Raw genomic sequence first — 115,343 nt, forward strand, 5'->3', positions numbered from 1 at the left:
AGCTTTATCTGGCAATAAATGATATCGACCACACGAAGACCAAAGCGATGTCGCCGCAGACGAACGGCATCTGCGAACGGTTCCACAGGACGATATTGCAGGAGTTTTATCAGGTAGCATTCCGCAAAAAACTGTATGGCGAACTCGATACATTACAGTCGGATCTTGATGAATGGCTGGTTCACTATAATAATGAACGAACCCATCAGGGGAAAATGTGCTGTGGCCGGACGCCAATGGAAACGTTACTTGATGGAAAACACATCTGGGCTGAGAAAAACTTAAGCCAGATGTAATCTGACAGACACCTGTATAAATAACCGGTAACTGTCAGATCAGGTCTGAGCTAATACAACTGAGTGATGAATCGATTTCCAGTTCTTTACAGCGTAATTCGTCTCTCACAAATTCGAGTACGGTTTCATCCAGGGATTTCATATCCTGTCCTCACGTCGAACCATGAGATTATAATGCCAGATAGTTCTGTGGGAGATGATGGTAATATCGTATAACGTGATAGCAACACCCACCCACGGTAACCCTCTTCCAATCAGCCCACCCAGATTTGCCGTTATCCGTATATCATCACTGCTGCATTCAATCCCACAGGCCACTAAGTCAGCCCTGAAAGTCACGGTAAAAACCGCTTCCCGGACACAACCGTATGATTTAGCTATACTAAGGGTGGACTGATTCAATAAATGAGGAATTTATGAAGAATACCATTATTGCTTTGTCGGCTCTTTTACTGGCTTCTCCGGTTTTCGCGGATACGGTCACTCAGGCAACTGACGCAACGGTGCAGGAAGCACATAAAGGTGCTGATACGGCGAAAGAGAAACTGCACCAGACGGAAGATCAGGGTGCCGAGCTGAAACTGAAAGCCAAACATGCGGCGGAAGGGAAAAGTAATTCAACCAGCAGTAAAGTTTCAGAAGGAAGCCAGAAAGCCTGGCATAAAACGAAAGAAGGGACAGAAAAGACCTGGGATAAAACCAAACAGGGTGCAGAAAGTCTTAAAAACAAAGTGACTGAGTAATAGCCGCCTGTTGTTAAAAAGGCCGGATTACCCGGCCTTTTTTTAATTACAGCGCCATGTCGTGCTGGCCTTTCGCAGCCGCTTTTTGTTGTTCAGGTTGAACGTTCGCCGGAGCGCTGCCGTTCATCTGAATAACCGGTGGTTTGGTCAACTGCAACGTTGCTGCGGTGTTATCCCAAACCTGCTGCGTCAACGCCACGTTACCGTTTAACTCCTGACCAAAGCTTGGAATAACAGCCTTAATCTTGCTCTGCCACTCTGGCGAGTTAAACTGCTCCGGGAACAGCTTCTTAATAACATTGAGCGTAATCGGAGCCGCAGTTGAAGCACCCGGAGAAGCACCCAGCAGTGCCGCAACGGTTCTCTGCTGGTCAGTCACCACTTCGGTACCCAGCTTCAGCAGGCCGCCTTTCTCAGCATCTTTTTTGATGATCTGTACACGCTGACCCGCCTGGATCAGCTTCCAGTCTTCTTTACGCGCAGCCGGATAGTACTCTTTCAGCGCGGCGAAACGATCGTCATCGTTCAGCATAACCTGACCGATCAGGTATTTAACCAGGTCAAAGTTATCCAGACCCACATGCGTCATCGGCATAAAGTTGCTGGTGGTGGTGGTTTTCAGCAGGTCCATGTAAGAACCATTTTTCAGGAACTTAGTCGAGAAGGTTGCAAATAGTCCAAACAGCACCACACGTTTGCCGTCAAGAAAACGCGCATCCAGATGCGGAACGGACATCGGTGGCGCACCTACAGAAGCCTGACCGTAAACTTTCTCTAAATGCTGGCTGGTAATTTCCGGGTTTTCAGTCACCAGGAACGAACCACCTACCGGGAAGCCGGCATAGTTATCGGCTTCAGGAATACCGGTTTTTTGCAGCAGTTTCAGCGCGCCGCCGCCAGCACCGATAAAGACATATTTTGCATCCACCGCATGTTCTTTACCGTCTTTCACGTCGGTCACGGTAACATGCCATGAATTGTCCGCATTACGCTTGAAGCTGGTGACTTCTGAAGAAGTTTCCAGCTTAAAGTTGTCATGTTTCTTAAGGCTGCCAATCAGCTGACGGGTGATTTCACCGTAGTTCACATCGGTGCCCACCGGCGTCCAGGTCGCCGCCACTTTTTGCTGCGGATCGCGGCCATCCATGATCAGCGGTGCCCATTGTGCAATCTGCTTATGATCAGTGGAGAACTGCATTCCCTGGAACAGGGTAGTCTGCTGCAATGCCTTGTAACGCTTGCCCAGATAGTCGACGTTTTTGTCGCCCCAGACAAAGCTCATGTGCGGTGTGGAGTTGATAAACGAATGCGGGTTCTGCAACACACCGCGCTGAACCTGAGCGGTCCAGAACTGGCGCGAGATCATAAATGATTCGTTGATTTCCAGCGCTTTGCTGACATCAATAGAGCCGTCCGCACGCTCTGGCGTGTAGTTCAGCTCCATATTGGCAGAGTGACCAGTACCGGCATTGTTCCAGCCGTTTGAGGATTCCAGCGCCACGCCGTCCAGTTTCTCTACCATCAACTGTTTCCAGCCTGGCTGTAGCTCCTGAAGCCAGGTGCCCAGAGAAGCGCTCATAATGCCGCCGCCGATCAGCAGGACATCGGTTTTTTCCGCTGTATCTTCAGCATAAGTGGAGGTGCAAACCAGCAGTGCTGCGAGGGAAAGAACTGGGGAAATTTTACTTAATTTATTCATGTTAAGTGATGTGTATAAACAGTTTTTTAAAATTTAAGGAAATATCTTAACAATCATGTCCAGCTATTTCAAACTTACTATAGTTACAAAACCACCGTAAATAAGGCGAATCGAATGAAATATCCCTGTGTTTAATATGTCTATAAAGCTGACAAATTGTCATTGCAGAGAGAATATCAGGCTGCAACCTGAGTGTTGCTGTGACAGGCAAAACTGCCCGCATCCAACCACACTGATTACTCTTTAGCAGGGGTTGTTATTTGCTGATAATTCGCCGGAGTTAAAATGAAAATATTCAATCATGAAGTGACCGCAGGTTTACTCAGAGGTTGGTGGAATGAAGATGTGCAGGGCTTACACTACTGGAATTTAAGAGAAAATGGCGTGGATGCCTGTTATGAGAAAGGTAAGAAGGCAAAATTTGCGGGTCACGATTATCTCTATGTCGGCAACCAGAATAATTTACCTGTCGATCTGGCTTTTGAAGATGGGATAGCAAAACACGAGCAACGCCTGGTTACGCTGGCAAATGCATTGTGGCAGGGAAAAGGAGACCAACAGCTTTTAGCGAAATATGCACAAACCGCATTACCTGCTATTACCGCTTCAGCGGTTCGCAGTAAATGGGGTCTGGATGGGGTGGGGAAAGTTCTTCAACTCGATGAAAGAAAAAGAGTGGCCTGGCTTAAGAATAATTTTGAAACCACTTATAAAAGTTATCTGAACTGGGACTTTACCTTCTGGCAGTCAACCGATGCGCCGCTACTTATTTGTGATTCACCCCTGTTTGATTTTCGCTGGCGTATGGATTCAGCTGATGACAATATGCGTTTTTGTTTTATGCCGCTCGGGCCACATGCCGCTGTCACCGGTGCACCTTCATTCAGAAGAAATATGTACAGCCCTGCCACTGTGCTGGGAAAAGTAAAAAATCCCCCTCCTGCTAATAATAGTTTTAGTCTCGCAAAGATTTCACTGCCGCTGAATATAGTCAGTCACTTTAATACCCTGACACTTCATCGGGCCAGAGGATGGGTTGTGGCAAAAAACAGGGAAGAACTTTTAAAACATGCGGATTTTTTACAGCCCCATAATCTGGCTGAAAGAATAAAGTCAGACACGGTTATTGAACTTCGTAACGGCATCGTCAGCAAAAGATCCCCCCTCTGATGGCGATTTAATTACCGTGCGCATCTTAGTCACGCTTTATCTACCGATGATTGACCTGCATACAATCAAATGATAACTATTATCATCTTTTAGTTACTCTGGTGAGATGAAATGAAAGAAAGTCATGTGGCTTCGTCGGCGTCCTGCTGCATTGTTGGCGGCGGCCCGGCCGGATTAATGCTGGGATACCTGCTGGCACGTGATGGGGTTCCGGTAACGGTGCTGGAAAAACACGGTGATTTTCTGCGCGACTTTCGCGGTAATACCATTCATCCTTCCACGCTCGAAATTGCCTGGCAGCTGGATTTTCTCGACGAGCTGCTGGCAATCCCTCATCAGAAAGCAGAAAAATTATACAGTGAAATCAACGGTAAACAAGCCACGCTGGCTGACTTCAGCCACCTGCCAACCCGCTGTAAATACATTGCCTTTATGCCCCAGTGGGACTTTCTGAATTTGCTCAGCAGTAAGGCCTCACAGCTCCCCGGCTTTACTCTGATTCAGAATGCGGAAGTTCGTGAATTAATTACAGAGAATGGCATCGTCAGCGGCGTGCGCGCCTTGGTTAAGGGAGATATGCAGGCGTTTCACAGTCAGCTGGTGATTGGCTGTGACGGACGCGATTCGATTGTTCGTCGGCTTGCCGATCTGAAGGTGCGCAGCTTTGGCGCACCACGCGATGTGTTATGGCTAAAAATCAGCCGACAACCCGGCGATCCTGAGTGGACGATGGGGCATCGCGGGGCGCAAAAGAATTTTATTATGGTTGATCGCGGCAGCTACTGGCAGTGTGGTTACTCCATTGTTAAAGGCAGTCTGCCAGCGCTTCAGGCTACCGGGCTTCCTGCTTTTTTGCAGCAGGTCGCTGACGCATCCCCTTTCGCGCTGTCACGTTTGCAGCAGGAGATTGCAGACTGGCAGCAGGTCAGTTTGTTAAAAATCCGCATTGACCGGCTGGAGCAGTGGGCCCGCCCCGGCCTGCTGTGCATTGGTGACGCAGCCCACGCCATGTCACCGATTGGTGGCGTCGGGGTAAATCTGGCTATCCAGGACGCGGTGGCGACAGCAAACCTTTTGTCAGCGCCATTAAAAAACGGCACGCTGACACTGAAAGATTTGCAGAAAGTTCAGCGCCGCCGCATTTTCCCCACCTGGGCAACCCAGTCACTACAAATCATGATCGGTAAAGCCGGGCAAAAGACGCGCCGCAAACCCCCCGGCAAAATGGAACAGTGGCTACGCCAGCGAAAATTCCTTGCCCGCCTTTCCGGCAGGCTGATTGGCATTGGTTTTTTTCCCGAACGACCGGGCCGCCGCTAACCGCGATGACTGACTCTGGTTGTGAAAACGTGATGCCGATCGAGGCGGGATGCCCTGACATATAGTGAAGAAGAAAGGTGAGCAGGCGGGACAGGTATTGCCCCGTCCGATCGGGCAGACCAGCCGGACGGGGCAGATTGTTTTAACAATTTTCGAGCAGATCCTCAGGCGTCAGGGTGCGTTTTCCCTTCTTCGATGAAATCTTCATCAATCTCATCGCTGTTGGCTTCATTATCGCGGCCGGATAGCAAATTCCAGCAGGCAATAAACAGCGCAGCAATCAGCGGCCCAATCACAAAGCCGTTGATACCATATATTTCCATGCCGCCCAGCGTGGAGATCAGAATCAGGTAGTCCGGCATTTTGGTATCTTTTCCCACCAGTAACGGACGCAGAATGTTATCGACCAGACCAATAACCACCACGAAGAACACCACCAGAAAAATTCCCTGCCAGATCATGCCAGAAAAGAAGAAGTAGACCGCGGCGGGAACCCAGACTATCGCCGAACCGATTGCAGGGATCAGAGAAAGGAAAGCTATCAACGCGCCCCATAACAGGCTTCCCTCAATCCCGGTGAAGTAAAATGCCAGACCGCCAAGCACCCCCTGCACCACTGCCACCACCACCGTCCCTTTCACCGTTGCACGGGAAACCGCAGCAAATTTTACCAACAGGTGATGTTTGACATACTCCGTTAGTGGTATTGAACGCAGGATCACATTGATCAAATACGAGCCATCTTTCAGCAGGAAAAACAGCAGGTAAAGCATGATACCGAAACCGACTGCAAAGCCCAGGCTGCTTTTACCAATCAGAAAAACGCTGCCCGCCAGGTACTGTCCGCCCTGAAGTGCAACCTGCGATAATTTCTGTTGGATGTGGGGTGCCGTATCCAGTTGATGCTGGGCCAGTGAATGCCTTGCCCATTGCGGAAGATGCTGCATCACCTCAGCGAGAACCCCCGGCAGCTGGGTGTTATTATTCTGCAACCTTTCATAGACAGCGTTGAACTCCATCGCCATCGAGGAAACGACAATCGCCAGTGGTGTAATAACAATCAGGCAAATCACCATAACGGTGGCAAACGCAGCCAGACCATTTCTGTCAGCAAAAAGTTGTTTCAGGCGGCGCTTCATTGGATGAAAAATAATCGCCAGGATGGCAGCCCATAACACGGAAGAATAATACGGCCCTAAAATATCTAAAAATGCCACGGTGACGATAAACAGGATCAGGATAAAAAATCCCTTCGACAGGCCTTTAAATCTCATGGTAATTCCCCGAAAACCTAATAAGTTCGCTAACGTAGCATAGAACGCTGCGGCACATTTGCAATGCAGGACGGAATGCTTCAGCGCATGCCGGAATTATCATTCCTGCCTCGTCTGCGCAGGCATAAATCCGGGATCTTCTGCCACAGGCTGTGGCGCATCGCCGCGTCTGATTTCGACACCGCCTTTAACCAGTCCGGCCAGTGTAGTGTTAACTCAGCAGAACAGAGCGAAATGGAAATGCTGGCGGGCCGGTAACAGGTTCAGCTGTACTCAATAACCTCAAACCCCTCATCCGCGCCCGGCTCCGAAAAATAAGCGGTAATATGTGCAAACTGTTTGTCCGTCACTGAAAAATCGTGTGTGCCTTCAGCATTCCTGGCATGTAAACGGGCTTTGCAAATGTCGTCGGATACATTGAGATAGTGCAGACGATGACTGGCACCAGACTCGACAATGATTTCCATCATCCACTGACGATGGGGTCGGGTATTTGCCGGAAAGTCCAGTACCACGGAGATACCAGCCTTGAGCAGTGAAATCAGATGGGGTTTCATCACATCTCTGAGCTGTGCAGAGTAGTGCACATAATCCGCTACGGATTGCATTTGACTTGCGTAAAGCGCAGTAAGCCAGCGATCCTCACTGATTACTATTGTGCCAGGCGATGCACTGAGTGTTTCTGATAATGTCGATTTACCCGAGGCGATTTTCCCGCATAGCAAATGGAGCGTGGCTTTTTCCGCTCTGGCAGACGTATTAACTGGCATATTTTACCTCACGGATTTGTTAACAATAATCTGTAAAATCCTACGGTTATTTCAACACGTTGCCGGACTGGCGGCTCAAAAGGCGTGTCGGGCCTGAGATTTAACAGGACAGGTAAACCTTCACTTCTGGCTGATGTTACCAGGAAACAAATGGACTCAGGCAGGATTTCACGTGACATTCATCTAAAAAAATATCCTCCGGCATAGCCGGAGGTTTTTCATATGCGCCTGTAAGGCTCTGTTACCAGCAGCGCCCTGACAGGCGCATACGAGCTGACATTTGCATCCAACTTCCCTACTTACGGCCCGTAAACGGGCTACCTGGATACGGGATTGATAACTGCTCCCCCAATTTATCCTGTTCCAACTGGTGCTTTATGTACTCCCGGATTTTCGATGTATTTTTACCCACCGTATCCACATAATACCCACGGCAACAGAACTCACGGTTTCTATATTTGAATTTCAAATCGCCAAACTGCTCATAAAGCATCAGGCTACTTTTACCTTTCAGATACCCCATGAAACCCGACACGCTCATCTTCGGCGGGATCTCCAGAAGCATATGGATGTGATCAGCACAACATTCGGCTTCCAGGATATTCACGTTTTTCCACTCACTTGCGCCCTGTGCCATGCTTGAATACCGCGTCTCCGGCGATCTAAGCGTGGCGGGGCGTTATCGCTATAACCACATGACGCACAAAGACGTAAACATCAATGGAAAGATGGAATATAAGGACTCCCACCTTCTTGACGTCTTCGTGAACTATCAGGCCACGGATAAATTATGGCTCCTGTTGGACCCCGAATTTTCCATTAATACCGGTGACTTCAGGTCGCCTAACGGGAAAAGAATGCACTGGGAGCCCAATATTGCTGCGCACTACCAATTGAATAAATACTGGAGAGCTTTTGCAGAACTGGGCTGGCTGGACCGTGATGAAAACCATGATAACCAGGTCTGCGTACGCATCGGGATCCGTTATTTCCTGCCGTAATAGCGTCGCGCTCTGGTCGCCATCTTTACTCGTCACGTTTTGCATATCGCAATTTATAACTGACCTGATTTCATCGCACACTGTCCCGCAGGCCTCTCACCTCTGCTGACACACCTCCCTATACTGGCTGTCACTGAAGTCTTAGGCACTGCGGTGCCAGCCATTACCGAACAGGATTATTATGAAACTGACACAAGTACGAAACGCCACCCTTTTTATTGGGTATGCCGGCACCACTTTCCTCATCGATCCGATGCTTGCTGAAAAGGATGCCTGGGACGGCTTTGCCGGGACGGCGCGTTCGCATATTCGTAACCCGATGACCGCATTACCGATCGCGACAGAAGCGCTGGTAAATGCTGATATCGTCATCGTGACCCATACTCATATGGACCACTGGGATGAGGCCGCGCAGAAACATATTCCTTCAAACAAGCTGATCTTCGCCCAGCACGAGGCTGACGCCGAACTGATCCGCTCCCAAGGATTCACTAACGTTCGCGTGCTGCAGGACGACAACGTGTTCACCCACGGTCTGACCATCCATAAGGTCGAAGGCCAGCACGGCAGCAACGAAGCCTACGCGGTTCCGCACCTGGCTGAAGGTCTGGGCGATGCCTGTGGCCTGGTGTTTACCCATCATGATGAGAAAACGCTGTATATCGCCGGTGACACCGTCTGGGTGAAGCCGTACCTGAAAACCCTTCAGCGCTTTAAGCCTGACGTAGTGGTTCTCAATACCGGCGACGCGCACATTGACGACTATGGCCCGATTATCATGGGCGCCCGTGACACGCTGCGCACGCTTCAGGCTCTGCCTGAGACAACGGTTGTGGCCTCGCATATGGAAGCCATTAACCACTGTCTGCTGACCCGCCAGGAACTGCGTGAGTACACGCAGCAAAACGGCATTGAAGAGAAGGTTCTTATCCCTGAAGATGGTGATACCTTGACCTTCTGATAATACTGAACCTGCCGGGGCCGCCCTCTGTCCCGGCAGACTGACGCTGAGGACCACCATGTCATCATTATCCGTCGCCGTGATTGCCACACCCGGTGTTAGCCCTTTCCACTTCTCCATTCCCTTCATGATTTTCGCTCAGGCCGTTGAGCCCGGGCTGTTCAGCGTCAGCGTTTGTGCCGACGCGCCCGGTCAGGTCCGTTCCGACATAGGCTTTACCATTGATGTCCCGCATGGCCTTGAGCCGCTGCGCACCGCCGACATCATCGTCATCCCGTACTGGAGCCATCCTGAAGAAAAGCCCGGTGAGCACCTCCTCGCCGAACTGAGAGATGCGTGGGCGCGCGGTGCCGAAGTCGTGGGATTATGTCTGGGGGCCTACGTACTGGCCTATGCCGGGCTGCTTGATAACCGTCGGGCGGCGACCCACTGGGAGTTTGAGCAGGATTTCCGAAAGCGTTTCCCCCTTGTGCATCTGGACAGTAATGCCCTGTACACCAAGGACGAACGCCTCATCACTTCAGCCGGTACCGCTGCAGGTATCGACTGCTGTCTGAATATCGTGCGGGAACACTACGGCAGCAGCGTCGCTAACCACGCTGCGCGCAGAATGGTGGTCCCGCCCTACCGTGAGGGCGGCCAGGCGCAGTTTATCGAGCATCCGGTACCGACCAACACCCGCGATGAGAAGCTCAACGAGCTGCTCGACTATATCCGGCGCAATCTTGAGAAACCGCACGACCTGGACGCGCTGGCGGGATTCGTGAACATGAGCCGCAGAACGTTTACCCGCCATTTCCTGAAAGCGACTGGGGTGACTGTCGGTGAGTGGATCAATGCCCAGCGCCTGCAGCGCAGCCAGGAGCTGCTTGAGACAACCAGCGCCAGCATCGAGAGCGTTTCCGAGCTGGCCGGCTTCCATTCACCGGTATCGTTCCGCCAGAGTTTCAAGGCCCGCTTTAATGTCAGCCCCAGCGAATGGCGGCGGGCGTTCCGCGGGCCTGAGCCCCTTGCCTGATATCACGCGCTTGAATAAATATCCTTCGGCATAGCCGGAGGTTTTTCATATGCGCCTGTAAGGCTCTTTTACCAGCAGCGCCCTGACAGGCGCATACGAGCTGACATTCGCAGTTGCCAGACCGCAAGGTGTTTTAACAAATCAAAAGGGGTTTTTTATAACTGGCCCAAAGCTGAAAACTTTATTGAACCCCCAGCCTGGCTGGGGGTTTTCAATGCACAGAAAAAACCCCACCTTAATCCGGCGGGGTTTTCTCTGTACGGGCTTGCTGCATTTGCCTTTCAGCAGCAGCCATCAGCCCCTCTTCTCCTGGCGGAGCCATCGCCAGAAGACTCCCTGTAAAAGGGCAGCCAGCCAGCGACGGGGGCTTTACTGCTAAGCCAGTTTAACCGGCCACTGATTCAGCACAATTCCTCTCTTCTGCGCTCCTTCACCGAAATCCTGGAGCACCGCTTTAACATCAGGATCGATATATTCCGCGTTATCGTAATCCACAATCACCACACTGTTTTCCGGGATCTCCGCCAGCAGGGTTTTCAGCCGCGGATTGTGCAGGAAAGTGAGATTTTGCTGGAAACGCAACACATAGTGATCGTCGTAACGTGTCAGCAGCAGCGCATTGCGGTGGCTTTTATAAACACTGAACAGAATCTGGGTTGCCAGTCCGATACCAATACCGGCCAGCATACCAAAGATCAGAATACCGCCGATGGTGGCGAGGAAAGGCACATACTGCCGGGCACCTTTGCGGATATGTTCCACAAACAGGCCGGGCGTGGCCAGTTTATAGCCGGTATGTAACAGCACGGCGGCCAGACTTGCCAGTGGAATAGCATTCAACATTTCACTGAACCACAGCCCACAAACCAGCAGCAACACGCCGTGCACCAGAATCGAAATCTTACTTTGTGCCCCGACGCTGACGTTGACCGAACTACGCACAATGACGGCGGTGATAGGCAAACCACCGAGAAAGCCACTGAGCAAATTACCAATCCCCTGCGCACGCATCTCTTTATCAGGCGACGGCGGCGGGTTCTGCGCACGCAATTTTTTCAGTGCTTCCTGACTCAGCAGTGTTTCCAGGCTGGCAACCACCGCCAGCGTCACAGCAATGACGTATACCGCCGGATTTTGCCACGCCATCCAGTCTGGACGTTGCAGTTCACCCGTGAGCGCCTGGAGACTGTCAAAAGATGGCAGGGAAATACGTGGCAAATCGGCCATAATTTCCGGATACATTCTGCCGCCGAATACGGTCACCATGCAGCCGAACAGTACCGCCATCAGCGGACCTGGGATCCAGCTTAACACCTTGATTTTCTTTACCGCAGGTGTGGACCAGAACCACAAAATAAACAGGCCGGTTACCGACACCACAATGGCCGGAATCGATACGCTGAAAGCTCCACCAGTGACCATTTCGCTGAGCTCACTTTCTCCCGCCGCGCCAAGTGCCACCGGGATCTGCTGAATAATCAGTAAAATACCAATGGCAGCCAGCATCCCTTTAATCACCGTTCCGGGAACCAGACTGATAAAGCGGCCTGCGCGCACCACGCCGAGTAAAAATTGCAACACGCCAGCAATGATCAGCGCCAGTAACAAAGCGGAGAAGGAGCCCAGCGTTTCAATTGCGCCGGTCACGATGGTGACCAGTCCGGCAGCCGGGCCGCTGACGGCAAACTTTGACGGACTGAAGGTTGTCACCACCAGCCCACCAATCACCCCGGTCAGCAACCCGACAAAGGGCGGCAGACCACTGGCTTGTGCGATCCCCAGGCAAAGTGGCAGTGCGACCAGAAACACCACCAGACCTGCGGGAATATCCTGACGAAGTGTGGATAAATTCATGGCAGAGGCTCCTGTGAATTCTGCTGAATCAGCTCTTTCAGATGACCGGTTTGCAGGTCGTAAACACAGCCGAAAACATCCAGCTGTACACCATTACGCCACGCTGTGATAACGGGTTCAGTACGAATCAGATGCGCAAACTGCGCCAGCACGTTGGCCTCAACCAGCTGATTCAGACGCTGCGTTTCATCTTCGATACCGCTGGCTTCTGCCAGACCAGGAGCCAGCGCCTCGCGCAACTGAGTAATACGCCGCGCCAGCGGGGAGTTCTCATCAGACAAAGGAATATCCGGCAATGAAATCGCGGCCTGCACGCCACCACAGCCATAATGCCCACAAAGTACGATACGGGAGACTTTCAGATACTCCAGCGCGTACTGCAACACGCTCATAAAGTTGTCGTCACCGCTGACCACCATATTGGCAATATTTCGATGGACAAACAGCTCGCCAGGATGCGCCCCGGTCAGGACTTCAGCGGGCACACGGCTGTCAGAACAGCCTATCCACAATGAATGCGGCTGTTGGGAGTGTACATTCTGCCTGAAATACTGAGGATTACGTTGGCGGCGCTGTAAGGCCCAACTACGGTTCTTAGCTAACAAGGGTTTAAGTGTCGTCAAAATACAGTCTCTCTCTCAGGACAACAGGAATAAGAGCCGGTCCCACCAGGCATGTATCGTTGTGGCCAATCCGGACATCCACTTCAGGTAACAACCGAGTAAAGGTGGTACCTATCGGTTGTGAGCAGTACACGGGTCCGAAATGGCAAATAAAATAGCCTGATGGGCAGGCTTTAAGCCGGGCATCAGATTAATTCAATAAGTAATCGCATTAACGCCCTGAACATTAAGTATGTACATAAGCGCTGAAATAAGTTCTGACATTTTAGAAGCATCAGGAAACATTAAGAATATTCTTAGAAAACACCTGACCTTGAATTGTAATTTTTATTAAATTAACTTTATCACCAGCAGATTTTTTGGCATGAATTTTTAAGATTTACATCTCAAAAATAAATAAAAGAAAACGGAAAGAAAAAATATTATCTTTAAATATGCTTATAAAACAATGAGTTAAACACAAGTCACCATAAAAACCGTTTTTATAAAAGTGCATTAATTCTTTTTTATAATTTTCCGTTCAGTTTACTGAAGGAAGGATCAAATTCAGAATGGAAAAGCTGTTTATTCATTCTTAAAATTTAATTTTACCTATCACAAATAAGTTGGTTATTAATAACCTTATTTATCAATTAATGTCAGAAACACGGTGAAATATTTAAACATCTTTACATTAATAGTTTCAGCTACGGAAACTCCCGGCTGGATTATTAATCCGGTTTATCTGAAGAAAATTGCCCTGCAAAGCTGACTGTTGTACATGTCAGACATTCTCCAGCATATTATTCGGCTGATGAATTTTGAGAGGTCATTAATTTTCCATCTGCGATCCAGATAACACCTGACCGGCCTGACGTTTGCCAGCCCCAGAAACAGGTCACAGACCGATCTGAGCTTTGCTCGCTTTCACCGACGTCACTTCGGAAACGCTGGCAGACAGTAGCTGAATGACGGAAGTACAGAACGCTTCATAAGCCTGTCAAAAGTCATAGTTTCGGAAAATCTTAAGTAACCCGCAGCAAAACTAGGATAATTCTTATGTATTCCAGGTGATTTTTATCTGTTTCCCTTCTTTATCATTTCCACAGGTAAGTAAAGTTCAGCCTATCAATTCGATAGGGTGTGGTTACTCACCCATAAGCGCAATTCCATGTAAGATGTGCGTGATTTCAGGCAGATAGCCTGTGTCATTCAAAGCAGAAAAAGCCAGAGCGGCGCCCACTCGCAGATTAAGGTGGGGAACGACAAGCCCCGATAAGCAGACGGTCGTTAAGACCCTTCACAGCAAAAATAATAAGTGTCCTGAAAGTGTTCGGTGACTCCACCTCGTGCGCTACGCAACGATGCCTTTTATGTTTTACAAATGGTATCGGTCGTTGGGGAGTGATCGGCTGACAGGCGGCTTTCCTTGATTTCTGCCTTTGCGCCGTAAAACAGGCTGCTGACAAAAGCGACTCTGCGAAATGATTTACCCCAATAACCGATGAGGAAGGCATTATGAGCAATGATCACATCACCGGCAGCGGCGTCAGCCGGAAAAAACTTCTGATTGTTTTAATGTCGCTGGCCATCAGCCCGATTGTCCAGGCTGATACCTTAACCCGTGATAATGGCGCACCGGTAGGCGATAACCAGAACTCACAAACTGCCGGTGCAAACGGCCCGGTGCTGTTGCAGGATGTGCAATTACTGCAAAAGCTACAGCGTTTCGACCGCGAGCGTATTCCGGAGCGTGTTGTTCATGCTCGCGGCACCGGAGCGCACGGTGAGTTCACCGCGACCGCAGACATTTCCGACCTGACCATCGCGAAGGTGTTTACTACAGGTAGTAAAACCCCGGTGTTTGTCCGTTTCTCCAGCGTGGTACACGGTAACCACTCGCCGGAAACATTGCGTGACCCACGTGGATTCGCCACCAAGTTTTATACCACTGACGGCAACTGGGATCTGGTCGGCAATAACTTCCCTACTTTCTTTATTCGCGATGCCATCAAGTTCCCGGATATGGTGCACGCGTTTAAGCCCGATCCCCGCACCAACCTCGATAACGATTCACGCCGCTTCGATTTCTTTTCTCACGTACCAGAATCAACGCGTACTCTGACTTTGCTTTACTCCAACGAAGGGACACCCGCCTCCTACCGCAACATGGACGGCAATGGCGTTCATGCTTACAAACTGGTGAACAGCAAGGGCGAAGTGCATTACGTCAAATTCCACTGGAAGACGCTACAGGGAGTAAAAAATCTCGACCCGCAGCAGGTTGAGCAGGTGCAGGGTAAAGACTACAGCCACATGACGCACGATCTGGTGGCGGCGATCAACCGTGGCGACTACCCGAAATGGGATCTCTACATCCAGGTGCTGAAACCGGAAGATCTGAAGAAGTTTGATTTTGATCCGCTGGATGCCACCAAAATCTGGCCCGGCGTGCCGGAGCGCAAAATCGGCCAGATGGTGCTGAATAAAAACCCGGATAACGTATTCCAGGAAACCGAACAGGTGGCTATGGCACCTTCCAATCTGGTGCCGGGAATTGAACCTTCCGAAGATAAACTGCTTCAGGGACGTCTGTTTGCCTATGCCGACACCCAGCTTTATCGTATCGGGGCCAACGGCCTGAGCCTGCCGATCAACAAGCCGCGCAACGAAGTCAATAATGGCAACCAGGACGGCAGTCTTAACAGTGGCCACACCCAGGACAAGGGCGTGAATTACCAGCCAAGCCGCCTGTATCCGCGTGAAGAGCTGGCGTCGGCCCGCTACAGCCATACGCCGCTGGAAGGCACCACGCTGCAAAGCAAAATCCAGCGCGAACAGAACTTTAAGCAGACCGGCGAGCTGTACCGCTCTTACAGCAAGAAAGAGCAGGACGATCTGATTAACAGCCTGGGCACATCGCTGGCCGACACCGATACGGAAAGCAAGAACATCATGCTCTCTTACTTCTACAAGGCGGATAAAGATTACGGTACGCGCCTGACCGGCGTGGCAAAAGGAGATTTAGCCACGGTGCAAAAACTGGCGGATAAGCTTTCCGACTGATATGAGGGTACGCGCCCGCACTTCGGTGCGGGCTGCCTGGCACAGTGATGAGGAAAACATGATGAAAGCACTTTATCTGATGCTTTGCCTGTTAGCCGCGCCGGTACTTGCCGCTCAGGCGCCAAATAATGCTAATGAGCAGCAGATCAAACAACAGCTGAACAATTACCTGTGGGATGCGGCGCGAACGGGCGAAAACAGCGTGATCAAAAACTTTATCGCCGCAAAATACAATCTTAACGAGCAGGATGAACACGGCTACACCGCCGTGATCCTTGCCGCCTACCACGGCCATTTGACGACGGTGGAAACCCTGCTCAATGCCGGGGCCGATCCCTGCCTGCGTGATAATCACGGTAACAGCGCGCTGATGGGCGCAATTTTTAAAGGCGAGATTAAAATTGCCCGTCGGTTGATTGCCGCCAAATGCAGTCCGGATATGCGCAACAATGCCGGACAAACGGCCGCGATGTATGCCGCGTTGTTCCAGCGACATGCGCTGTTAGAACAACTCAAGGCTAAAGGAGCCGATATGCACGCCACCGACGTTAACGGCAACAACGTCGCTGCGCTGGAGCGCGGGGAAATTAACGGCAAGTGACCCGGCAGGTATTACCGGAAACGTTTCGGGCAGTGATGTCAGTAAGTCTGCCCGACTGAACGCATCGCCACAGCCGGTTAACCGTGCTTTAGCCCACTGAATTTGCAGCCGTCAGGCTGCTCTTTTGATCACAGGACACGAGCAGAAAGGCTGTTATCGCATGGGCCGACTGCGGATATATTTCGGGTCAGGCAAAAGCCTGTTTCCTGGTGCTGAAACAGGCTTCCGTTTTATCACTTAAGAACGCGCTTTACCTAAAACGGCGCTGTTACGTTTGGCACCGATTTTGCCAGTACCGGGCTGCTCATTGTCGAGCCAGTCGCGGAGGTAGTGTTCAATCTGTTCCAGACTGCGATTACGCGTCTCCGGCACACACTTAATGACAAACACCGCACCCAGGATACCGACAGCGGCAAAAATAAAGAAGGTGCCAGAAAGACCAATCCAGGCAAGCAGCACAGGGAAGAAGAGGGAAATCAGGAAATTAGCGATCCACATGGCGAACACGGCTCCCCCCATAAAGATACCGCGCAGTCGCGTTGGAAATATCTCTGACAACAGTAACCAGGTGACCGGCGATAACGCTCCCTGTTGAAAACTGAGAAACATTAACATCCCCGCCAGCACCAGGTAAGCCCGCAGCAGGTCGGGTTGACCATTGACCGTTTCAGGAAGAAGAAAGCTGACTGCGCCGATAAAGACCAGGCAGGCGGTACAGCCAAACTGACCAATCATCACCATAGTACGTCGGCCGATTTTACCCAGCATCCAGATGCCGACAAAGGTCATCAGTACCGATACCACCCCATTGGCAATGGTGGCGAACAACGCGGCGTTATCAGACATGCCTGTCGATGTCAGCACCGTCGGTGCGTAATACATGATGGTGTTTACGCCGGTTAACTGCTGAATAACGGCTATCCCAATCCCAATCAGAAAAAGTTTGAACAGCCAGGGCTTCATGACTTCACGCAGCCGGGGTTTGCCTAACGCGCTTTGTTCATCCAGCGTTTCAGTAATTTCCATCAGTTCCCATTCCACGTCCTCTTTACGGCGGGTGCGTTCGAGCACGCTTCGGGCTTCAGCGAGGCGACCTTTCATTGCGTACCAGCGCGGCGTGTCGGGCATAAACATCATCCCCACCCACAGCAGCACGGCCGGTATGGTTGCCACCACCAGCATCCAGCGCCAGGTGCTTTCGCCTCCCCAGATTTCATGGAATGCTGCGTTGGAAATATAAGCCAGCAACTGGCCTGATACGATCATCAGTTCCTGTAGCGTTACCAGCTGACCACGTTTGTGTGCGGGAGCCAGCTCAGCAATATAGACAGGCACGGTCGCCGCTGCCCCCCCTACTGCCACACCGAGAACCAGGCGGAAGAAAACCATCCAGTGTACGTCGGGAGCCAGTGAGGTCCCAACCGCCCCGACAGCAAAGATCACCGCCAGCCAGAGAATGATTTTCTTTCTGCCCGCCGCGGCAGCCAGATGACCGGACAACAGCGCACCCATTGCTGCGCCAAACAGCAGTGAACTGGTAATCAGACCGGTGGTAAAAGGGGTGAGATGAAGCTCCTTGCCCATAAAAAGCAATGCGCCAGAAATAACCCCGGTATCATAACCAAAAAGCAAACCGCCTAATGTTGCGATCAGCGCAACAACCTTAACGTAGGGCGATGTCGGGGCGTTACTGTTAGGACCCGATGCCCTGTTAAGCGTGAGATATTGTTCTTTCGTCATACAAGACTCCAGTCACCTGCTGTAATAGGAATAAATTCAGATGTTGTCTGAGTGCAAAGGTATTTGCCTCACTACCTGTAAACTCACAAAGTTAATTTAAACCAAATATTTCATATGTGTTAACTATGAAATTTTAGTTTTGAGTTGTGGATCATGTTTTGTTGTGATTTTGTTTAACAGTGCGATATGACGCTATTGCTGGATTTCAGAATGGGGAATCAAACGGACAAGAAAATAAACCTAATAATATGATAAATATGAATTTATTTTAAATAAGTTGCATTTGACGCGAATATCCATGTTCCGGACGGATAAAAAAATCACCAAAGATTAAAAATTATTTTTTCCATATAAATAAAAAATGAAAAATAATTTTAAAAAGGCCACGCGGCGCGCGGCCCTGTATTGAGCATCTTTCAGATACCCGCAGTTTCGCGAATATATTTCCGTGCTTTGACCGCATATTCAAACGGGTTGGCTATTGCCGGGTCCTGCTCCGCCTCCACCACAATCCAGCCTTTATAGCCCTGCTCATCCAGCAGACTGAAAACCGGTCTGAAATCAATAATGCCGTCGCCTGGCACGGTGAAGGTGCCTCTTCTTACCCCATCCAGAAATGAAAGACCTTCACGGCGTACCTGCTCGATGACTGCCGGACGAACATCTTTCAAATGAACATGATTAATGCGGGAAAAATGTTTTTTCAGGATATCCAGCATGGCTTTTTCGTTACCTTCCGAATACCAGGCGTGGCCGGTGTCATAGAGCAGCCAGACATTTTCATCCACCAGCGAGAGAAATTTGTCGATTTCCGCGCTGGTCTGGATCCCCGTTCCCATATGGTGGTGCAGGCAAACCTGCATCCCCTTTTCAGCAGCCAGACGTCCCAGCGTGTTGTAGCCCTCCGCGACTCTCTGCCACTCCTCTTCGCTAAAGTACGGTTTCACACTGCCCAGCACCGGCAGGCCGGTGCCCTGGATGCTGCCGCTTTGCTCTGAGCAACCAATCACTTTCGCGCCCATCTCATGCAGGAAATTCATATGATTAACGAATTCATCGATGGTTTTTTCCCGCTGCCCGTCAGCAAAAAAGGTGCTGAACCAGGCGTTACAGATGCGGATACCGCGTATCTCCAGCATCGGCTTGAGAACCTGCGGATCGCGGGGATATTTGCTGCCGACCTCGCTGCCGGTGAACCCTGCCAGAGCCATTTCACTGACAATTTGTTGGAAGGTATTTTCACCGCCCAGCTCCGGCATATCATCATTCGTCCAGCCGATGGGCGCGATAGCCAGTTTGACATGTTGATGGTTCATTATCGTGCCCCCGTCTGTGCATTCAGTTGTTGCAGTTCCCGTTCTATCAGCTCACGGGTTTCAACTGCCTGATGCGCCATTTTTTCCGGATAGCCAAACAGCGAAGCGGCCACAATCGGTTCACCGCCAACCCTGAAGTTCTTTTCAGCGAAATTCATTTCACGCAGCGTGCGAAACAGGGCGTCGAAGTCCACTTCGCCTTCGCCCGGCGCAACGTGCTGATGGATGGTGGCGTCCACCCCCGGTGGATTGACGATATAGCGACAGTGCCGGGTGTGATTCATGGTATCGGCAATCAGCACGTGGGAAAGATCGTCACCGGCATAGCGCAACATTCTTGCCACGTCGCCAACACCTTTGTCATAGAAAAAGGTGTGCGGAACACTGTAGATGTACTTGACGTTGTCGCTGCGAAACGACTTAACCGCATCGACAGTGGCGTCACTCTCTTCACAGAAATCCCACGGGTGTGCCTGAATTTCCACGCGAATACCTTCCCGCTCGAATACTGGCAGCAGCTCTTCCATTGAGCGATAGAACATCTCATCACAGATTTCCGGCTGATTTGGATCGCCGGAGAATTCGGTGTTAATCACCTGAACGCCCATCTCTACCGCGATTTCCACCATCCGCTTCCAGTTTTTGACCGCCGCCTGACGCCGTAATTCGTCCGGTCCTGACCAGCGATAGACGCAGATAAATGAGGAGATCTCCAGCCCCGTTTCCCGCAGGGCCTGCTTGTATTCCTTCATTATCTCGCGGCTGGCGCGCGGATGCTTATAGAAGGGATTAATTTGCGGATGTGGCGACTGCTCAATATATTTGTAACCCCACTCCGCAACCTGCTGAACCATGCGCGTGACACCCAGCTCTTTGATCACATCAACATCGAATGCAATTTTCATCATCTGTACCTGTCAGTAAAAATGGCCGCTTTCAACAGGCTCAGCGCTGATAGAAAGTCGGGCGTTCCGCCGTGGTGATAGTGACTGTTTCGCCCGTTTCCTGCGCTTTCAGGCAGGCATCGGCAGCAACGGATGCAGCAAAGCCATCCCAGGCTGAAGGGCCATGCAGCTGACCGGCTTTGACATCATTAATAAAGTGCTGTAGCTCCGTGTCATAGGCTTTGATAAAGCGATCTTTCCAGTCGGTAAGTATTGAGGTGGAGAGTTTTGCCGCAGAGCGCAGCTGTACCGATGACGGCTCAGGCAGGCTGGCAATACCGCTTTCTCCCACCACCTGGCACTGGATGTCGTAGCCGTAACCACAGTTAACAAAGATCTCCACATCGATAAGCGTGCCTTTCTCCGTTTCCAGCATCACAATCTGCGGGTCTTTCAGTCGGGCATGGGTGGCAGAAGTCGAGCGTGGGAAACGGACCTGTACCGAACGGTAATCGTCATTGAGCAGCCAGCGCAGCACATCCAGTTCATGGATTAACGTATTGGTGATGGCCATATCCGTGGTGTAATTTTCGCCGACTTCAGGATTACGGTGCGCGCAGTGCAGCATCAGAGGCGCACCGATTTCACCGCTGTCGATCACTTTCTTCAACGCCTGATAGCCTTCATCGTAAGGGCGCATAAAACCGACCTGTACCAGGCGGCGTCCCGCTTTCATTTCTGCATCCACGATGCGCCGACACCCTTCCGCAGTCACTGCCAGCGGCTTCTCACAAAAGACCGGTTTGCCTGCCGCAATAGCAGCCAGCACGTACTCTTCATGCGTCGGGTCCCAGGAGGTCACCAGCACCGCATCCACATCACCGGACTGAATCAGCTCATAAGCGTCAGAATAAGATTCTGCGTTAATACCGGCCAGGGCAATCGCCGCACGGACGCTGTCAACGTTGATATCGGACACCGCCACCACCCTCGCCCCCTGCAACACCTGCGTACAGCGACGAATATGTTCTTTACCGATAGCACCAGCGCCAATGACACCAAGTTTTAAGGTCATTTTCTTTCTCCTGCGATTTTGTAGGGTTCAGGGTAGTTATTGGATTAGTAATCTCGCGCCTGAGCGCGTTTTTCATTGATCTGCTGAGCAACCTGACGAATGCGTTCCGAGAGGGCCGTTTGAGCGACACCAACATTCCACCAGCTGCCGTATTTGTGCACCATGGTCTTCGGCAACACCTTAATATCAATCAGCGTGCTGCCTGTTTCGCCTCGGGCGGCTTCCAGCGCCTGATGCAGTTGTTCCATACTGGTGACCCGCCAGGTTTTACAGCCATAACCGGCGGCGATGGCCGCAAAATCCACCGGCACCAGCCCGCCCTGTAACTGCCCACTCTGGGGAGAGCGATAGCGAAACTCAGTGCCAAAGCTGTTCATACCGTGTTCCATTTGCAGATTGTTAATACAGCCATTGGTCATGTTGTCGAACAGCACAATATTGATTTTTGCCCCTTCCTGAAGGGAGGTGACCAGTTCGGAATGCAGCATCATGAACGAGCCGTCACCCACCAGCGCATAGACTTCGTTTTGCGGCTGTGCCAGCTTCACGCCCAGCGCGGCGCTGACTTCATACCCCATACAGGAATAGCCGTATTCAACGTGATAGCTGTTGGCCGAGCGATTACGCCAGACGCGTTGCAGATCGCCCGGCAGGCTTCCGGCCGCCGCGACGATCACCGCATCCTCTGGCAGACGTTCATTTAACACCCCCAGCACGCTGCTCTGCGTCAGCGTCGAGTCGGTGATTTGACGGAATTCGCGGTAAACAGCATCACGATCGATATGATCGTCAATTTCGGGCACGAAACTGCTTTCCTGCCAGACAGCCTGATAGACCCGCTGCGTCTCCTTTAACTGACTGCTTCGCGCAATATCAACGCGGTCGCCCCAGTGTGCATGCCAGGACTCTTTCGCCAGTGCGCTGTCCAGCGCGTTCAGCGCCTCACGCGCATCGGCCAGCAGAGGAATGCCATCCAGCTTCCAGGCGTCAAAGTTACTGACGTTGATATTCAGAAAGCGCACCGAGGGATGCTGGAAGATCCATTTTGATGAGGTGGTGAAATCACTGAACCGGGTGCCGATGCCAATCACCAGATCCGCCTCTTTAGCCAGCAGATTGGCGGCCAGACACCCTGTCTCACCGACGCCGCCTGCATTCAGCGGATGAGAGGAGATAACCGTCCCCTTACCTGCCTGCGTTTCCGCAAAGGGAATACCGTAACGGCTGGCAAAATGCGTCAGCGCCTCACCGGCACCGGAGTACTTCACGCCGCCGCCACAGACGATAAGCGGTCTTTGACTGGATTTAATGACGGCGAGCGCCCCGGCCAGTTGCTCGGCACTGGCAGGACGACGATCCAGCAGATGGACACGGCGGGCGAAAAAGGATTCCGGATAGTCCCATGCTTCTCCCTGCACGTCCTGAGGCAGACAGAGCGTCACCGCACCGGTTTCGGCCGGATCGGTCAGCACCCGCATGGCATTGAGGCAGGCGCTCATTAACTGTTCCGGGCGGCTGATACGGTCCCAGTATTTACTGACCGGGCGGAAAGCGTCATTGGTACTGATACTGAGATCCTGGCTCTGCTCAATTTGTTGCAGCACCGGGTCAGGCTGACGGGTGGCAAAGACATCCCCCGGCAGTAACAGCAGCGGGATGCGATTGGCGGTAGCGGTGGCGGCAGCGGTGATCATATTGGCAGCGCCGGGACCAATCGAGGAGGTGCAGGCGATAATCTGACGTCGCAGCGACTGCTTAGCAAAGCCGGTTGCCGCATGTGCCATCCCCTGCTCGTTACGCCCCTGGAATACCCGAAGTTCGCCACAGTCCTGTTCCAGCGCCTGCCCCAGCCCCAGCACATTGCCATGCCCGAAAATGGCAAAAATGCCTTTTACAAACTTCAGCTCTTCACCATCAGACTTAACATACTGATTATCCAGAAATTTAATCAGCGCCTGCGCCATTGTCAGTCTCAGCTTGCTCATAGATTTCCCTTTTTACGGTCGGTAACCGGCTGCAAATTAGCCTGATTGATTGAGGGCTGCGCTTCTGTTTGACGCAGAGAAGGGTTAACGCCCCCTGTAATGTTTTTGGATTATAGGCAAACAATTTTTTCATTAAACAAAAATACAGAAGAAACATTTCATTTTGCGAGGAGGATCAAACTCTGATGCCATTTTGCCGTCCAGGACGACACGGATTGTGCGAGCAATACCGGATAAGCAGAAGAAGAGAAAAAAATAACCTATTAAAATTCAGGTATAAAGAGTTCAGGTCATGGCTTGCTGCCCTCCGGGTACAGACAGTAACCTTCATTTTCTCCCTCACCGGCCTGCGGCGTCAGGAGTGATAACGCCTTCACATTTTTGAATGTTTAATTTCAACTTTATTTGCAAATGAAATATTTATTTCTCAAACTAAAGTGGTTCGTTTACCCTAAGGCTGTTTCCGGCGGCGATCCGTTCCGGCAGGCAGCCATGCAAAAGGAAACCCCAGCGATGAATGCAGAAGTAAAGCGGCTTGACGTCATTTGTATTGGCCGGGTGGCCGTCGACCTCTATGCACAACAGATTGGCGCAAGACTGGAGAACGTCAGCAGTTTTTCAAAATATCTGGGTGGCTCGTCAGGTAATGTCGCCTGGGGCACCGCGAAACAGGGGCTGAAATCCGCCATGCTGGCGCGGGTCGGTGATGAGCACAATGGCCGTTTTTTGCGTGAAACGCTCAGTCAGGCAGGTGTGGATACGGAATTTTTGTTAACGGATGAAACGCGGCTGACCGCACTGGTGATGCTAGGTATTAAAGACCAGGAAACCTTTCCGCTGATTTTTTACCGCGATAATTGTGCCGATATGGCGCTGACGCCCGACGATATTAATGAAGACTATATTGCCTCCTCACGCGCGCTGGCGATTACCGGCACCCATCTGTCCCATGCCAGTACGCGGGCGGCGGTGTTGAAAGCGCTGAAGTATGCACGACGCCACGGTTTACGTACGGCACTGGATATCGATTACCGTCCGGTATTGTGGGGCCTGACCACTCCGGGCGATGGTGAAACCCGTTTTGTTGAATCCGACGCGGTGACCCGCCAGTTGCAGGAGGTGTTACACCTGTTTGACCTGGTGGTCGGCACCGAAGAGGAATTTCATATTGCCGGCGGCAGCACCGATACCCTGACCGCACTGAAAAACGTCCGCCGCGCCACCCGCGCCACGCTGGTGTGTAAATGTGGTCCGACAGGTTGCGTGGTACTGGAAGGGGAAATTCCCACCAGCTGGGACAACATCCCGCTGCATCAGGGCGTGCGGGTAGAGGTGTTAAACGTACTGGGGGCGGGTGATGCCTTTATGTCAGGACTGCTGCGCGGCTGGCTGAATGATGAAGGCTGGGAGCAGGCTTGCCGCTATGCCAATGCCTGTGGCGCACTGGTCGTCTCTCGCCACGGCTGCGCGCCAGCCATGCCGACGCGCAGAGAGCTCGACGACTATCTTAAGCGAGCGGACTCCGTGCCGCGCCCCGATTTGGATCAACGGCTTAATCACCTCCATCGCGTCACCAGTCGCACACAGCAGTGGCCTGAACTGTGCATCTTTGCTTTTGACCATCGCAAACAGCTGTCCGATATCGCGCGGGAAGCCGGTTGCGACGAAGCGCGCATTCCTGAGCTTAAACTGTTGCTGCTGAAGGCTGCCCAGGCAGCAGCACAGGAGGCCGGGCTGGAGAAGCGCAGCGGTATTCTGGCCGATGATACCTTTGGCCAGCGCGCCCTCAATGCCATTACCGGCCAGGGCTGGTGGATTGGCCGTCCCATTGAGCTACCCGGTTCGCGCCCGCTCAGGCTGGAGCATGGCAATATTGGTTCCCAACTCATTCGCTGGCCGCTTGATCACGTCGTCAAATGTCTGGTTTTTTATCATCCTCAGGACCCGGCATCGCTGCGCGCTGAACAGGATGAACTGCTGCTGGAAGTGTGGAAAGCCTGCAACCAGTCGGGCCATGAACTGCTGCTGGAAATCATTCAGCCAGATGACGGTCCGCTTAAGGCAGAACACCACTATTACGAGATGATCGAGCACTTTTATCATCTCGGTATTAAAGCGGACTGGTGGAAACTGCCGCCGCTTTCCAGTGCAGGCTGGCAGCAGGTGAGCACGCTGATTGAACGTGAAGACCCGGATTGTCGTGGCATTCTGATCCTTGGGCTGGATGCACCGGCAGATGAACTGCGGGCGGGTTTTGCCGCTGCCGCCGGACATCCGTTAATCAAAGGGTTCGCCGTGGGCCGGACAATATTTGGTCAGCCTTCACGCCGCTGGATGCAGAGCGAGCTGAGTGATGAGCAGCTGATTGCAGAAGTGAAACACAACTACCTGAATCTTATTAGCTACTGGCGCGAAGCGCGTGGGTGATGCCGATGATGCCCGCTATTCTCCACAGGGAGGATGCGGGCTGTTTATGTGATCTTTATTGAAATAACCCGCTTATTTCGCAGCAAAAAATGAAAAATTCGCTTCATTTGGTACACTGGGCACTTCACTCTTTTAATTTTCAGAGCGCACACATGGCTAATAATCCCACCCAACTGACCATTCTTCAGGACCAAATCAGGCAGCGCTATGACACCCTGAGCAAGCGACTGAAGCAGGTGGCGCGCTATATTCTCGATAACAGTAACAGCGTCGCCTTCGACACGCTTGCCTCCATTGCTCAGCAGGCAGATGTTCCTCCGTCCACACTGATCCGTTTTGCCAATGCCTTTGGCTTTGGCGGGTTCAACGAAATGAAACAGATGTTTAAACAGCATCTGATGGAAGAGACGGCTAACTATACCGAACGGGCGCGCCTGTTTCGCCAGACGTCCACTGAAGAGTCGTCAGCGCCGGAAACCCCCACTGAAATCCTCAATATGTTTACGATGGTAAACACCCAGGCTTTGCAGCAACTGGCTGTGCAGACCGCCGCAGGCGATCTGGAACAGGCCGTTTCGCTGCTGGAGGGCGCGGACAATATTTACGTTATTGGTCTGCGACGCTCCTTCAGCGTGGCGTCTTATCTGACCTACGCGCTGCGCCATCTCGACAGGAAAGCATTTCTGATTGACGGTCTGGGCGGCATGTTCACCGAGCAGCTCAGCATGGTGGGGCCAAAGGATGTGGTGGTGGCGATCAGTTTTTCTCCCTACTCACGCGAGGTGGTGGAGTTAGTCGAACTGGGCGCCCAGCGCAAGGCACGGCTGATTGCCATCAGCGACAGCCAGGTCAGCCCGCTGGCGGCGTTCAGCGATGTCTGCTTCGTGGTGCGTGAAGCCCAGGTGGATGGCTTCCGTTCTCAGGTTGCGTCGCTGTGCCTGACCCAGACGCTGGCCGTCTCTCTGGCGCTGAACCGCTCGGAATAAGCACAAAGCCATCAGGCGTGAAGGGTTCACTTCGGCAGTTTATCTGCCACATAAAGCAGAATCCCGACGCACAAAGCGTTCGGGATTCCGTGGAGTTTACCGGCGGTAGTTGGGGTAGATCACCGCACTTTGCAGCCATCCGGCCAGTCAGTCACGCCGTGGGTAGTCATCGCTGTTTATCCACGCATGGTCATCTTCCCAGCTGAACAGCCATTTCCGCTCCGGCCCGGCCATGACATTCAGGTAATAACTGTCATAACCCGCCAGCGTCGCCACCGGATGATAGCCTCGCGGCACCATCACCACATCCTGGTCAGAAGGTGCCATACAGGCATCCAGGCTGCGGTCATCCGTATACACCCTTTGCATAGCAAAGCCCTGTGGCGGATCAAAACGGTGATAGTAGGTCTCCTCCAGCTGCGTTTCTTTGCCGGGCTGGGGAGTATCATGCTTATGAGAAGGCCATGAACTGGTCGCCCCTTCATCGGTGTAGACTTCCACCACCAGCAGGCAGTCTGCCTGCGCGCTGTCTGGCAGAATGTTATGCACCAGACGCTGATTACGTCCTTTCCCCCGGTGTTCAACACCCACATCCTGTGGGCGAATCACTCTGGCGGGCAGCGTTCCCTGCCCCGGCGCGCTACAGACCGCCAGTTCAAGAGAGGAATCCGCTGTGACTTCAACGCGGTCATGGGCAGGAACATAGACCGACCAGGGCGGCGTTCGCTCAAACGGTGACATACGCTGTCCCAGCCCGGGGAAGTCATCTTTGGCAGTTTTAACCGATGCCAGCCCGGCCACCAGCACCAGGCACAGCTCCCTGTCGCCGCACGCCAGCGATATTTTCTCTCCTTTAGCCAGCTTCCAGACATCAAAGCCGATATAGCGCCAGCCTGCACTTTGCGGCGTAATGGACTGGATATGCCCTTCTTTCTTACTTCTGGACAGCAGTGACACGGCAGCCTCCTTTATGCTTAGCCCAACGTCGGCATACTGAATTCAGAAACGGTATGCTGTCCCTGCGGCCAGCGGACGGTAGCGGTCTTCATTCGGGTATAAAAGCGGACGCCATCCGGGCCATGTACGTTCAGCGCGCCAAACACCGAGCGTTTCCAGCCGCCGAAACTGTGGAATGCCATAGGCACAGGAACCGGGACATTAACGCCGACCATCCCCGCCTGCACATCATGAACAAATTCGCGGGCGGTATGGCCGTTGCTGGTAAACACCGCACTCCCGTTGCCAAACTCGTGGCTGTTAACCAGCTTCAGCGCGCTGGCATAATCCGCAGTGCGCATAATGCCCAGTACCGGGCCAAAAATCTCCTCACGCCAGATGGTCATCTCAGGGGTGACGTGGTCAAACAGCGTACCGCCAACGTAGTAACCTGCTTCATAGCCAGGCAGGCGCAACTGACGGCCATCCACCACCAGCTTAGCGCCTTCCTCCACGCCTTTATCGATGTAGCCAATCACCTTCTTCTGATGCGTTCCGGAAACCACCGGCCCCATTTCATTCTCTTCACTGCCGCGCAGACAGCCCGGCCCCACTTTCAACGCCTCAACTAACGGCTTGAGGCGGGCAATCAGCTTGTCAGCTGTCTCATCACCGACCGCCACCACCACCGGCAGCGCCATGCAGCGCTCCCCGGCTGAACCAAAGGCACCGCCCATGATGGCGTTGACCGTGGCGTCGAGGTCCGCATCAGGCATCACAATCGCATGGTTTTTTGCTGCGCCGAACGCCTGTACCCGCTTGCCGTGGGCGCTGGCGGTTTTATAAATATGCTCGGCCACGCCGGAAGAACCGACAAAACTCACCGCCGCAATGCGGGGATCGGTATAAAGTTGCTCAGCGTCTTCGTTACTGCAATGGATCACGTTAAACACCCCATCAGGTAAGCCTGCCTCTTTCAGCAGTTCCGCCAGCCGTACCGATGCGGTGGGGGCAAACGCTGGCGGTTTCAGCACAAAACTGTTCCCGCAGGCCAGCGCCACCGGGAACATCCACATCGGCACCATCGCCGGGAAGTTAAATGGCGTAATCCCTGCCACCACGCCCAGCGGCTGCATCAGCGAATAGCTGTCAACGCCGGTGCCGACGTCTGAAGAGTATTCACCTTTAATCAGGTGGGGAATGCCGCAGGCGAACTCCACCACTTCCATTCCGCGCGTCAGTTCACCAATCGCATCCGTCCAGACTTTGCCGTGTTCAGTGACAATAATCTCTGCCAGTTCATCGACGTGCTGTTCCAGTAACATCTTAAAATTAAACAGGATACGCGCGCGGCGTAAGGGTGTGGTCCGTGACCACGCATCAAAGGCCGTATGAGCAACCTCAATTGCGTCCGAGACTTCCTGCGCTGTTGACTGAGTCAGTTCACGAATAGCTTTGCCAGTGGCCGGATCGTATACCGGCACCGTTTCCTGACTGCTACTGATATGGTTTTTTCCGCCAATAAAATTACCCGTGGTATTCATACTTGCGCCTCATTTAAGCAGAGAGTGGATTAGCACCCGGCTGTATCTGTGTTTGCGAGATGTCATAACGGTAGTTAAATGAAAAATTTATTTCAATAAATAATAAAATGGAAATTTGAATTGGTGAGGCGGCTCGCATTTTTATGCCATTCATTACCGGATGATCTGGCAATTAAAGTGTTATCCAGACTACTTCCTTATCCTGAAAGCTGAAATAATCGTTGCCACCAGGCAAGATTTTGCGAACATCATCAAAGAAATTTATTTTCATTTGAGTATAAAATGAAATAAATTTCCCAACAATCCGACAGGGCAACCTGTCATTTCAGGTTCAGGAGAGTCGCATGACCATCGCCGCAGAACGTTTCTGTATCAACCGGAAGATTGCTCCCTCGCTCAGCATTGAAGCGTTCTTCAAACTGGTAAACCGCGCAGGATTGCACAAAGTCGAGCTGCGCAATGACATGCCCGGTGGCAGCGTTACGGACTCCCTGACTCACCAACAGGTGCGTGAGCTGGCCTCTCAGTACCAGATTGACATTGTTACCATTAATGCGGTCTATCCCTTTAATCAGCGCAGTCATGAGGTGCGCCAGCTGACCGAACATCTGTTGAACGAAGCCAGAGAAACAGGAGCAAAAGCCCTCGTGCTCTGCCCACTGAATGACGGCACGCCGGTTTCAGCCACCGAGACGCTGAACGCCCTGCGCGACCTCGCCCCGCTGTTCGCCTCATATGGCATCGCGGGGTTGGTTGAGCCGCTGGGCTTCCCGCAAAGCTCCCTGCGCTCCGCCTTAGAGGCCCGTCATCTTATCCACGATGCGGGAGTCCCTTTTAAACTGCTAATCGACACCTTTCATCACCATCTCTGGCCTCAGGCCGACAGCGAATTCGCCCGGCTTGATGTAGCCGACATCGGGCTGGTACACCTTTCCGGCGTGGAAGACCCACAGCCACGCGAAAAACTGACGGATGACCACCGTGTGATGATCACCCCGGCCGATCGCCTTCACTCCTGCCAGCAGGTGAGAAATCTGGAAGCCAGAGGCTACCGGGGTATCTATGCGTTTGAGCCGTTCGCGCCAGAGCTTGCCGAATGGGATGAGTCAAAAATTCTGCAAGAAATTCAGCAGAGTATAGAACTGATTCAGCAAAGCTGCTGAGCCGGAGCAGACCGTTGTTGATGCAGCCGAACGCCTGAACAACGGATAAATCCGCCGATCGTAACTGACAGGCTCGCTCATTGTGCCTTGTTCACTCCCCTGGCCTTACCGCCTCCTGAGCCGACTCAGGGGGTTTTTCCGGGTAATAATCAGCGCTCAATCACACAACCACACAGGTGGCTTTCCGAAAAGCGCTTTCCTCGCTACAGTAAACTCATCCGACCACTTACCCGCAGGTTACTATGGCTGCTTCTCTGTTCTCCCCGCTGGATCTGGGCTTTACCTGGTTGAAAAACCGCGTACTGATGGGGTCAATGCATACCGGGCTTGAAGAGCATCCCGACGGGCCACAGCGCCTGGCGGCATTTTATGCCGAGCGGGCCACAGCGGGCGTGGCGCTGATTGTGACCGGGGGGATTGCCCCCTCTCCGGAAGGGGTGGTGATGGCGGGCGCGTCGGTGCTTAACCACCCGGACCAGTTGCCACATCATCGGGTGATAGTCGATGCCGTTCACCAGGCCGGGGGGAAAATTGCGCTGCAAATTTTACATGCGGGCCGCTACAGCTACCAGCCAACCCTGGTGGCCCCGTCGCCACTTCAGGCACCGATCAATCCCTTTCAGCCCCGGGAGCTGGGCCACGACGAGATTCTGGCACTGATTGCGGATTTCGCCCGCTGCGCCCGTCTGGCACAGGCAGCAGGTTATGACGGGGTGGAAATCATGGCTTCTGAGGGCTATCTGATTAACCAGTTTCTGGCGGCCAGAACGAATCAGCGCAGCGATGGCTGGGGCGGCGACGAAAGGTGCAGAATGCGTTTCGCGGTGGAGATTGTGCAGGCCGTTCGGGCGGCGGTGGGGGCCGAATTTATTATTATCTTTCGCCTGTCGATGCTGGATCTGGTCGAACAGGGCAACACCCTGCCGCAGACGCTGCGACTGGCTCAGGCTGTTGAACTGGCCGGGGCCACGCTGATTAATACCGGCATTGGCTGGCACGAAGCGCGGATCCCCACTATTGCCACCTCAGTACCGCGCGGCGCTTTCGGCTGGGTGACCCGGCATCTCCGCCAGCATCTGAGCCTGCCGCTGATCGCCACCAATCGCATTAACCATCCGCAGGTAGCTCAGGCCCTGCTGGATGAAGGTTGTGCTGATATGGTTTCGATGGCCCGACCTTTTCTGGCCGACGCACAGTTTGTTGAAAAAGCCCGCGCGGGACGCAGCGATGAGATCAACACCTGTATTGGCTGTAATCAGGCCTGTCTGGACCAGATTTTTGCCGGCAGGATCACCTCCTGCCTGGTTAATCCTCGCGCCTGCCATGAAACCGAATTGCCACAACAGCACACCCCGCAACCAAAACGGCTGGCGGTGGTGGGGGCTGGCCCGGCCGGACTGGCATTTGCCGTCAACGCCGCAGGACGAGGGCATCAGGTGAGCCTGTTTGAGCAGGCCGCAGAGATCGGCGGCCAGTTCAATGTCGCCCGCCAGATCCCCGGCAAAGAAGAGTTCCGCGAAACGCTGCGCTACTATCGCAGGCAGCTGGAGATTAACGGCGTGGCGCTGCATCTGAACCACCGGGTGGTGGCGTCTGAGCTGGTGGACTTTGATGAAATCATCCTCGCCAGCGGCGTGACGGCGCGGATACCGCAGATCGCCGGGATTGACCATCCCAGCGTGCTCAGCTACCTGGAGGTGTTACGCGATAAAAAACCGGTGGGCCAACGCGTGGCGATTATCGGCGCAGGAGGTATTGGTTTTGATACCGCGGAGTATCTCAGCCAGCATGGCGAGTCCGCCAGTCTGAATATTGCCGCCTTCTGTCGCGAATGGGGAATTGATCAAACTCTGCAACAGCCGGGTGGACTGTGCACCCCGGTTAGTCCCGTGCCAGCGCGGCAGATCTGGCTGCTGCAACGCAAACCGGGTAAACCCGGTGCTGCTCTGGGCAAAACCACCGGCTGGATCCACCGCAGCAGTCTGCACATGCGTCAGGTCAGGCTCTGGGGCGGCGTGGAATATCTCCAGATTGATGACCAGGGATTACATATTCGCTATGAGGGTAAAACCCAGCTGCTGGCGGTAGATAACGTGGTGATTTGTGCCGGACAGGAACCAAACCGACAGCTGGCAGACACCTTAATGCCGCTGGGCAAAATCGTGCACATTATCGGCGGCGCGGACGTAGCGGAAGAACTGGATGCCCGCCGGGCGATAGTCCAGGCCACGCGGCTGGCTTTAAATATCTGACTGTTTTACTCAATGGAGATATCAATCCAGAACCAACTTAAGCAAATGATAAGCACGCCTGCTTTTAATATTTTTTATCTGTGTCAAAATATCATTTCATTTCAGCACTCATTAAAGCGAACCCTCATGCCTTTATGTATTAATTCCTGCTGGTCGGGCTCGACCACCAGCATCGACTCCCGGGTCGAAATATCATCAGAAAAAAACGATTCAGCTAAGAATTTTCTGTCTGCTGATGGCTATGAGATATCCAGCACTAAAATTAAAAATCAGGAAATAAAACCGTTTGCTTCTGCATTAAGCCCCAGAAAAAAAATGTCCGACAGTGACTACCGCCTGTATAAAACAGTAATGGATAATGTAAGATTTTCTGAAAAAAAGGTCCGATTTGCCGAACCTCTGTCCAGCGAGAATAAATATCCTGACAAGGGCACCACTGATTATTTAAAATCAAAACCTGCCTGCGCCGGGGCAATGTTCGAGGATGATGCAGACTATGTGAGTCACGATGAGTTAAAACACTTTCTTCAGCAGCGCTCAGAACAGCTAAAAATATCAGATAATTCAATACACCCAAACATCCCTGCCTCTGCTTTACTCAACACATCAGCGCAGAGCCTGCGGCCGTTTGACAGCACAATATCCAATCATTACGACAGCCCGAATAACAAACCTATATCAATTACCTACGATATTGTTGTAAAAAAACCAATACCAATTACCTATGATATTCTTGTAAAAAAACCAGTAGCTGTAGAGGATAATTTCGCAATAAAAAATAACATTGAAACTTGATTTAGTCCGAAAATAAAATTTCAAATACTATCACCGACACGTTAACAATAAGGTTAAAAATAATAAACTGACTGATACATTCCGTTAATTTATTTTCTTTAGCCCCGGCTAAACGGAGTATTCCACGCACGCTATGATAGCGATAAAATATCTGATAAAAACAGCTTAAAGCCAGTCAGATATTCAGTATCCTCATTTAAGAATCTGAATTTCACTGTTACCTGTTTGCAGGCCTGACGCTCTGTTTACGTTATAGTTTGCGTTCAGCCGGGATAACCTTATCCATTTGGTTATCCCGGCAAGATTTTATTTGCCGTTCCAGGCCTTCAGGTTTGCATCACGGGTTTTCAGCTTTTGCTCTGGCGTCAGCTTGTTATACCCTTCTCCCAGGCCGCTTTCCCAGTCACCGTACAGCGGGTTAGGAAGAATGATAAAGCGGGTGCCAAACAGCTGATGGTTCTGGTTGACGAAGGCACGGCGCTGCGCGTTGCCCTGATGATAAGTGGCCGCGCCATAATCGTTCAGGTTATCGCCGATATACAGCACCACATTGTAGCCTTCTGCCTTGATGGCATCGAAACGTGCCTGCTTATTGGAGCTGTCAGTTTTCAGGCGTAACGTTTTTTGATTAACACCGGTAAAACCCAGCTGCTTAAGGTTGTCTGCCGTCGCGGCAGCATCTTTATTGTCACGGTTGGAGACATAAAAGACCGTGCCGCCATGACTGTTAACGTATCGGGCAAAATCCACCGCGCCCGGCACCGCTGCGGCCTGGCGGGCCTGGGTCCAGGCTGACCAGCTTTTATCAGCAAACGGCTGCCCTGCCTTCACCTGCCATGCGCTGTAAGCACTGTTATCGATCATCGTTTCATCAAGATCGACAATGACCGCCTTCGGTTTGCCGGTCAGTGAGGGAGCCTGATCAAATGACAGCGTGGCGAAGTTAAAAGCCTGATAAGCCAGCGCCTGATACTCGCCCGACTGCTGGAACCAGTTCAGCGCCATAACCGACTGCTGATTAAGTTCGGCATTGCCATCAGGCTTTTTTGTCGCGCAGCCGGACAAAGCCAGCGCCATCAGGACACTGGTGCTTAACAGGGTGGTGGTTTTCATCTTCAAGGTGCAGCTCCATTCAGGAATTTACAGGAAATGGTTTCAGATTGTCGCCTTAAAAATGCAGTATAACGGCCATAATGTGAAGCTATTGTTAACTCACCGCCTGCTAAAAAGGACGCCGCGATGTCTGGTGCTTATCTCTCTCCCCTGCTCTCATCCATTGACTGGCTGGATCATGCTTTTCTGACCGCCGGGGAACGCCCACCGGCAGAGACGGTGTATAACCTTCAGCGTCATACGGCGGAGGTGCTGCTGGACAACGAGGCGCTTCCGGTTAAAAGCCAACAGGCTGATGGGCTGATCGCCACCGGAAGCCGTCCTGTCGCGGTCTACACCGCTGACTGCCTGCCCGTGCTGATCGCAGACCATCGCCAGCAACAGGTTGCGGCGGTCCATGCCGGGCTGAACGGCGCGCTGGGCGGCGTGCTTATCACCGCGATCGGGCGTCTTTTTCAGCGAGGTGCCACGCCGGACAGCCTGACCATCGCCATTGGTCCGGCTATCGGTCCCTGCTGCTACGAGCTGGGCGAAGAGAGGATAGCCGCCATCCGCCAGCAGGATCCTCACCATCTGCTGCCACTGATTGCCCTGTCGGAACAGCAAAGCCGCAACCCACTGGCGGTTCGTCCACAGGCATCAGCCACAACCAACGGCGTGTGGTTTGATTTGCCACTGCTGGCAAAGCGCATGGCAATGCGGGAAGGTGTTGCGGAGGGGCAGATCGAGCTGAGCGGGGTGTGCACTTACTGTATGGCGGAAGAGCAGGCAAGCTATCGCCGCAACACCCACGTTCACTGCGGCTATCAGCAGCGATTTTCATGGATCAAGCGGCGATAAGCAGGGATTAACGCAGTTTAACCGAGCGAAGAACAACGAATTTCTGATTGGAAGCCACGGTGGTGCAGTTACCAAACAGTTTTTTCATTTTCTGGAAGTAATCAAGATGTCGGTTGCCGACAATGCGCAGCTCGCCACCGTGCTGTAAACAGCGGTAAGCATCACGAAACATCTGCCAGGCAATGTGCGCCGTCAGGGTGTTCTGCTGATGAAAAGGTGGATTACAGAGCACCGTATGCAGGCTGTTGGCAGGAAACCCTGCCAGCGCATTATTCACCGTAAAGTGGCAGCGTGACAGACATTCGAGCCGATTCACCTCAACATTCATCCGGCTGGAGGCGACGGCCATTGAGGACTCGTCAACAAAATGCACCACCGCCGCCGGATTTTGCCGTAGCGCCATCAGGCCGATCACCCCATTACCACAGCCCAGATCGACAATTTCGCCCTCAATATTTTCCGGCAGATGCGCCATAAAGAAACGCGCCCCGACATCCAGTCCGCTGCGGGCGAAGACGTTGGCATGATTGTGAATGCGGTAATCAGTGCCTTCCAGCTGCCATGAAAAGGTATCGGGTGCCTCCGCCAGCGCAGGCAGATCGGCACGACAGAAAATCAGCCGGGCTTTCTTGACCGCCAGCGAGGTGGTGGTGTGTCCCAGTACGCGCTCGAAAAGTTGCAGCGTGGAGGTGTGAATAACTTTCGCTTTAGCCGCCGCAATAATCTCTGTCTCCGGGCCCACCACCAGACGCAATGCCCGTAGTTGCTGCTCAAGCAACGCCAGCGTTTTCGGAATTTTAATCAGCACGCGGGCGGGCCTGACCGGCAGCGGCGTGAGGCTGTCGAGAAACTGTACGTCCTGTTCCGCCATCCCGTTGAGCGCCAGATTATGGCGGGTGGCCAGCTGGCCGATCAGTGAATCGCTGATGCTGTAACGCAGTTCCCCGTCCAGCGCACAGGCCAGCGCGCCGAAGGTGTCATTAAAGATAAATGTCGGCCCGCTTGCCGGCTTCTCTGCCAGATGCTGCAACAGATACTCATCGGCTGCATCCCACGCCTGGAGAGGACTCTCCTCGCCCGTCCGGGGAAAGCGGTGCAACGTCAGCGTGCGCTGGCTCAGTTCAAATTGGCTCATGGGATCACCCTGATGGTAAAAATTCCCGCGATTTATCCCCTAAAACGTGGGAGCAGTAAATGTTTTTCTTCCCCGATCGGCATCCGGGCCGCCTGATTATGGCCCCGCAATCCTGCCATCTGGATAAATACGCCCACCGTCGTGGTAGACTTGCCAACCCTGTTCCTCCACTTTTCAACCCCGGAGTCAGCATGTCATCGCTGGTATATCTGCAAGGCTATCCCGAATCTCTGCTGGACCAGGTGCGCACGCTGATTGCGGAACAGCGCCTGGACGACGTGCTGCAAAAGCGCTACCCGCACAACCACAATATTACCAGCGACAGGGCACTGTACGATTACACGCTGGATCTGAAAAACCAGTCGCTGCGCAATGCCCCACCGCTGAATAAAGTCTTTTATGACAATAAAATCCGGGTGATGAAAGATGCTCTTGGGCTACACACCGCCATTTCCCGCGTTCAGGGCGGCAGGCTGAAAGCCAAAGCAGAGATCCGGGTTGCCACGCTTTTCAAACAGGCACCTGAAGCGTTTTTACGGATGATTGTGGTTCACGAGCTGGCACACATTAAAGAGAAGAATCACAGCAAGGCGTTTTATCAACTGTGCTGTCATATGGAGCCGCAGTATCACCAGCTGGAGTTTGATACCCGGCTGTGGCTGACCGCCAGAGCGCTGGAAAACGGAGCCGCTGAATGAGGGGATCAGGCCAGCAGAGACATCGCCTGGCCCCTCAGAGAAAATCTTTGGCTTTCTGGATAAGACTGGTTTTGGTCAGCGCCCCCAGATATTTCCTCTCGTGAGGATTATTCAGCACCGGCAGACGCTCCAGCGTGACGCGGGCGAATGCCTCCCAGCCTTCAGTAATCGACTGGTTTTCGTAAATACAGGGAAAGGTTTCATCCACCACGCAGCTGACCGGCGAGTCCAGGGTGATGGTCTTGTCCAGCACCTGACGGGAAATATCGTGAATCGACGCCGCGCCCAGAAATACCCCCGTTTCGCTGATGACATAGACAAAGCGTTCGCGCTTGAGTGAACTGACCGCCAGCGCTTTACCCACCGAATCCTCCGGCTTCAGCGCCGCGCCGGAGACGATAAACTGCGAAATAATGCCGTTGTCGAAATCGAATTTGGCATCTGAACGGCTGAAGTGATGCTTAATCACCGGATAAGTGCTGCCGGATTGCAGCCGGTAGACGGTCATTGAGGCCAGCGCACAGGCGATCATGGTGGGAAACAGCAGGCTGCTGTTCAGCGTCATCTCCAGCACCATCAGCATCGCCATCAGCGGTGCCTGGCTGACCGAGGCCAGCATGGCCCCCATGCCGACGGCGGCGAAGATCACCGCATGATCGACCGGCATCCCCGCCATCGCGCCCAGAGACGCCACCAGAACCCCCAGTACTGCACCGGTTAACAGCGACGGCGTAAACAGCCCACCCACCGCGTTGGAACCGACTGAAACGGCGGTCGCGACCATTTTCAGCAGCAGCAGAATCACCAGCCCTTGCACAACATAACCGCCCGCCATAATTTCAACGATCACTTCATAACCGTTTCCCAGGATCTGAGGGGTGCAGATTGCCATTATGCCAACCAGCACGCCCCCCAGCCCCAGCCGCAGCGGCAGATTTTTCACCCGTGCGAAGCACGTTTTACTGCGGTCAATCAGCCAGATGATTGCCCAGCCCAGCAGCCCGGCCAGCAAACCGATGGCAACGGTCAGTAGCAGGTTGCTGGTGGTCAGCTCAAACTGTGCCTGCGAGAAAGGATAAACCGCCGAACGGTAACCCAGCATCCACATATTTAACACCGCCGCCGCAGAGGCGATGATCAGCGGGATAAGACGCTGTAGCGAAGAGATACCAAAGGCGATTTCCGCCACGAAAATGGCCGACGCCAGCGGCGCATGGTAGACCGAAGAGAGTCCGGCCGCCGCAGCCATAGCCACCACATCGCTGTTTTTTAGTGATAATTTCCGGATAACAGAGAGCCGTCCCATCAGGCTGCCGCTCAGCGCGGAAAGCTGCACCATCGGGCCTTCCTTACCAATGGATGCGCCGCTGCTGATACTGGCAATCGATGAGAGCGCACGAAACTGCGATGTTTTGGTTGGCACCGCTTCCAGCCGGGCGTTGATCACTTCCAGATAATCGGTGCGAACCGTCTCCTTTTGCTCAATGGCGGTAGCATAACGCAGAAAAAATCCGGCCAGCAGCCCGCCTGCACCCACAATCAGCGGCCAGAGATACCACGGATAAACGCCGATCCCCTGGGTGACATCCTGCCCACGGGCAAACAGCAGCTTATTAATTAATTCAATCAGTTGCCTGAATCCCAGCGTCACCAGCGACGCCACCAGCCCCACGGGAATGGCAATGAGAATGCTGCTCCAGTTCAGTGCATGTTTACTGCCGGTGATCATCCTGGTTTTTTCTCCCCGCGTGCAGATATGCGTTTATGGTGAGAGAGGCAACGTTAAAAATCAAACGCCCGGTGCGGTTCAGGCCGCGAAATTGCGATAAATATTTCTGAATATTACCAAACATGATTGACCTTTACGCTGCCGTCCGTTATTGTCGGCGGCAGCAAAGGGGAGTAACTTCATTGCCGGTTAATCGTCATTACGGTGCGCAAGCACCCGGTTGCCGGGCAACCAGGATTCCCATCCTGTGTTGTAAGTGAGACCTTGCCGGAAGGCGAGGTTTGCTTACAGCAAATATACTGTGGCTGACGTCTTCCAACGTTAGCCATTTTATTTTGCACAGGAACCTTCTATGAATAGCGTAGGCACACCGTTACTCTGGGGCAGCTTTGCTGTTGTGGTGCTGATTATGTTGGCGATTGACCTGCTGTTGCAGGGGCGTCGCGGTAGTCAGACCATGTCTCTTAAACAGGCCGCCTTCTGGTCGCTGGTCTGGATCTCCGTCTCGCTGCTTTTTGCCGCCGGTTTATGGTGGTATTTGCAGGGCACCGCCGGACCTGAAATCGCCCACACGCAAACCCTCGCTTTCCTGACCGGCTATGTGCTGGAAAAAGCGCTGGCGGTGGATAACGTCTTTGTCTGGCTGATGCTGTTTGGCTACTTTGCCATACCGGCGAATTTACAGCGCAGGGTGCTGATTTACGGCGTGCTGGGAGCGATTGTCCTGCGCACCATCATGATTTTCGCCGGGAGCTGGCTGGTGAATGAATTCAGCTGGATCCTCTACGTATTCGGTGCGTTCCTACTGTTTACCGGCGTGAAAATGGCCCTGGCGGGTAAAGACGGTGAAGGTTCGCCGGGCGATAAGCCGGTGGTACGCTGGCTGCGCAAACATCTGCGCATGACTGATGACCTCGAAGGTGAGCAGTTTTTTATTCGCCGCAACGGGCTGCTTTATGCCACGCCGCTGCTGCTGGTGCTGATTATGGTCGAACTGAGCGATGTGATTTTCGCCGTCGACAGTATCCCGGCTATCTTTGCCGTCACCACCGATCCCTTTATCGTCCTGACCTCCAATCTGTTTGCCATTCTGGGATTGCGCGCCATGTACTTCCTGCTGTCTGCCGTGGCGGAGCGTTTCTCAATGCTGAAATATGGCCTTGCGGTGATACTGGTCTTTATCGGTTTCAAAATGCTGATCGTCGATTTCTGGCATATTCCGGTGGCTGTCTCGCTGAGCGTGGTAGGCGGTATTCTGGCAGTGACACTGGTGATTAACGCGGTGGTTAATCGTCGTAACGACCAACGACAAAAGCTGAAATAATCAATTTACCCTTATATAACAACGTGCCTGCGACAGCGGTAATTACCTGCCGCAGGCCATTTTTCCCTTCCCCTGACATCACATTTCCTTATACTGCCCCGGCAAACACACGCTTTTCGCTGAATTCAGAAGAAGGATGCGTTCATAACAATCACTTAATCACTGGTTTTACTATGAGTATGGAAAAAAGCCGTCCGGGTCTGCTGCAACGTCTGTTACAGGCAAGCCTGGTGAGTCAGATTTTAATCGGCCTGCTGGCCGGTATTGCTCTTGCCTGGTTTTCAAAAGAGAGCGCCCAGTCCGTTGGCCTGCTGGGTACGCTGTTCGTCAATGCGCTGAAAGCCGTCGCCCCGATGCTGGTGATGGTGCTGGTGATTGCCTCAATCGCTAACCATCAACACGGACAGAAAACCAATATTCGCCCGATTATCACCCTCTATCTGCTCAGTACCTTTTTTGCCGCCGTGCTGGCGGTAGTATGCAGCCATCTGCTGCCACAAAGCCTGACGCTGAGCGCCGTTGACCAGCAGATCGTGCCGCCCTCGGGCATTATGGCGGTGTTGAACGGACTGCTGATGAGTATGATTTCCAATCCGGTTGACGCGCTGCTGCATGCCAATTACATCGGTATTCTGGTGTGGGCTATCGGGCTGGGCTTCGCCTTTCGCCACAGCAGCCAGACAACCCGCACCTTTCTGAACGACGCGGCAGATGCCATCACCTGGCTGGTTCGTATCGTTATCCGCTTTGCACCGCTGGGAATTTTTGGCCTGGTTGGCTCGATTCTGGCCTCTACCGGTTTTTCTGCCTTGTGGAATTATGCCCATCTGCTGGGCCTGTTGATTGGCTGTATGCTGCTGATGGCGCTGGTGGTTAACCCGGTGCTGGTGTTGTGGAAAATCCGCCGTAATCCTTATCCGCTGGTGTTTACCTGCCTGCGGGAGAGCGGCGTAACCGCCTTCTTTACCCGCAGCTCAGCGGCGAATATTCCGGTCAATATGGCGCTGGCAAAAAAACTGGGACTGGATGAGGATACCTATTCGGTGTCGATTCCGGTGGGTGCCAATATCAGTATGGCGGGTGCCGCTATCACCATCACCGTGCTGACGCTGGCAGCGGTTAACACGCTGGGTATCCATGTGGATATCAGCACCGCGATTCTGCTGAGCGTGGTGGCGTCGATCTGTGCCTGTGGCGCTTCCGGGGTGGCCGGCGGTTCGCTGCTGCTGATCCCGGTAGCCTGCAATATGTTTGGTATCCCTGCCGATGTAGCGATGCAGGTGGTGGCGGTCGGCTTTATCATTGGCGTGCTTCAGGATTCGGCTGAAACAGCGCTGAACTCCTCCGCCGATATTCTGTTTACCGCTGCGGCCTGCATGGCAGAACAGCAGGCAGAGCAGCAACGCACCTCGTAGTGGTTTCGCCACGGCCTGTCGCCGTGGCGTCCTGAGTTAACCCATTCAGAGCGTTACGCCGCTTTTGAAAATCGCCAGCTCGCGGAAATCATTTTGCTCATTTCGCGTCGGACGACCGCAGGCTATCTCCACCAGCGTATCGACAAATCTCGCCAGCAGGGTCTCCATATCCGTACCGTGCAGCAACGCCCCGGCGTCGAAGTCAATCCAGTGAGGCTTTTTGAGCGCCAGCTCACTGTTGGTCGCCAGCTTAACCGTCGGCACAAATCCACCGTAGGGTGTACCGCGCCCGGTACTGAACAGCACCATATGACAGCCCGCCCCCGCCAGTGCGCTGGTCGCCACCGCATCGTTTCCCGGCGCACTCAGCAGATTCAACCCAGGCTGCGTTAACCTTTCGCCGTATTTCAGCACGTCCACCACCTGGCTCTGCCCCGCTTTCTGGGTGCAGCCGAGCGACTTCTCCTCCAGCGTGGTGATACCGCCTGCCTTATTGCCCGGCGAGGGGTTCTCATATATCGGCTGATGGTTGTCGATGAAGTAGCGTTTAAAATCGTTGATCATCTGCACGGTTTTTCCGAAGGTTGCCTCGTCCCGACAGCGGCTCATCAGAATACGCTCGGCGCCAAACATTTCCGGCACCTCGGTCAGTACGGTGGTGCCGCCGTTGGCGATCATCTGGTCGGAAAAGCGTCCCAGCAGCGGATTGGCGGTGATCCCGGACAGGCCGTCGGAACCCCCACACTCCAAGCCAAACTTCAGTTCGCTCAGCCAGCCCGGCCGGCGCTGGTCATGGCGCATCACTTCGTACAGACGTTTCAGCTGCGCCACCCCTTCCTCAACCTCATCATCACACTGTTGCAGGGTGATAAAACCGACGCGATCGGCATCGTAGTCCCCCAGCGTGGCGCGAAAAACATCTACCTGGTTGTTCTCACAGCCAAGTCCAATCACCAGCACCGCGCCGGCATTTGGGTGGTGAACCATATTTTGCAGCATGGTGCGGGTATTAACGTGATCCTGCCCCAGCTGCGAGCAGCCAAACGGGTGGGTAAAGAGGTGAACGCCATCAATATCGGCGGCATCCTCACTCTCTTTCAGAAAGCGGCTGAGGATTTGTTTCGCGATGCCGTTCACGCAGCCGACGGTCGGCAGGAGCCACAGCTCATTACGGATGCCCACATCCCCGTTGCGACGACGGTAAATCTCTATCTCACGGTCAGCCGCCTGCGCGGGTAGCCTGGCGAAATCGGGCTGATAACGATAGTCATCCACGTCATTCAGATTAGTGCGGGCGTTGTGTGAATGAATAACCTCACCGGCGATAACAGAGCGGGTGGCGTGAGCAATAGGCAGGCCGTATTTCACCACCCGTTCGCCATCGGCCAGTGGTCGGAGAGCGAATTTGTGCCCGCGTTCCACCGGCTGTTGCAGGCGAACAGGCAGGCCATCCACCGTCAGCGTTTCACCTTCCTCCAGCGCGCTGAGCGCCACGGCAACGTTGTCTTCAGGATGAATTTTAATAAAACGCGACATAGCCTGCTCCTCAGTTAACGTGGGCCAGCGCCTCACGCATACCTTTATCAACAATTCGCTGCACATTTGCCGTCACGCATTCGGCTAACTCAGGCACATCATTCAGATTCATTCCCCAGTGGGCCTCATCGCACAGCACCTGCTCCACCAGTTGCCGTGCGGTCAACTGGTGCTGGTCGTACTGCTGCCACAAGGTACTGAAAAGCTGTAACCAGCGCGGATCGTCCTGAAGCGGATAGTCGCCGCTGTCGCGCTGACCGCGACAGAACACCAGCAGCGCCGCCAGCGCGAAAGTCAGTCTGGCCGGTAGTTTTTGCTGCTGTTGCTGGCTGACCAGCAATTGCGGCAGCAACCGTGTGCGAAATTTGGTCATGCCGTTCAGGGCAATGGCCTGAAGTTGATGGTGAATAAACGGATTACGAAAGCGGTTGAGCACCGCATCGGCAAACAGATTCAGCTCAGGCGCGGGCAGGGACAGCGTCGGAATGATCTCCTGGCGCAGCAGGGCTTCGACAAAATCCGCTATCTGCGCATCGGCCATTGCCTCACCCACCGTGTCCAGTCCCGCCAGAAAGGCCACCGGCACCAGCGCCGTGTGTGCGCCATTCAGAATCGCCACCTTCTGTTGTTTAAAGGGCCTGATATCGTCAACCAGCCTGACATTCAGCGGGTAATCATTCAGCCGCAATGCCTCTGCCAGCCAGTCCGGCCCCTGAATCACCAGCAGGTAGTAGACCTCTCCCGCGACCAGATACTCATCGCGATAGCCCAGCTGCGGCTCAATCTCTGCCGCATCCTGGGGATAGCCGGTGACAATACGGTCAACCAGCGTGGAACAGAACAGGTTATCCTGCGCCACCCACTGACTGAACGCCGCCGGAAGCTGCCATTCCGCGGCATACTGCAACACCAACGCTTTTAACGCCGCACCGTTATCATCAATCAGCTCACAAGGCATAATCACCCAGCCTTTATCACTGGCCCCGGCAAAATGGTGCCAGCGCTCCAGCAGCAGACGGGTCAGTTTGGCCGGAAAAGAGGCGGGCGGCGTGTCGGTCACCTTTTCCCCTGCGGCATACTGAATCCCGGCTTCGGTGGTATTGGAGAAGACAAAGCGAATAGCCTCGTCACGCGCCAGCGCAAGAAAGGCGTCGAACTGTTGATAAGGATGTATTTCGCGGTTAACCGAACGGATTAACCGTGACTCACTGACCACATCACCCGCCGAATCAATGCCACGGATGAGCGTGGTGTACAGACCTTGCTGGCTGTTCAGCGTGCGAGATACCTCGCCGTTACGCGGACGCACTACCACCACACCGGCATCAAGTTGGGTGTGTTCGTTCAGCAGGTCGATTTGCCAGTCGATAAACGCGCGAAGGAAATTCCCTTCACCAAACTGAATAATACGATCGGGATGGTTCCGGCCTGGAAAGTGCTGGCGGTTCAGGCTGAGCATAACATCTTCCTGTAAAGTCTCGGGACAACAGGGCAGCACGCTGCCCATACCGCTTAAATGCCAACGTCAAAGTAATTGCGGGCATTGTTAAAACAGATGTTCTGCACCATTTTGCCCAACAGATTGATGTCGGCAGGGGCTTCGCCGTTATCCACCCAGCGGCCGATCATCTGGCACAGCAGACGGCGGAAATATTCATGGCGGGTATAGGAGAGGAAGCTGCGGCTGTCGGTGAGCATCCCGATAAAACGGCTGAGCAGCCCCATTTGCGCCAGCTGCGTCATCTGGCGGGTCATACCATCAAGCTGATCGTTAAACCACCAGGCGGAACCAAACTGGATTTTACCCGGCTGCCCTTCTGCCTGGAAATTGCCCGCCAGCGTCGCCAGCACTTCGTTATCACGTGGATTGAGGCAGTAAAGAATGGTTTTGGGCAGTTGGTTATCGCGGTTTTGCGCATCCAGCAGTCGCGTCAGTGGCACCGCCACCGGACTGTCATTGATCGAGTCATAGCCTACATCAGGCCCTGACAGCCTGAACTGGCGGCTATTAGCGTTGCGCAATGCACCAATATGATACTGCTGAACCCAGCCGCGTCGGGCATATTCCCTGCCCAACCACAGCAGCACCGCCGTTCTGAACTGCGCAATTTCCAGCGCGTCAGGGGTGATTCCAGCCAGTCGCCGGGCGAGGATGCCGTCCAGCGTGGCATCTTCTGCCTCAGCAAACACCACCACATCCAGCGCATGATCCGCCACCTTACAGCCGTGAGCGGCGAAATGATCCAGACGCAGGTTCAGCGCCCGCCGCAGATCGTCAAACCGGACAATCTCAATATCCGCCACCGCAGCGAGTTTTTGCAGATAATCCGTAAAGCCCGCCGCCTCGATATTAAAGGCTTTATCCGGACGCCAGCTGGGCAGAACAGCAATATCAAAGCTGGAGTCTTCCGCCAGCTGACGGTGATAACGTAAATCGTCGATGGGATCGTCAGTAGTACCCACCATTCTGACCTTCATCTGTTGCATGATGCCACGCGCGCTGAAGCGTTCTTCTGCCAGCAGTTCGTTGCACTGCTGCCAGACAGCATCGGCTGTCTGTTCAGATAACAAAGTGTGGGTAATGCCAAAGGGCCGACGAAGTTCCAGATGCGTCCAGTGATAAAGCGGGTTACCAATAGTGTCAGGCACCGTTCTGGCCCAGGCGTTGAATTTTTCGCGGTCGCTGGCATCGCCGGTAATCAATGCTTCCGCTACGCCATTGGCGCGCATCGCCCGCCATTTGTAGTGGTCACCCTTCAGCCAGATGTCCCACAGATTAGTAAAACGATAATTTTCAGCAACTTGCTGCGGTGGCAGGTGGCAGTGGTAATCAAAAATGGGCTGGTCGGCAGCAAAATCATGGTACAACCGGCGGGCAAACTCGCCTGACAATAGAAAGTCTTCACTCATAAAACCGGACATAACCTTCCCCTGTTTTCGTCATCATGCAATAAAGTTATCATACCAATAAGCCTTTACGCTGTGGGTTTTCTGCCACAGCGATCACAAAATCATCGTTTTTTATCCCGACAAATCCACGTCATATTATAAATACAATAAAAATCAATATTTTAAACCAAATACAAATTAACCATCCGAAAAATAGCAGTATTTGTGATGGTACTCACCTTTATAATTTGTATGACAGGTTATCGTCTCGACGTTCCGATACTGGCTGGATAAGTTTCCGAATAGTCGTCGTGCGGGTGCCATTAGCGCTAAGCCGTCCCGCTCCGGACAGAACAGCCGCGAAAATATCGTGGTCTTAAAACAGAATCTGGAGAGTAACAATGCGTAAAATCAGGGGATTGCGTTGGTATATGATCGGGCTGGTGACTCTGGGAACCGTTTTAGGTTATCTGACGCGCAACACCATTGCCGTTGCCGCACCGGCGCTGGAATCACAGTTACATATCACCACCCAGCAGTACTCTTACATCGTTGCCGCCTACTCCGCCTGTTATACCATTATGCAACCCGTGGCAGGCTATATTCTGGATCTGCTGGGCACCCGCGCAGGCTATGCCATGTTCGCTATTTTGTGGGCGATATTTTGTGCTGCCACCGCGCTGGCTAACAGCTGGGGCGGGCTGGCCATTGCGCGTGCCGCCGTGGGTGCCGCAGAGGCCGCAATGATCCCCGCCGGGCTGAAAGCCAGTAGTGAGTGGTTTCCGGCGAGGGAACGCTCGGTTGCCGTAGGCTACTTCAATGTCGGCTCGTCCATTGGCGCAATGCTGGCACCACCGTTGGTGGTCTGGGCAATTATGGCGCACAGCTGGGAGATGGCCTTTATTGTCACCGGTATCCTGAGTGGCATCTGGGCATTGTGCTGGCTCTTCTTCTATAAGCATCCGAAAGACCACAAAAAATTACAGAATGATGAACGGAACTATATTCTCTCTGGTCAGGAAGCTCAGCATCAGTCGACACACGCCAGAAAGATGTCAGCCTGGCAAATTATCCGCAACCGACAGTTCTGGGGGATAGCGCTACCGCGCTTTCTGGCTGAGCCAGCCTGGGGGACGTTTAATGCCTGGATACCCCTGTTTATGTTCAAAGTTTACGGATTTAACCTGAAGGAGATTGCCCTCTTTGCCTGGTTGCCGATGCTGTTCGCCGACCTTGGATGCATTCTGGGCGGCTATCTGCCGCCGCTGTTTCAACGCTGGTTTGGCGTTAATCTGATCGTGTCACGCAAACTGGTGGTGACGATGGGGGCCGTGCTGATGATCGGTCCGGGAACCATCGGCCTGTTTACCAGCCCCTATGTCGCTATTGCTTTGCTCTGCCTGGGCGGATTTGCTCACCAGTCATTATCGGGCGCGTTAATTACTCTCTCCTCTGACGTTTTCGGTCGTAACGAGGTGGCCACGGCCAATGGTCTGACCGGGATGGCTGCATGGACCGCCAGCACGCTGTTCGCCCTGGTGGTTGGCGCGCTGGCGGATACGCTGGGTTTCAGCCCGCTGTTTGCCGTTCTGGCGCTGATGGATCTGCTGGGCGCAGCGGCGATCTGGACATTGCTCAGTAATCGTCCGGTTGTCAGTCAGGCAAAAATGGTGCCGGAGAACGGCGCGACGCTGACACAGTCATAGCGGCAGTTCCTCTCCTGGCATGAAAGTGGTATAACAAATCGTATTTTAGTCACACAGCCGGAGAGGAACTATGGTTCTGACTGAATCCAGACGTCTTTATCAACAGCTCGCCGCCGAGTTTAAACATCGCCTGCAACAGGGCATCTATTCGGTTGGCGAAAAATTACCCGCAGAACGCTACATTGCGGAGGAGATGGGCGTCAGCCGGACGGTAGTCCGTGAAGCCATTATCATGCTGGAGGTGGAGGGCTTCGTCGAAGTACGCAAAGGCTCCGGCATTCATGTTATCTCGCAGCAACAAAATAAAACGGTAACCCCGGACAGTTCGCTTGAGTTCGCCAGCTTTGGTCCTTTTGAGCTGCTACAGGCACGTCAGCTGGTAGAGAGCAATATTGCGGAGTTTGCAGCCACTCAGGTTACCCGCCAGGATATTTTGCAACTGATGGAAATCCAGCAACAGGCGCGAAAGGAAGATCGCTTTCGCGATTCAGAATGGGATCTGAAATTTCATGTGCAGATCGCCCAGTCAACACAGAATGGCGCGCTGGCGGCAATTGTTGAAAAAATGTGGTTACACCGTTTGCATAATCCCTACTGGCTGAAACTGCATGAACACATCGATGATAAGTCGATTGAAAGCTGGTGTGATGACCATGACAGAATCCTTAATGCCTTGATCAAAAAGGATCCTTCGGCCAGTAAGCTGGCAATGTGGCAACATCTGGAAAACACGCGTCAGATGCTGTTTGATGCAACAACAGACGATTTTGAATGCAATATTGACCGCTATATGTTCTCAGAAAACCCGGTTGTAACCCTGCAATCACCTGTAGTAAGCAAATAATTAACCTTTTCCGCCGCTCAGGGCAGCGGAAAAGCCCTCTCAATCGGCGCTTATTGTGTCAGCCTGTGTAAAACTTCTTTGCCTCGGCCTTTCGCGCCTGTAAAACAGTCCTGCCGCTGAGCTGATCCCGTCATATTCTCCGTCATCGGGTAACTGGCGACGCTTTTCACGCCGCTGGTAATGGTTCAGAACTTCGGTTTTTTTACGTCCGTGATAATTTCGTTGATGTAAAGTCGTCAATCCGCACCCATACTAATGAACAACTCATCGTGTCGGATTTTGCCAATAACAGCGTTAATAATGCTCTTTCAGGAATCGCTTGTATGGATATTTTCAAACAACTGGTCCACGCACTCTGGCAGCAGGATTATGAAATGCTGGCCGATCCCACCCTGGTGTGGGCGATCTACGGCATTTTGTTTATGATCCTGTTCCTTGAAAATGGCCTGCTGCCTGCTGCGTTTTTGCCTGGCGACAGTCTGCTGATTCTGGTGGGCGTATTGATTGCCAAAGGAACAATGACCTTTCCGCTCACGTTATTGATCCTGACAATGGCAGCCAGCCTGGGATGCTGGGTGGGATATGTTCAGGGGAGGTGGCTGGGTAACACCACCATCGTACAGAAATGGTTGTCGCACCTGCCGGTACAGTATCATGAGCGGGCGCATCGTCTGTTTCACCGCCACGGGCTGTCTGCCCTGCTGGTGGGACGCTTTATCGCTTTTGTCAGAACGCTGCTGCCCACCATTGCCGGTTTGTCTGGCCTGAGTAATGCACGTTTTCAGTTCTTTAACTGGATGAGCGGTCTTCTCTGGGTGCTGATCCTGACAGTAATGGGCTTCGCACTTGGCAAAACGCCTGTTTTCCGCCGCTACGAAGATCAGTTAATGTTCTGCCTGATGCTACTCCCGTTGTTTTTACTGGTGTTTGGGCTGGTGGGTTCGCTGTATGTCTTGTGGCGAAAAAAACGTAGCGCAGGTCAGTAACAATGCTAAAAACGACCAGATTACGCGGCCGACACCTGACTCTGTTGGCGGTTATCGCCGCTTTGATGCTGACGCTGTTTTTGCCGGTACTGCTGCGCAATGAATCAGCTCTGCACATTCGTGCATCACGTCAGGGAGTCGCCTTACCGGACGGCTTTTACGTCTATGAGCGACTTAACGCAGAGGGGATTCAGATTAAAAGCATCACTCTGGATGACAATGCACTGGTCATCAGGTTCGATACCCCAACGCAAAGCGCCGCAGCAGAAAAAGTACTACGCCAGCTCCTGCCCTTCGACTTTAATATCGCCCGGCAGGAGCACTCCGCCTCTGCTGACTGGAGCCACCGCATCAGCCTCTACCAGCAGGCTGTCAGTTAACACTCCCTCCCAGCGCCCGGCCTGAACACCGGGCCGTGTGTTTCCTCTCTGAAATTTATCTCTTTTTGAGCTTTCCGTATTTTCTGACTATGCTTACTCCATTCACAGAACGATCTGTTAACAGGACCAACCGGGTATTGCAGCGCCCGAACAACGGAAGGTAGCAACCTACATGAAATTTCTCACAATTCCTGCATTCACACTTCTTACCCTGACCAGTTTTGCCCAGGCAGCTGACTCACTCTGCCTGCAAAAAGAGCAGGACATTCAGCATGAGATCGATATTGCCCGCCAGCATAACAATCAGCGGCGGGTAAATGGCCTGGAACGCGCGCTTACCGAGGCCAGAGCCGGGTGTTCAGATGAAAAACTGAAAACACTTCACCAGCAGAAAATAAAGCAACATCAGCAGAAAGTTGCTGAACGCCAGCAAGAGCTGGAGAAGGAAAAAGCGGAGGGTGACGACAGCAAGAAAATTGCCAAACGTGAAGCGAAACTGGCAGAAGCTAAACATGAATTGCAGGAAGTAATCGCTGCACCTTATTGATAACCCTGTCCCTCACCTGTTGAATATTCAAGGAGTTTATAATGCCTAAAGATACCACCTCTGAACATCTGCGTGCTGACCTGAAAACGCTGGCTGACACGCTGGAAGAAGTGCTGAGTACCACCAGCGAAAAATCAAAATCCGAACTGGATAAGCTGCGTAGCAAAGCACAAAGTGCGCTGAAAGAAACCCGCGCTCGTCTGGGCGATTCCGGCGAACGCATTGCTAAAACATCGCGGGAAGTTGCGGATCATGCGGATGTTTACGTGCGCGAAAATCCCTGGACCAGCGTGGGCATCGGTGCCGCCATTGGTGTGGTTCTCGGTGTCCTGCTGACGCGTCGCTAACAATGGCGGATTCACAGCAAAGCCACGGCCCCGGCAAAGGGGTCATTAATATCGGCCAGCGAATTGTCACAACTCTGGTGGGGATAGTTGAAACCCGCGTCCGACTAGTGGTGGTTGAACTTGAGGAAGAGAAAGCCAGGCTGATTCAGATGCTGATGATGGTTGGCCTGACAATGCTGTTCACCGCCTTTGGTCTGATGAGCCTGATGGTGTTGATTATCTGGGCGGTCGATGCTCAGTACCGGCTAATGGCAATTGGTATCACTACCGCAGTGTTGTTCGCTCTGGCGATTATCTTTGGCGTCTGGACCCTGGTGAAATCGCGGCGTTCAACGCTCCTCAGTGCCACACGTAAAGAGCTGAAGTCCGACCGTAAGCTGCTGGAGGATGACTGATGAGCCGCGAGCTGAACGAGCGCAAGGCTGAACTGCTGCGTCTGGTGCAGCAACAACGGCTTGACCTCAGTGCCGAAAAAAAATTATGGCTGGAAAGCACTGCACGTTACGACAGCGGCTGGCTGACGCTGGTCAGCCTGCGCCGCTATCTCGCGGTCGGCAGCAGCCTGATGGCCATCTGGTCAGTGCGTAATCCGCGCATCATCACCCGTTGGGCCAGACGTGGCCTTGGGCTCTGGAGTACCTGGCGTATGGTGCGTAACTACCTTCCACGCCGATGAACACCTTAATCCGCTTTTACCCGCCAACCTGACGACAGTATCCGGTACTTTCCGGGACTGTTGCCTGCTGTTCAGTTTTCCTGAATAACTTGGTCAGTTTATCTTGCTTACAATACTTACCTTTCACGAATAATATTCTCAGCAATGAACGGCATACGACGCCAACAAAGCGTCATGCCTGTTTTGAATGACTACACAACAATCTGTTGCTCAGCAAAAAACGTATGGGGTTGATGATGAAAAAATTAGAAAATGTGGGTTTCCTGCTCGCACGTATTTTGATGCCAGTGCTGTTTATTGTCGCGGGCTGGGGCAAGCTCACCGGTTATGCCGGAACGCAGCAGTACATGGAACACATGGGCGTACCGGGCTTTCTGCTGCCGCTGACCATTCTGCTTGAATTTGGCGGTGGTCTGGCCATTCTGTTTGGGTTCCTTACGCGTTTTACCGCTATTTTCACTGCGGCCTTTACGCTGATTACCGCGTTTATTTTTCATGTTGATTTCAGCGTGGCAGGTAACTCTATCAACTTCATGAAAAACTTCACCATTGCCGGCGGTTATCTGCTGCTGTTTATTACCGGTCCGGGCGCATACAGCATTGACCGTCTGTTAAACAAGAAGTGGTAATTTCAGCAAGCTACAGAAATGCTTCGGGTATGGTCGATGATCGTGCCCGTGTTCTCCGGACACCGACCTGCGCGTAATCTCTGTTTTCAAAAGGTTCTGGACTAAGACACCACAAATTTTGTGGTGTCACCTCGCCTGTCATGCGCGTTGGCGTCTTCGGCCAGCGTCAACACCCTGCCAGCATCGCACGCTCACTGAAATGGCGGCTTAACGGTAAACGCACTGGCTACATACGGAATCGCTCGTGGCTTTGCGGCTTATATTGTTGAAAATGGTTTCTGACGCAATGCGCTATCCCCAGTATTTTCATCGCCGCGTTATCCCTCTGATTATTGTTAATATATTTACAAGAGATGTCATCCAGGGAGATAACTACCTGTGCCAGATGTTTTATTCATTCCTGGCGGCTCATTTTGAAAGAGATATTGTAACAAGTGGATAATCTCAGGCCGCATTCTGTCAGAAAAAATTCACCGTCTTCCGCCAGTGCAAAGTAGTTATTACGTCTGTCATCTCGCAACTTTTCTGTTACGGGATCATTTATCGGAGAGGATTTTAATCGTCAGGGTCGATATCGGGCTAACTCTCAGCTCTTTAGTATGACCCTGATATGCTTTTCTGCCTCTAAGGTTGGGTTTTCAATTTTCAGATCGTCTGCTATCTTAAAAATCACGAAAATATCTTTAACATTCACCCAGAACTGAAAATTCAACCGGCTGAATCAGATAATATCAACAGCAAAAAAAACAGATCGCGAACGACCTGTTTTAAGTACTGATAAAACTTTTAGTTAAAAAAACACCCGGCGTTAATCATGCCCAATGAAATGCCATAATGCCATTCTAAAATTATAATTATTATTAGAATTATCGCATTGAGAAAAATGCCATAAAAAAACTAATATATCAACTGGTTACTACTCAGCTTTTGTTTTGCTGTGAAAAAATGCTGAGACCAAAGTTTACGATACCAATTACGCCTGAGCCGATGTTAGTAATAGCAGAAACAATATCCAGCTCAAGTAAGCTACCAATACCAGAGCCTAACGTTTTGGCAGCGGTTGTAGCATCAGTTACCAGGCCACCTAATGCAGTACCCTGATCAACAATATTGCCTATAGCTGAACCAATTGCAGCCCCAACATCAGCAAACGTACCCGCACCGGAAACAGACTGAATTTCTGTAGAAATTAACTCACGCATTGCAACTTCTCCTTTAAAATTTTAATATCCCTGACGCTTACATTGCTGCGCCACGCTGATTTAATAAAAACACTCAGGAAAAGTCAAATAATTATAATAATATTTTCCACCCTGAAAAAAATCACAACAGAATAAATGTTAAAAATAAAAAATACATCAAGCGTAAAAAAATTACTTATGAATGCATTTAAATTTAATAAAAGTATTCTCCCGACAATAAACAACCGCATACATTAAAAAAAACGAAAATCTTCCAGTAATGCGTTATATTTACTGCTTAACATCGTAAAAAAAATTTTTCTGGCCTCTGATATTTGGAAACTATTATGGGACTGTTGATTAACGGAGTCTGGCACGACAGATGGTATGACACGAAAGCCAGCGGCGGACACTTCAAGCGTTCTGAGTCTGCCTTTCGCAACTGGGTGACGCCGAATGGTGAAGCGGGTCCAACTGGTGTGGCAGGCTTTGCTGCCGAAGCTGACCGCTACCATCTGTATGTTTCCCTCGCATGCCCGTGGGCACATCGCACACTGATTATGCGCAAGCTGAAAGGCCTGACAAGGCTGATTTCTGTCTCAGTGGTGCATCCATTGATGTTGGAAAATGGCTGGACCTTTGAGCAGGACTTTGCGGCAGCGACCGGTGATAAACTGATGCACAAGGACTTTCTCTACCAGGTCTATCTGGAGGCTGACAGTCAATACAGCGGCCGGGTCACCGTACCTGTTCTGTGGGATAAACGGCAAAATACCCTGGTCAGCAACGAGTCGGCCGATATTTTGCGGATGTTCAACAGTGCATTTGATGAAGTTGGTGCCCTGGCGGGCGACTATTATCCGCCCGAATTGCGTGACGATATCGATCAGGTTAATAGTTGGGTGTACGACACGGTGAACAACGGCGTATATAAAGCGGGTTTTGCCACCACCCAGCAGGCTTACGATGAGGCGGTTCATGCGCTGTTTAATTCGCTGGACCGGCTGGAAAAAATGTTGGGGGAACATCGCTACCTGACCGGCAACCGCCTGACCGAGGCTGACTTGCGGCTGTGGACCACGCTGGTGCGCTTTGATCCGGTGTATGTCACCCATTTCAAATGCGACAGGCAGCGTATCGGCGACTATCCAAACCTGAGTGGTTTCCTGCGGGAGATTTACCAGATGCCAGGCCTCGCCGAAACGGTTAATCTGGCCCACATTCGTCATCATTATTATCGCAGCCATAAAACCATTAATCCTTATGGCATAATTTCTGACGGACCGGCTTACAACTGGGATCACCCCCACGGGCGCGAGCGACATTTTGACTGAGTGCTGGGGCGGTGCGTTCAGCGTCGCCCCGCTAATTCATCAACCTGCCCGTTTTGCCAGCAACTTTGGAATTTCCCGCAGGCACCAGGCTTTCGCCTCCCCCATACTGTCCCGCCGCCATGCCATGATAATGTCAACTTCACGCGTGTATTCCGGGCTGACCACCCGTAACCGGCCTTCGGCAATATCGTTTTCCACCATCGGATAAGGCATTGAAGCTACTCCCAGGCCAGCCAGCAGGGCACGATGTTTGTCTTCAATGGAGCTGACCGTGAGTCGCGGCTGCTTATCCAGCAGTTGTACGGTCAGAACCGGACGTTCGCGAGCCGTATCGGCCACCGCGATGCCGCGGTATTTTACCCTGGTCACTTCGGAGAGCGGCTCAGGTTCCTGATGAATGGGATGCTCCGGGCTGGCGACAAAAACACTTAACATACTGTAAAGCTTACGGCTGTTAATTTCTGACGAGGTGCGGAAATGCAAAGCCGGCGCGATAACGATATCCGCCCGCCCCTGTTCCAGCCGTTCCCACGCCCCGGCCAGCACCTCGGTAACCAGCGAAATCTGGGTATTGGCTTTATCTGCCAGTTTATCGATTAACGGAAAAAGCATTTCGCAAGGCACCAGTGCTTCGGTGACGATGGTGAGATGGGTCTCCCATCCGCGCGCCAGTGCTTCTGCATCGGTAGTCAGCTTATCTGCGGCTTCCAATAACAGGCGACCCCGCTCCAGCAGCATCCGACCCACGTTAGTGAATTTAGTGCGATGTCCGGAACGGTCAAACAGCACCACATCCAGCTCTTCCTCCAGCTTTTGCATGGTGTAGCTAAGTGCGGAAGGAACCCGACCTAACTCCTCGGCAGCCGCGGCAAAACTGCCCCGCCGATCAATTGCATCCATCACCCGCAGTGCTTCCAGTGTCAGTGCACGGTCTTTAGCCATGGCCATTCTCTGTCAGGAATTTTGAATATAGCGAGCAGATTAACTGGCTAACAATCCAACGTCCAGAAACTTACCATAACGTTATGATAAAAGGTCGGGTTCAGACCAACAGGGGAGGCTCTGATGATTACCAGTCGCACCGCGCAGGCGTGTGGCAAAGCTGATTATGGCTGGCTACAGGCACGCTACACCTTTTCCTTTGGACACTATTTTGACCCCAGACTGCTGGGATACGCTTCCCTGCGCGTACTCAATCATGAAGTGCTGGCACCAGCAGCCTCTTTTCAGGCCCGCACCTATCCGGGAGTTGATGTCCTGAACCTGATTTTGCAGGGTGAAGCAGAATACCGTGACAGTAAAGGCAATCACGCCTGCGTCGGCACCGGAGAAGCATTGCTGCTGTCGGCTCAGTCGGGTATCAGCTACAGCGAATGCAATCTGAGCAGAACGCAACCGCTGGTCAGAATGCAGCTGTGGCTGGATGCCTGTCCGCAGCGCGATAATGAAACCTTCCAGCTAATACAGCTGGCAAAAAACCAGGCTCACACGCTGCTGGCTTCGCCGGACGGTGCAGAACATAGCCTGCAACTGCGCCAGCAGGTGTGGGTGCACCATCTGGTGTTAAAAAGCGGAGAAACACAGACCGTTGAGCTGCATGGTCCCCGCGCGTATTTACAGTCGATTCATGGCAACCTGCATGTTGCCAGCGCTTCGGACACAACCGAAGCACTGGCGTGCGGAGATGGGGCATTTATTCGCGAAGAACCGAGGGTGACCATAAAGGCCGGGACGTCTCTGCATGCGCTGATCATTGATCTGCCTGTGTGAACCTTAAACAGGGCGCGACCTGTTCGCCCGAACCGCAGCCGATTACAGCACGTTTAATGTAACGCTTTCTGACGTTTTGACAGCCAGTACTGATGCAGTTGCAACGCAGCCGGGCCAATCGCATCCTGACTCTCTTCCCACTCCTCTGGCGTCATGTTGTCCAGCCGGGCGAAGTTTTCCTCTTTGCCATGCAGAGCAATGACCTCAAGCGCCGGTTGTAGCTCTGATGACAGCGTTGACCAGTCATCCAACGCCACACCACGCATGTAGCCGAAGCACCACTCTTCCACAACCCGGTACTCCTGCCCCTCTACCTCACGGAAACCAAACATCGGGTCGAACTGATCCGGCGCCTCATTGAGCCGATCGCGGATGTCGTTCATATGTTGTAAAACCAGATCCATAAAGCGCTTCATGGTCTCTTCAGAAAACTCGTCCATGAGATACTCTTTATCTCCCCATAATGCGGCCAGCCATCGCGAGGTGGGCAGCAGGTTGGGGCCTGAGAGGATGGCGGTCAACATACCGTCCAGTTCGGAAACATCCACGACAGAATCATCATTTCCGTGGTTCAGCAGGAGGTCATCAAGCCATTCCAGATCATCTTCGTCCAGTGGTCCGCTATTCATCCGGGTTCTCCTCAACAATTTATGATGGAGGGAGTTTACCCGTTAATCGCCATCAACCTGTATCCTGGATTTCAGATAATGGTGACATGGTGCAGATTTTTGCCAGCAACGCAAAAGTGTGACCAGTGAAATTTGTAGAGAGGGAGAGGAGGAACCGCGCCACCCGATGGCGCGGCAGGAAGAAGCATTACTCTTTTGCCATCGGCGTTTCAATGACCTTTGGTGCCTCTGATCCCTGAAGGGTGGAGACGCGTTTTTCCACCTCGGCAACCTGACTGGCGTTGTGCAACAGGGTATAGGTCAGGTCGAAATGGGTACTCTGACCTGCTTCAAGCTTCTTCACACGTTTTTGTTCACGCTCAATGGTCACCGGATAGGCATAGCTGGTACCGGGTTCAATACCGGTGACATAGCCCTGCTTAAGCGTGTCAGTATTTTTCCACATGGTCAGCACCGGCAGCTGAGTAGTATTGAAGCCGATCGCCGCCCCTTTATCTCCGGCCTTGTTGATCACTGCGGCAACGGTCTGCTTATCGGCACCAGAGAGGGGTTTAAAGTTAAACACCATTTCGTCAAAATCTTTGGTCGGTCCGGCATAGGTCTGCCAGTTTTTCAGGCCAGCTTTAGCGTAATCGTTGAACGGGCTGACGCTCTCAACGGGGGCGATAAAGCGGGCACCCTCTTCCAGAATGGGTGTGCCGAAGTTGCTGTGATAGATAATCTGATAATCGTGAGCGTAGTCGGCATGATTGGTCAGCACGTCATGCAGGCTGAAGCTGTTGCTGCCGGGAATATAGCTCAGCTCGGTAGCGGTCTGGAGATCAACCTTTTTAAAGGTGCTCTCTTTTACCAGTCCCCGAATGCGGATTTCGTAAGGCGCTTTTTCACTGACCTCAACGGAAACCTCAGACGCCGGTGTGTTGCCGACTTTGCCATGCAGGGTGTAAATACGGCCATCAGCGGTGACCGGGTGGCCGGTCCATTCATAACCACAACGCACTACCATTTCGTTGAAACCATCCAGCCAGCCCAGACCATTACGGCTTTCCAGGTTGATAAAGGCCGGATTAACCACCTCTTTCACCGGCGAATCCCAACCCATGCGCACGCCATACCCTTCCACATGCAGTAAATTCATGCCACGTGTGGGGCTGAGGGTGATAGTCAGACCGTTTTTGCTGGTGATGGTGATAATTTTACTGCCTTCCTGTTTACCCCCGTGGAGTACTTTTTGCTCAATGCTGAAAGTCTGATCTTTAATTTTCAGCTGCTGACTGGTTACCTGCCAGTTTCCTTGTTCTGTGCCGCTTTCAGCGCTGGTCAGCAACCAGCTTTTAGCGCAAACCTGACCGGATACAAGCAAAGCAACAGTAGATAACAGCAACGTTTTTTTCATGAGTCCTTCCTTTTGGCTGAATCGATTATGTGCATAACCCCTGAAATCTAATGATTACTCAGCGAAAAAAATGTGATCGGATTCATTTAGCGCTACGAAAATGTAAAGAAAATCAAAAAGTATGATTTCAATCTCATTACAAGATGAAAACATAAGGGTGCAAAGCAAGGATATGTTAGCGGGAACACCAGCCAGCTTTGACGATTCAGCGTGACGGCCATAACCTGCTGCGGATTAGTGTTATTCAGTTTGCTTGTGCCAGCACAACGAGAACCCTGACCAGAGCGCAGCCGTTGACCGCTCTGACTCATGGCGCATACTTTATGCGCAAAGTAAAACGCCCGCAGGTGTTTGCCTGCGGGCAGTGGCATAGTGAATTTGGCAACCTGAATAGAGGTGATATCATCGCCTCATAGTCAAAACCATGCACATACAGGCCTGTATTCAGGGCTGTTTTTGCTTGTTTGTTTTAATTGCGTCCGTCACACCCGGAACAGGTGTTTCTGGGATCAATGTATCGACGACACCTTTTAGTGAATCTCGGGCAGTGTCCCTGACTGAAGGAGTGAAAAGTGACACAGCACCGACAATGAGCAGTGTAGAAATCGCTGTCGCAACCAGGCCAGAAATTCCGCCACTGAGCCAGGATAAAAAGCCTTTTCCAAGCCGGATATACCATACTGGCTGAGTAAGATACTGTATAACGCTGCATCTTCGCCCCACTTCTTCCATTTTTCCTGCAAGTCACTTTGATGATTATCCATCATTGCAGCAATTTTCTGATCATAGGCTGCACCGACTCTCTCACTCACACTGTCTACCAGCTGATTTACAGCACGTTTGGCCTTATCACGATAATCCTGAAGCCTTCTGTCTGAATAAGCTATGTTTTCATGGAAACTGGTGAGTTTATTGACTATGTCTGAGTCAGAAAGCAATCTCGCGCTGCATTGTCTTGCCAGATCATCTTTGTCCGCTTTATACATCGCATAAGCGATCAGCTGTTCCGGCTCGTCTGAGTCCTGTACAAGCTCAGTAAACACCCATTTCTTTGGTTGAGACATATTCCCTTTCCATGAGAAATTTAAACGCCCCGCCTGGGGGCTACGCATTGAATAATGTAATTATCAACCTTTACGGACTTTATTAAAGGCTTCTTTAAAATACCCTTTCGCTTCTGCCTGAGAGAGTACTGTTCCCCCAAATGACTTCTGAATTTCCGAAGCGTTTGGATTATGAAGTGTCTTACGAGCAACCGTACTGAGTGCAGCTCCCTTATCCTTTGATTCGACTGGACTCGTTCGCTGAGCATTCTCAGCACTTTTTGATGTGGTGATTTTCTGGCGTGCTACATCCGCCACCGCTTCATTCGCTATGGTCCGAAGTTGTTCAGCTGTAAGGGTAGGCATGCGATTTGTGGTCATAGTTTAAACCTCCGTATATGCCAATAAGTGTATATTGACCAATGCTCGATTACATCCAAAAAGGTCAACCTGGTTTACATTTTACAATACCTATCGCACGAAAAAATCTGGCAGCTCAATTCAATCAGAATAATTGTGACCTGTTCCTGAATTATTAATAAAGTGTGCTTTAGACAAGTCCATTGTTGGCACATAGTTGCATGTCAGCCTGGGCACAGCAAAATAACTGTGCCAGATTAAGTTTGAGTTAATAAACAAAACTACCGCCGTAACTCCCTTCTTTTCCCGATAGCCTCGCCAGTCCATGAGGGTTATTTTAAATTACACATGGTTATTCATAATTGAATCTGAGAAAAGCAGCGTCATACGGATAGCTGCGGGCATTGGTGCGCATTCTGGCTACGAATTTGTCACAAGAAAATGGCTCTCAGAAATATTTCGTGTGCGCATGACTGGCCTGATGGGGGGCAAATTTTGTTTAACTACCTGAAACCTTGATGACGTCCCAGCATTGCATATGCATTCTTGCACCAGCAAGCGTTCGTTCCTTTAGCACTGTCTGCACACGCGCTACGCTCCGCCTGTAGCTGTCCCTGCTACTTACTTGCATGCGCCAACAGAATATATGCTTACCGCCAGGAAAAGATCACTAGAGGGTGGGATACTACGGAAATATATAATCTTTTATTTATATATCATATTGTTATGAATTTTATCATGATGGAGTACGTAGTAGGGTATCTAATATTTGGACTGGCTCTGGCCTCGCCGATTTAACGAGAGAAATGAATATTGAAAGACGCGAAGAAATGAATTTTGCTCTGCTGGCAGAATCGCAGCTAAGAGAAGCGCGAAAGAAACGTCCTGCTGGTAATCTGAAATGAAGGCTGTAGCGGATGCCATGCTTGAGGATATTGGGGATGGAACAACCGTTGGTGTGCCTCTGCTGTATCACAGTCTGTGACACATTTTCACCTTTGAAGGCCTGAGACACACCAACGTATTGTTTTTAAAGAAGTCGAAACTGACCGGTAAGCCGCATTCTTTTACAGAGAGCGGAGTGGACAGTCATCCCTATCCACAAAGTAAAACGCCCACAGAATGACTTCTGTGGGCGTCTACATAAAGAGTCGAAACTGACCGATAAGCCGGGTTCTGTCGTGGACAGTCATTCATCTAGGCCAGCAATCGCTCACTGGCTCAAGCAGCCTACCCGGGTTCAGTACGGGCCGTACCTTGTGAACCCCTATTTGGCCTTGCTCCGGGTGGAGTTTACCGTGCCGCGAACTGTTGCCAGACGCGCGGTGCGCTCTTACCGCACCCTTTCACCCTTACCTGATCCCACAAGTGGGCCATCGGCGGTTTGCTCTCTGTTGCACTGGTCGTAGGCTTGCGCCCCCCAGGCGTTACCTGGCACCCTGCCCTGTGGAGCCCGGACTTTCCTCCCCTTTGTCTGTCTCCCCCGAAGGAGGACGGCAACAAAGCGGCGACTGTCTGGTCAGCTTCGGCGCGGATGATAGGGTATTCGACGCGGTTTGTCACCCCTCTTGCTGCGCCAGCGCATACTTATACAGCGCATTCTTTTTCACCGCGTGAATTTCTGCGGTCAGCTGAGCCGCTTTTTTCAGCGGCAGCTCCTGCTGTAACAATGCCAGCGTACGCAGTGCCTCAGGCGGTAGCGCATCGTCTACGGCATGAAATCCCTCAACAATCAGCACCATCTCACCCTTGCGGCGATTCTCATCTTCCTGTACCCAGGCCAGCAATTCTCCTACCGGCGCGCCCTGAATCGACTCCCAGGTTTTGGTGATTTCCCGCGCCAGTACCACGTAGCGCGCAGCCCCCCACACCGCCACCATATCCTGTAAACTCTCCAGCAATCGGTGGGTGGACTCATAAAAAATCAGCGTGCGCGGCTCCTGCTCCAGTGCCCGCAGCACATCGCAGCGACTCTTACTTTTAGCGGGCAGAAACCCTTCGTAACAGAATCGATCAGACGGAAGCCCGGCCGCGCATAATGCTGTAATCGCCGCGCAGGCACCCGGTAAAGGCACCACCCTGATGCCTGCTTCACGACACAGGCGCACCAGATGGTAGCCCGGATCGTTAATTAACGGGGTTCCGGCATCAGAAACCAGTGCAATGCTCTGCCCGTCGCGCAGCTTCGCCAGCAAGCTTTCCGCTTTCTGCTGTTCGTTATGATCGTGCAATGCGAACAGGCGCGCATTGATGGAGAAATGTTGTAGCAACAGCCCGGTATGACGTGTATCTTCCGCTGCGATCAGATCGACGTTAGCCAGCACGTCCAGAGCACGCTGGGTGATATCGCCCAGGTTACCAATCGGTGTGGGAACGATGTAGAGCGTGCTGGCGGAAATCTCTTCGCGTTGTTTCATTGTTTGATCCGGTTTACCGATTTAATATTGAGCATCTTGAAAAAAACATCACTGGATACAGTATGCTTCCTTCGAAAGTCATTCATAACAAAGCAGGACGCTGCATGCCTGTTCTGCTGGCCGCCCTGTTTTTTGCCGGGTGTACCAGCCAAAGCCCACAGACACCTGCGGTGAATGTACAGGGCGCGGCGTCCGGTACTTCCGACTATTATCTGCAACAGATGCAGCAAAGTTCAGATAATAACAAGGTTGACTGGCAATTACTTGCTATCAGGGCGCTGTTAAAAGAAGGGAAGTTCCCGGATGCCAACAACCAGATGGCGCAACTACCTCAGCAACTGAGCGATACCCAACGCCAGGAAGCGCTGCTGCTACAGGCCGAGCTGAAAATTTCTCAGCGTGATTTCCCCGGTGCGGCTCAGCTGCTCCAACAGACGGACAAGAGCCAGCTGTCGAAAGAACAACTGGCCCGCTACTATGCATTGCAGATAGCAGCAAGTGAGGGACGCCCCTCGCTGGAAGTGCTTCGCGCCTGGATCGCCCAGGAACCGCTGTTACAAAATCCGGCTGACCGGCAAAAAAATATTGATGCCACCTGGCAGGTTCTGACGCAGATGACGGCGGAACAGACCAACAACCTGGTGATTAATGCCGATGAAAACACCCTTCAGGGCTGGCTGGATCTGCTGAATGTTTATCGCGCTAACAGCAGCGATGCAGAAATGCTCAAAGCAGGGATCGGCGACTGGCAGACACGCTATCCCTATAATCCGGCGGCAAAAATGCTGCCGACGGCGCTAAGTCAGGCGCATAACTTCCAGCCTTCCTCAACCGGTAAAATTGCTCTGCTGCTGCCGCTGAGCGGCCAGGCGCAGGTGTTTGCGAACGCTATCCAGAAAGGCTTCAACGACGCCAAAAATGGCGCGCTGACCCAGGCAGCGGCTCAGCCTGTGGACGCGAACGCTACGTCAGCAAGCGCCGCCGCTAACACCGCCGCCGCCCCGGCAGCGGGCAGCGAAGCGAATCCGGTGACTGCGCCCTCATCTGCGCCTGCCACATCACCTGCCGCAGCCGCGCCAGATGCCACCGTATCGGGTCAACCGGCAACGCCAGCCAGCAATGCCGTTGCAACAGCCGCCCCCTCCAGCGCCACCCAGGTGCAGGTCTATGACACCAGCACTCAGCCCATTGATCAGGTGTTAGCCCAGGCGCAGAAAGATGGTGCCACGCTGGTGGTCGGTCCACTGCTTAAAAATCACGTTGAGCAACTTGCTTCGGTGCAGACACCGCTGAATATCCTTGCGCTGAATGAGCCAGGCACGGTACAGAACCATCCGAATCTTTGCTATTTTGCGCTTTCTCCTGAAGACGAAGCGCGTGATGCAGCCCATCATATGTGGGAGCAGAACAGACGCGCACCGCTGCTGATGGTGCCACGCAGTTCACTGGGCGATCGCGTCAGCAAAGCGTTCGCCAGCGAGTGGCAGAAACTGGGTGGCGGTACGGTGCTGCAACAGCAGTTTGGTTCTACCTCAGAATTGAAGCAGGGGATCAACAGCGGAGCCGGTCTGCGCCTGAGCGGTACGCCTATCACCGCGCAGGCTGAACAGCCTCAGGGCGTGACGGTTGCGGGACTGACCATTCCGGCACCGGTCAGCAGCCCGCAGCCTGCGGCCTCCGGCAGCGATGGCAATGTGGATTCGGTCTATATCGTGGCAACCCAGGATGAGATGGCACTGATTAAACCGATGATTTCAATGCGCGTCAGCAGCCGCAGCATGGTACAACTCTATGCCAGTTCACGCAGTTTCCAGGCGGGGGCCGGTCCGGACTACCGCCTGGAGATGGAAGGCCTGCAATTCAGTGATATGCCACTACTGACCGGTAGCCAGCCAGCCCTGTTACAGCAGGCAGCGAAGAGTTTTAACAACGATTATTCGCTGGTCAGGCTGTATGCGATGGGGGTGGATGCCTGGACGCTGGCTAACCACTTTAACGATATCCGCCAGATGTCAGGTTTTCAGATCAAAGGCGAAACCGGCAACCTGAGCGCCAACACGGATTGCGTCATCAACAGGAAGTTGACATGGAGCCAGTATCGTCAGGGACAAATCGTTCCGGCCTCCTGAGCAGGCTGAAAACAGGGGCGGCCTGCGAACGGCAGGCCCGCCAGTTACTCGAACAGTCAGGTCTTAGCTTTGTCGCCGCCAATGTTCGTTTTCGCGGTGGAGAAATCGACCTGATTATGCGTGATAAAGCATGTTGGGTTTTTGTTGAGGTACGCTACCGTCGTAACGCCCTGTTTGGCGGTGCCGCGGCCAGCGTTACCCGCAACAAACAGCAAAAGCTGTTAACCGCCGCCGCCCTGTGGCTTAATCGCCGTGGCGAGAGTCTGGAAACGGCAGACTGTCGTTTTGATGTGGTGGCCATAACCGGTGCGAACACCGACTGGCTGCCCAATGCTTTTTCGGCGGAGTAACCGCTCTGTCATTGACTGACCAGGTGAAAGAAGTGCTGGAAAGAATTAAAGTCTGTTTTACCGAAAGTATTCAAACGCAGATCGCCGCAGCAGAAGCGTTACCGGATGCCATTTCCCGTGCGGCGATTACCATGGTGCAATCTCTGCTGAACGGTAACAAAATTCTGAGCTGTGGTAATGGTACTTCCAGCGCCAACGCCCAGCATTTTGCAGCAACGATGATTAACCGCTTTGAGACTGAACGTCCGAGTCTGCCTGCCATTGCCCTGAGTGCGGATAATGTCCTGCTGACAGCAATTGGTAACGACCGCCTGCACGAAGAAGTCTATGCCAAGCAGGTACGTGCGTTAGGGAATGCAGGGGATATTCTGTTGGCTATCTCAACACGTGGCAACAGCCGCGATATTGTAAAAGCCCTGGAGGCAGCGGTAACGCGCGATATGACCATCATCGCGCTTACCGGCCACGACGGCGGCGAACTCGCCGGCCTGCTGGGCCCACAGGATGTGGAAATTCGCATCCCCTCACACCGCAGCGCAAGAATTCAGGAAATGCATATGTTAACTGTGAACTGCCTGTGCGATTTGATCGATAACACCTTGTTTCCCCACCAGGACGTTTAAGGAGCCGAAATGAAGGCATTACCCGCTATTGCCGTGGTGTTTACCGCGTTGATGTTACAGGGCTGCGTGGCCGCAGTGATTGGCAGCGCAGCCGTTGCCACCAAAACCGCCTCCGATCCCCGGACGGTAGGCACTCAGGTGGATGATGGCACGCTGGAGCTGCGCGTCAGCAATGCGTTGTCCAAAGACCAGCAGATCAAAACCGATGCCCACATTGTTGCTACCGCCTATCAGGGGAAAGTCCTGCTGACCGGTCAGGCCCCTGACGCCACCCTCGCCAGCCGCGCCAAACAAATCACCATGGGCGTGGACGGCGCAACCGAGGTCTACAACGAGATCCGTACCAGCGATAAAGCCAGTTTTGGCACGGCGTCTTCCGACACCTGGATCACCACCAAGGTCCGCTCCCAGCTGTTAGCCAGCGACCAGGTGAAATCGTCCAATGTGAAGGTGACGACAGAAAATGGCGAAGTGTTCCTGTTAGGCCTGGTAACCGACGCGGAAGGGAAAGCGGCGGCCGACATTGCCAGCCGTGTGAGCGGCGTGAAACATGTCACCACCGCCTTTACTATCCTGAAATAGCCCCACCCCTGGAATCCGTAACCGGCACTGCCCGGCTACGGATTTTTCATTCGCGTCCTGCTTTATATCCGGCTAAGGCAATCCAGCGCCACCACCCTGAAGCTGTCAAAATCCACACTGTCCCGCAGCCGCGTCATTGCCCTTTCACGCATGAAAGTGACAAAAAGATCGTAGATCGCCATCGCTTCTTCATATTCGCTTTTACTGATAGCCAGCAGGAAAATCACACTGGCAGTTTCATCTCCCCAGCGGATACCCTGTGGTGCCAGTACGGTATAGACCACGGTTTTCTTCGCCAGCAGCCCCAATGAGTGTGGCAACGCAATACCCTCTCCCAGCATGGTACTGACAATCGCCTCGCGCTCCTCAACGGAAGGATAAAAATCACTGTCCACCACCCCTTCCGCCTCCAGCTGGTCGCAGAGCATCCGGAAAAGCGTGCTGCGGGCCATTGGGCGATCGACGATACAAAAGTGTCTGGCGTCAAAGAACTTTTCCAGCATTCCGGCACGGGTTCGATCCACCAGCACCTGTTTACCGATCTGCTCCAGCTGATAGCCGGTCGGAAACGGTGACATCACCACCACAGGTTTATTTTTCTCAGTCAGCCTCACGGTGGAGATGACAAAATCCTCCTCAATACTTTCCTGCCGCTCATACTCGCGCAGCGAAATAATATGACGGATGACAATCTGCGGATATTTGCGCATCAGCATGGTCTGGATCATACGAACGGTTGAGGTGCCGGTGTCGCACACCAGCAGGATCTGTGGATGGTGCTGATAGCTGACGTTGTAATGACGCTCCAGTCCGACACCGATATGCAGAACCAGGAAACCCATTTCATTCTCACTGATCGCATACGGAGTGTATTTACCCCAACTTGAAACGGCAGCCAGCGTCACATCCCAGGCCATCGGATAGTGCTGTTTAATATTCGCCAGCAGCGGATTGGGGATGTTTATCTGATAGCGCACGCGGGTAATCATCGTTTTAATATGCGTCAGCAAATCTGCCCGCAATTGCATGTCGCGCTGAAGATCGAAACGGTAATGGCTGTTGATGTAGCTGAGGATATAGTTCACCAGCGACTCGCCGTCATCCGGCCCTATTGCGCTGAGGGCGATCTCCTCAACCCTTCTTGCCGCGATATTGACCCGCAGCCAGGCTTCTTCCGCAGGTGAAATTACCTTGCCGGTTAGCGGTCGCATCAGATGAATAATCTGTCGGGCAGCGTCGTGCACATCCTGATCGACGTCATCGGCACTGAAATCAGACAGCGGATAGCCCTCGCTGATACGCCGCACCGCCACCGCACAGTAAATCCGCAGGTAAAGTTCACTGTCATCATTCAGACGAATATTGCAGCGGCTGAAGCACTGATTAAGCAGCGGGTGCAACCTCTCCAGCATCCCACTGTTCAGCGCTTCCAGCCGGAGTAGCGGATCGTCAGCATCCTCCTGAGCAATCTGGTACAACAGTTCGGTCAGACAGGTTCGCACTGCCACTTCACGGCCAAACAGTTTCATGCCGTAGCGCGGCCGGGTTTCAATCACCAGTTGATAACGCGCCAGCCTCTCACGTACCTCCGCCATATCACCCTGCAATGTCGCGCGACTGACAAACCACTCTTCCGCCAGATCTTCCAGCTTCAGCGAAAAAGCGGCGGTCAGGAAACGGATCAACAAATAATGCACGCGAGCGCCGGAGGTGCGCGGTATCCGCAAATGTGAAGGTGACTGCTGCTGCAACTGACCGTAGCGGGCAGCATCGGTAATGTTCATTTGATAACCTGCGCCACGACTGAGCACAAAGCAGACCCCGTGGTCAGCCAGCAGGGCATTCAGCGAGGTGATATCCGTGCGCACAGTGCGGGTCGATACCGCCAGACGCCGCGCCAGCTCGTCAGGAGGCAGCGTTTCGTTTTGCAGCAGACTAAACAGCTGGGAGAGGCGTTGATTTGGGAATCTCAAGGCTGTTCCTGTGGTGAAAAGGCAAGAAAAGGTGGTGCGACGTGGCGCTTATCCACCCGGAACAAGATTACGGCGTGAATACCAGCTGGGAAGGTGCGCCGACCGCCGTGTAATCACCACTGAACGACAGCACACCGCTGGCCGGGTCCACGCGAAAACGCGTGATGTTATCGCTGCGCTGATTGACCGCGTAGAGCGTCCTGCCATCGGCTGACAGGCTCAGCGTGCGTGTGTAGTCGCCCCGCGTCCAGACATCGTCTTTATGGCTCAGCGACCCGTCAGGCGCAATGGCAAAGTGCGCAATGCTGTTGTGCAGGCGATTAGCCACCCACAGATTCCTGCCAGCCTTATCCATCACCAGGCCAGCAGCGAAACTGGTGCCCTTATACCCTGCCGGTAAGGCTGAAACGGTCGCCCTCTCGCTCAGGGTGCCGGTATCGCTGTTTAACAGATAATGCGTCAGGGTCGAGGCTTCTTCATTAATCAGGTAGAGCAATTTACCGTCGGGATGAAAGACAAAATGACGAGGTCCGGCTCCGGCAGAAGAAGCGGCGATCCACGCAGGCTGGCTGGCCTGCAATTTGCCATTGTGGCTCAGGCGATACTGCCAGATACGATCCAGCCCGAGATCGGTTGAGAAAACAAATCTGCCGGAGGGATCGCTGGCGATCATGTGCGCATGAGGACCGTTATGATCGCTGATGGCAAAGCTGCCCTCAACCGCCGCCGCCGGTTTCGTCGCGCCAGCCGGTCCCTGATGCTGCCGGGCGTCACTGGCTTCAGAAAGTCGGCCATCCGCCTGCACCGGCAGAACCGCGATGCTGCCACTGTTGTAGTTGGCTACCAGCAAAAATTTACCGTCCGGCGTCAGCGACAGATACACCGGCCCCGCCCCCTGTGAGCTGACCTGATTGCGCATTTTCAGACTGCCGTCACGGGCTATGGCATAGGCCACCACCACACCTTTTTCGCTTTCACTGGCGACGTACAGGGTTTTGCCCTGTGCATCGATGGTCATCTGCGCCGGGCTGAGCTGCCTGCTGACCAGCGTTTTGTCACTCAGCGCCCCATCAGCCGGATTGACCTGAAAACGGTAAATGCCTTCTCCGTTCGGCGGATAGGTGCCCACCCAGGCATACTGTGCGCTTACCGCGCAGGACGTGGTCGCCATCAGAGCCAGAGACGCCGCGCAGATTACCGATCCATAACGCATAGTGTTCCTCTCAGTATCAGTGAAAGCCGCTGAGGTGACGCTGCCGGAGCCCCTGGGGATTGTCGCGGCAGCATACCTGCCTCATCCGGGCGGGTTGCATTCAGAAACCGTTGGTCGCAGCCAACAACATATGGAGCTCACCGGCGGGGTTTCAATCCAGCAGGCTTCTGGTCATTGCCAGTAATCTGCTGACATCGCTGGGCCGGGTATTGCCTGTCTCTTTATCGATTATCGAACTGTAGATATGCGGGATGATTTTACTGACCCCCGCGTCAAGGGCGATCTGCAAAATCTGCTGATAGTTAGCCAGATCAATACCGCCGGTTGGCTCCAGCCAGAAATCCTGCTCCGCGCAGGCTTTTGCCACAACGCTGAACTCATCAATCGCCCGCAGGCCGCCCATAGGGAAATATTTTACCGAGCTGCCGCCAAAGTCTTTCAGCATGGCGATGGCCGTTGCCACTGGCACAATGCCATCGGGCGCTTTGGCACTGCGTGGCCCGGTGGAGATTTTAACCATTCCCACCCTACCGGTGGGGGAGATCAGACCGTTAACCACCGTCTGGTCCTGTCCCAGCAGCGCCCGGCTGGTTGCCACACCGGTAAACACCTGGTTAACATGCTGCGGCTGTAGCTGCGCTGAAATGGCGCTGACCATCGCAGACTGGTTTGGATCGCCTGCTCCCAGCCCCACCGACAGTGCATTATCAATCAGCCGGGCATAATCACGCATATCCGTCACCGCGCTCGCCACATCGGGGTAGTTTTTCGACAGCACGCCCACCAGCACGTAGCCCTCTGCGGCCTGCCACACCTCGCGCGCGTTCTCTTTCGAACCGGCCAGCACGTTCAGACAGACGCGATCCCGGTAAAATTTGGGGGTCAGCGTCATGATGTTGTTGCTCCTGACTGCAGTGTACTGATGCAGCTGAACAGGGTATGCAGCTGTTCCGCCGATACGCTACGGACATCGACTTCCACCATCCCTTCGTTCGCCTTATAGCCACGAAAGTAAATGGCAATATCGCCGGTTTTCAGCGCCTGTACCACTTCAGAGGTGGCACGGCCAATGATCGCTTCATCAAAATGAATTTCCGTGCGGGCGATATCACGTCCGGCAGCATCCCAGACCACCCTGGCGCGGATACCGTGCAGGGTGTTCAGCTGGTTGATAAACGGCGTCATTTTTTCCACCATCTGCGCACCAGATACCCTCTCCTGCACCCTGTAATTTTCAATCGCCTGGGTCAGACCAAGAATGCTCTCCTTGCCGACCTTCATCGCCCGGCCAATGCCCATCGACTGACGTTTTACCCAGCTGACGTACTGCCGACGTCCGACGACCAGCCCGCTGGTTGGACCTTCAATTGCTTTAGCGCCGCTGTAAATCACCAGATCGGCTCCTGCCTGGTAATAGCACTGTAAATCCTCTTCCGCTGCCGCATCGACAATCAGCGGCACACCGTGTTGCCGCGCCACCCGCGCGGCGTCAGCCACGCTGAGATGGCTTTTTTGTACGCAGTGATGAGACTTGACGTAGAGGACAGCGGCGGTCTGCGGGCCCATCGCCGCACTGAGTTGCTCAGCCGAGCATTCGTTGGCATAACCGGCTTCCACCAGCCGTCCTCCCCCCATGGTCACCATAGTGCCAACCGGTGCGCCATAGTTAACGTTGTGACCTTTTGGCAACACGATGTCGTGTGGCACCGTCAGCGGTGCAGCGTGCAGATTCTCCAGCAGCCAGTCGTTATCCTGCACAATCACCGCGGCCACCGACTGGGCGATACCCGCAGAGGCGCAGGAGACCACCACCGCGTCCTCACACCCAAGCAGCCCCGCAATATAAGCCCCGGTTTTATCCACCAAATCTTTCATTTCAAAATAGTGATTAAGACCGTACTGCACGGTTTCAACCACGTCCGCCGCCGGGGTGGAGACACCAAGAATAGTCATGCGGCCGGAGGCATTGATCACCTGTTTCAGGCCATATTTTTCATAAATCGAAGACATGCTGTTTTTTCCCTTCATCGGTAATAAACCACCTGCCGCCCACCATCGCGGCCAGCGGTATCAGCTGTTGTTCACCCGCAACAGATTCGCCCTCAGAATCAATGAACAGGCAATTTTCCGCCTGCAAATCAAACAGGGTCAGATCGGCGTCACCACCCACCCTTAACCGCCCTTTTTGATGCAGCCGCAGCCCTTCTGCCGCATTGATCGTCACGCAATCAATGATTTGCGGCAGCGTCATCCCGACACTGAAAAATTTGGACATCACATGGGCAAGGCTGTGCACCGGGCCACTGAGGCGGTTACGGCAGTAAATGTCAGAACTGATGGTGTGCGGCAGAATACCCTGCGCGATAGCGGCCCGTGCCACCGCAAAGCTGAAGCTGGCGCTACCGTGACCAACGTCCAGACGCACACCGCGCTGTAAGGCCTGCGTAATCGAGGCACGCAAGGTGCCGGTTGGGGTGAGGATGCGGTTGGGCTTGCCGTGATAGCAGTGGGTGATGATATCGCCCTGACTAAGCAGATCAGCTATCTCATCCAGGTCCGGCGGGGTGTTGCCAATGTGTACCATCAGCGGCAGACCGCCGTTCTCCCGCTGGATCGCTTTGGCGCGAATCAGTGGCTTAATACCGTTATCACCTGTCACGCTGCTGCTCATGCGGGCTTTGAAACCCACAATAAACTCCGGCAGGCGTACCAGCGCATCGCGCACGGCAGCAGCGTCAATCTGGCGCATATCCGCCAGCTCGTTCTGGGTGACAATCCCGCTGCGGGCAATATTCAGCAGCGCATAAACCTGAGTACGGGCGCTGCGGGTGAGCTGATAAAATTGTTCCACCTCGTCAGCCCCGGTGCTGCCTGCATCCACCACCGTGGTCACGCCGCTTTCCACCCCAACACGGTCGGGCGAGTCATGGTAAAGCGGCGACTGCGGATAGCAGTGGACGTGAGAGTCAATCCAGCCCGCACTTAACCAGAACCGCCCCTGAAGATCGCACTGCTGCAATGCGCTGCCGTTCACCTCGCCCAGCGCGGCAATTTTACCCCTGAGGATGGCAATATCCGTCAGGCTGCCATCCGTCAGTCGCGCCCGCCGGATGATAAGATCAAACATGGCAAACTCCTGTATTCATCCATTGAGAATGGTTTATTCCGCGCCACACCGTCTTTAGCTCAAAGCGTGATCGGAAAAACGGCACCCAGCAGCATTGCGCCAAGAATGGCACCGCCGGTGATCGGTTTATCCCACAGATAGAACAGCAGCGCGCCGAGCAGCGCACCCAGACCAATCGGGATGGAGGCCGCCATGGCAGAGAGGATAATCAGCGGTCCCAGAAAGCGACCAGAGGCGTTGCCCGCGCCCATCATTACGTCTGCGCCGTAGGTCGAGTCACTGTTGTTAATGGTAAATTTCCGGGCCAGCACAATCAGATAGCCCGTTGCCATCCCCAGCAGCAGGCCGGTAAGCAGTGAGGCGGCAAAGTTGGCAACCGGATAGACAATTCCCGCGCCCAGCAGCATTGCCGGTACCCCCAGACCAATGCCGGTCTGAACCGCGCCACCAATATCCAGAATGCCCACCAGCGACCCTTCAATGATGCGGGCAAACAGGAAGCTGGCCCCAAAGGCCGCCACCGCCCCATAGACACCGGTTTCCATGCCGGAACGCAGCATCGAAACAAAAGCCACCTCGTTGAAAGCCCCCAGCCCATAGACGTAGTACATGTGCGTCCCGGCAAACACCCCGGCAGAGAGCAGTCCGACAAAAATCGGGAAAGACCAGTCGGCATACCAGAAACCGCGCGTTGACTCTTCCATTTACATCGCCCTCTTATTTCCCGCTCAGGGTGTTATGAATCATCTCCAGCCAGCCCGGGATCCCCAGCTGGAAGGACTGCAATACTTTCATATCAAAGCCGCGGAAAAATCCGCTGAGCACAAACAGCAGCACGATGGCCGACATCATTACCCCGGTAACTTTGTTCCAGCCGCTCTCTTCCACGCCTTTGCCAATCAGAATGCCCAGCACCAGGCCCGGCACCGCGTTGCCCATAATCAACTGCGCCAGCCCGCCAAACAGCGTGGCCCAGGCACCGGACTTTTTCCCGGCATCAATGGCCGCCAGCCAGAAGATCACCGGCATCACGGTGTTAACCAACAGGTTGGCGGCAGGCACCAGCACTTTAACCGCCGTCACCTGAAGCGCAGCTGGCACTGCGGAAGCGGTGGAGTTAAGGAAGGCAACCACGATCATGCCGATCAGCCCACAGGCCAGGGCCATCTTTTGGGGATTGTGCAGGGTTTCAGCGACGCGGCGATTTTTCACCATCAGCGCGGCGGCTCCCCAGTGGGGAATAATGCGGTGATCGACGTCCTGGGTGAAGGAACCGGCCGCCACCGAAGACGCCCAGGCATTGAAGAAGAACCCCAGACCAAACGAGAAGTGAGAAGCCGGATCGCCCTCGCAGGAGTTGAGCTCGCCCAGGGTACGAAATGCCCCCATCCCCTGGGTGGCGGGCGCATGAAACATACGGGCTGCACCTGCGCCCACGCCAACCCCCACCAGGCCACCGATGATCAGCGACTTTAAAAGAATAATTAAAAACATCAGTCTTTCCTTTCAGGCTTACGCCAACGTTTTTAAATCATGATTATTGCTGCCCTGGCGGGCAGATTTTTATTCCGTAATGAAGTCCACTTTATCCACCTCGATGACGCTGACGTTAACGGTAATCTCCAGCTCAATGCGGTAACGCCGTCGCTCCCGTGCCAGAAAAAAGAACAGAAACTTCTCCTGCCTGATGCTTTCCCGCGCCTGAACCACCTTTACATCCTGCGGTTCAATACGCAGCAGCACCTGGTCTGAGGATTTCAGCAGCGTCTGTTGTACCCGGCTCAGCGCATCAGCGAAGGCTTTGCGCCTGCTGTCGCCCGAACCGCTGACGTTCACCGTGGTGGTGAATTGCCTTTTCATTACTCAGCTACCGTGTTTCTTGTGCCACGCCTGAACCAGACGTTCACCCAGTTCCTCTTTGTCCATAAAACCAAAACCCAGCACCGTGGCACCTTCATTAATGGCCGTCACCCCTTCTTCAATGGCCCGCATCCCGTGCTTTGCTTTATAGCCATACTTGTTCTGCGCGGTGATCGCCCCTGCGCCGCCGCTGCCGCAAAACGAAATGCCAAAAGAAGCGTTTTCTGCTTTCATCACGTCGCCCAGCTTCATATCTGCCGCCACCCCCGGCACAACGACGGCTCTGCCCCCCGCACGCTCCACGCCTGCGGCAACTTTCTGACCTTTACCCAGGCGATCGCCAATCACGACAATGATTTGTGACATCTTTTGTTCCTTCCTTTTTCGTTCAACAGGATTTTTCGTTGGTTTTTGCCACTTCAAAATGGACTGACAGTAGCCAGGATTCCTCCACCGGCAGATTAGTGAACAGATCGACAACCTGCTGTGCCAGCGCCATTGATTCGGCAGAGATATCCTCAAACAGCTCAGCCTCCACTTCCGGCAGCGGCTCGCCGGTCAGCGAGCGCATGGCCATTGCCCGCACATGCGAAGCCAGCATCTGCTGCTGAATGTCGTTGGGATAAATCTCTCTGCTGGCGAATAATCCGGCAATCTGGCTCATTACCCGATCGGCGAGTGCCTGAATGGCCTGGTCAGCCGCTGCTGTCCCCTCCGACACCGTCCCTTCTTTCACTGGCTGCCCCTTATTTATCGTTCAGGCTCAGGCACGAAACCGAGTTTATTGCTGATAAAAATAAGTTAACGCCAGGCCGTGGCCGTGTGGAGCGCCACTTTTTCCACTTCAAAGCGGAAATAGCGCCGTAGCGGACGATCTCCGCCACAAAAACGGCGTCTCGTGCATGAAAAGGGCATAAGTCACAGGAAAATCATATCAACCCGGCTGATGATGCAAATTCAATGCATCAGCGGCACCGATCACCTGCGGAAACAGGCTCGATGTCGGTCAGAGATAGGAAAAACTTATTGAGTGTGGCAGGACGCGCGAAAAACTCTTTCGTCTCTGACAGCGGGAAATATCGGCGGGCCGCGCGGTCAGAAAATACGGGCTCAGCTGAGCCCGTGACCATTAACGAAACTTTTTATGTCCTTCTTTACGGGTATCGTCGAATTTCTTCGCTTCTTCCTTCGCACCCGTCAGATTACCGGCCTCCGCCAGCTTCATACTGACATCAATCTGCGCAATCAGTTTGTCCATCTGCGCGCGGTATGCTTTCATTTCCGCACCGTCCGCTGGCTGGCCTTGCAGTTTGTCCGGCGTCTGGGTTTTGGCATCTTCCGCCGCTTTGCGCATATCGCCCAGCGCCTTTTTAAACTCCGTCGCATCGTCCGTTTTCATTACGGTGCGATAGGCCCCTTTCAGCATCCCCATATCATCTTCCAGACCGGCCAGCGCGGAGACACTCGAGCACAGCAGGCACGCCGCTAATACGGCTGATAACGTTTTACGCATTGCTCACTTCCTTTATTTTTATTAAGAAAAATACAACAAAAAAGGGTGACCTGAAGTCCCCCTGATAATACTACGCGAGTATGAAGAAATTACTGTCCGGCGATTCTCATTTCCGGCAGAAGAACAGAGCCGCACTGAATATTGCTGCGGGTTTCAATATCATCACCGACGGTGACAATGTCGCGCCACATCTGTTGCAGATTGCCTGCAATGGTGATTTCACTGACCGGATACTGGATCTCGCCGTTTTCCACCCAAAAACCGGCTGCGCCACGGGAGTAGTCGCCGGTAATCCCGCTGACGCCCTGACCCATCAGTTCGGTGACCACCAGGCCGGTGCCCATTTTCTTCAGCAGTTGCGTAAAACTGTCGCCCTGTCCGGCAATCCGCCAGTTATGGATGCCGCCCGCATGACCGGTACTTTGTAAGCCCAGCTTGCGGGCTGAATAGCAGCTTAACAACCAGCTTTGCAGCACGCCGTTTTTAATGATGTCTCGCTGTTGGGTGCGAATCCCTTCACTGTCGAAGGGAGTAGAAGCCAGCCCTTTCAGCAGATGCGGCTGTTCCTGAATGGTCAGCCACGCCGGTAAAATCTGTTTACCCAGTGAATCCAGCAGGAAGGTGGACTTACGATACACACTCCCGCCGCTGATCGCCCCAACCAGGTGGCCGAACAGGCCTGTGGCGACTTCGGCTGCAAAGATAACCGGCGCTTTCATGGTGGCAAGTTTACGCGGCGACAGGCGGGACAAGACCCGGCGGGCAGATTCTTCACCAACCCATTCTGGTGACGCCAGATCATTCAGGGCGCGGCCAATGGTGTAAGCGTAATCGCGCTCCATATCACCACTCGCTTCTGCAATCACACTGCTGGAAAGGGAATGACGGCTGGAGCAGTAGCCCTGGAGCATACCGTGGCTGTTGCCAAAGACTTTAATGCCGACATGGCTGTTAAAACTGCCGCCCTCGGTGTTGGTGATGCGCGGATCCGCTTTCAGCGCGGCCTGTTCGGCGCGGGCCGCCAGTTCGATCGCCTGCTCCGGCTCAAGATCGGCAGGATGAAAAAGATCCAGATCCGGCGCATCAAATGCCAGCAGTTCCCGATCGGCAACCCCGGCATAAGGATCGGGCGAGGTGTAACGAGCAATATCCACGGCTGCCTGGACGGTTCGTTTGATCGCCTCCGGGCTGAGATCGGTAGACGAGGCGCTCCCTTTACGATTCTGGTGATAAACGGTGATACCCAGTGCGCCATCGCTGTTGAATTCGACGTTTTCCACTTCACCATATCGGGTACTGACGCTGATACCGGTCGTTCTGGTTACGGCGACTTCCGCCCCGTCGGTACTGACTTTGGCCAGTTCGAGTGCCTGAGCTACCGCCTGTTCCAGGGTTTTACGCTGTTCTGCAACTTGGGAGAGTAATTTCATCGACCTACCATATAATTAACAGAGGGTTTCTCTGGCCTGCATAAATATGCCAGATTCCCCGGCTCTTTAGTGATTGAGGTTTATTTGAGTCTAACAGAGTCAGAGAACAATTTCGCAGTAGCCGCCGTTTCCTGATAGCATTAGCCTCTTTTTTAGGGAGCCTTCCATGACTAAACAGCCCGATGACTGGCTCGATGATGTACCAGATAACGAAGAAGAAGAAGACGATGAGATTATCTGGGTCAGTAAAAGTGAAATTAAACGCGACGCCGAGGAACTGAAACGCCTCGGCGCTGAACTGGTGGATCTCAGTAAAAACGCCCTGGATAAGATTCCCCTGGACGATGAACTGCGCGATGCCATTGAGCTGGCGCAAAAGATCAAAAAAGAGGCACGTCGTCGTCAGTTACAGCTGATCGGCAAATTGCTCCGCTCACGCGAAGAAGATCCGATTCGTCAGGCGCTGGACAAGCTGAAAAATCGCCACAACCAGCAGGTTGCGCTGTTCCATAAGCTGGAGATGCTGCGCGATCGCCTGGTAGCCGAAGGCGACGACGCGATGAGCGAGGTGCTGAACCTCTATCCGGATGCCGACCGCCAGCAGTTGCGCCAGATGATCCGCAACGCCCAGAAAGAAAAAGCGGCCAGCAAACCGTCAAAAGCTTACCGGCAGATCTTCCAGTATCTGCGCGAACTGGCAGAAGCCTGATCAACAAGGGACGCTTTGTTGCGTCCCACCGTTTTATTGCGGTAATGCCACACCGCGCCTCTTTATTTCGCCAGCCTGTCCAGCAGTTTCTGATGAATGCCGCCAAAGCCACCGTTGCTCATCACCAGAATGGTGTCGCCAGGCTGAACCGCTTTGGCGACCATTTCAACCAGTGCATCCACATCGGCGCTCCAGTGGGCAGGCTGCACACAGGCATCGGCCACTTCTGAAACCTGCCAGGGAATATGGTGCGGCTGAAACAGAAACACCTGGTCAGCACGGGCCAGCGCAGGCGCAAGATCGTCCTTACTGATCCCCATTTTCATGGTATTGGAGCGGGGTTCCAGTACCGCCAGAATACGTGCAGTGCCGCCGACTTTGCTGCGCAGCGCGGTCAGGGTCGCCAGGATGGCCGTGGGATGATGGGCAAAATCATCGTAAACCTTGATGCTGTTGACTTCGCCACGCAGTTCCAGACGACGACGGGCGTTAATAAAGTCGTTAAGCGCCTTTCCGGCATCCTCTGGTTTGACACCAACGTGACGGGCAGCCGCAATCGCCATCAGACCATTGTGCATATTATGTTCGCCCACCAGCGCCCAGTTAACCTCTGCCACTTTTTCGCCATCCAGCCAGACCTGCCAGTGCGAGGCATCCTGGGTCAGCTTCTTCGCCTGCCAGCGCCCTTCTTCACCCACACTCTCCTGTTCGCTCCAGCAGCCCATCGCCAGCACCTGTTTCAGGTTGGCGTCATGCTCCGGCACCAGCAATCGGCCGCTGCCCGGCACGATACGCACCAGGTGATGAAACTGCCGTTGGATAGCCCGCAGATCGTCAAAAATATCGGCGTGGTCAAATTCCAGATTGTTAAGAATTAATGTGCGCGGGCAGTAATGGACAAATTTAGAACGCTTGTCAAAAAAAGCGCTGTCGTACTCATCGGCTTCAATAACGAAGAAGGGGCTGTTGCCTGGCGTGGCCGAAACCGAGAAATTCCCGGGTACACCACCGATGATAAAGCCGGGTTCCAGACCACAGGCCTGAAGGATCCACGCCACCATTCCCGCCGTGGTGGTTTTACCGTGGGTGCCCGCTACCGCCACAACCCAACGATCTTTCAGCACAAAATCATGCAGCCACTGTGGCCCGGAAAGGTAAGGAATATTGCGCTCAAGCACCGCCTCAACACAGGGATTACCCCGGCTCATCGCATTGCCGATGATCACCAGGTCAGGGGCCGGATCCAGCTGCGATGCATCATAACCCTGGATTAAATCAATGCCCTGTTGCTCTAAAAGCGTGCTCATTGGCGGATAGACGTTAGCATCAGCACCGGTTACCTCATGCCCTAACGCACGGGCCAGCATTGCCAGCCCGCCCATGAAAGTACCGCAGATACCGAGGATATGAATACGCATAAAAAGTCCGTTAACTGGAAAGTTCGGGGCACAGTGTACCGTCACCATCGAGAGGAAGAAACGGATTTGCCCTATGTTCTTCAGCATCCATTCGGCTAAACTGCTTGAGCATACACGGGCAGTTTATTAATCGAACTGCTGTTCAACCGCAGATTCAGGGATTGTGTTATGAAAACGTTAGGCGAATTCATCGTCGAGAAGCAACACGACTTTCCTCACGCCACAGGTGAACTGACGGCACTGATTTCCGCCATCAAGCTGGGCGCGAAGATTATCCATCGCGACATTAACAAGGCAGGACTGGTGGATATTCTGGGGGCCAGCGGCGCTGAGAATATTCAGGGCGAACAGCAGATGAAACTCGATCTGTTTGCTAATGAAAAACTGAAGGCCGCGCTGAAAGCCCGTGGCATTGTGGCCGGTATTGCCTCGGAAGAAGAAGATGAAATTGTCATCTTTGAAGGCGTTGAAAACGGTAAATACGTGGTGCTGATGGACCCGCTGGATGGTTCTTCCAACATTGACGTTAACGTGTCGGTTGGCACTATTTTCTCTATTTATCGCCGTATCACCCCACCAGGTACGCCGGTAACTGAAGAAGATTTCCTGCAACCCGGCAGTCAGCAGGTCGCGGCGGGCTATGTGGTTTACGGTTCATCGACCATGCTGGTTTATACCACCGGCTGCGGCGTCCACGCCTTCACCTACGATCCCTCTCTTGGCGTATTCTGCCTCAGCGCCGAGAAGATGGCGTTTCCTGAAAAGGGTTACACCTATTCCATTAACGAAGGAAACTACATCCGCTTCCCACAGGGCGTGAAAAAGTATCTGAAATTCTGCCAGGAAGAAGATACCTCTTCCCACCGGCCTTACACGTCCCGTTATATCGGTTCGCTGGTTGCTGATTTCCATCGTAATCTGCTGAAAGGCGGCATTTATCTCTACCCCAGCACCGCCAGCCACCCTAAAGGTAAGCTGCGTCTGCTGTATGAGTGCAACCCGATGGCATTTCTGGCGGAACAGGCAGGCGGCAAAGCCAGCGATGGCGCAAGACGTATTCTGGACCTCGTGCCGGAAACGCTGCATCAGCGTTCACCGTTCTTTGTTGGCAATACGGAAATGGTGGACGACCAGGAGCGCTTCCTGCGCGAATTCCCGGACGCCTGACAGGACTGCCGACACCATCAAAGACGTCGGCAGGCATCATCCGGGGCCGGGTTTACGCTGTCAGTCAGTACACGGGCGATCGCTGGATCGCCTTTTTTTATGCCAGACTGATTTTGAACACTGCCATTGACTGAACCAGCTGCTGCGACTGTTCCTCCAGTGACTGGGTCGCCGCTGCCGCCTGTTCAACCAGCGCAGCATTCTGCTGCGCCACTTCGTCCATCTGGGTAACAGCAAGATTTACCTGCTCAATGCCCTTGCTTTGCTCCTGCGAAGCACTGGAAATCTCTTTCATCAGCGTTGTCACCCGCGTCACTTCACTGGCGATTTCATCCATGGTTTCTCCGGCTTTGGTCGCCATCTGCGATCCTTCCGTCACACGCACCTCTGATTCACCGATCAATTCGCGAATCTCTTTTGCCGCCGTTGCACTTCGCTGTGCCAGATTACGGACTTCGCTTGCCACCACCGCAAAGCCCCGGCCCTGCTCGCCAGCGCGGGCGGCTTCAACGGAAGCATTCAGCGCCAGAATGTTGGTCTGGAAGGCAATGCCGTCTATCACTCCGAGAATGTCGCCGATACGTCGCGAGCTGCGGGTGATTTCCTGCATTTTTTCCATTACGTAACTGACCACTTCGCTGCCCCGATCGGCACTCTCCGAGACGGATTGCGCCAGCTGATGCGCCTGGCTGGCGTTATCCGCATTAAGTTTAACGGTAGCGGTGAGCTGTTCCATACTGGCTGCGGTCTGCTCCAGCGAAGCGGCCGACTCTTCCGTGCGCTGCGAGAGGTTAAGGTTACCGGAAGAGAGTTCGCGACTGCCGGTATCAATTTGCAAACTGGCATCACGAACCCGGCTGACTGACTGTTGCAGGGATGTCTGCATTTCAGCCAGTGCATGATTGAGGCGGCCCAGCTCATTGTTGCCACTTTCGGGCAGCGTCTGGGTTAAATCACCCGCAGCCACAAACTCCAGATGTTCAATCGCTGAATCCAGCGGCTTGAGCAGGATAACTTTCAGCAGAACCCAGGAAACACACAGCAGGATTATCGTCAGAATACCGCAGCAGACAATCAGCCAGGTCAGGATTTGCTGATTTCTGTCAGCTTCTTCCAGCCGGGCGGTGGTGACCTGATCGGCAAACAGCTTGAATTCATTGACCGCTTTGGATAACGCAATTTTCAGCGGTGCGAGATTTCCCTCCAGTAAGGCGTAATAGCCGTCCGGATTCTGTTTTTGCACCGCGACCATCATCGGGTTGATGCCCTCCGCCATATATTTGTTGTAGGCAGCAACAATGGCATCGGCCAGCATTTTACCGTGCGCGGTGACAGTGCCCGCATCAACAAATTTTTTCAGCTCCGCCTGAGAAGCCGCAATGTAAGTGCCAGCCTGTCCGGCGACAGCAGTAGCTTCATCGGGCAGGCCGATTTCCATTTTACGTACCGACAGGGCCGATGCCGCACGGGCGTAAAGCAAATTGTTATTCGCCAGAAACAGGCTGTTCAGTTCAACGCCCTGAATGCGGTTAACCACATCCAGTGAACGGTTGCCTTTGTTGATGGCAATAATGCCCATCACACTGACCACCAACAGCATCAGCGTCATCGACGCTAATAAAACTAACAGACCGGTTCGTACTGAGACTTTTTTAAGCATGATCTGACACCCCAAGGAATCCCGTAACCCATAATTTCCAAAAGAGAAAGAATTATCGGCAGAAGCGACCGGAACATTTAGCGTCATTAATGAGAATTGTCTGCCGAAGGTCGGTCAGAAGCTGAAGGAAGCGGTGTTTTATAGCAGGAAATGACTACAAATGCAGAACATTCTCCATACTGAGATTCACAATGATAGTTAATATCACTTGCTTAGTCTGTCAGTACATTAATTCTTAACAGTGAGTAATAATACAAATTACTGGAATTTTTTGGTTACATACTACCCTAATGAGCAAATCGCGACCGTGAGCGGGGTCCGTTTTTTCACTTAAGGGCGGCAGTCAGGGATACAGAATACCCGGGGGATCTGGAGCATTCCGAAACGCCAAAAAGGGGGGATACTTTCATAATCAGTCAGCTATAATAAGTGCCACTCGATCGAAGACTGATATGTAAGGAATTGACCATGAGTTTGAACCAGGTTCCAGCGGGTAAAGATCTGCCAGAAGATATCTACGTTGTCATTGAAATCCCGGCTAATGCTTCGCCAATCAAATATGAAGTGGATAAAGAGTCTGGTGCTCTGTTCGTTGACCGCTTTATGGCTACCGCAATGTTCTATCCGTGCAACTACGGTTATATCAACCACACTCTGTCACTGGATGGTGACCCGGTTGACGTGCTGGTCCCCACGCCGTATCCGTTACAGCCAGGTTCGGTGATCCGTTGCCGTCCGGTTGGCGTACTGAAAATGACCGACGAGTCCGGCGAAGATGCCAAGCTGGTGGCGGTTCCACACAGCAAGCTGTCTAAAGAGTACGATCACATTAAAGATGTGAACGACCTGCCAGAACTGCTGCGCGGACAGATCACGCACTTTTTCGAGCAGTATAAAGCGCTGGAAAAAGGCAAATGGGTGAAAGTGGAAGGCTGGGATAACGCTGAAGCCGCGAAAGCCGAAATCGTCAGCTCTTTTGAGCGCGCTGCGAAGAAATAATTGCTTTACCCTGTATAACAGAAACACCGCTCACTGAGCGGTGTTTTTTTTGCTTAACTCGTCAGGTTATTGCGCATCACGCATCAACCAGTCGCCACTTTCAATACGCTGCTTTCCTGTGACCGAACGCTGATACACATACAGCCACGCACTTCCGAATGGGGTTTGTAGCAGCTCACGCTTGTACTCCCCCCCTTTGGTGCGCAGCGCGTCCAGTTCGCCCAGCGTGGATGCATCAATCCGGTAAACTTCACAGTAAACCTGACCGTTTCCTGCCACCACGCCGGGATAATGCCCCAGACTGTACAGCTCATAGCCGTCGATCTGATGATCGCCGAGCCACTGACCGTTGGTCATCCAGTGGCTGTTGCCTTGCTTACGCCTCAGGCTACCGTAGACAATTATTCGCATTGCTAAAACTCAAACTGATAGAGCACATCAAGGGCCTGGTCTACGCCAGACACCGCTTCCAAATAAAGTTTAGGCATCAGGCGATAACGCAGCGTTAAGGTCGCCAGTGAATCAAATATGCCAACACCGTATTTAACCTGCAGACCCGGCAGAACGTAACCACTAACCTGAACCTGCTGGCTGTCACCAACGCCAGTGGTATCCAGTGCGAGATTACTGACGCCGAAAGTCTCACCGATTTTACCCACAACCTGACCACTTTGCGCAAGCCCCAATCCAACCAGCGCTGAAGTTAATGCAGCGCTGTCGCTCCCGGAAGCGTCCAGTCCCTGCCCACGAAGCAGATAAGACAGGGCTTCCTGCTGGGACATAGTCGGGTCGGAGAACACCTCCGCCTTTGGCTCATCGGCCAGCCCCGTCACCCGAACACCCGCCGTCACATTATCTTCCGTCGCTTCAGGGTTACGGATCGCCTCAATATTCAGCCAGGGCTGATCCGCCGGCCCGGCAAACTGCAACTCGCCTTTACGCACGATCAGATCCTGCCCGTAAGCATGGAAACGACCTGAAGGGATGTTGATCTGTCCGTTCAGGCCCAATCCACGGCGGTCCTGCGCCAGCTTCAGATCGCCATTCAGTTTTGCTTTCAGACCGAAGGCATCAAGCCGGACATCGTTACCCACATGGATGACCAGATTACTGTTGATCGGAATTGAAGCACTTTGCGGCGCAACAGGTTGCAGGTTTTTATCCAGCAGGACTTCGTCAGCAGAGACGCCTACCGCGCTCTCCGGCACTTCCTGCACGGTAATTCGCGCCCACGGAATATCCACGCGGCCACTCAGATTAAACACTTGTGGCGTGGCTTCGAATACCAAATCGGGCGACACATCCATCCTGACCATCGGCGGGACCGTTACACGTATGCGACTGCCTTTAGCCGCGATGCGCGCACGCCAGGCATCCAGCTGACTCCAGTCAGCATCCCCGTTCAGCGCAATTTGTCCACGAGAGGTTTGCACCATCCCCTCCAGGGTCGAACTCATGCCGTTAAACAGCATATTCACACTGGCCGTGGTCAGATCAACCGGCATAAAACTGCCCTGTACATCGACACTTTTCAGCCCCAACTGCCCGAACACCTGCGGTTTTTGCAGGTTGCCTGCCAGTCGCAGATTGCTGTTGAGTATCCCGGCAATTTTCTCACCCTGCATCAGAGCCGGATTGAGCATCGCCAGATCGATACGGGTAATATTGACGTTACCAGAAAGCGTGCGTTTATTTTGCGGATCCGCTATCTGTACATTACCGTCCAGCTGACCGTTCTTCGCAATGCGGATCAGCCAGTCGAGCTGCGCTTTACCATCACGCAATGCGGCGTTCAGATTCAGCGTATCAAAGGCGATGGGCAGCGTATTCCCCTGTACATTCTGCGCCACTTTCACTCCGTTCCCCTTCAGGGAGACGCGTCCCTGCGGCAAGGCACCGTCCGCCGTCCAGCTCACGTCGGCATCGCCGGTAAACAGCCCGCTGAGCCTGGTTTCGTCGCTGAGGAACGGCTTCGCCATTGCCAGATCGAAGCGATTAAGCACCACTTTTGCATGACCTGATGGCCCTGCCTCGATGGTTTGTGGCACGCAGAGCTGAGCATTGGGGTTTTGCCAGCAGTGTGCGCCGATGGAGACCGTCTGCCTGCTGTTCTGGTAATCAAGGGCAATATCCCGCGTCAGACGCCAGACACCAACCGGCGTGTCGAAACGGGTGTGATTCAGGCTGCCCTGCCAGCGCTGAGCCTGGCGATCAAAACCGCCGTTAAGCTGCAACTGCCCGGATACCGGTTTGCCGTTAACCGACAACGTTAGCTGATGCTGCTTCTCGTTACCGCTGGCATCCAGGTTCAGTCGGGCTATCTCCAGCGCATCCTGCTTCACGCGCTCTACCCGCAGCGCCAGCTTGCCCGCAATCTGCTCACCCGAACTGACATCACCCTTGAGCGCAACGCGGCCCACGCTCAGTGCCTGCCAGCGCAGGCCGGTTGCGGTCAGATCGGCCAGCAGCTGTGGCGTTTTCAAATCGCCGCGCGCCTGAATGGTCCCCACCGCCACGCCACCCAGCCCCGGCAGCGCGTTGTCCAGATGACGGGCATCAATATGGGTATCCAGATTGAGCTTATCGCCCAGCGAACCTTTCAGATCAACGTTGTTACGTCCCAGTACCAGTTTAATGCCCGGTATATCCCACTGGTTGTAACTGTTGCCGTACAGAGAACCATCAGCCGTCACCGCATTCTGTTTGACGTTACCGCGCAGTTGCAGCTCCGGCACCCGCACCTGCCAACTGCCGCCATACAGGCTGCCGCGCGTGGTAATTTTTCCATTCAGCTTCGCAGGCCAGTCAGGGTATTGCCTGGCGGTGTTAATACCGGAAAGCGTCAGTTCACTGTGCCAGCTGATGGCTTTGCTCCAGTCCACCAGCGCGGTAAGGTCGGTATTGCCTTCTAACGCCGCCAGTCGCAGTTTATCCAGCGAGAACTGCTCTGCGTTACCTTTGCCGTCCAGCGTCAGCGTCGCCGGAGGGATGGCCTGCCCTTTCAGCGCCGCCTTCAGCGACATCGCATAGTCGGTCATTTTGCCGCTGAAACTGAAATGAAGATCATCCGCCTGATACGCAGTTTCGCCGCTCAACGGCCAGCGTAACTGAGGGCTTTGTAAGGTCACTGACAGCGGCAGGCCAGCCTCAGCCAGCCGGGTTTGCGCATCCATCTGCACCCGCACGGGACCGGACAGATTCAGCGCCATCGTCAGTTGATCACGCAGCCCTCCCGCCAGGGTTAATTTTATTTTTTCACCCTTCAGCGGCTCAAGGTTTAGCGCGCTGTTAAGGGTAAAATTCACCGGCCAGTTGTCGGCCAGGGTCGCCTGCCCCTGAGCGTTCAACTGTCCCTGCGGCGAATCCACATCCAGCGTTTCCAGATGCAGCAGGCGATCTTCGGTTCGGGCTTTTACCAGCAGACGGTTAACCGCAATGTCGCTGTCACCGGTAATGCGCAGCTGCTCACCAAGGATTTGCTGGATATCAACATCCAGCGGCATTCTGAAATCAGGCAGCTCAGGCAGTAACGGTTTGGCGAACATCGCTTTCAGCGTCTCGCCCAGCGGCTGTTCCTCTGGGCGGGGCTGCTGTACTTTTGCCTGCACCACCTGTTGATCGGCAACTTTTGCCGCTTTCGGCAGCGCAATTAACAATCCCTGAATGTGAGTCGGGTTCAGCGTCAACGCTCGCTGCTGCCAGTGAATACCGGAAGTGAAATCCGCCAGCGATATCGCCGTGTCATCCACCGTGACATTGATATTGTGCAGAGCCAGATGACGCAGCGTAATGGGATAAGGCGTGCTCAGTTCCGCAGAGGCGCTGTTGTCTTGCTCTGGTACGGGGGCCGCAGGGGCCATTTTCTTACTGTCCACCGCAACCTGCACATCTTTCAACGCAAGGTCATTGACACAGAACGCACTGTGGCGGAGGCAACCCAACTGAACCGCGAGGTGAAACTCCCCGACATTCACCGTGATGCCCGGCATGGCATACTGCACGCCGGTCAGCCGAAGATCGCGCCAGCCTCCCTTAACCTGTTTGATAGCCAGCCCCGGCACCCAACGTGTTGCGCCATTCAGCAGCAGATGCAGACCCGGCGTCGTGGCAATCAAAAATGTTACGCCGCCCAACAGCAACAGCAGAAAAATCAGGATACCAATCAGAACCTTCTTCCAACGACTCATAGTTCAGGCCCCAATCCGATGTAAAACTGTATATCCCGGTTTTCGTCATCACCAATCGGACGGGCGATGTCCAGTTTGATCGGGCCAACCGGTGACTGCCAGCGCACGCCAAAACCCGCACCGGTTTTGAAATTACTCTGTTTGATGTCGTTCACCGCTTCCCCGGAATCAACAAACACCGCTCCCCACCATTTGCCGGTGACGTTGTACTGATATTCCAGCGAACCGGTCGCCAGTTTGGAGGCCCCGGTCAGCTTGCCGTCATCGTCACGCGGCGAGATACCTTTATATTTGTACCCACGAATGCTGCGATCGCCGCCGGCAAAGAAACGCAGATCCGGCGGCACCCGATCAAAGTCATTGGTTTCGATCCAGCCGAGATTGCCGCGCATCACAAAACGGTGTTTCTCTGCCAGGGTGCGGATCCAGACGTTTTGCGCCTGCACCACGGCAAAATCAATATCCGATCCCCAGCTGGTGTCAGACACATCCAGCGAGTAGCGCTGTGAATCCCCCCAGTCTGGCATCAGCCCGCCGCGTGAGCGGGTGCGGTTGATACTGACACCGGGATAAATAAGCATGGTGGTATTGGTGACGTTGGCCTGGGTAAAGTGATCCAGACTCCAGCGCAGGTTAACCGCGCGCTGCCAGCCAGAGGTGGACTCCCAGTAGCGGGAAGCCGCCAGCGTGGATGAGTCGGCTTTGGTGTCGTTAAGATCGGTTCTTTTCAGCCCGCCCTGCAACAGGTAATACTGTTCGATTGGTGCCTTAAGTAACGGAATTTTATAGCTGAAGTCGAGCTGTTGCTCAGGCGCTGATATGTTGGCGCTGGTGGTAAAGCTGTGACCATATGAGTTAACCCAGGGCCTTTTCCATGTGGCTTTGACCCTTGGGCCGACATCGGTGGAGTAGCCTACCCCGGTTTCAATGGTGTTTTCCGTGCGTGGGCTGACCACCCCATGCAGCGGCAGGATTTTGCTTTTTCGTCCCTGATCAAACTGCGGGGCCACCACCACAGAGTTGAACCAGCCGCTCGCTGACAGCCGTCGGTTCAGTTCAGCCAGGTCCCGGGAGCTGTAGTAGTCGCCTTTTTTGAACGGCACCAGATTTTGCAGGTATTCCTCACGGATCTGAGAGCCTTCAAAGGTGACATCGCCAAAACGATAACGATCGCCACTGTTGTAGTCGATATCCCAGAATGCCTGCCGCCGCTCAACTGAAACGCCCAGCTGGCTTTTGCTGTAATCGGCATCGAAATAACCTTTACGCAGCGCCATGTTGCTCAGCGAACTTTTGAAACTGTCGTAATCACCGTGGTTCAGTACTTTACCGATTTTCGACCGCCCGGTGCTGCGCAGCGCCAGGTAGTCCGGATCTTTACTGGCACCACCACGGAAAATAACCGTTTCATCGGCCAGAATAACGGGTTCTCCCGGCTTAACGCGGGCCAGCAGCACCGGACGCTTGCCGCCTGGCGGCGGTGGCTGAAGCTGGAATGCAATCTCAGGTTCGTAATAGCCGAGCGCTTTAAGTCCCTCTTTTATTGCTTCACTGACGCGGGCACGAAAGCGACCATCGGACGACACTTCATCGCTGGAAATGGTGGAAAGTCGCGCACGGACATTCTTTTGTAACTCTCCGGATAACCCTGTCACCTGCAAGCGCACATTCGCCGCCTGAGCGAGAGGTGCAGCGGCGATCAGGCAAAACAGGCAATACAAATGAATTCGTGACACGCTTACTCCTGATTTATGGCAGGCCCGAATCCTGATGGGCGCATACTCTGCTGTCATTCATTAATCTGAGTGGGATTCTGCGTCTGGCAACAACGGTCAGAAAAGACTCACATTTCACCCATAGCGGATAATTTTTTGACTTATTGTGTGCAAAGAAACGACACGATACAACACAGGATCGTGATCGAATGTAACGCCATGTTCTCAGCCACTTCATTGTCGGATAAATCTTAGGCAGGATTTTGCCGCGGGCAGGGAAATCTGGCGGCTTTGCCAGCGGCAATTGTATGCCATCATTCGCGCAGCTATAATCACCAGCGCAGGTCATCTGTGGCCTGTGCTTCTTCTGCCTGGTGGTGATACCCGCCTGTCGCAGACATTTTTGGCACGGATAGCCCAAATAAACCTGACGGCACCATCCCACCGGGATGCTGACGCGCTGCCCAGGCCAAAAATGACAAGTCATTAACTCAGGGCCTGTTTCTGTCTCAACCCGACTGAATCAGCCATCTTATGGATGCTTTATGTTAGACAGCCTGCTTGTCATCTTACTACTGATCGCCATCAGTTCATTTTTCTCCCTGTCGGAAATCTCGCTGGCAGCCGCGCGCAAAATTAAGCTTAAGCTGCTGGCCGATGAAGGAAACATTAATGCGCAACGGGTATTGAAAATGCAGGAATCCCCCGGCATGTTCTTTACCGTCGTGCAGATTGGCCTGAATGCGGTGGCCATCCTGGGAGGGATTGTGGGAGATTCCGCTTTTTCTCCGGCGTTCAGCCAGCTGTTTAATCGTTTTGTTAATCCGCAACTGGCAGAGCAACTCAGCTTTATCTGCTCCTTTACCCTGGTCACCAGCCTGTTTATCCTCTTCGCAGACCTTTTTCCAAAACGGCTGGGAATGATCGCTCCGGAAATCATCGCGCTGAAGATCATTAACCCGATGCGCTTCTGCCTGCTGATTTTTCGTCCGCTGGTGTGGTTTTTTAACGGCGGCGCGAACATCATTTTTCGCCTGTTCAAAATCCCCCTGGTGCGCAAAGACGATATAACTTCCGATGATATTTATGCCGTTGTTGAAGCGGGCGCCCTGGCAGGCGTGCTGCGCAAACAGGAGCATGAGCTGATTGAAAACGTATTCGAGCTTGAATCGCGCACGGTCCCCTCTTCCATGACCTCACGAGAAAATGTGGTGTGGTTTGATATGCATGAAGATGAGGCCAGTCTGAAAGAGAAGATAGCCAATCATCCGCACTCCAAGTTTCTGGTTTGCAACGAAGATATTGACCATATTATTGGCTATGTCGATTCCAAAGAGCTGTTGCTGCGGGTACTGGGTAATCAAAGTATGGCGCTGAGTAGCGGTGTCCAAATCCGTTCTGCTCTGATTGTTCCCGATACGCTGACGCTGTCAGAAGCGCTGGAGAGTTTCAAAACCGCCGGAGAAGATTTTGCGGTGATCATGAATGAGTACGCGCTGGTGGTCGGAATTATTACCCTGAATGATGTGATGACCACCCTGATGGGCGATCTGGTCGGTCAGGGTATGGAAGAGCAGATTGTCGCGCGTGATGAAAACTCCTGGCTGGTTGAGGGAGGAACCCCGATTGATGACGTAATGCGCGTATTGCATATTGATGAGTTTCCGCAGTCCGGCAACTATGAAACCATCGGCGGCTTTATGATGTATATGCTGCGCAAAATCCCCAAACGCACCGACTTTGTTAAATTCCACGGCTACAAGTTTGAGGTGGTCGATATCGACAGTTATCGTATCGATCAGCTGCTGGTGACGCGCATTGATGCCCGGCCGGCGTCGCTGCTGAGCAAGCAGGAAGAAGAAAAAGTCGAAAGCTGATGGCGACCAGCAGGAACAAAAATCGGGCTGCAAAAGAGAAATGCGGAGAGGAGATGTACTGCGGGCAAATCCTGAAGGCAGAAGATATATTCTGCCCTCTGCGATCAGTTTAATTCAGTTTGTAAACGCAATACCTGGCGGTTCACTTCTGACATCACACTGTAATGCTGTTTATCTTTGATTCGTGGGATCAGTATTTTCCCTTTATCAAATTCAAACGCGCCAACGTTTTTTATATAAAATCTGCCACGAAACAGTGTCTTAACGTATTTAGCGACCTGTAGCGGATTATATCGCTGAAAAATCTTCATTCTGATACGACTCCTGAGTAACCACGCGCGATTATCGGTGCAAACCTGGCACAACTCCCTCAGCGCAAAGTGCATCAACTATAGCCTGGTTGTCGCGTTAAAAAGCGAAAAATTGAATTTTTTTACTGCATTTACACATCATGACAGTGTGCTCTTTTATCTAATGACCCGATGACAGTATAAACCTTCAAATGTCAATAATTTGTGCGTCATGTTGCATATGTGTTTCTCAGATACGACATCCTTATCATCTGTGTTTATTATTTCAGAAGCATGATCAACCAGTCCGTCAACGATATCAGGAGCTGTGATGACCTTCTTTCGCCCGGTTTTTTTACTATTGACGACACTGCTGCCACTGATGGCCAGTGCCCATAATTTTACGATTGGGCAGCGGGTGCCCCCCGTGGGTATCAGTGATAAGGGCGAACTCGTATGGCAACAGGACAAATTCAGTTATCAGAGCTGGAACAGTGCGAAGCTGCCGGGGAAAGTCAGAGTGATACAACATATCGCTGGCCGCGCTTCTGCTAAGGAAAAAAACGCCGCGTTAGTCGAAGCAATTAAGTCAGCGAAATTTCCCCATGATCGCTACCAGACCACCACGCTGGTAAATACCGATGATGCCATTCCCGGTACGGGGATGTTCGTGCGCAGCAGCATCGAAAATAACAAGAAGCAGTTCCCGTGGTCACAGTTTATCGTCGACAGTAATGGTCTGGCGAAGAAAAGCTGGCAGCTGGAAAATGAAGGTTCAGCGATAGTGGTGCTGGATAAGGCAGGACGGGTACGTTTCGCCAAAGACGGTGCGCTGACCGCCGTTGAGATTCAGCAGGTGATCCGGCTGGTACAGCAACTGTTACAGCAGAATGACGCCTGACAAAAGCGCCGTAAGCAGCAATTAATCCCCTCAGTCTGGGGCAGGCATCACCTGCCCTTATGCCACATCAGCAGGACTAAAAGATAGAAACGCGAAAGCCGGGATTAAGAAATGATTCTCGTGGCGTGTAGTCCAGCGTTTTTCCCTGCCAGTCATGTACATGTGCCCCGGCGGCAATGGCGACGGCATGTCCTGCACCGGTATCCCAAATGTTGGTTGGTCCAAAGCGTGGATAGAGCTGTGCCTTACCCTCTGCCACCAGACAAAACTTCAGGGACGAACCAATTGCCGTGGTCTGATGCTCACCCAACTGACTGAGATAATCCTCCAGTTCACTGTCTGCATGCGAGCGGCTCACCACCACCAGCGGTGGTCGGGCTTCCCGCACCTGGATCTGCGTTTTGTGGCCCCCCTCTTCTTTCCACGCTTTACCATCGGCAGCGGAATACATGATGTCCAGCACCGGCGCGTAAACCACACCCAGTACCGGGCGACCCTTCTCGATTAAAGCAATATTGACGGTAAACTCGCCATTACGCTTGATAAACTCTTTGGTGCCGTCCAGCGGATCAACCAGCCAGTAACGCTGCCAGTGCTGACGCACTTCCCAGGCTACCGGGTCCTCTTCTGAAAGCAGCGGAATATCGGGAGAGAGTGCCGTCAGCCCCTGCACAATCACCTTGTGTGCAGCGATATCTGCGGCAGTTACCGGTGAGTGGTCCAACTTTTGCGAAACATCAAGCGGTGCCTCACCGTCATACACCTGCATAATCGCAACGCCTGCGTCTCGTGCCAGCTGGCAAATTTTATTGAGCATCTTTTCACCTCGTATTGCATACGCATACCGGCTGTGAACTTCTGGTGCAGCCTTCAGCACAGCGTGCGCGAATCTGACATACCTTTGTCTATCGTAGCATGGCTTAACGACTGTCGTGAGTTGCCGCAAAATGTCCATCAGCAGTAAATACTGGTAACAGATCACATATATGTGAGACACGACGTAATAATTTCATCTTTTTTTGAGATGGTGAGGCTGACCGGACAACAAATTTTATGGAGAAAATGATGCTCAAGCCTTCTTTAGCTTTACTCACCGTGCTGATAAGCAGCACGTTACAGGCCGCAACCGTAGACTTCCGTCTGCTGGAAACCACCGACCTGCACAGCAATATGATGGACTTTGACTACTACAAAGATACGCCCAGTGAAAAATTTGGCCTGGTGCGTACCGCCACCCTGATTACTCAGGCGCGGAATGAGGTCAAAAACAGCGTGCTGGTGGACAATGGCGATATTATTCAGGGCAGCCCACTGGGCGATTATATGGCCGCCAAAGGACTGCAATCCGGTGAAGTACATCCGGTATACAAGGCGATGAACACGCTGGATTACACCGTTGGCAACCTGGGTAATCACGAATTTAACTACGGGCTGGAGTATCTGCATAAAGCTCTCAGCGGTGCACGTTTCCCCTATATCAACGCCAATATTATCGACCGTAAAACCGGCCAGCCCATGTTCACGCCTTATCTGATTAAATCGGTGCAGGTAACCGATCGCGCCGGGAAACCTCATCAGCTCAGGGTAGGATTCATCGGCTTTGTGCCACCACAGATTATGGTGTGGGACAAAAAAAATCTTAGCGGCAAAATAACCGTTAACGATATCACGCAAACCGCCCGCAAATGGGTGCCTGAGATGCGTAAGCAGGGAGCGGATCTGGTGGTCGCTATTCCCCATTCGGGCCTGTCAGGTGAGCCTTACCGCGCCATGGCAGAAAACTCCGTTTATTACCTCAGCCAGGTTCCAGGTATTGATGCCATTCTCTTCGGTCATGCCCATGCGGTATTCCCCGGCAAGGATTTTGCCAGTATTAAAGGAGCTGATATCACCAGGGGGACATTAAATGGTGTTGCTGCGGTGATGCCCGGCATGTGGGGCGATCATCTCGGTGTGGTTGATCTGGTGCTCAATAATGATAATGGGCACTGGCAGGTTAACAGTGCAAAGACAGAAGCACGTCCGATTTATGATACCGCAAACAAAAAGTCACTTGCGCCGGAGGATGCAGCCCTGGTGGATCTGCTGAAATCAGACCATCAGGCCACCCGCAAATTTGTCAGCCAGCCCATCGGCAAATCCGCCGATGTGATGTACAGCTATCTCTCCCTGATTCAGGACGATCCTACAGTGCAAATCGTGAACAATGCTCAGCGAGACTACGTAGAGCATTTTATCCAGGGCGACCCGGACCTGGCCGGTTTGCCGGTGCTCTCAGCAGCGGCACCGTTTAAAGCTGGGGGGCGTAAGAATGATCCCGCCAGCTATGTTGAAGTAGAAAAAGGCCAACTCACTTTCCGTAACGCTGCGGATTTATATCTTTACCCTAATACTCTGGCGGTAGTGAAAGTTTCAGGTCGGGAAGTAAAAGAGTGGCTGGAGTGCTCTGCTGGCCAGTTTAATCAAATCGACGTTGCCAGTGAGAAACCTCAGTCGCTGATTAACTGGAACTTCCGCACCTATAATTTTGATGTAATCGATGGCGTTAATTATCGTATTGATATCACTCAGCCCGCACGCTACAACGAAGAGTGCCAGTTAATTAATGATAAGGCGTCACGGATACGCAATCTGACATTTAACGGTAAACCGATTGACCCTACTGCCACCTTTCTGATTGCAACCAATAATTATCGGGCGTATGGCGGAAAATTTGCCGGGACCGGAGATAATCATATTGCTTTCGTCTCGCCGGATGAAAACAGGTCAGTGGTCGCAGCATATATCAGGGCACAGACTCAGGCCCATGGCGAAGTAAAACCACAGGCCGATAATAACTGGCAGCTGGCTCTCTTCAACAGCGACGCTCCGGTGGATATCAGATTTGAAACATCACCGTCTGAAAAAGCGGCAGCTTTTATCCAACACTACGCACGCTATCCACTGAAAAAAGTGGGTGATGATGAAACCGGTTTTGCTGTCTATCGGATCACATTAAATAACTAACTTTATCCATAACCCGCTACACAATAAAATTTTTCAAGCCAGGTTTACAGCAAAAATCCGGACCTGGAATCAGGTCCGGATTTATTTTTTCATGATCGATGCATATCAGAAATTAATGCACAGTTCATGTCATGGGTACATCTTTGTATCAGTCAGCCAGAATCTCAGCTGCTGCTGCTGTCGGTAGTTGTGCTGAAAATACTGGTGACAGCCGCAATCAGTCCGGATATCCCGCTGGAGATATTGGATTTACCTTCCGTGAAGTTAAGTTCAATCACCTGACCAATGCCATTTCCCAGAGTTTTAGCCGCTGAGGAAAATGTTGTGGTCAGACCGAATATCGATGCAACAGAGTCAGCCAGGCCACCGAGTGTGCTGCCAATACCAGAAGTGAGAGTGGCAATAACTCCCGCACCAGAAACCTCAGCTATTTCCATAGAGTTTAATTCACGCATATTTCATTTTCCTGTATAAATTAATATTGACTGTGTGTTCATGACAGCGAGTGCCACGGCTCACAAACTTATAATAGAAATAAAACAAATCAATTAATAAAACAGCCACAGAAAATAAATAAAATAATATACTAACTCATCAGGAAATTATTAATTAAATTAAAAAATTAAATCATGAAAGAAAAGTTTAAAATAAAACAAAAAACAGGAAAGTATAACGACGGATGTATTAAATATAATTGATAACATGTGCTGTCAAAAAAAACAATCAATTTAATCCTGAAATTTTATCTGCAATGCAGAGTTAATTAAGAAAATATCAGAAAACACCCAGGCATTTTACCGCACAGGTATAGAAAATATTCAGGGGGGGAACGTTTATCATCTGACAACGTAATATCGATTTATCTGCAACGCTATTATCAGCCGGTAAATGGTTTTCAGCATTTACCGGCAGTCTGTATTAAAGAATTTCCAGCAGCTCAACTTCAAAAATCAGCGCACTAAACGGAGGGATGGAAGCGCCCGCGCCACGTTCACCGTAAGCCAGATTATGAGGAATAGCCAGTTCCCATTTGGAACCAACCGGCATCAGTGTCAGGGCCTCAATCCAGCCTGGAATCACACCGCTGACCGGGAATTCGGCCGGTTCACCACGCTGTACGGAACTGTCAAAAACGGAACCATCGATTAACTTACCGGTGTAATGCACCCGAACGCGATCCTGGCGGGAGGGGATTGCACCATCACCTTGAGAAATCACGCTGAATTGCAGACCAGATTCAGTAGTGCTGACGCCGTCACGTTTGCTGTTCTCTTCCAGATATTTCTGTCCCTCAACGGCCATTGCCTGTTGCTGCTCGCGACGCACCGCATCGGCACGCTCATGAACTTCACGTAGTGCACGATGCACCACATCGACAGGTACTGCCGGGGAATTCCCTTCCAGTGCATCACGCAGGCCCGCTAACAGCGCTTCCGGTTGTAGCCCCTGAAGTCCCGACTCCAGCAACTGCTGACCAACCTGTAAACCAATACCGTAACTTGCTTGCGCTTCCACACTGTCAAAAGAAGGGGTAGACATGGATTTTCCTTTCATCATTGATAAAACCGAGAACGAAGCATAACAGCGCTGGCACCAGGCGTAAAATGCCATCTTCTTCAGGTGACTTTTGGCTGACAAAAAGAAACAATACCCGCATCCCCGTGGCGAGATAAACACCGCACGGACAATGCGTTATCAGCTATATTTTAATCGAGGTCAACATGGGCCATCTTGCCCGCAGGCGACGGAAAAGCCAGCCGCTTTCGCTAAAGGTTATTTTGCACCGCTTAGCCAAAAGCTCACTATTTGCGCGAGACCCGCGCCAGGAGGATGACGCCATGCCAGGTGCGTCTGTAGCAGAACGAATAGCGCAGTGGTTCCGCAGAATCTGGTTACTGCCAGATTCAGTACGCTGGATGGACCCGCTCCCTTCCTTTCATCGTCGTGGCATCATCCTCGCCGTTGTGGTGGTTTTACTGGCCTTTCTCTGGCCCTCTCCAGCCCCGGAACCACGACAGACTTCCCTGACCGGCGATAATCATGCAGCGACCGCCCCCACAATGCAGGCGGAACTCAGTAATCAGCAGGACACTTCCGCTCAACAGACAGCACAGCCATCAGGTAGCGCCGATGCGCAGGGCCAGTGGCACAGCTATCAGATAGCCTCCGGACAGACTCTGGCCCAGCTGTTTCGCGATCATAACTTACCGGTCAATGATGTGTTCGCCATGGCGCAGGTGGAAGGAAATGATAAACCCCTCAGTAATCTGCAAACCGGCCAGACAGTAAAAATCCGCCAGAATGCTCAGGGCATCGTTACCGGGCTGACCGTGGACAGCACGAACGGGCAGATTCTCTTTACTCGTCAGCAGGACGGAACCTTTCTCCGCGCTCAGTAGTTGGGGCTGACAGTAACAATAAGAATGTGGAGTGTGCTGGCAGGGGGCCTTAAAAACGCATCACCTGATCTGTGATTCATGCTGCCATAGCCTCAGCAAAGATGGCTCCCGGGGCTAAGGATTTTGCAAACAAAAACGCCGGCACAAGGCCGGCGTTTTGCTACGTAACTAAAGCCGATTAAGCTTCAGCAACGATGTTCACGATCACTTTCGCGAAGACTTCGCTGTGAACCTGGAAGTCCACTTCGTGCTCACCGGTAGTGCGCAGAACGCCGTTCGGCAGACGAACTTCGCTCTTGGCAACGTCAACGCCAGCAGCTGTTACAGCGTCAGCGATGTCGCGAGTACCGATGGAACCGAACAGTTTACCTTCGTCGCCTGCTTTAGACGTGATGGTCACACTGCCCAGTGCATTGATTTTCTCAGCACGTGCGTTAGATGCTGCCAGAACGTCAGCCAGTTTGGCTTCCAGTTCGGCACGACGCGCTTCGAAAAACTCAACGTTTTTCTTAGTAGCGGGAACCGCTTTACCCTGTGGCACCAGGAAGTTACGAGCGAAGCCCGCTTTCACGTTAACCTGGTCACCCAGGCTGCCCAGGTTTGCTACTTTATCAAGCAGAATAACTTGCATTACCTTATCCTCTTAAAGTCGTTAATGGACAGTTGCCGGTTACTGATGACGATCAGTGTACGGCAGCAGGGACAGGTAACGCGCGCGCTTGATAGCACGAGCCAGCTGACGCTGGTATTTTGCGCGAGTACCAGTGATACGGCTTGGTACAATCTTACCGCTTTCAGTGATGTAGTTTTTCAGCGTTGCGATATCTTTGTAATCGATCTCTTGAACGCCTTCCGCGGTGAAACGGCAGAACTTGCGACGACGGAAATAACGTGCCATTTGGCTAGTCTCCAGAATCTATCAATTCAATCTGCTCGGCATGCAACACGATTTTATTCAGTCCATTGCGCCCCTGATGGCTGCTAATGAATCCTGAAATCGTCAGATGCGTGCCGACCGTTATACTTTGAGTAATGGCCTGATGTGCATTGCCGCTGATCACCACCGGCATCCTGCACCAGGCTTGTCGGGTAAAACCGACTTCCACCTGCTCTGAACGGTGCTCAAGCACGAACTGGCAGTGTGGTATCCCTGACGGACTGACTTTACGCACTGGCGTTTTACAGACATTGCCAGTCAGCGTCAGTCGGTTGACCGTCACGAGAAATTACTCTTCAGAATCCCCAGCATCATCATCAGAGGTTTCGTTAGCAAAATCTTCACGACGCTCACGGCGCTCATCTTTTGCTTTAACCATTGGCGATGCTTCAGTTACCGCGTGCTTAACGCGCATAACCATGCTGCGGATAACGGCGTCGTTGAAGCGGAAGTTTGTTTCCAGCTCATCGATCGCTTCCTGCGGCGCTTCAACGTTCAGCAGAACGTAATGCGCTTTGTGCAGTTTGTTGATCGGGTAAGCCAGCTGACGACGGCCCCAGTCTTCCAGGCGGTGGATCGTACCTTCAGCACCAGTGATGGTGGCTGTGTAACGCTCGATCATGCCAGGAACCTGTTCGCTTTGGTCAGGGTGAACCATAAATACGATTTCGTAATGACGCATCGAATTTGCTCCTTACGGATTATTCAGCCTCCTGTCAGGGTCAGCCGTGGCCCATGGAAGCAAGGAACGTGTATATTTGTACGGCTGAAAAATTGACGCGTAATCTTACTGATGGTGTCGGGATAACTCAAGGTAAAGTTAATGCTGAGGGAAAATTATTCGGCCATGCGACTTTTACCGCACCTGACAGGTTTTAAATCTGTCCCCTGCCGCCATGACACCGCTACAGATGCTGCTGAAAGAATGCCACCAGCGCTTCAAGTGCGCCAGGGGTGATGCGGTGTCCCACTCCCGTTTCGATGAGGCAGGTAAGATTGTCGTCAAGCTGCGCCTCGCCTAAGGCATTTTGCAGCCGGAGACTCTCAGCAACCGGCACCAGTTCATCCGCCTCACCGTGCCAAATCAGTAAGGGGCGCCTGGCGATGTTTTCCAGACGGTCAGTAATATCATAATCTGCCAGCAGTGCGGTTTGTCTGGCTAACGCCCCGGCCAGTTCCGCCTCCCGTGGCGGGAACAGCGTATGACAAAGTGAGGAAAAGTATCCCGATCCCATCAGGCAGGCACCACTGACAAAATGCGGATAACGTGCCATCGCGCCCAGCGCCGTCATACCGCCCATGGAGCCGCCCGCCAGGGCAATCCGCTGTTGCGCAACCAGCCCTCGTTGCCGCAGCGCAGCCTCCAGAAGCGGCACCTCATCAATATTACTCCGCAGAATGTCCCAAAAATGACCGAGCCGATGCTCGCTATCGCCGTTGTAACGTGCGCCATGCTGCTGAGCATCCGGTAATACCACCCGAAAGCCCGCCAGTGCCAGCGCAACAGCAGCCCAGGACCAGACCTCTTTTGATGAGGTGAAACCATGAAAAAAAAGAACGGTCGGCAGAGGATGGTGACGTTGCCCGACCGGTGATGCGTGCAGGCACTCAATACCGGCAAAAGTTTCCGTTGCGATTTCGATCATATGCTCCCCTCAAAAAAGTACGTGACGTCAGACAGAACCGCCACCGGCTGACCAAAGGCCATATTTATAACCGCGCTCACAAAATTGAGTTCTAAATATTTTGACAGAATTGCCGTTAACCGTTACGTCCCCCTTTTCAGGTTGAGCAGGCCAGAATATGAAACTTTTCGCTTTTCGTCGCTGGAGTCTCGGCGTCAAACTGTCGGTCATTACCTCAGTTACCGTTGCGCTTTTGTTCCTGATATTAACCCTGGCCCTGACACAGAATTCAGCCAGACAGTTGCAGATACTGACACTGCAAAATATGGAAAACCAGGTGGATGGTATCAGTGATATGGCCTCGATGTTTAACAGCACACTGATTGAAGAAGTGACCAACTATACGGCACTTTTTCAGAGTTTTTTGCCAAAGCGTTTTTCTGTCGACGAAACACAAATCATTCCCGTGGGCAATGAACAGACCCCGCCCCTGCGGGCAGGTTTAAAAACCCTCAACCTGGACCAGGTGCTGGTGGATGATTTCCAGCAAAGAACCGGGGCAATCTCGACGATATTTGTGCGCATGGGTGATGATTTTATTCGCGTTTCCACCGCATTACGCAAAGAGGATGGTGAGCGCGCTGTAGGTACTCGCATGGACCACAGCAGTCCGGCCTGGGATAAAATGCGTAACGGCGAGGTCTGGCGGGGTGTGACCATGCTGTTTGGCAAACGCTATATCAGTCAGTATCAGCCTGTTAAAGACGGTGAAGGTAAGGTGATTGCGGTGCTGTTTGTCGGGCTGGAAATTACCAAACAATTTGCCCTGCTGCGTGACAAAGTGATTGCCAAGAAACTGGGTGACAGCGGGCAATTCACCGTGATCAGTAATGCAGAAGGAAAAAACCGCGGACAGTTCGTGTTTCATCCAACCCAGGAAGGCAAACTGCCTGCCTGGTCTGACGCTCTGCAACAACAGCTGTTAAATCAGGCGCAGGGCACCATCGAAACCGCCGATGAAAAAGGCAAAACGCAGATTATTGCCTGGCAGCATCAGCCGGATATGCGCTGGGTGATCCTGGCTGAGATAGACAAGGCCAGCCTGCTGGCACCCATTCAGCATATTCGTAATCTGTTTTTATTAATCGGTGCCGGGCTGGTTGCGCTGTTTGCGCTCTGTTTTGTGGTTGCCACCCGCCGCTGGCTGAGTAAACCCCTGCAACAGGTGATTGAACTGGCTCGCCAGTACTCAGCGGGAAATTTGCAGGCCACCCTGGAAACCCGTCGTCACGATGAGGTGGGACAGTTGATTGTGGCAATCAACGGCATTGGCGACGGGCTGGAACGCATCGTCTCTCAGGTCCGGGAAGCGGCGCAGGAGATCAGCGGGGGCACCGATAACATCGCGCAAAGCAGTGAAAACATCAGTGAACAAATTTCCCGTCAGGCCAGCAGCGTTGAACAGACTTCGGCGGCGATGGAACAGCTGAGTGCAACGGTGGCGCAGAATGCCGCCAATGTTGCTCAAGCCATGTCTCTGGTCGCAGAAGCAGCCACGGCGGTGGAAAAAGGCGGCGAAACCGTCTCCCGTTCGGTGGTGACGATGACCGATATCAAAAACGCTTCGCAGAGCATTGCGGATATTACTCAGGTTATTGAATCCATTGCCTTTCAGACCAATATTCTGGCACTCAACGCTGCGGTGGAAGCCGCACGGGCGGGCGAGCACGGTAAAGGATTTGCGGTGGTGGCAGCAGAAGTCCGCTCGCTGGCACAGCGTAGTGCCCAGGCTGCAAAAGAGATTGATGGCCTGATTGAAAACTCACTGAGTAAAGTGGTGCTGGGGCATGATCTTTCCGGGCAGACCCGCCAGGAGATGGACAATATTGTTGGCCGCATCGAACAGGTGAAAGTGTTGATGAGTGAGATCAACATTGCGTCGAAAGAGCAGTCTGCGGGCATCGGCCAGGTCAATCAGGCCATGACTCAGATTGGTCAGGCCACCCATCAGAGCAGTGAACTGATTACGCAATCCGAACATACCGCGCAGGAGCTGAGTCGTAAGGGACAACATCTGGGCCAGCTGGTACGGATTTTTAGCGTAAAAGCGTAACAATCTGCCGGGATAGCGTAGACTTCAGCTATCCCATCACATTGAGACATCAGAATGCAGCGGTTACTCCTTTTACTGGCAATGCTGCTGATGAGCGGCTGTAGCCTGTTCACCGTCACACCTCAGTCACCGCCTGCCGCGACGGCAAAAGCGCAGGAGATAAATCGTGCACAAAGCCTCAATTTACGGCGGACAGGCACCATCAGCGTCAGCGTTCGGGGTTCTCCGGATGATGCGCTGCGGGCCATTGCCGATAAAGCGACGGCGGCGGGTGCGAGCTGGTATCAGGTGCAACTGGTCAGCGAAACCATCATGCCGGGCTACTGGTATGCAACGGCCATTCTTTACGCCCCTGCCGTGGTCACCAGAAGCACACACCACCAGAGCCTGACAGAGGACCGTCCATACCGAACTGATACCGGCGAAAGATAAGGTGAGGAGGTTATTTAACCTGCCTGTACTTAAATGCATGGCGTTCAATAACATTGATGCCGGAGTCTAATAACAGAGCAAACAGGGTGAGTAACACTGTCCCGGCCAGAATCGTGTTGATATCAAAACTGCCTTCAGCCTGGAGAATTAAATATCCGATACCGCGGTAAGAGCCTAAATACTCCCCGACAACGGCACCGACAAAAGCCAGCCCGATAGCCATATGCAAACTTGAAAATACCCATGATGTCGCCGAGGGGAGGTAAATGGTCATCAACTGTTGACGTCTGTTCGCGCCCAGCATGCGGGCATTATCCAGTAGCACAGGGTTAACGTCACGGACACCGCGCCATACATTAAAAAAGACCACAAAAAACACCAGGGTGAGAGAGAACGCCACTTTTGACCAGATACCCAGGCCAAACCACATGGCGAAGATGGGGGCGAGAATGACGCGCGGCAACGAGTTTAATGCTTTGATATAAGGAGAGAAAATGCCTGATAACAGCGGATTAACTCCCAGAAAAAGTCCCGCCGCCATTCCCATCAGTGTGCCAATAATAAATGACAGCAGGGTTTCGCTGAGGGTGATAATCAGATGCGGATAAATTTGCGCCGGAAAATGTAATGAATAAAGAACCTGGTCTCCCCAGGCAATCTCCAGAACCCCATCACCTTCTGTAAACCATTGCCAGAGCGTCATCATCACCCGCTGAGGATCGCCAAAGAAAAACGCCAGTTGTGGATCCCGGGAGGCGATCTCCCAGATGGCAAGCACACAGAAAAATACTGATAACCTGCCCAGCACAAGTGAGGTCGGTTTTATTACGGAATTTTTATTGCTCATGTTGGGATAGATTATGTTGGTAACTTTTCAGCACTTCATCACGAAGCACGCTCCAGATATTTTTATGCAATGCGACAAACTCCGGATGAGTACGAATTTCCGTTACATCACGAGGGCGAGGCAAAGGAACTGAAAATTCACTTATTGCGCGAGTGCCCGGTCCGGCCGAAAGGACAATAACCCGATCGGCCAGAGCAATGGCTTCATCAAGATCGTGCGTGATAAAAAGTACCGCACTGCGTTTTTTTTCCCAGAGGGCCAGCAGTTCATTTTCCATTAACTGGCGAGTCTGAATATCCAGTGCAGAAAAGGGCTCATCCATCAGGATAATCTCAGGATTGAGGATCAGAGTTTGCGCCAGCGCCACACGTTTACGCATCCCTCCGGATAGTTGCGCAGGAAAGTAATCAGCAACCGCACTCAATCCCACACGCGTTAACCAGCATCTGCCCAGCGAATCAGATTCATTCGCCGGCATGCCACGGTAACCTAATCCCAGCACCACATTCTGCAAAACCGTCAGCCAGGGCAGTAACACTTCATCCTGAAACATATACCCTGCGTGCGAATTGATACCCTTCAGCGGTTTATCAAATACCGTTATCTGACCAGAAGAAGGGGCGAGCAAACCGGCACAAAGCTTTAACAACGTGGATTTGCCACACCCTGTTGGCCCAACCACAGAGACAAACTCACCTGCTGCAATCTTCAGGTGAGTTTCTGCCAGTATCATTCTTTCTGCCGGTGAGCGAGGCTGACCATAACTGTATGAAACGGCATGTAATTGAAGTGCCGTCCCACTGCGATGATCATTTTCGTTCATTGCACTGTGCTCCACTCACGTAACGATTAGTCCATGTCCGTGACAGATCGATATGCTCAGCCTGAACAGACGGATCGAAGCCAGAAAGTGCATGTAATGCTGTTTTGGTTGCTACCGGAGAGAACAGACCATCCCGCGAAATAGCAGGACGTATATGGGTAAACGCCATTTTATACAGCTCCGCATCCCCGAGAAGATAACTTTCAGGCACCGTTGCCGCCACCTCGTCAGGCGAAGCGGTGTTCAGCCAGCATAAGGCTTTCAACATCGCGGATGTTAATGCCTGAATCGTTGCCGGATTGTTCTTCAGAAATGACTCTCTGGCGTAGAGCGAACCGGCGGGCACTGGCCCACCAAAAATGGCCTCTGTGCCTGCTATTGTCCGGGTATCAGCGATAAGAGTAATGTCGTGACTTTTCTCCAGCAGAGAGATAACGGGTTCGGTATTGGCGATGGCATCGATACGTCCGGAACGTAAAGCATCTACAGCACCCGCACTGGTGCCAACACCAATAAAGGAAACATCAGCTGGTTTCAGCCCCGCCTGGGCAAGAACCAGATTTGCCACCATATTAGTGGAGGATCCCGGGGCGCTAATCCCGATTTTCTTTCCTTTCAGATCGCTAATCTGTCGGTAATTCGGCATGGTTTTCCGCGATACCGCCACCACAATTTGCGGTGCCTGGCCGGTCATGATAAACGCGGTGATGTATTGATTTTTACTTTGTAAGGTAATGGTGTGTTCATAAGCACCACTGACCACGTCAGCACTTCCGCCAATCAGTGCCTGTAGCGCTTTCCCACCGCCAGCAAAGTCTGAAATATCAACCTGTAAACCCGCCTCTTTGAAATAACCTTTCCGCTCAGCAATCGTCAGCGGCAGGTTGTATAAAACGCTTTTTCCACCGACGGCAATAGTGAGCCGTGGCTTTTCCAGCGGCACAGGAGAAGATACGGCCTGAAGACTGAGCAGCAATAAACCCGCCAGAATCCCCTTTAGCATAAATTTCATAGCTGTTTCCCTTATCTGCTAATGACACGACACAATTCAGCTAAGGTAATTTATTTATTAACTATCTGGCAATCAATAAGAATTGCTTCTGATAATTTACTGTTGGCGCGCTCAGTGATGGCGAGGCTACCGATTTTCACTTACGGATTATTTCGACTTTAGAGCCAGCTATTTTATTGAATATCAGATACTTAATTGTGATCCACACTCTGAATATCGGCAATATTTATCGGCAGGCGGCACGGAGGGAATAGTGTCTGTTTCTGTTAATAATTTCCGATATCAATTAAAGACCGGCCAGCTGACAGCCGCCGGTCCGTCGTCTCAGGCTTTGCGCTGGCGTACTGCCTCGAACAGGCAGATACCGGTAGCAACGGAGACATTCAGCGAGGAGACACTCCCCGCCATCGGAATGCTGATCAGCTCATCGCAGTGTTCACGCGTCAGACGCCGCATCCCCTCACCTTCCGCCCCCATCACCAGTGCCATCGGGCCGGTCATTTTGCTCTGATAAACATCGTGATCGGCCTCGCCCGCTGTACCGACTATCCAGATATTCGCTTCCTGCAACAGCCGCATAGTGCGGGCCAGATTAGTGACGCGGATCAACGGTACATGCTCGGCTGCGCCGCTGGCCACTTTCTTCGCCGTGGCATTTAGCTGGGCTGAGCGGTCGCGCGGCACAATAACCGCATGAACGCCTGCCGCATCGGCGCTGCGCAGGCAGGCACCGAGGTTATGTGGGTCGGTGATGCCATCCAGAATCAGCAGGAACGGGGTATCCAGACTCGCCAGCAGGTCAGGAAGATCGTTCTCCTGATACTGGCGTCCGGCCTTCACCTTCGCAACGATACCCTGATGCACACCGCCTTCCACCTGATTATCCAGCCACTGGCGGCTGGCCAGTTGGATAACAATGCCCTGGGCTTCCAGCGCCTTTATCAACGGCTGCAAACGTCGGTCGTCACGGCCTTTAAGAATAAACACTTCCTGGAAACGCTGTGGATCGCTGTCAAGCAGCGCCTGCACGGCATGAAGTCCAAAAACAATTTCACTCATTAATCACTACTCACCCAATAATTTTGATGCATCAGGCGGAATAAGTTCCGCCCCAGACACGTTCTCCAGCCCCGGCGGGCGCGTAATCACTGCTCTTCAGAACGCACCTGAGATCAGGCCGTTGTGTCAGACTTTTTAGCTGCGCGCTTTGAGCGCGTCGCGGCGGCGATTTTACGGCTTTTATCCGACGGTTTTTTGGCTTTTTTCTCTTTTTTCGCGCCGTTACTCTGCTGTTCTTTAGCGGAACGGAAGGCACTGTCCGGTTCAAAGTTGGCTTTTTTACTCTGGTTGCGGCGACGTTTACCCTGATACTGCCCGCTTTCCTTTTTGGCCCGTTCGCGCTCGGTCTTACCTTCTCCACGAGGTTTCCGGGAGCTTGATATCAATGCGAAATCGATTTTGCGTTCATCCATGTGCACCGCATCGACCCGCACTTCTACCGTGTCGCCAAGTCGGTATGTTCTGCCACCCGACTCGCCAATCAGCCGCTGCCCCACCGCATCAAAGCGATAGTAGTCATTATCAAGGGTGGAGACATGCACCAGACCATCAATAAACAGGTCGGTCAGACGAACAAAGAAGCCAAACCCGGTTACGCTGGAGATGACCCCGGTGAAGGTTTCTCCTACCTGGTCCTGCATAAAATCACACTTCAGCCAGTCAGCCACATCGCGGGTGGCCTCATCAGCCCGGCGTTCGGTCATTGAGCAGTGCTGACCAAATTGCAACATCTGCTGTAAATCATAATGAACGCCGCCGGTTGGCGTGGTATTCCCTTCAAAAGCGCCTTTCTCTTTGGCCAGCAGATACTTGATTGCCCGATGCAACAGCAGGTCAGGATAGCGGCGGATAGGCGAGGTAAAGTGCGCGTAGGAAGCCAGCGCCAGACCAAAGTGCCCACGGTTTTCCGGATCGTACACCGCCTGTTTCATTGACCGCAGCAGCATGGTTTGCAGCATTTCAGCGTCGGGACGGCTGGCGATCTGCGTCAGCAGTTCAGCATAATCCAGCGGATGGGGTTTGTTTCCCCCTCCCAACGTCAGCCCCAGCTCATTCAGCACCGAACGGAAACTGCGGATGTTTTCTTCACTGGGGCGGTCATGATCGCGGAACAATGCAGGTTCATTATTCTTCTCAACGTAGCGGGCTGAGGCGATGTTAGCCAGGATCATGCACTCTTCGATCAGCTTGTGCGCATCGTTGCGGGAAACCTGCTCGACACGTTCGATTCGGCGGTCAGCGTTAAAGATAAATTTGGCTTCGTCGGTTTCGAACGAAATGCCGCCGCGTTGCTCACGGGCTTTTTCCAGCACCAGATACATGCGGTGCAGCTCTTCCAGGTCTTTCACCAGTGGCTGATACTGCTTACGCAGCGGTTGATCGCCCTGAAGAATGCTCCAGACTTTGTTATAGGTCAGACGCGCCCAGGAGTTCATCACCGCTTCGTAATGCTTGTACCCCGTCAACTTACCAGTGGCGGAGATGGTCATCTCACAGACCATGCACAAACGATCAACCTGTGGGTTCAGTGAACACAAGCCGTTGGACAGTACTTCAGGCAGCATCGGCACTACCTGTGACGGGAAATAAACCGAGGTTCCCCGGTTCACCGCCTCATCGTCCAGTGGCGTGCCGGGACGAACATAGTAGCTGACATCCGCGATAGCCACCCAAAGACGCCAGCCGCCCCCACGTTTTCTTTCACAGAATACGGCATCATCGAAATCACGGGCATCTTCGCCATCAATGGTCACCAGCGGCAGATCGCGCAGATCGACCCGCCCGGCTTTGGCTTTTTCCGGTACTTCTTCTTTCAGGCCGGCAATCTGATTTTGCAACTCTTCCGGCCAGGCGTGAGGAATATCATGGGTGCGCAACGCCATTTCGACGGCCATCCCGGTGCCCATATTGTCACCCAGCACTTCCACCACTTTACCGACCGCTTTGCTGCGGCGGGTTGGGCGCTGCATCAGCTCCACCACCACCACAAACCCCATCCGGGCACCTTTCAGCTCCTCCTGGGGGATCAAAATATCAAAGCTCAGGCGGCTGTCATCGGGCACCACAAAACCGACGCCCGCTTCGGTAAAGTAACGTCCGACAATCTGGTTGTTACGCGGTTCAAGCACACGCACCACGCGCGCTTCGCGGCGACCTTTACGATCGGCACCCATTGCCTGCGCAAGGATCACGTCACCGTGCATACACATTTTCATCTGCTCGGCGGAGAGGTACAGATCGTCTTTGCTGCCCTCAATACGCAAAAAGCCGAAACCATCGCGATGGCCAATAACTTTGCCACGTAACAGGTCCAGACGTTCAGGCAGGGCATAGCACTGGCGGCGGGTAAATACCAGCTGTCCGTCACGTTCCATAGCCCGCAGGCGTCGACGCAGCGCTTCAGTCTGCTCTTCACCGGAAATGGACAGCTCACTGGCCAGATCTTCACGGCTGGCCGGTTTTTCGCGTTTATCTAAATGAGCGAGGATAAATTCGCGACTGGGAATGGGATTTTCATATTTTTCTGCTTCCCGTTCCTGAAAAGGATCTTTTGACATAGCGGTTCCTCCGTTGTCATCGATAGCGGATTGAAGGCGCTTCAATCTGCAATAATTGGTAAAGCGGATAATTTTCAGCCACCAAATCGGCCAGCGTGTAATTATCCAGAACGGCGAGAAAACTCTGCACCGCTTCCTGCAACGCCTTCTTCAGACGACAGGCGGACGTTATATGGCAAAAATCACTGTGGCAGTGGATCAGTTGCAGAGGTTCCAGATTACGTACCACCTGACCGATGACAATTTCACTGGCAGGTTTGCCCAACCGGATCCCCCCCTTTTTTCCCCGCACCGTCGCCACATAACCTGTCCGACTAAGCTGATTAACAATTTTGACCATATGATGACGTGACACGCCATAAGCAGCCGTCACCTCGGTAATGCTGGTCATTTTACCATCGGGGAGAGCAGCGAGAAAAATCAGCGCACGCAGACCATAATCAGTGAAACTTGTTAGCTGCACAGTTACCTCAAAAGGCCGATCGTCAACAGGTCGGACATGGTCATAATCCGCTCAAAAATGAGTATGTTATAAATGATGATAAACCAGCCTGCTGATTCGAGGTCATTTTATTTAAGCAAGGGGCAAGAAAGTGAGTCTGGGCAGGAACATCTTCAGAAGATAAGGCCGGAAAATATCCGGCCTCAGAGAACGCATCAGGCATCAAAGGGATCACGCAGGATCATCGTTTCACTGCGGTCCGGGCCGGTGGAGATAATATCCACGGGCACTCCGGTAACTTCCTCAACACGCTTGATGTAATCAAGCGCGGCCTGCGGCAGACCGTCACGGCTTTTCACACCGAAGGTGTTTTCACTCCAGCCGGGCAGGGTTTCGTACACCGGCTCAATACCTTCCCAGCCTTCTGCTGCCAGCGGAGTAGTTGTGACTTCGCGACCATCCGGCATACGGTAGGCTACGCAAATTTTCACTTCTTTCAGGCCATCCAGCACGTCCAGCTTGGTCATACAGAAACCAGAAAGGGAGTTAATCTGCACAGCGCGACGCACGGCTACGGCATCCAGCCAGCCTGTACGGCGACGGCGGCCCGTGGTGGCCCCAAACTCATTCCCCTTCGCACAGAGAAATTCTCCGGTTTCATCAAACAGCTCTGTGGGGAACGGACCCGCACCGACGCGAGTGGAATAGGCTTTCACAATGCCCAGCACGTAGTCAACATAGCGAGGACCAATGCCAGAACCCGTTGCCACACCACCTGCGGTAGTATTAGATGAAGTCACGTAAGGATAGGTGCCGTGATCAATATCCAGCAGCGTACCTTGTGCGCCTTCAAACATGATCAGGTCACCATTTTTACGGGCATTGTCCAGCAGTTCAGAAACGTCAACCACCATGCCGGTCAGGATATCGGCAACTGCCATCATATCCGCCAGCACTTTGTCGTAATCAACCGCTTCTTCTTTGTAGTAATGGACTAACTGGAAGTTATGATATTCCATCACTTCTTTCAGCTTGGCGGCGAAATTGTCTTTATTAAACAGATCGCCAACGCGCAGGCCACGACGAGCGACTTTATCTTCATAAGCCGGTCCAATACCACGCCCCGTGGTGCCAATCGCTTTAGCACCCCTGGCTTTTTCACGTGCCACATCCAGCGCCACGTGATATTCCAGAATCAGCGGGCAGGCCTCAGAGATAAACAGACGCTCGCGTACAGGGAAACCGCGATCTTCCAGACCTTTCATCTCTTTCATTAACGCGGCAGGAGAAAGCACCACACCGTTGCCGATGATGCTGGTGACGTTTTCACGCAGAATGCCAGAGGGAATTAAGTGGAGGACGGTTTTCTCACCGTTGATGACTAGCGTATGGCCAGCGTTATGGCCGCCCTGATAGCGCACTACATACTTCGCACGTTCCGTCAGGAGGTCAACTATCTTACCTTTACCTTCGTCACCCCATTGGGTGCCCAGTACGACAACGTTCTTACCCATTTGTCAAAATCACCGATTGCTTAAAAATGGATTCTACCATCGTAAAAAACGTCTTTCAGCTGTTTTAGCATACGATTGCGTACTTTTTTGCCGGTCGTCGGCCACGCAATTATCTGCTCAGCTACCACCGTGACGCACGCTAACCATGTAGTAGATGACAGCACCCGCTACCACCAGTCCACCCCCAAAGCGACGCAGAAGCGCATCCGGTAACTGCGCCATTGAGAGAATCATCCGCCGCCAGATCCGTGGAGATAACAGCGGCCCAAGGCCTTCCAAAACCAGCACCAGGGCCAGCGCCATCAGAATAGTTGTGTTCATTGTGCATTCAGGGTCTGGTAAAAAGAGCCGTAGTATGCCACGGCTTTTCAGCGTTCTGCCGGAAAAATGAAAGAATTATTTACCCGCTGACTGCTTTAATATCGCACCGTTGTCCTGTACTGGCAGATCGCCGGGGCATCGCTTACCAGCCGGATGTCAGACCCTCCGCAAGCGACAACAGTCAGTACCGCGGCTAAAAAGTATTGCCGGATGGCTTAAAAGCGCACTTCTGCCTTCATCCACCAGGAGCTGGCGCTACTGGCTGTCGGACTGTTGCGGCCCGAAGCGGAATAAAAACGTGATGACGGTGCAAACCAGCCAGCGATGGCCTCCAGCCTGACCTGCGGATGTGGCCGCCAGCCCAACACCAGATCCAGTGCCGATCCCAGTTTTTTGGTCGTCATGCGGTCATATTTTGCGTCCAGGTCGGTGGTATTGCTGACCAACGCCGCAAGGCTGTGCTGTCGATAGTAGTGGTAGATCAGATCGGCAGAGAGATCTTTTGCCAGATTGACGCCTGCGCCGGCCGTCAGAATGTGGATATTGGTGAGTTCCGGATCGAGCGTTTCGCCGTAGATTTTATATTTAACCAGGCCGCCCTGTGTCGCCTCGTTTCCCTGTAAGCCGGTCTGACGATAACGTCTGCTGCTGCTGTCATCACCGCCACCACTTCCCCATGCATAGCCCAGCGTCAGCCGGGGTTGCAGAGGCAGGGTTTCCAGCCTGAAGGTCGCGCCCGCATCCACTGCATAACCGCCTAAATCCTGCTGCTCCTGTTGTCCCCTGACTGTGCCGACCTCCAGCCAGTGATTGAAAGGGCCACGCGGCGGTGACCAGGATCGCAGACCCGCATTGAGCTGGCGCTGATTTTTGGCCGAAGACCTGTCGTGCTGCCAGACCAGATAGCCCCCCACTCGCCAGCCATCGCTGATTTCATAACGGGAAAGCAGAGTCATAAGATTGGTGCTGTCGCCCCGCGTACTGCTGTCGAGAAGATTACGCTGCCAGTAATTGACACGACCGAGGCCCACTTCAGTTTCCAGCGCATCGCCGATGCGGGCATACAGACCATCTATATTTTCATCAAACAGCCACTCCCGCTCATCGCGCAGTAGCCAGCGTCCCAGCCGTACCCGGCCCCCCGGCACCAGCGACTTATCCAGTTGCAGCCATGCCTGATTGAAGTTGAGGGTGTCCGTCGTGGTGGTACTGCTGCCAGTCTGGCGTTTTTTCTTTTGGATAAACTCTATCTCACTAAAAAAAGAGAGCGGCCGATCCCGAAAACCAATCACATTCAGACGCAGGGTTGGCTCAACTTCAATTTTGTTGGTTTTCTTGTCGCCATAGCGAAGTTTGCTGTTGCGCAGTTGTCTTGCCTCAAAAATGGCGCGCAGATGAGCGCTGACAGATGCCGCCTCATCCTTTGCCGCACGTTCATGCCGTCGGACATAGCCAGAGGACGTCTCGCTGACTGCGCCAGCCTCCGGCAGCAGCAGTAAAAGGGAGAGTGGAAAAAGCGCACCGTACTTTTTCATTTTACCTGCTCCCTGTCGCGCAATAACCGACGAAGCTTCTTCTCGCACAGTGTCAGCAATCGTCCTGTGCTGTTCAGCCTTTCAGGAAACAGCAGGCTGATGGCAATCAGGCGGGCCAGCGCCAGAGTGGTATGGATAGCAATATTTTGCCCCTCAGGTCGGCCGGAAACCTCCTGCCAGCCAGAAATAAATGCCTGCTGGTGCTGTAGCAGCGCATTTTCATCGCCGGTTTCACGCAGCGCCTGCTCCTGCACGTGGGCAAGATAATTGCCGACATCCAGAGCCAACGGCCCGTATGTTGAAAGGTCAAAATCGATAACGACAATCTGGTCTGTGGGGCGATCGGCCAGCAGCAGTTGAGCCGGATAAAAATCACGATGAATAAAACCCTCTGCTGACGGAATCATTAACTGTGCCAGCTGTTCACATCCCCTTGCGACGGCAAGGATCCTCTCTGCCCACTCCGGCCGCTGTTCAGCCGTTGTCCTGAGCCGCTGGCGCAGCACCCGAAGCTCATCGTTCATCGTCCAGCGCGTTGCCGATACAGCCTGAAGGGCAACGCGGCTTTGCTGTATCGTCGCCAGCGCTTTACCACTGAGGTAACCCAGATGTTCCATATCCGGACCACCAGATGAGAGCAGCTCCGTCATCCGCTTACCGGCAATTTTCTGCTGTAACCAAAGCGAGAAATCAGCCATCACCGCCCGAGGTTGCGGTACGGCAACGGTCGCCGTGTGATCAAAGCCGTCGAGCCATAATGCCTGCTGCACCCGGAATCCATGAGGCTGATAGCCCTTGTGGCGATATTTAGCCACCACCGAAAAGGCGTGTTCAGCCGCGGGATCGTACCAGTGATACTCCAGCACGGCCCGGCGGCCAGGCTTATAAGATAAGGCTTCAACAGCCAGCAGCTTTGCCCCGGCGGATAAGCCAAGTGCATTCTGTAGCACACCGGCCATCTTCGCCCTGTCCAGCAGCGGCTGCACAGGTTGATCAACCGACAGCATCAGCTGCTGTGCCCGACGTATCAGGGCAACGATTTGACCATGCCAGCCCGTCGAACGTTTACGAAACGGCTCAACCGCAAGTTGCAACAAAGCCAGGGCAACGTGGTCATTCAGATGCGGGGATATCACGCCCTGCTGCTGACGGTATCCCTGATGAAAAGCCGCCAGGATCTGGCGAACTACCTCCGGGCTGAGCGTCTGTTCAATGACCTGAAGTTCCAGCCGGGCCTGAAAAGAGGCCAGATCGGCCGCCGGATTGCCCGGACGGGAGCGATCCCAGTCGATCAACTGTAACCGCCCATCCGTTTTGCGCCGGACAATCTGGTCCACAGAAAAATCGCCATGGATGATCACCGGATGAAAAGTATCATCCCTCATCCGCTCGCTGAGCGTACTCAACAGCGATGAGAACAGCGCTTCCTGGTGCGGGGCAACCATGCGCAACGTATTGAGTACCCGCCAGACGTCGCCGATATCATCATGCACCCTCGTTTCACTGCTGTGCGATTGCTCACGCAGATGCAGATCAGCCAGCTGTTGCCCAATCGCAAAAGCTGCCCCTTCGGGTAAGTGCCCTCCCTGCTCAGGACACAATGTTTCACCTTCAATCCATTCGGTGATTAACAGGCGATAGTCACAGGGTGCCGACAGCAGCCTGATTTCACCCGTGGCATTGCCCAGCTTATTTCCTTCCAGCATCGCTTCATATCGGCTGGCGCTGGCAAAACGTAGCACGGCGCGAGGCTGCCCATCGCTGCTCAGCAGGGCCAACAGCCGTCTTTCAGGTTTGTAGCGTAATATTTTTAGCGTAATGTCTGCGCTGGCGGAAAGCCCTGGCAACCAGCGATGAAACAGCGCATCACGTCGGGATGAGTCACTCAGTAGCCAGAGATTCGGCAGGCCGCGGTCGTGCTGAGGGTAAGTCAGAATAATCGCAGATTCGGCCAGTGCCACCGGTGCCTGCGGGTGCTGGCCAGTAACCAGCGCCTGCCGTTTTGGATGCTGCCAGGAAACGCGAAAGCGCTCAGCCGTCAGCGCCTTGGCAAACAGGTAGTTGCCGCTCCCGTCAGCAAATTGCAGACGCAGACAGGCAACGCAACTGTTGGCTGGCTTATAACGCAGATATTCTGTTGTCAGCACCTCAAGCGAGGCGAACTGCGGCAGCTCACGCAGTTTCTCCAGCAGCAGATGCCTGTCGAGTAACGCGGCCAGCCCCGGTAATGTCTTATCGCGGCTGACAATCTCAGCGTCCCTGTCCTGTAACATTGATTCTTTCCTTAATTAAATGGCTATCTGCCGAAGTGCATCGGACTGTTGCAAAGCCCACAGCTCGGCATAGCGTCCGCCACTTGCCAGCAGCTGCGCATGTGCTCCCAGTTCCATGACCTGACCTTCATCAATCACCATAATGCGCTGAGCACGGGCAGCAAATGCGAGATTATGGGTAACGATCAGCGTTGTCCGGTCAACCATCAGTTGGCTGAGCGCGGCGATAAGATGATGCTCGCTTTCACTGTCCAGCCCGGTGGCGGGCTCATCAAGCAGCAGAACAGGCGCAGATCGAATGGCTGCGCGGGCCAGAGAAATA

The 115,343-nt window shown here is 53.1% G+C and carries 106 protein-coding genes, 1 other RNA gene and 1 pseudogene (1 of these 108 running past the window's edge); 43 read left to right on the forward strand and 65 right to left on the reverse strand.

The annotated features are described in order from the left end of the window. Window positions 1-296: IS481 family transposase (locus tag BG55_RS16300; protein ID WP_034933296.1), on the forward strand; the 296-nt coding region annotated here is incomplete at its 5' end. Between the two features lie 138 nt (window positions 297-434). Here BG55_RS16300 and BG55_RS23590 read toward each other — a convergent pair. After that, the gene (locus BG55_RS23590; RefSeq protein ID WP_478210295.1) at window positions 435-635 is read right to left on the reverse strand and encodes an STM2901 family protein; all 201 of its coding nucleotides are present in this window, start codon (window positions 633-635) and stop codon (window positions 435-437) included. Between the two features lie 77 nt (window positions 636-712). On the opposite strand from BG55_RS23590, the gene BG55_RS16305 reads away from it, so the two are divergent. Beyond that, window positions 713-1,039 carry a KPN_00521 family repetitive protein gene (locus BG55_RS16305; protein ID WP_034939723.1) on the forward strand — a complete coding sequence of 109 codons (327 nt, stop codon included), beginning with the start codon at window positions 713-715 and terminating at the stop codon, window positions 1,037-1,039. Between the two features lie 46 nt (window positions 1,040-1,085). Here BG55_RS16305 and mqo read toward each other — a convergent pair whose 3' ends face one another. Further along, complete coding sequence (gene mqo / locus BG55_RS16310; RefSeq protein WP_034939725.1) at window positions 1,086-2,738, reverse strand: malate dehydrogenase (quinone); 1,653 nt, start codon at window positions 2,736-2,738, stop codon at window positions 1,086-1,088. A 285-nt stretch (window positions 2,739-3,023) separates the two neighbouring features. On the opposite strand from mqo, the gene BG55_RS16315 reads away from it, so the two are divergent. Then, window positions 3,024-3,908, forward strand: a complete 885-nt coding sequence (locus tag BG55_RS16315; RefSeq protein ID WP_034939727.1) for a DUF4238 domain-containing protein — start codon at window positions 3,024-3,026, stop codon at window positions 3,906-3,908. Between the two features lie 111 nt (window positions 3,909-4,019). Continuing rightward, window positions 4,020-5,228: an FAD-dependent oxidoreductase gene (locus BG55_RS16320; protein ID WP_034939729.1), complete on the forward strand. Its 1,209-nt coding sequence runs from the start codon at window positions 4,020-4,022 to the stop codon at window positions 5,226-5,228. A gap of 164 nt (window positions 5,229-5,392) precedes the next feature. Here BG55_RS16320 and BG55_RS16325 read toward each other — a convergent pair whose 3' ends face one another. Beyond that, window positions 5,393-6,502 carry an AI-2E family transporter gene (locus tag BG55_RS16325; RefSeq protein ID WP_034939732.1) on the reverse strand — a complete coding sequence of 370 codons (1,110 nt, stop codon included), beginning with the start codon at window positions 6,500-6,502 and terminating at the stop codon, window positions 5,393-5,395. A gap of 87 nt (window positions 6,503-6,589) precedes the next feature. Between BG55_RS16325 and BG55_RS22890 the strand changes: the two genes are divergently transcribed. Continuing rightward, a complete protein-coding gene (locus tag BG55_RS22890) occupies window positions 6,590-6,760 on the forward strand; it encodes a hypothetical protein (protein WP_160170871.1) in 171 nt (56 codons plus the stop codon). A 5-nt stretch (window positions 6,761-6,765) separates the two neighbouring features. On the opposite strand, the gene BG55_RS16335 is transcribed toward BG55_RS22890, so the two are convergent. Continuing rightward, the gene (locus BG55_RS16335; RefSeq protein ID WP_034939737.1) at window positions 6,766-7,272 is read right to left on the reverse strand and encodes a P-loop nucleotide/nucleoside kinase family protein; all 507 of its coding nucleotides are present in this window, start codon (window positions 7,270-7,272) and stop codon (window positions 6,766-6,768) included. Window positions 7,273-7,567: 295 nt separating this feature from the next. Then, window positions 7,568-7,894 (reverse strand): annotated as a pseudogene (gene tnpA / locus BG55_RS16340) (IS200/IS605 family transposase); the annotation flags it as partial. A gap of 13 nt (window positions 7,895-7,907) precedes the next feature. Here tnpA and BG55_RS16345 point away from each other — a divergent pair. From BG55_RS16345 to BG55_RS16355, 3 genes are all read left to right on the forward strand, one after another. Next, window positions 7,908-8,273 carry an oligogalacturonate-specific porin KdgM family protein gene (locus BG55_RS16345; protein WP_052018912.1) on the forward strand — a complete coding sequence of 122 codons (366 nt, stop codon included), beginning with the start codon at window positions 7,908-7,910 and terminating at the stop codon, window positions 8,271-8,273. A 181-nt stretch (window positions 8,274-8,454) separates the two neighbouring features. Next, window positions 8,455-9,234: an MBL fold metallo-hydrolase gene (locus tag BG55_RS16350; RefSeq protein WP_034939740.1), complete on the forward strand. Its 780-nt coding sequence runs from the start codon at window positions 8,455-8,457 to the stop codon at window positions 9,232-9,234. Window positions 9,235-9,292: 58 nt separating this feature from the next. After that, window positions 9,293-10,252, forward strand: coding sequence for a GlxA family transcriptional regulator (locus BG55_RS16355; RefSeq protein WP_034939741.1), 960 nt, complete (start codon window positions 9,293-9,295; stop codon window positions 10,250-10,252). Window positions 10,253-10,627: 375 nt separating this feature from the next. Here BG55_RS16355 and BG55_RS16360 read toward each other — a convergent pair whose 3' ends face one another. Next, the gene (locus tag BG55_RS16360) at window positions 10,628-12,106 is read right to left on the reverse strand and encodes a SulP family inorganic anion transporter (protein WP_034939744.1); all 1,479 of its coding nucleotides are present in this window, start codon (window positions 12,104-12,106) and stop codon (window positions 10,628-10,630) included. Next, window positions 12,103-12,729, reverse strand: coding sequence for a carbonic anhydrase (locus BG55_RS16365; protein ID WP_034939746.1), 627 nt, complete (start codon window positions 12,727-12,729; stop codon window positions 12,103-12,105). The genes BG55_RS16360 and BG55_RS16365 overlap by 4 nt, the downstream gene beginning before the upstream one ends. 1,557 nt (window positions 12,730-14,286) lie before the next feature. Here BG55_RS16365 and katB point away from each other — a divergent pair. Together katB and BG55_RS16375 are read left to right on the forward strand one after the other, a co-directional pair. After that, window positions 14,287-15,774 (forward strand): catalase KatB, encoded by a 1,488-nt coding sequence (gene katB, locus BG55_RS16370; protein WP_200871642.1) that lies wholly within the window; start codon window positions 14,287-14,289, stop codon window positions 15,772-15,774. A gap of 61 nt (window positions 15,775-15,835) precedes the next feature. After that, window positions 15,836-16,375 (forward strand): ankyrin repeat domain-containing protein, encoded by a 540-nt coding sequence (locus BG55_RS16375; RefSeq protein ID WP_034940015.1) that lies wholly within the window; start codon window positions 15,836-15,838, stop codon window positions 16,373-16,375. A 237-nt stretch (window positions 16,376-16,612) separates the two neighbouring features. Here BG55_RS16375 and BG55_RS16380 read toward each other — a convergent pair whose 3' ends face one another. The 5 genes from BG55_RS16380 to iolD form a co-directional block, all read right to left on the reverse strand. Next, window positions 16,613-18,115: a sugar porter family MFS transporter gene (locus BG55_RS16380; protein WP_034939750.1), complete on the reverse strand. Its 1,503-nt coding sequence runs from the start codon at window positions 18,113-18,115 to the stop codon at window positions 16,613-16,615. Window positions 18,116-18,531: 416 nt separating this feature from the next. After that, entirely contained in the window at window positions 18,532-19,431 is a 900-nt protein-coding gene (gene iolE, locus BG55_RS16385; RefSeq protein ID WP_034939752.1) for a myo-inosose-2 dehydratase, read from the reverse strand. Then, on the reverse strand, window positions 19,431-20,336 hold the full coding sequence (locus tag BG55_RS16390) for a sugar phosphate isomerase/epimerase family protein (RefSeq protein WP_034939753.1): 906 nt from the start codon (window positions 20,334-20,336) through the stop codon (window positions 19,431-19,433). The genes iolE and BG55_RS16390 overlap by 1 nt, the downstream gene beginning before the upstream one ends. A 40-nt stretch (window positions 20,337-20,376) precedes the next feature. After that, window positions 20,377-21,390, reverse strand: a complete 1,014-nt coding sequence (gene iolG, locus BG55_RS16395; protein ID WP_034939755.1) for a bifunctional inositol 2-dehydrogenase/D-chiro-inositol 1-dehydrogenase — start codon at window positions 21,388-21,390, stop codon at window positions 20,377-20,379. 44 nt (window positions 21,391-21,434) lie between these two features. After that, entirely contained in the window at window positions 21,435-23,375 is a 1,941-nt protein-coding gene (gene iolD / locus BG55_RS16400) for a 3D-(3,5/4)-trihydroxycyclohexane-1,2-dione acylhydrolase (decyclizing) (RefSeq protein WP_034939756.1), read from the reverse strand. Between the two features lie 513 nt (window positions 23,376-23,888). Here iolD and BG55_RS16405 point away from each other — a divergent pair. Together BG55_RS16405 and BG55_RS16410 are read left to right on the forward strand one after the other, a co-directional pair. Then, a complete protein-coding gene (locus BG55_RS16405) occupies window positions 23,889-25,802 on the forward strand; it encodes a bifunctional 5-dehydro-2-deoxygluconokinase/5-dehydro-2-deoxyphosphogluconate aldolase (RefSeq protein ID WP_034939757.1) in 1,914 nt (637 codons plus the stop codon). Window positions 25,803-25,954: 152 nt separating this feature from the next. Beyond that, window positions 25,955-26,788, forward strand: a complete 834-nt coding sequence (locus BG55_RS16410; RefSeq protein ID WP_034940016.1) for a MurR/RpiR family transcriptional regulator — start codon at window positions 25,955-25,957, stop codon at window positions 26,786-26,788. Between the two features lie 147 nt (window positions 26,789-26,935). On the opposite strand, the gene iolB is transcribed toward BG55_RS16410, so the two are convergent. Further along, a complete protein-coding gene (iolB, locus tag BG55_RS16415) occupies window positions 26,936-27,745 on the reverse strand; it encodes a 5-deoxy-glucuronate isomerase (protein WP_034939759.1) in 810 nt (269 codons plus the stop codon). A gap of 17 nt (window positions 27,746-27,762) precedes the next feature. Then, complete coding sequence (locus tag BG55_RS16420; RefSeq protein ID WP_034939760.1) at window positions 27,763-29,268, reverse strand: CoA-acylating methylmalonate-semialdehyde dehydrogenase; 1,506 nt, start codon at window positions 29,266-29,268, stop codon at window positions 27,763-27,765. Between the two features lie 344 nt (window positions 29,269-29,612). On the opposite strand from BG55_RS16420, the gene BG55_RS16425 reads away from it, so the two are divergent. From BG55_RS16425 to BG55_RS16435, 3 genes are all read left to right on the forward strand, one after another. Next, the gene (locus BG55_RS16425) at window positions 29,613-30,431 is read left to right on the forward strand and encodes a TIM barrel protein (RefSeq protein WP_034939762.1); all 819 of its coding nucleotides are present in this window, start codon (window positions 29,613-29,615) and stop codon (window positions 30,429-30,431) included. 242 nt (window positions 30,432-30,673) lie between these two features. Further along, entirely contained in the window at window positions 30,674-32,683 is a 2,010-nt protein-coding gene (locus BG55_RS16430; RefSeq protein ID WP_034939763.1) for an NADPH-dependent 2,4-dienoyl-CoA reductase, read from the forward strand. Window positions 32,684-32,809: 126 nt separating this feature from the next. Next, window positions 32,810-33,478 carry a hypothetical protein gene (locus BG55_RS16435; protein WP_160170872.1) on the forward strand — a complete coding sequence of 223 codons (669 nt, stop codon included), beginning with the start codon at window positions 32,810-32,812 and terminating at the stop codon, window positions 33,476-33,478. Window positions 33,479-33,784: 306 nt separating this feature from the next. On the opposite strand, the gene BG55_RS16440 is transcribed toward BG55_RS16435, so the two are convergent. Continuing rightward, the gene (locus BG55_RS16440) at window positions 33,785-34,591 is read right to left on the reverse strand and encodes a 5'-nucleotidase, lipoprotein e(P4) family (protein WP_034939766.1); all 807 of its coding nucleotides are present in this window, start codon (window positions 34,589-34,591) and stop codon (window positions 33,785-33,787) included. A gap of 126 nt (window positions 34,592-34,717) precedes the next feature. Between BG55_RS16440 and BG55_RS16445 the strand changes: the two genes are divergently transcribed. Beyond that, a complete protein-coding gene (locus BG55_RS16445) occupies window positions 34,718-35,431 on the forward strand; it encodes a purine nucleoside phosphorylase YfiH/LACC1 family protein (protein WP_034939768.1) in 714 nt (237 codons plus the stop codon). Window positions 35,432-35,438: 7 nt separating this feature from the next. Here BG55_RS16445 and rlmG read toward each other — a convergent pair whose 3' ends face one another. Beyond that, window positions 35,439-36,566, reverse strand: a complete 1,128-nt coding sequence (rlmG, locus tag BG55_RS16450; RefSeq protein WP_034939769.1) for a 23S rRNA (guanine(1835)-N(2))-methyltransferase RlmG — start codon at window positions 36,564-36,566, stop codon at window positions 35,439-35,441. Between the two features lie 191 nt (window positions 36,567-36,757). On the opposite strand from rlmG, the gene BG55_RS16455 reads away from it, so the two are divergent. Then, on the forward strand, window positions 36,758-37,264 hold the full coding sequence (locus BG55_RS16455) for a M48 metallopeptidase family protein (RefSeq protein WP_034939771.1): 507 nt from the start codon (window positions 36,758-36,760) through the stop codon (window positions 37,262-37,264). A 34-nt stretch (window positions 37,265-37,298) separates the two neighbouring features. On the opposite strand, the gene BG55_RS16460 is transcribed toward BG55_RS16455, so the two are convergent. Further along, entirely contained in the window at window positions 37,299-38,993 is a 1,695-nt protein-coding gene (locus tag BG55_RS16460) for a chloride channel protein (RefSeq protein ID WP_034939772.1), read from the reverse strand. A 352-nt stretch (window positions 38,994-39,345) separates the two neighbouring features. Between BG55_RS16460 and BG55_RS16465 the strand changes: the two genes are divergently transcribed. After that, window positions 39,346-40,317, forward strand: a complete 972-nt coding sequence (locus BG55_RS16465; protein ID WP_034939774.1) for a TerC family protein — start codon at window positions 39,346-39,348, stop codon at window positions 40,315-40,317. Window positions 40,318-40,496: 179 nt separating this feature from the next. Next, window positions 40,497-41,732, forward strand: coding sequence for a serine/threonine transporter SstT (gene sstT, locus BG55_RS16470; RefSeq protein ID WP_034940018.1), 1,236 nt, complete (start codon window positions 40,497-40,499; stop codon window positions 41,730-41,732). A gap of 45 nt (window positions 41,733-41,777) precedes the next feature. Here sstT and BG55_RS16475 read toward each other — a convergent pair whose 3' ends face one another. From BG55_RS16475 to uxaC, 3 genes are read right to left on the reverse strand one after another with little or no spacing between them, the layout of a single operon-like run. Next, window positions 41,778-43,268: a UxaA family hydrolase gene (locus BG55_RS16475; protein WP_034939775.1), complete on the reverse strand. Its 1,491-nt coding sequence runs from the start codon at window positions 43,266-43,268 to the stop codon at window positions 41,778-41,780. A gap of 10 nt (window positions 43,269-43,278) precedes the next feature. Continuing rightward, window positions 43,279-44,727: a tagaturonate reductase gene (locus BG55_RS16480; RefSeq protein ID WP_034939777.1), complete on the reverse strand. Its 1,449-nt coding sequence runs from the start codon at window positions 44,725-44,727 to the stop codon at window positions 43,279-43,281. A gap of 53 nt (window positions 44,728-44,780) precedes the next feature. Then, entirely contained in the window at window positions 44,781-46,190 is a 1,410-nt protein-coding gene (uxaC, locus tag BG55_RS16485; protein ID WP_034939778.1) for a glucuronate isomerase, read from the reverse strand. A 368-nt stretch (window positions 46,191-46,558) separates the two neighbouring features. Here uxaC and BG55_RS16490 point away from each other — a divergent pair, with 368 nt between their 5' ends. The 9 genes from BG55_RS16490 to BG55_RS16530 all read left to right on the forward strand — a co-directional run bounded on the left by BG55_RS16490 (window position 46,559) and on the right by BG55_RS16530 (window position 52,272). Continuing rightward, complete coding sequence (locus BG55_RS16490; RefSeq protein ID WP_034939780.1) at window positions 46,559-47,863, forward strand: MFS transporter; 1,305 nt, start codon at window positions 46,559-46,561, stop codon at window positions 47,861-47,863. 70 nt (window positions 47,864-47,933) lie between these two features. After that, a complete protein-coding gene (exuR, locus tag BG55_RS16495; RefSeq protein WP_034939781.1) occupies window positions 47,934-48,707 on the forward strand; it encodes a transcriptional regulator ExuR in 774 nt (257 codons plus the stop codon). A 323-nt stretch (window positions 48,708-49,030) separates the two neighbouring features. Then, window positions 49,031-49,693: a DedA family protein gene (locus BG55_RS16500; protein ID WP_034939783.1), complete on the forward strand. Its 663-nt coding sequence runs from the start codon at window positions 49,031-49,033 to the stop codon at window positions 49,691-49,693. A 2-nt stretch (window positions 49,694-49,695) separates the two neighbouring features. Further along, a complete protein-coding gene (mzrA, locus tag BG55_RS16505; protein ID WP_034939785.1) occupies window positions 49,696-50,073 on the forward strand; it encodes an EnvZ/OmpR regulon moderator MzrA in 378 nt (125 codons plus the stop codon). 172 nt (window positions 50,074-50,245) lie between these two features. After that, on the forward strand, window positions 50,246-50,620 hold the full coding sequence (locus tag BG55_RS16510; RefSeq protein ID WP_034939786.1) for a DUF1090 domain-containing protein: 375 nt from the start codon (window positions 50,246-50,248) through the stop codon (window positions 50,618-50,620). Window positions 50,621-50,661: 41 nt separating this feature from the next. Next, a complete protein-coding gene (locus tag BG55_RS16515; protein ID WP_034939788.1) occupies window positions 50,662-50,967 on the forward strand; it encodes an ElaB/YgaM/YqjD family protein in 306 nt (101 codons plus the stop codon). A gap of 2 nt (window positions 50,968-50,969) precedes the next feature. Continuing rightward, window positions 50,970-51,362, forward strand: coding sequence for a phage holin family protein (locus tag BG55_RS16520; RefSeq protein WP_034939790.1), 393 nt, complete (start codon window positions 50,970-50,972; stop codon window positions 51,360-51,362). After that, a complete protein-coding gene (locus BG55_RS16525) occupies window positions 51,362-51,643 on the forward strand; it encodes a YqjK-like family protein (protein ID WP_034939792.1) in 282 nt (93 codons plus the stop codon). Before BG55_RS16520 ends, BG55_RS16525 begins: the two co-directional genes overlap by 1 nt. 236 nt (window positions 51,644-51,879) lie before the next feature. After that, complete coding sequence (locus BG55_RS16530) at window positions 51,880-52,272, forward strand: DoxX family protein (RefSeq protein WP_034940020.1); 393 nt, start codon at window positions 51,880-51,882, stop codon at window positions 52,270-52,272. Window positions 52,273-53,192: 920 nt separating this feature from the next. On the opposite strand, the gene BG55_RS16535 is transcribed toward BG55_RS16530, so the two are convergent. Then, window positions 53,193-53,474: a hypothetical protein gene (locus BG55_RS16535; RefSeq protein ID WP_052018913.1), complete on the reverse strand. Its 282-nt coding sequence runs from the start codon at window positions 53,472-53,474 to the stop codon at window positions 53,193-53,195. 326 nt (window positions 53,475-53,800) lie between these two features. Between BG55_RS16535 and BG55_RS16540 the strand changes: the two genes are divergently transcribed. After that, on the forward strand, window positions 53,801-54,787 hold the full coding sequence (locus BG55_RS16540; protein WP_034939795.1) for a glutathione S-transferase family protein: 987 nt from the start codon (window positions 53,801-53,803) through the stop codon (window positions 54,785-54,787). A gap of 39 nt (window positions 54,788-54,826) precedes the next feature. Here BG55_RS16540 and BG55_RS16545 read toward each other — a convergent pair whose 3' ends face one another. Next, entirely contained in the window at window positions 54,827-55,729 is a 903-nt protein-coding gene (locus BG55_RS16545) for a LysR family transcriptional regulator (RefSeq protein WP_034939798.1), read from the reverse strand. 123 nt (window positions 55,730-55,852) lie between these two features. Here BG55_RS16545 and BG55_RS16550 point away from each other — a divergent pair, with 123 nt between their 5' ends. Beyond that, on the forward strand, window positions 55,853-56,557 hold the full coding sequence (locus BG55_RS16550) for a pirin family protein (protein ID WP_034939800.1): 705 nt from the start codon (window positions 55,853-55,855) through the stop codon (window positions 56,555-56,557). A gap of 53 nt (window positions 56,558-56,610) precedes the next feature. Here the strand turns inward: BG55_RS16550 and BG55_RS16555 are convergent, their stop codons facing one another. The 6 genes from BG55_RS16555 to rsmI all read right to left on the reverse strand — a co-directional run bounded on the left by BG55_RS16555 (window position 56,611) and on the right by rsmI (window position 62,402). Next, a complete protein-coding gene (locus BG55_RS16555; protein ID WP_052018914.1) occupies window positions 56,611-57,186 on the reverse strand; it encodes a UPF0149 family protein in 576 nt (191 codons plus the stop codon). A 187-nt stretch (window positions 57,187-57,373) separates the two neighbouring features. Beyond that, window positions 57,374-58,582, reverse strand: coding sequence for an aldose 1-epimerase family protein (locus tag BG55_RS16560; protein ID WP_034939803.1), 1,209 nt, complete (start codon window positions 58,580-58,582; stop codon window positions 57,374-57,376). Between the two features lie 530 nt (window positions 58,583-59,112). Further along, window positions 59,113-59,646, reverse strand: a complete 534-nt coding sequence (locus BG55_RS16570; RefSeq protein WP_034939807.1) for a hypothetical protein — start codon at window positions 59,644-59,646, stop codon at window positions 59,113-59,115. A gap of 63 nt (window positions 59,647-59,709) precedes the next feature. Next, complete coding sequence (locus tag BG55_RS16575; RefSeq protein WP_034939809.1) at window positions 59,710-60,006, reverse strand: hypothetical protein; 297 nt, start codon at window positions 60,004-60,006, stop codon at window positions 59,710-59,712. Window positions 60,007-61,134: 1,128 nt separating this feature from the next. Next, window positions 61,135-61,512, reverse strand: an RNA gene (gene rnpB, locus BG55_RS21510) — RNase P RNA component class A. 32 nt (window positions 61,513-61,544) lie between these two features. Further along, complete coding sequence (gene rsmI, locus BG55_RS16580) at window positions 61,545-62,402, reverse strand: 16S rRNA (cytidine(1402)-2'-O)-methyltransferase (protein WP_034939812.1); 858 nt, start codon at window positions 62,400-62,402, stop codon at window positions 61,545-61,547. 62 nt (window positions 62,403-62,464) lie between these two features. On the opposite strand from rsmI, the gene BG55_RS16585 reads away from it, so the two are divergent. The 4 genes from BG55_RS16585 to dolP are packed head-to-tail and all read left to right on the forward strand — an operon-like array spanning window position 62,465 to window position 66,086. Further along, window positions 62,465-64,531 carry a penicillin-binding protein activator gene (locus BG55_RS16585; protein ID WP_034940026.1) on the forward strand — a complete coding sequence of 689 codons (2,067 nt, stop codon included), beginning with the start codon at window positions 62,465-62,467 and terminating at the stop codon, window positions 64,529-64,531. Continuing rightward, entirely contained in the window at window positions 64,489-64,881 is a 393-nt protein-coding gene (locus BG55_RS16590; protein WP_034939815.1) for a YraN family protein, read from the forward strand. Before BG55_RS16585 ends, BG55_RS16590 begins: the two co-directional genes overlap by 43 nt. Window positions 64,882-64,913: 32 nt before the next feature. Next, a complete protein-coding gene (gene diaA, locus BG55_RS16595; RefSeq protein ID WP_034939817.1) occupies window positions 64,914-65,504 on the forward strand; it encodes a DnaA initiator-associating protein DiaA in 591 nt (196 codons plus the stop codon). 9 nt (window positions 65,505-65,513) lie between these two features. Further along, complete coding sequence (gene dolP, locus BG55_RS16600; RefSeq protein WP_034939819.1) at window positions 65,514-66,086, forward strand: division/outer membrane stress-associated lipid-binding lipoprotein; 573 nt, start codon at window positions 65,514-65,516, stop codon at window positions 66,084-66,086. Window positions 66,087-66,148: 62 nt separating this feature from the next. Here dolP and BG55_RS16605 read toward each other — a convergent pair whose 3' ends face one another. From BG55_RS16605 to pmbA, 12 genes are all read right to left on the reverse strand, one after another. Next, complete coding sequence (locus tag BG55_RS16605; protein ID WP_034939821.1) at window positions 66,149-68,059, reverse strand: BglG family transcription antiterminator; 1,911 nt, start codon at window positions 68,057-68,059, stop codon at window positions 66,149-66,151. 67 nt (window positions 68,060-68,126) lie between these two features. After that, window positions 68,127-69,272 (reverse strand): lactonase family protein, encoded by a 1,146-nt coding sequence (locus BG55_RS16610; protein WP_034939823.1) that lies wholly within the window; start codon window positions 69,270-69,272, stop codon window positions 68,127-68,129. 151 nt (window positions 69,273-69,423) lie between these two features. Beyond that, window positions 69,424-70,164: a 2-dehydro-3-deoxy-phosphogluconate aldolase gene (gene dagF, locus BG55_RS16615; protein ID WP_034939824.1), complete on the reverse strand. Its 741-nt coding sequence runs from the start codon at window positions 70,162-70,164 to the stop codon at window positions 69,424-69,426. Then, complete coding sequence (locus BG55_RS16620; RefSeq protein ID WP_034939827.1) at window positions 70,161-71,282, reverse strand: DgaE family pyridoxal phosphate-dependent ammonia lyase; 1,122 nt, start codon at window positions 71,280-71,282, stop codon at window positions 70,161-70,163. Before BG55_RS16620 ends, dagF begins: the two co-directional genes overlap by 4 nt. Further along, a complete protein-coding gene (locus BG55_RS16625) occupies window positions 71,266-72,399 on the reverse strand; it encodes an amidohydrolase/deacetylase family metallohydrolase (RefSeq protein WP_034939828.1) in 1,134 nt (377 codons plus the stop codon). Before BG55_RS16625 ends, BG55_RS16620 begins: the two co-directional genes overlap by 17 nt. Window positions 72,400-72,458: 59 nt before the next feature. After that, window positions 72,459-73,103: a DUF4310 family protein gene (locus BG55_RS16630; protein ID WP_034939830.1), complete on the reverse strand. Its 645-nt coding sequence runs from the start codon at window positions 73,101-73,103 to the stop codon at window positions 72,459-72,461. A 13-nt stretch (window positions 73,104-73,116) separates the two neighbouring features. Beyond that, window positions 73,117-73,893 (reverse strand): DUF4311 domain-containing protein, encoded by a 777-nt coding sequence (locus BG55_RS16635; protein WP_034939831.1) that lies wholly within the window; start codon window positions 73,891-73,893, stop codon window positions 73,117-73,119. A gap of 69 nt (window positions 73,894-73,962) precedes the next feature. Further along, window positions 73,963-74,259: a DUF4312 family protein gene (locus BG55_RS16640; RefSeq protein WP_034939833.1), complete on the reverse strand. Its 297-nt coding sequence runs from the start codon at window positions 74,257-74,259 to the stop codon at window positions 73,963-73,965. A gap of 3 nt (window positions 74,260-74,262) precedes the next feature. Further along, window positions 74,263-74,625 (reverse strand): SFCGS family glycine-rich protein, encoded by a 363-nt coding sequence (locus BG55_RS16645; protein ID WP_034939835.1) that lies wholly within the window; start codon window positions 74,623-74,625, stop codon window positions 74,263-74,265. A gap of 22 nt (window positions 74,626-74,647) precedes the next feature. Continuing rightward, complete coding sequence (locus BG55_RS16650; protein ID WP_084276340.1) at window positions 74,648-74,995, reverse strand: glycine dehydrogenase; 348 nt, start codon at window positions 74,993-74,995, stop codon at window positions 74,648-74,650. 393 nt (window positions 74,996-75,388) lie between these two features. Then, window positions 75,389-75,772 carry a cytochrome b562 gene (cybC, locus tag BG55_RS16655; protein ID WP_034939837.1) on the reverse strand — a complete coding sequence of 128 codons (384 nt, stop codon included), beginning with the start codon at window positions 75,770-75,772 and terminating at the stop codon, window positions 75,389-75,391. 89 nt (window positions 75,773-75,861) lie between these two features. Beyond that, window positions 75,862-77,202, reverse strand: coding sequence for a metalloprotease PmbA (pmbA, locus tag BG55_RS16660; RefSeq protein WP_034939840.1), 1,341 nt, complete (start codon window positions 77,200-77,202; stop codon window positions 75,862-75,864). Window positions 77,203-77,368: 166 nt separating this feature from the next. On the opposite strand from pmbA, the gene yjgA reads away from it, so the two are divergent. Further along, window positions 77,369-77,911, forward strand: coding sequence for a ribosome biogenesis factor YjgA (gene yjgA, locus BG55_RS16665; protein ID WP_034939842.1), 543 nt, complete (start codon window positions 77,369-77,371; stop codon window positions 77,909-77,911). Window positions 77,912-77,973: 62 nt separating this feature from the next. Here yjgA and mpl read toward each other — a convergent pair whose 3' ends face one another. Beyond that, a complete protein-coding gene (mpl, locus tag BG55_RS16670; protein WP_034939844.1) occupies window positions 77,974-79,329 on the reverse strand; it encodes a UDP-N-acetylmuramate:L-alanyl-gamma-D-glutamyl-meso-diaminopimelate ligase in 1,356 nt (451 codons plus the stop codon). Between the two features lie 168 nt (window positions 79,330-79,497). Between mpl and fbp the strand changes: the two genes are divergently transcribed. Continuing rightward, the gene (gene fbp, locus BG55_RS16675; protein ID WP_034939845.1) at window positions 79,498-80,496 is read left to right on the forward strand and encodes a class 1 fructose-bisphosphatase; all 999 of its coding nucleotides are present in this window, start codon (window positions 79,498-79,500) and stop codon (window positions 80,494-80,496) included. Window positions 80,497-80,593: 97 nt separating this feature from the next. Here fbp and BG55_RS16680 read toward each other — a convergent pair whose 3' ends face one another. Continuing rightward, entirely contained in the window at window positions 80,594-82,156 is a 1,563-nt protein-coding gene (locus BG55_RS16680; RefSeq protein ID WP_034940030.1) for a methyl-accepting chemotaxis protein, read from the reverse strand. A 468-nt stretch (window positions 82,157-82,624) separates the two neighbouring features. Here BG55_RS16680 and ppa point away from each other — a divergent pair, with 468 nt between their 5' ends. Next, entirely contained in the window at window positions 82,625-83,155 is a 531-nt protein-coding gene (ppa, locus tag BG55_RS16685; protein ID WP_034939848.1) for an inorganic diphosphatase, read from the forward strand. 66 nt (window positions 83,156-83,221) lie between these two features. Here the strand turns inward: ppa and BG55_RS16690 are convergent, their stop codons facing one another. From BG55_RS16690 to tamA, 3 genes are read right to left on the reverse strand one after another with little or no spacing between them, the layout of a single operon-like run. After that, entirely contained in the window at window positions 83,222-83,566 is a 345-nt protein-coding gene (locus BG55_RS16690; protein WP_034939851.1) for a gamma-glutamylcyclotransferase family protein, read from the reverse strand. A 2-nt stretch (window positions 83,567-83,568) separates the two neighbouring features. Then, a complete protein-coding gene (gene tamB, locus BG55_RS16695) occupies window positions 83,569-87,342 on the reverse strand; it encodes an autotransporter assembly complex protein TamB (protein WP_034939852.1) in 3,774 nt (1,257 codons plus the stop codon). Beyond that, complete coding sequence (tamA, locus tag BG55_RS16700; protein ID WP_034939855.1) at window positions 87,339-89,078, reverse strand: autotransporter assembly complex protein TamA; 1,740 nt, start codon at window positions 89,076-89,078, stop codon at window positions 87,339-87,341. The genes tamB and tamA overlap by 4 nt, the downstream gene beginning before the upstream one ends. Before the next feature lie 524 nt (window positions 89,079-89,602). On the opposite strand from tamA, the gene paeA reads away from it, so the two are divergent. Further along, window positions 89,603-90,934, forward strand: a complete 1,332-nt coding sequence (gene paeA / locus BG55_RS16705) for a polyamine export protein PaeA (protein ID WP_034939857.1) — start codon at window positions 89,603-89,605, stop codon at window positions 90,932-90,934. 104 nt (window positions 90,935-91,038) lie between these two features. On the opposite strand, the gene BG55_RS16710 is transcribed toward paeA, so the two are convergent. Beyond that, window positions 91,039-91,245 (reverse strand): DUF1107 domain-containing protein, encoded by a 207-nt coding sequence (locus BG55_RS16710; protein WP_034939858.1) that lies wholly within the window; start codon window positions 91,243-91,245, stop codon window positions 91,039-91,041. Between the two features lie 310 nt (window positions 91,246-91,555). Between BG55_RS16710 and BG55_RS16715 the strand changes: the two genes are divergently transcribed. Beyond that, window positions 91,556-92,125: a YtfJ family protein gene (locus BG55_RS16715; RefSeq protein ID WP_034939860.1), complete on the forward strand. Its 570-nt coding sequence runs from the start codon at window positions 91,556-91,558 to the stop codon at window positions 92,123-92,125. A 76-nt stretch (window positions 92,126-92,201) separates the two neighbouring features. Here the strand turns inward: BG55_RS16715 and cysQ are convergent, their stop codons facing one another. After that, entirely contained in the window at window positions 92,202-92,942 is a 741-nt protein-coding gene (cysQ, locus tag BG55_RS16720) for a 3'(2'),5'-bisphosphate nucleotidase CysQ (protein ID WP_034939866.1), read from the reverse strand. A 248-nt stretch (window positions 92,943-93,190) separates the two neighbouring features. Between cysQ and BG55_RS16725 the strand changes: the two genes are divergently transcribed. After that, complete coding sequence (locus BG55_RS16725; protein WP_034940031.1) at window positions 93,191-95,131, forward strand: bifunctional 2',3'-cyclic-nucleotide 2'-phosphodiesterase/3'-nucleotidase; 1,941 nt, start codon at window positions 93,191-93,193, stop codon at window positions 95,129-95,131. A 164-nt stretch (window positions 95,132-95,295) separates the two neighbouring features. On the opposite strand, the gene BG55_RS21505 is transcribed toward BG55_RS16725, so the two are convergent. Both BG55_RS21505 and fklB read right to left on the reverse strand, forming a co-directional pair. Further along, window positions 95,296-95,586 carry a hypothetical protein gene (locus BG55_RS21505; RefSeq protein ID WP_052018915.1) on the reverse strand — a complete coding sequence of 97 codons (291 nt, stop codon included), beginning with the start codon at window positions 95,584-95,586 and terminating at the stop codon, window positions 95,296-95,298. 463 nt (window positions 95,587-96,049) lie between these two features. Next, a complete protein-coding gene (gene fklB, locus BG55_RS16735) occupies window positions 96,050-96,670 on the reverse strand; it encodes a BamJ family beta-barrel-assembly machinery protein (RefSeq protein ID WP_034939867.1) in 621 nt (206 codons plus the stop codon). 182 nt (window positions 96,671-96,852) lie between these two features. On the opposite strand from fklB, the gene BG55_RS16740 reads away from it, so the two are divergent. After that, entirely contained in the window at window positions 96,853-97,530 is a 678-nt protein-coding gene (locus BG55_RS16740; RefSeq protein ID WP_200871639.1) for an OapA family protein, read from the forward strand. 178 nt (window positions 97,531-97,708) lie between these two features. Here the strand turns inward: BG55_RS16740 and rplI are convergent, their stop codons facing one another. The 5 genes from rplI to yjfP all read right to left on the reverse strand — a co-directional run bounded on the left by rplI (window position 97,709) and on the right by yjfP (window position 100,113). Next, window positions 97,709-98,161 carry a 50S ribosomal protein L9 gene (gene rplI, locus BG55_RS16745; RefSeq protein WP_034939869.1) on the reverse strand — a complete coding sequence of 151 codons (453 nt, stop codon included), beginning with the start codon at window positions 98,159-98,161 and terminating at the stop codon, window positions 97,709-97,711. A gap of 39 nt (window positions 98,162-98,200) precedes the next feature. Beyond that, window positions 98,201-98,428: a 30S ribosomal protein S18 gene (gene rpsR / locus BG55_RS16750; RefSeq protein ID WP_000135199.1), complete on the reverse strand. Its 228-nt coding sequence runs from the start codon at window positions 98,426-98,428 to the stop codon at window positions 98,201-98,203. A 4-nt stretch (window positions 98,429-98,432) separates the two neighbouring features. Further along, the gene (gene priB / locus BG55_RS16755) at window positions 98,433-98,750 is read right to left on the reverse strand and encodes a primosomal replication protein N (RefSeq protein WP_034939872.1); all 318 of its coding nucleotides are present in this window, start codon (window positions 98,748-98,750) and stop codon (window positions 98,433-98,435) included. A 6-nt stretch (window positions 98,751-98,756) separates the two neighbouring features. Then, window positions 98,757-99,149 (reverse strand): 30S ribosomal protein S6, encoded by a 393-nt coding sequence (rpsF, locus tag BG55_RS16760; RefSeq protein ID WP_034939877.1) that lies wholly within the window; start codon window positions 99,147-99,149, stop codon window positions 98,757-98,759. A 223-nt stretch (window positions 99,150-99,372) separates the two neighbouring features. Continuing rightward, window positions 99,373-100,113, reverse strand: a complete 741-nt coding sequence (yjfP, locus tag BG55_RS16765; RefSeq protein ID WP_034939880.1) for an esterase — start codon at window positions 100,111-100,113, stop codon at window positions 99,373-99,375. Window positions 100,114-100,270: 157 nt separating this feature from the next. Here yjfP and BG55_RS16770 point away from each other — a divergent pair, with 157 nt between their 5' ends. Together BG55_RS16770 and bsmA are read left to right on the forward strand one after the other, a co-directional pair. After that, window positions 100,271-102,205 (forward strand): methyl-accepting chemotaxis protein, encoded by a 1,935-nt coding sequence (locus BG55_RS16770; protein WP_034939883.1) that lies wholly within the window; start codon window positions 100,271-100,273, stop codon window positions 102,203-102,205. Window positions 102,206-102,259: 54 nt separating this feature from the next. After that, on the forward strand, window positions 102,260-102,637 hold the full coding sequence (bsmA, locus tag BG55_RS16775) for a biofilm peroxide resistance protein BsmA (protein ID WP_052018916.1): 378 nt from the start codon (window positions 102,260-102,262) through the stop codon (window positions 102,635-102,637). Between the two features lie 10 nt (window positions 102,638-102,647). Here the strand turns inward: bsmA and BG55_RS16780 are convergent, their stop codons facing one another. The 11 genes from BG55_RS16780 to BG55_RS23320 form a co-directional block, all read right to left on the reverse strand. Beyond that, window positions 102,648-103,415, reverse strand: a complete 768-nt coding sequence (locus BG55_RS16780; protein WP_200871640.1) for an ABC transporter permease — start codon at window positions 103,413-103,415, stop codon at window positions 102,648-102,650. Window positions 103,416-103,473: 58 nt separating this feature from the next. Beyond that, window positions 103,474-104,307 carry an ABC transporter ATP-binding protein gene (locus BG55_RS16785; protein WP_034939885.1) on the reverse strand — a complete coding sequence of 278 codons (834 nt, stop codon included), beginning with the start codon at window positions 104,305-104,307 and terminating at the stop codon, window positions 103,474-103,476. Beyond that, on the reverse strand, window positions 104,294-105,319 hold the full coding sequence (locus BG55_RS16790) for an ABC transporter substrate-binding protein (RefSeq protein ID WP_034939888.1): 1,026 nt from the start codon (window positions 105,317-105,319) through the stop codon (window positions 104,294-104,296). The genes BG55_RS16785 and BG55_RS16790 overlap by 14 nt, the downstream gene beginning before the upstream one ends. Before the next feature lie 324 nt (window positions 105,320-105,643). Continuing rightward, window positions 105,644-106,378, reverse strand: coding sequence for a 23S rRNA (guanosine(2251)-2'-O)-methyltransferase RlmB (gene rlmB, locus BG55_RS16795; RefSeq protein ID WP_034939890.1), 735 nt, complete (start codon window positions 106,376-106,378; stop codon window positions 105,644-105,646). 113 nt (window positions 106,379-106,491) lie between these two features. Next, a complete protein-coding gene (gene rnr / locus BG55_RS16800) occupies window positions 106,492-108,936 on the reverse strand; it encodes a ribonuclease R (protein WP_034939893.1) in 2,445 nt (814 codons plus the stop codon). A 16-nt stretch (window positions 108,937-108,952) separates the two neighbouring features. Continuing rightward, window positions 108,953-109,399 carry a nitric oxide-sensing transcriptional repressor NsrR gene (gene nsrR / locus BG55_RS16805; RefSeq protein WP_034939896.1) on the reverse strand — a complete coding sequence of 149 codons (447 nt, stop codon included), beginning with the start codon at window positions 109,397-109,399 and terminating at the stop codon, window positions 108,953-108,955. Between the two features lie 194 nt (window positions 109,400-109,593). Further along, the gene (locus tag BG55_RS16810) at window positions 109,594-110,892 is read right to left on the reverse strand and encodes an adenylosuccinate synthase (protein WP_034939897.1); all 1,299 of its coding nucleotides are present in this window, start codon (window positions 110,890-110,892) and stop codon (window positions 109,594-109,596) included. A gap of 117 nt (window positions 110,893-111,009) precedes the next feature. After that, window positions 111,010-111,213, reverse strand: coding sequence for a DUF2065 domain-containing protein (locus tag BG55_RS16815; protein WP_034939900.1), 204 nt, complete (start codon window positions 111,211-111,213; stop codon window positions 111,010-111,012). A 215-nt stretch (window positions 111,214-111,428) separates the two neighbouring features. Further along, entirely contained in the window at window positions 111,429-112,748 is a 1,320-nt protein-coding gene (locus BG55_RS16820; protein WP_034939903.1) for an alginate export family protein, read from the reverse strand. After that, window positions 112,745-115,021, reverse strand: a complete 2,277-nt coding sequence (locus BG55_RS16825) for a phosphotransferase family protein (RefSeq protein WP_034939904.1) — start codon at window positions 115,019-115,021, stop codon at window positions 112,745-112,747. The genes BG55_RS16820 and BG55_RS16825 overlap by 4 nt, the downstream gene beginning before the upstream one ends. A gap of 15 nt (window positions 115,022-115,036) precedes the next feature. Then, window positions 115,037-115,343: the final stretch of an ATP-binding cassette domain-containing protein gene (locus tag BG55_RS23320; RefSeq protein ID WP_338070026.1), read on the reverse strand. Its footprint extends 311 nt past the window's final position; only the last 307 of its 618 coding nucleotides appear in the window; the start codon falls outside the window, past its right edge; its stop codon occupies window positions 115,037-115,039.

It is taken from the genome of Erwinia mallotivora (assembly GCF_000590885.1).
Taxonomy (GTDB): Bacteria; Pseudomonadota; Gammaproteobacteria; order Enterobacterales; family Enterobacteriaceae; genus Erwinia; species Erwinia mallotivora.

Bases quoted from the DNA above. Each gene is read 5' to 3' on its own strand.
- BG55_RS16305 (WP_034939723.1), top strand. From the start codon at position 713: ATGAAGAATACCATTATTGCTTTGTCGGCTCTTTTACTGGCTTCTCCG.
- mqo (WP_034939725.1), bottom strand. From the start codon at position 2,738: ATGAATAAATTAAGTAAAATTTCCCCAGTTCTTTCCCTCGCAGCACTG.
- BG55_RS16315 (WP_034939727.1), top strand. From the start codon at position 3,024: ATGAAAATATTCAATCATGAAGTGACCGCAGGTTTACTCAGAGGTTGG.
- BG55_RS16320 (WP_034939729.1), top strand. From the start codon at position 4,020: ATGAAAGAAAGTCATGTGGCTTCGTCGGCGTCCTGCTGCATTGTTGGC.
- BG55_RS16325 (WP_034939732.1), bottom strand. From the start codon at position 6,502: ATGAGATTTAAAGGCCTGTCGAAGGGATTTTTTATCCTGATCCTGTTT.
- BG55_RS22890 (WP_160170871.1), top strand. From the start codon at position 6,590: ATGCCGGAATTATCATTCCTGCCTCGTCTGCGCAGGCATAAATCCGGG.
- BG55_RS16335 (WP_034939737.1), bottom strand. From the start codon at position 7,272: ATGCCAGTTAATACGTCTGCCAGAGCGGAAAAAGCCACGCTCCATTTG.
- BG55_RS16345 (WP_052018912.1), top strand. From the start codon at position 7,908: ATGCTTGAATACCGCGTCTCCGGCGATCTAAGCGTGGCGGGGCGTTAT.
- BG55_RS16350 (WP_034939740.1), top strand. From the start codon at position 8,455: ATGAAACTGACACAAGTACGAAACGCCACCCTTTTTATTGGGTATGCC.
- BG55_RS16355 (WP_034939741.1), top strand. From the start codon at position 9,293: ATGTCATCATTATCCGTCGCCGTGATTGCCACACCCGGTGTTAGCCCT.
- BG55_RS16360 (WP_034939744.1), bottom strand. From the start codon at position 12,106: ATGAATTTATCCACACTTCGTCAGGATATTCCCGCAGGTCTGGTGGTG.
- katB (WP_200871642.1), top strand. From the start codon at position 14,287: ATGTCGCTGGCCATCAGCCCGATTGTCCAGGCTGATACCTTAACCCGT.
- BG55_RS16375 (WP_034940015.1), top strand. From the start codon at position 15,836: ATGAAAGCACTTTATCTGATGCTTTGCCTGTTAGCCGCGCCGGTACTT.
- BG55_RS16380 (WP_034939750.1), bottom strand. From the start codon at position 18,115: ATGACGAAAGAACAATATCTCACGCTTAACAGGGCATCGGGTCCTAAC.
- iolE (WP_034939752.1), bottom strand. From the start codon at position 19,431: ATGAACCATCAACATGTCAAACTGGCTATCGCGCCCATCGGCTGGACG.
- BG55_RS16390 (WP_034939753.1), bottom strand. From the start codon at position 20,336: ATGAAAATTGCATTCGATGTTGATGTGATCAAAGAGCTGGGTGTCACG.
- iolG (WP_034939755.1), bottom strand. From the start codon at position 21,390: ATGACCTTAAAACTTGGTGTCATTGGCGCTGGTGCTATCGGTAAAGAA.
- iolD (WP_034939756.1), bottom strand. From the start codon at position 23,375: ATGAGCAAGCTGAGACTGACAATGGCGCAGGCGCTGATTAAATTTCTG.
- BG55_RS16405 (WP_034939757.1), top strand. From the start codon at position 23,889: ATGAATGCAGAAGTAAAGCGGCTTGACGTCATTTGTATTGGCCGGGTG.
- BG55_RS16410 (WP_034940016.1), top strand. From the start codon at position 25,955: ATGGCTAATAATCCCACCCAACTGACCATTCTTCAGGACCAAATCAGG.
- BG55_RS16420 (WP_034939760.1), bottom strand. From the start codon at position 29,268: ATGAATACCACGGGTAATTTTATTGGCGGAAAAAACCATATCAGTAGC.
- BG55_RS16425 (WP_034939762.1), top strand. From the start codon at position 29,613: ATGACCATCGCCGCAGAACGTTTCTGTATCAACCGGAAGATTGCTCCC.
- BG55_RS16430 (WP_034939763.1), top strand. From the start codon at position 30,674: ATGGCTGCTTCTCTGTTCTCCCCGCTGGATCTGGGCTTTACCTGGTTG.
- BG55_RS16435 (WP_160170872.1), top strand. From the start codon at position 32,810: ATGCCTTTATGTATTAATTCCTGCTGGTCGGGCTCGACCACCAGCATC.
- BG55_RS16440 (WP_034939766.1), bottom strand. From the start codon at position 34,591: ATGAAAACCACCACCCTGTTAAGCACCAGTGTCCTGATGGCGCTGGCT.
- BG55_RS16445 (WP_034939768.1), top strand. From the start codon at position 34,718: ATGTCTGGTGCTTATCTCTCTCCCCTGCTCTCATCCATTGACTGGCTG.
- rlmG (WP_034939769.1), bottom strand. From the start codon at position 36,566: ATGAGCCAATTTGAACTGAGCCAGCGCACGCTGACGTTGCACCGCTTT.
- BG55_RS16455 (WP_034939771.1), top strand. From the start codon at position 36,758: ATGTCATCGCTGGTATATCTGCAAGGCTATCCCGAATCTCTGCTGGAC.
- BG55_RS16460 (WP_034939772.1), bottom strand. From the start codon at position 38,993: ATGATCACCGGCAGTAAACATGCACTGAACTGGAGCAGCATTCTCATT.
- BG55_RS16465 (WP_034939774.1), top strand. From the start codon at position 39,346: ATGAATAGCGTAGGCACACCGTTACTCTGGGGCAGCTTTGCTGTTGTG.
- sstT (WP_034940018.1), top strand. From the start codon at position 40,497: ATGGAAAAAAGCCGTCCGGGTCTGCTGCAACGTCTGTTACAGGCAAGC.
- BG55_RS16475 (WP_034939775.1), bottom strand. From the start codon at position 43,268: ATGTCGCGTTTTATTAAAATTCATCCTGAAGACAACGTTGCCGTGGCG.
- BG55_RS16480 (WP_034939777.1), bottom strand. From the start codon at position 44,727: ATGCTCAGCCTGAACCGCCAGCACTTTCCAGGCCGGAACCATCCCGAT.
- uxaC (WP_034939778.1), bottom strand. From the start codon at position 46,190: ATGTCCGGTTTTATGAGTGAAGACTTTCTATTGTCAGGCGAGTTTGCC.
- BG55_RS16490 (WP_034939780.1), top strand. From the start codon at position 46,559: ATGCGTAAAATCAGGGGATTGCGTTGGTATATGATCGGGCTGGTGACT.
- exuR (WP_034939781.1), top strand. From the start codon at position 47,934: ATGGTTCTGACTGAATCCAGACGTCTTTATCAACAGCTCGCCGCCGAG.
- BG55_RS16500 (WP_034939783.1), top strand. From the start codon at position 49,031: ATGGATATTTTCAAACAACTGGTCCACGCACTCTGGCAGCAGGATTAT.
- mzrA (WP_034939785.1), top strand. From the start codon at position 49,696: ATGCTAAAAACGACCAGATTACGCGGCCGACACCTGACTCTGTTGGCG.
- BG55_RS16510 (WP_034939786.1), top strand. From the start codon at position 50,246: ATGAAATTTCTCACAATTCCTGCATTCACACTTCTTACCCTGACCAGT.
- BG55_RS16515 (WP_034939788.1), top strand. From the start codon at position 50,662: ATGCCTAAAGATACCACCTCTGAACATCTGCGTGCTGACCTGAAAACG.
- BG55_RS16520 (WP_034939790.1), top strand. From the start codon at position 50,970: ATGGCGGATTCACAGCAAAGCCACGGCCCCGGCAAAGGGGTCATTAAT.
- BG55_RS16525 (WP_034939792.1), top strand. From the start codon at position 51,362: ATGAGCCGCGAGCTGAACGAGCGCAAGGCTGAACTGCTGCGTCTGGTG.
- BG55_RS16530 (WP_034940020.1), top strand. From the start codon at position 51,880: ATGAAAAAATTAGAAAATGTGGGTTTCCTGCTCGCACGTATTTTGATG.
- BG55_RS16535 (WP_052018913.1), bottom strand. From the start codon at position 53,474: ATGCGTGAGTTAATTTCTACAGAAATTCAGTCTGTTTCCGGTGCGGGT.
- BG55_RS16540 (WP_034939795.1), top strand. From the start codon at position 53,801: ATGGGACTGTTGATTAACGGAGTCTGGCACGACAGATGGTATGACACG.
- BG55_RS16545 (WP_034939798.1), bottom strand. From the start codon at position 55,729: ATGGCTAAAGACCGTGCACTGACACTGGAAGCACTGCGGGTGATGGAT.
- BG55_RS16550 (WP_034939800.1), top strand. From the start codon at position 55,853: ATGATTACCAGTCGCACCGCGCAGGCGTGTGGCAAAGCTGATTATGGC.
- BG55_RS16555 (WP_052018914.1), bottom strand. From the start codon at position 57,186: ATGAATAGCGGACCACTGGACGAAGATGATCTGGAATGGCTTGATGAC.
- BG55_RS16560 (WP_034939803.1), bottom strand. From the start codon at position 58,582: ATGAAAAAAACGTTGCTGTTATCTACTGTTGCTTTGCTTGTATCCGGT.
- BG55_RS16570 (WP_034939807.1), bottom strand. From the start codon at position 59,646: ATGTCTCAACCAAAGAAATGGGTGTTTACTGAGCTTGTACAGGACTCA.
- BG55_RS16575 (WP_034939809.1), bottom strand. From the start codon at position 60,006: ATGACCACAAATCGCATGCCTACCCTTACAGCTGAACAACTTCGGACC.
- rsmI (WP_034939812.1), bottom strand. From the start codon at position 62,402: ATGAAACAACGCGAAGAGATTTCCGCCAGCACGCTCTACATCGTTCCC.
- BG55_RS16585 (WP_034940026.1), top strand. From the start codon at position 62,465: ATGCTTCCTTCGAAAGTCATTCATAACAAAGCAGGACGCTGCATGCCT.
- BG55_RS16590 (WP_034939815.1), top strand. From the start codon at position 64,489: ATGGAGCCAGTATCGTCAGGGACAAATCGTTCCGGCCTCCTGAGCAGG.
- dolP (WP_034939819.1), top strand. From the start codon at position 65,514: ATGAAGGCATTACCCGCTATTGCCGTGGTGTTTACCGCGTTGATGTTA.
- BG55_RS16610 (WP_034939823.1), bottom strand. From the start codon at position 69,272: ATGCGTTATGGATCGGTAATCTGCGCGGCGTCTCTGGCTCTGATGGCG.
- dagF (WP_034939824.1), bottom strand. From the start codon at position 70,164: ATGACGCTGACCCCCAAATTTTACCGGGATCGCGTCTGTCTGAACGTG.
- BG55_RS16620 (WP_034939827.1), bottom strand. From the start codon at position 71,282: ATGTCTTCGATTTATGAAAAATATGGCCTGAAACAGGTGATCAATGCC.
- BG55_RS16625 (WP_034939828.1), bottom strand. From the start codon at position 72,399: ATGTTTGATCTTATCATCCGGCGGGCGCGACTGACGGATGGCAGCCTG.
- BG55_RS16630 (WP_034939830.1), bottom strand. From the start codon at position 73,103: ATGGAAGAGTCAACGCGCGGTTTCTGGTATGCCGACTGGTCTTTCCCG.
- BG55_RS16635 (WP_034939831.1), bottom strand. From the start codon at position 73,893: ATGTTTTTAATTATTCTTTTAAAGTCGCTGATCATCGGTGGCCTGGTG.
- BG55_RS16640 (WP_034939833.1), bottom strand. From the start codon at position 74,259: ATGAAAAGGCAATTCACCACCACGGTGAACGTCAGCGGTTCGGGCGAC.
- BG55_RS16645 (WP_034939835.1), bottom strand. From the start codon at position 74,625: ATGTCACAAATCATTGTCGTGATTGGCGATCGCCTGGGTAAAGGTCAG.
- cybC (WP_034939837.1), bottom strand. From the start codon at position 75,772: ATGCGTAAAACGTTATCAGCCGTATTAGCGGCGTGCCTGCTGTGCTCG.
- pmbA (WP_034939840.1), bottom strand. From the start codon at position 77,202: ATGAAATTACTCTCCCAAGTTGCAGAACAGCGTAAAACCCTGGAACAG.
- yjgA (WP_034939842.1), top strand. From the start codon at position 77,369: ATGACTAAACAGCCCGATGACTGGCTCGATGATGTACCAGATAACGAA.
- mpl (WP_034939844.1), bottom strand. From the start codon at position 79,329: ATGCGTATTCATATCCTCGGTATCTGCGGTACTTTCATGGGCGGGCTG.
- fbp (WP_034939845.1), top strand. From the start codon at position 79,498: ATGAAAACGTTAGGCGAATTCATCGTCGAGAAGCAACACGACTTTCCT.
- BG55_RS16680 (WP_034940030.1), bottom strand. From the start codon at position 82,156: ATGCTTAAAAAAGTCTCAGTACGAACCGGTCTGTTAGTTTTATTAGCG.
- ppa (WP_034939848.1), top strand. From the start codon at position 82,625: ATGAGTTTGAACCAGGTTCCAGCGGGTAAAGATCTGCCAGAAGATATC.
- BG55_RS16690 (WP_034939851.1), bottom strand. From the start codon at position 83,566: ATGCGAATAATTGTCTACGGTAGCCTGAGGCGTAAGCAAGGCAACAGC.
- tamB (WP_034939852.1), bottom strand. From the start codon at position 87,342: ATGAGTCGTTGGAAGAAGGTTCTGATTGGTATCCTGATTTTTCTGCTG.
- paeA (WP_034939857.1), top strand. From the start codon at position 89,603: ATGTTAGACAGCCTGCTTGTCATCTTACTACTGATCGCCATCAGTTCA.
- BG55_RS16710 (WP_034939858.1), bottom strand. From the start codon at position 91,245: ATGAAGATTTTTCAGCGATATAATCCGCTACAGGTCGCTAAATACGTT.
- BG55_RS16715 (WP_034939860.1), top strand. From the start codon at position 91,556: ATGACCTTCTTTCGCCCGGTTTTTTTACTATTGACGACACTGCTGCCA.
- cysQ (WP_034939866.1), bottom strand. From the start codon at position 92,942: ATGCTCAATAAAATTTGCCAGCTGGCACGAGACGCAGGCGTTGCGATT.
- BG55_RS16725 (WP_034940031.1), top strand. From the start codon at position 93,191: ATGCTCAAGCCTTCTTTAGCTTTACTCACCGTGCTGATAAGCAGCACG.
- BG55_RS21505 (WP_052018915.1), bottom strand. From the start codon at position 95,586: ATGCGTGAATTAAACTCTATGGAAATAGCTGAGGTTTCTGGTGCGGGA.
- fklB (WP_034939867.1), bottom strand. From the start codon at position 96,670: ATGTCTACCCCTTCTTTTGACAGTGTGGAAGCGCAAGCAAGTTACGGT.
- BG55_RS16740 (WP_200871639.1), top strand. From the start codon at position 96,853: ATGGGCCATCTTGCCCGCAGGCGACGGAAAAGCCAGCCGCTTTCGCTA.
- rplI (WP_034939869.1), bottom strand. From the start codon at position 98,161: ATGCAAGTTATTCTGCTTGATAAAGTAGCAAACCTGGGCAGCCTGGGT.
- rpsR (WP_000135199.1), bottom strand. From the start codon at position 98,428: ATGGCACGTTATTTCCGTCGTCGCAAGTTCTGCCGTTTCACCGCGGAA.
- rpsF (WP_034939877.1), bottom strand. From the start codon at position 99,149: ATGCGTCATTACGAAATCGTATTTATGGTTCACCCTGACCAAAGCGAA.
- yjfP (WP_034939880.1), bottom strand. From the start codon at position 100,113: ATGATCGAAATCGCAACGGAAACTTTTGCCGGTATTGAGTGCCTGCAC.
- BG55_RS16770 (WP_034939883.1), top strand. From the start codon at position 100,271: ATGAAACTTTTCGCTTTTCGTCGCTGGAGTCTCGGCGTCAAACTGTCG.
- bsmA (WP_052018916.1), top strand. From the start codon at position 102,260: ATGCAGCGGTTACTCCTTTTACTGGCAATGCTGCTGATGAGCGGCTGT.
- BG55_RS16785 (WP_034939885.1), bottom strand. From the start codon at position 104,307: ATGAACGAAAATGATCATCGCAGTGGGACGGCACTTCAATTACATGCC.
- BG55_RS16790 (WP_034939888.1), bottom strand. From the start codon at position 105,319: ATGAAATTTATGCTAAAGGGGATTCTGGCGGGTTTATTGCTGCTCAGT.
- rlmB (WP_034939890.1), bottom strand. From the start codon at position 106,378: ATGAGTGAAATTGTTTTTGGACTTCATGCCGTGCAGGCGCTGCTTGAC.
- rnr (WP_034939893.1), bottom strand. From the start codon at position 108,936: ATGTCAAAAGATCCTTTTCAGGAACGGGAAGCAGAAAAATATGAAAAT.
- BG55_RS16810 (WP_034939897.1), bottom strand. From the start codon at position 110,892: ATGGGTAAGAACGTTGTCGTACTGGGCACCCAATGGGGTGACGAAGGT.
- BG55_RS16815 (WP_034939900.1), bottom strand. From the start codon at position 111,213: ATGAACACAACTATTCTGATGGCGCTGGCCCTGGTGCTGGTTTTGGAA.
- BG55_RS16820 (WP_034939903.1), bottom strand. From the start codon at position 112,748: ATGAAAAAGTACGGTGCGCTTTTTCCACTCTCCCTTTTACTGCTGCTG.
- BG55_RS16825 (WP_034939904.1), bottom strand. From the start codon at position 115,021: ATGTTACAGGACAGGGACGCTGAGATTGTCAGCCGCGATAAGACATTA.